This is a genomic window from Photobacterium satsumensis (assembly GCF_050336935.1).
In the GTDB taxonomy this organism is placed as follows: Bacteria; Pseudomonadota; Gammaproteobacteria; order Enterobacterales; family Vibrionaceae; genus Photobacterium; species Photobacterium satsumensis.
The window spans coordinates 461,373-576,715 of sequence record NZ_JAKJSK010000007.1; the positions used below are offsets into that span (position 1 = coordinate 461,373).

The window sequence follows — 115,343 nt, forward strand, 5'->3', positions numbered from 1 at the left end:
CAGCCAACCGACAAGGCACCAACTTTCTGGTGCGTTGATTCCGATTAATAGTGGTTTGATTTAGTAGATAAACACCGTGTGGAACAGCAAGACGCATAAACAGATTGATAATGCGTCTTGCTTATTCAATGTAAGCCTATTATCCAAATAGCAGTAATGCGGTAGGAATTGCCAGCATTAAGCTTAGGAAGGTTCGTACAAACCATACAAGGACAAGCTGTAACACACTCAGCGGGATCTTAGTTGCTAGAATGCAAGGAATCGACGCTGAGAAAAACAGAATAGATGACACACAAACCACACCTGCGGAGAAGCGCGCCACAATATCTGCATCTTTCATCAGTAGGGCTGGCAAAAACATTTCTGCTAACCCAGCAGCGCTTGCTCTAGCAAGTTGCATCCCTTCTTCTAACCCCCACAACATTGTGACGGGGTAGAACAGATACCCGAGCCAATCAAATATTGGGGTATATTTCGCTGCCAATAAACCAATCACGCCGACTGACATAATTGATGGCAAGATGCTGATGGTCATTACTAACCCATCTTTGAAATTATCAACGATATTCTTGCCAATAGGCGGGGCTTTTTCTGCCACTGAAAGGCCGTTTTCTATCGCCACTTTCAGTCGGCTTCCTTCTATTGCCTGTGGCTCCCTGTGCTGGGCTTCGTTATTAATGCGTGAAAGAGGCGGCAGGCGAACTGTAATTGCCGTGACAATAAAAGTGATCAGTAGGGTCAGCCAGAAGTATTGGTTCCAGACTGGCATCAGATCTAACGTTTTGGCCACGATGATCATAAAGGTTGCCGAAACGGTAGAAAAACCTGTCGCGATGATCGCAGCTTCACGTGCACTGTAGTGGCCGGCAACATACACACGATTAGTAATTAATAGGCCAATGGAATAGCTACCGACAAATGAAGCAACGGCATCGATGGCACTTCTTCCCGGTGTTCTCCATACCGGCTGCATCAGCTTCTGCAATAAAATCCCTATTGTCTCTAATAAGCCATAACTGACTAAGAAAGCGAGAAATACTGAACCGACAGGGACAATTAAACCGACAGATATGACGAGCTTGTTGAATAAAAATGGCAGCATATCAGGCTCTTGCAAAATTGCCGGACCCGATTTAGTCACAGCAAATATAGAAGCAATAACACCCAGCCATTTTAATAGTAAAAATACTTTTTCTGTCGTGTTCTTCCGCCACTTTCCCGTCACGATAGGATAGATTGCCCCTGCAACTATCATAGCGACGGCATACCATGCGGCACCACTGCCGAGGCTTGTTTTGAGGTAGGTAACAATGTGGTCTAGTGGGATACTTTGTTTATCGTTAAAAGTGATTGGTACAAAAAAGATAAAGATCCCAATAGCACTTAACCCCAACAACCGAAACCAATGATTGGTATCGGAGGGGGTAGACTCACTGATTTGATTCATAGCACTCTCCCTGTTTAATTGATAATAATGTATATACAAAAGAGGGCTACAGTAAGTTAAGGTGTGGTCTAAATGTGATCAGTGTGTTAATTAGGTTATCAAAATGAGATCTTTAGCCTGTTTTTTAACCATGTGTAAGGTGGCTAGATATATACAATTCACAGAAGTGTGAGTTTCTACGTTTGCTTGATAAGCAGTGTAAAAGACCATTTGAACGCGAGGCGAGAAAAGGCCTCACTGCACTATAGCACCTCGCAAGCCCTCATCTTAAATGTGTAATTGATGTGTATAGCTAGATGGTTGTTGTTTAAGGTTATGATACATAAGCCTTATTATCTTTCGCTTTGAATACATCGATTTTATGTAAAGTAACCATCCCAACCTCGCTATTTATCTTTTTATCAAATAGTCGTTCAATGATTGACAATCAACAAGCGAATCAAAGTTACAGCTCCCAAAGGACAGAGGAATCATGTTTACCCTACTGAAAAATACAAATTTATATAATCCCCAAAAAGTCGGTAAAACGGACATTTTAATCGGACAAGGAAAAATACTCGCCATTGATCCTGATTTAAATGTGGCGGGGCTACCGAGCGTATCTACCATTGATTGTCGTGGGAAACTTGTCACACCAGGATTGATTGATCAGCATGTACATCTCATCGGTGGAGGAGGAGAGTCCGGTTTTGCCAGTCGAGTACCTCAGGTGACCTTAAAAAAACTGTTACAAGCTGGAACCACCACGGTTGTAGGTGTGCTCGGAACTGATGGTATTTCACGTTCTCCCCGAGACTTGTATGCCAAAGCCGCCGCATTAACTGAAAGTGGCATGAGCGCTTACATGTACACAGGCTCTTATGAAGTGCCAACCAAAACCATCACCGGGTCGATCCGGGATGATATTGCTTTCATCCCCTCGGTTCTGGGCGTAAAGGTCGCCTTGGCTGATCATCGCTGTTCTTTCCCTACTACACAGGAGTTAGCACGTATTACCTCTGATATCAGAGTCGCGGGGCTGTTATCGGGAAAACGCGGTGTCCTTCATATTCACATGGGAGATCTACCCAATGCATTTGATAAGATAGATGAACTGCTAGACATGGGCATTCCGATTCAACACTTTTCGCCAACACACCTCGAGCGCAATGCAGGTTTATTTGATGAAGCGATTAGCTTTGCGTTGAAAGGTGGAAAAATCGATATTACTTCCGCTCCCGGTAACTACGCTCCTCAAGATCAGATGATAAAGCATGCACTTGAATCGGGTGTTGCTGCGGATCGTATTACCACCAGTTCAGATGGTAACGGAAGCCTGCCAGAATTTAATGAACAAGGGGAGCTTACCGGTATTGTCGCGGCAAGTTGTGATAGCAACCTGGAGTTTTTGCCGAAATTAATCAATGTCGGCATTGAGCCAGAGCAGGCTATTGCCATGATGACAGCAAACGTTGCCGACACGTTAGGTATAAATAAAGGTCGGATCGAAACGGGACATGATGCTGATGTCTGCATTTTTAATGATGACTTTACTATCCATTCCGTTATTGCCAAAGGAAAAGTGATGATTTTGGGCGGTGACGTATTAATAAAAGAAAACTTCGAATAATTTTTAGATTTCTAATTTTCCAATAACAATTCCTATTCAGTGTTTGGTATATAGAGCGATCGTTTTCTACTGGCGACAGTAGTAAGACAAGGAGACAATAATGACGACCCAAACCGCGACTAAAGAAGAGAAGACTGGCTTTTTTGCTAATTTTAAATTTCCTTCAGCTTACACAATACTTTTTGCCCTTATTGCGTTTGTAGCGCTGCTAACTTGGCTTATTCCTGCTGGTCAGTATGAACGCGTAATGAATGAAGACCTAGGTAGGGAAGTACCAGTAAGCGGTACCTACCAACCTATTGATAATAACCCGCAGGGTGTAGTGGATGTTCTGCTGGCACCCATTGATGGCTTTTACGATCACAACAGTTATGAAGCTGCAGCTATTGACGTTGCTTTATTTATTCTCGTCATCGGTGGGTTTCTTGGCTTGGTAACTAAAACGGGGGCTATTGATGCTGGTATAGCCCGTGTAACCGCACGTTTTAAAGGTCGGGAAGAGTTGATGATCCCCATATTGATGGCGATGTTCGCCGCAGGGGGGACGATTTATGGTATGGCTGAAGAGACAATTCCATTTTACACGTTATTGGTTCCTGTTATGATGCTGGCCCGCTTTGACCCTCTAGTCGCGGCGGCAACCGTTCAGTTAGGGGCGGGAATTGGCAGCCTTGGCTCCACTATCAATCCATTTGCCACCGTTATTGCCTCCAATGCTGCGAGCATCCCATTTACAGACGGAATCGAACCGCGCTTTGCTATCTTGCTAATTGGCTGGGTGATTTGCGTTGGTTATGTTATGCGCTATGCCAAAATGGTTCGTGAAGACAAGACCAAGTCTATCGTGTATGACAAGTACGAAGAGAATAAAGCCTTCTTCCTGGGTAATCAGTCTGATGAGCTGATGGAATTTACGACTACGCGCAAAATTATTCTGGCTCTTTTTGCCGCGTCGTTTGGAATTATGATCTACGGCGTGGCTATGGCGGGTTGGTGGATGGCCGAAATATCAGCCATGTTCCTGGCTGCTACCATCATCATTGGCTTAGTCGCTCGTATGAGCGAAGAGGAGCTAACATCAAGCTTCATCAATGGTGCTCGTGATCTGCTTGGGGTTGCGCTTATCATCGGTATTGCACGAGGTATAGTGGTTATCATGGACCGCGGTATGATCACTGATACCGTACTGAACTATGCTGAACACGCAGTTACCGGCCTGTCTTCTATTGTATTCATCAACGTAATGTATTGGCTGGAGGTTCTACTTTCGTTTGTTGTTCCTTCATCTTCTGGCCTTGCGGTATTAACCATGCCGATTATGGCTCCGCTTGCTGATTTTGCTGGTGTAGGTCGTGATTTGGTCGTAACTGCTTATCAATCCGCTTCCGGTCTTGTGAATATGGTGACACCAACGTCAGCCGTACTGATGGGAGGGCTGGCAATAGCGCGCGTACCATATGTACGTTGGTTAAAATGGGTTGCGCCATTGATTGGTATGCTGACCGTTTTAATTATGGCCACTCTCAGTATTGGCGCAATGATGTAATTAATCAGCTATTGGATTTTTATAAGCCACCAGTAATTATTATTGCTGGTGGCTTTTCTTTTACCTGCATTATTTTCATGAATAGTAATACCAACCTGCATAAATATTTGATCAACTACTTATCCATATTGGTATAAAGAGTCGTACGATTGAAAATATTCACGAAGTTGATTTTTTCCTACTGGAGAAATATAGGCTTCATGTGGTGGATAATGAAGTGAATAGGGAGATGGAAAGATGAAAAGCAATAGTTGTAAATTTGAGCTGCGAGTTCAAAGCGGGCTTATGTTGCCCGCTGTGGTTAGACGAAACTAGATAAAACGTTTGTTAACGTATTCGGAGGTCATGCACTGCAAGACACCACTGTATGAAAGGTTGAATGTCACTAAACTGCCAACTTGGTAGTTATTGTCACTGTCATTGATATCCAGGATCAGATGGTCACTACTTCCGCCAATGACAAGGATGTTATTGTCTAGAGGGGTGATTTGATTGATATCGACATCTTGTTTGCCGATAGCACAGATGGCGCGTTTACGCAGTCCGCGGTCAATAAAATGAGGTTTATTGCCAAAGGCATCCAATGCCGTGGAGTGGGATGGTACTGATGGCTTAACTTTTATTTCGATGATCTCTGTTGAAAGATCGAAGGTGTTCTGGCAGGTATTGGGTATCGGTTCATCATTAAGCCCGATCCCCATAAGCAATGATGCCCCTAACCTTAGTTGATTGATACCTTTAGGGATTTCTCCACGCTGCATGATATTTAGCCCGGCAGAGCTAGCTCCAGTAACGTATTTCAGCTTAATTTGGTTTTCGGCTTCTATTTTTTTTGCAAGAGTGAGAAGGCTACTCTGGTTTTCGGTACTAGGTTCGACACCACCATAGCAGGCGAGGTTAGTGCCAAGGCCAACCAGCTTAATGCCAGGCAAGGTCATGGCGTGGCGAGCAAGTGCCAACGTTTCTTCTTCAAAGAATGCCCCTTCACGGAGATCGCCCAAGTCATGCATAAGAATGACTTGGTGCAGACGATGCTGTTCGACGGCTTCTGCTGATAGCGCGTGTAAGGTTGCCAGCTCAGAATTTAAGGAAATATCTGCATAGCGGACAACGTCAGCCGCTTCACTGATCGCGGGTAATCTCAGCAACATTTTTTGTGCATTGAGGTGATTCAGTTTTTTTAGGTTGGCAATACGTGAATCAGCCAGTAGGTGAATACCGCCATTGATAATGGCCTGTCCGACTTGCGGATAGGCACAGGCGAGTTTGGTCACGCCGGCGGGGGTAATACCATGGCTTGTGCAGGTTGCTACCATATTTTTCGTATTTTGGGTGATCGTGTCTAATCGAATATTAATACATGGATAAACGCTCATAGATTTACCTTTTATTCAGCCAACCTAACGAGATAGTGAGTAGGTTTGATAGTTAATTGCTTATTCGATTGGCTTTATTTTTGTCTGTAAATATTTAGCGCTTTTTCACCAAGATATTAAATAGTGAGCTTAAGATGGTTACTTTGCGTGAATTCGATGTATTGAAAATAATGAAATAAAATTGACGGGATAATAGATATAATCCCGTCGTTCATAAATGGATGAGAAGACCTTATGCAGTGTGTAAGTCTTTATCTTGATTGCCGTGAGCGCTGATAATAGCATTTATTAACTGGGTGGCAGCTAGAGACTGCTCTTTTGAATCTAAAGTGGTCAGGTGGAAGTCCGCAAGGTATTCGAGCGAAGGTGCGTTGACTTTGACCATTTCACCGCGCTGCTCCCAAATATTGGCATAGTGATCGGGTAGATAGCCGACAAAGTTTCCTGACAAGATCAGGTGTGCAGTTGCCTCCATATTGGTACTGCTTGCGAGGTGCCTTAAATCCTTAGCTTCGCTGAGCGGGGTGATTTTATGCGCTAAACCGCGCTCGACAATCGGGTATTTGAGTAAATCCTCGATTTGAACTTCCCTTGAAAGGGTGAGGATAGGATGCTCTGCCGAGCAGTAAAGACATTGTTTTTCATTGAATAAAAAAGTATAGCTCAGACCATCTTTTTGCGTTTCCGAGGAGGTGACCCCTAGTTCAACTTTGCCTTCCAGCAGCATCATTTCGATTTGGTATGAGTCTCGGATATCGGTATCGATGGTGACCTTGGGATAGTCTTTGCAAAAGTATCGGATAGCTTTCTGAATTTTACACTGCGGGTTGGTTGCCAAGTTGTCGGTGAGGGCTAGGTAAATATGGCCATGAGAAACATTGCGGATGCCATCGAGCCGGTATTCAAATCGGGTGATATCCTGAAATAACTCTTTACTGTATTGGTAGACCTTCTGTCCATCACTTGTCAGCTGAAACCCTCTTCTGCCACGGCGGCACAGAGTCATACCCATTCGTGTTTCTAGGTCATTCATACGGGTACTGATGGTGGACTGGTGCATGTTCAGCTTAAACTGGGCTGCAGAAAAGCCTCCTGATTCGACAATGGTAATAAATAGGTGGAGTAACTTGAGATCAAAGTCATTCACTTTTTGCATTTTGCTTCTCGGTTCTAATTCTTTCCAGGTGTCTTATCGATACCTGATGATATGTCTTTTAATGCTACTTTATCCTTTATCTTATTTCTGAGAGGTATCGCAAATCATTATTTACATATTGATAAACAAACTAAGCCTGTAGAATTATTGCTTCGAGTTTACATCGCTAGAGTAGCGTTTTGGGGTAGTACCAAACTCTTTTCGGAATGTGGCAATGAAAGCACTTTCACTTGAAAAGCCGACATCCAGTGCGGTTTGGCTAACGGACAGGCCAGTCGCTAACTTTTCCAAAGCGACAGAGAGGCGTATCTGGGTTCGCCAATACCTAAATGGCTGGTTGATATCTTGATGAAAGCGTCTTCTCAGGGTTCTACTACTGGTACAGAGAAATTCCGCCCATTCCTCGAATGTCTTATCATTTTGCGGGTTGGCCAGTAGCTCTTTTTCAATCCACCGGATACCTGCATCGCTTGGTCGAGGTAGTGTAACTTGTAAGCCGTGGACTATATTGATTTGATCAAGCAACACTTCCATCAGCCTTTCTTCAGCGCTGCCTTCGCAGTAGTTTTGGTTAATGCTGACCGCATGTCTCAGCATTTCTCTGAGCATGGGGGCTACCGTGACAAGGCTAAGTGAACTGATGTTTTTATTGCGCATAAAGAGGCTGCGCATTTCTACCTTGCCATTCATCTTCACCTTGTGTGAGACGCCAGCAGGAATAAGAAGAGCCTGCCGTGGTGTGAGTACTGTGACGGTATCTTCCGTTCTCACTGTGATCACCCCAGTTGAAGGGTAGAGGAGTTGGACATAATCATGTTTATGCCAATCCAATAAATAGTTGTTGGAGTAATTCCACATAAGGGCAACAACATTTTTATTGAAGGCTTTGATAAACGCTTCTCTTCGCTCATGCTCTTCTGGCGATACGTTATCAACTCCCAGAAATTCTTCTTTCATTCCTATACCCATACTTTGAGTGATGACAATCACTGTTTTTCTTGTCTGTCCGTTCAGCAACATATTTTGGCACGGAACGCACTATCACGCTCCCACCATTGCTTATACATTTCATCATAAAACCTTACTTGAAACGGAATGACGCTGAAGAGCGTTTTAGGGTTTATGTTACCTTCGGATATGATTCCACAAGAAAGACATATTTATTTCCCAACAGAGAACACAAATAATGATCGCTGTAATTTTTGAAGTCCATGTATTTGAGGACAAAAAGGACGACTATATCGACATCGCCGCTTCAATCAAGCCGATGCTAGAGCAAATCGATGGGTTTATATCTGTCGAACGGTTCAAAAGCCTCAGTGATGAATCCAAGATACTCTCATTATCATTCTGGCGTGATGAAGAGGCGGTAGCATGCTGGCGTAACCTTGCTGAACACAAAGAAGCGCAACGCCAAGGTAAGGAAGCGTTTTTTGACAAGTTCAGGATCCGTGTTGCCAGTGTTGTGCGCGATTATGATTTTCATGCCTAGGGATGCTTATATAAACAAGGCAAGGGAACGACACTTGGTATCAATGAGTTTTTAGCGCCAGTAGTAGCGAACAAAGAGTGCCAGATCATGCATCTGGCACTCTTTTAAAAAAACTAGCCTTCTGAAAGAGGGCGAAGGAAAATCTGTTCGCGAATGACTTGCCAGCGCCCATCTTCAAATCGAAGCTCTATATTGCAAAGAAGTTTCATCTCTTCGCCATTCATTCCACTGTGGATACGGCTCAGTACACACACTGCAGAATCACCCAAGATATGAAAATCGTGCCAGTCAGCCCATGTATTAAGTTGGGCACTGCCATCTTCTGCCTGTTTGGCAAAATGTGCCTTAAATTCTGTTTTGTTATAGGTCATGACGGTGCTATCGGGCATGACGAGTGTAGTATGGAAATCCTCATGGTAGATGGTTTCTAAAGCCTCGATATCAAAGTGGGTTGCACGGTCGATTAAGTGATCCATTGCAGCACGGACTGCTGCTTTGGTGTGTGTTGATTTGGTCATGGGCTACCTCAATGCTGATAAACTTATAATACATTTCACGTCATGGATAATTGCTTGTACGTGTGTGCAATCGATGACTGATTCGTTGACACGAGGGATATTACCTATAATTGAAAACGACCAGAACTGGGGTAAAATGCATAGTATCTATTCCAATTTCGAATAATTATATGGATCAACTTAGTGCAATGCGTACTTTTGTACGCGTCATTCAAACCGGCAGTTTTTCCGCCGCAGCGAGAGAACAAAGCAGTTCCCAAGCGACGGTGAGCAAGAAAGTGGCTGCACTAGAAACAAAGTTGGGTGTAAAGCTGATCACCCGGACTAGCCGGGATCTTTCACTGACTCAAGCCGGGGCTGAATATTATGAGTATTGCACTGTACTGTTATCTGAAATGGATGAAGTTGAGGCGAAGGTACGTTCTCAGGTGACATCTCCTAAAGGAATATTACGCGTAGCTGCCCCAGCCCCATTGGGCCGCTTGTTATTGGCGCCGCTAATTGTTGAATTCATTCGAGAGTATCCAGATATTCAGATAGATATGTCACTTGAAGAGCGCCATGTGGATTTAGTGTCCGAAGGAATAGATATCGCTATACGTGCCCGAAAGCTAGAAGACTCTTCATTAGTCGCAAGGCCACTATTTGAAAACCCGCAGCTATTGGTCGCGTCACCAGAGTATATCACCCTGTATGGTAAACCTAAGACTCCTGTGGAGCTGAAACAGCATCACTGTATCGTTTATACGTTGAAGCGGACTCTGAATAATTGGCACTTTAGTCATGGTGGGGATGATGTGTCGATACCTGTATCTGGTCCCTTTCGCAGCAACAGTGGTGAAACCAATCTAGAGATAGCTCTTGGCGGGTTAGGTATAACCCAACTTCCTATCTGGATGGTGGAGGAGCACCTTAAGGAAGGGCGTTTGGTACAGGTGCTTAACGAATACCAGTCTGATAAGATCCCTATTAATGCCATTTACCCACAAAATCGCTATACCCCCCTGAAAGTAAGGTGCTTCATTGATTTCATACAGGAGCGCTTAGCTAATAAGTATCCTTAGAAAACACAGGCATGGCAGGCCGTGGTGACAGGGACCGATCAACTAAGAGGGGAGCGGTAGGGTGATTTTACGGTTGGAAATATTGATGTGCCCTTCTGATTTTAGCTGTCGGCAAACGCGAATAATTGTTTCAGTTTCACTGCCGCAATATTCACCAATCTCACGTCTTGTCCACGGATAGTCAGGGTAGGTGTTGATTAGGTGATAGATAGAATCAAGCACACGCTCTTTCACTTTGCTGGTGGCAATCTTCGCCATTCTCTGTTCGGCTTGGCGTAACTCCTTTGCCAGTTGAGCGAATAGCCGTGAGCTGGTTTCTGGAGAAATCTGGTTCAGAAGCTCTAAAGATGGAATGCGAATAAACGTCAGATCGCAGTCAATAAGTGCACGTGCTGATGCATAGTATTTCTCGTTTGAGATCATCGAGCGAAAGCCGAAGAATTCGCCTTCTTGGTATAGGCGTAGAATGCTATCTTTACCTGATTCAGAGACGCATTTTAGTGTGACTAACCCGGAGTTAATATAGTAGAAACCAGAAGGGACTTCTCCATTATCGTAGATAAACTCTGTTTTATTAAAATGCAGATGCTTTTTGTAAGAATCGAGTGATGATGGTAGAGGATGCATATAATACCCAATAAAAATGTTTCTAATTATTATTCTTGCCATAATTATTTCAGGCAGTATCGTGTATTAGAACAAAGAGTAGACTTAGAGTCATTAGCTAATTTGTTATTATATATTAAAATGTAAGGTAATATAATTAACTTACCAAATAAAACCTAGACGATTAAGTGTTTCAAAAGTAAAGTTAATTGAAATATACCCAATGATCTGGGTATATCTCAATATTCATACGACATTTTCAGTTAACTGTAGTCGACTATATATTCATAATCTTCACTAATATTTTTAGCGATGGTTAATAGTATGGGCGAGTTGTTGCTGTCGAAGCAGATGCGCTCCCTGACTAATAACGGTGTTGTTTCATCGGTATTGAGTAATGTCTGTTCAAGCTTGTTAGGAAGCAAAGCACTCACACGTTCTTGATATTTATCAATACTGTAGCCTTTAGACTCGATAAACACATACAAGCCATTCTTATAGTCGTCAATTTCAGGGGAAGCGACCTCTTTCGGCATAAACACATAATTAACTTGTGCGGGTTTTCCGTCAGATGTTTCGAGAACCCTTACCAAGAGATATAGCTCTTGGCCATCACCAAGTTGTAGTGAACGGCGTATATTCTCAGGAGGGGTAATTAACTCTAAAGATATATTCACTCGTTCTTGATAAGCACTTTTACAATTTTTCACAACTCCTGAAATTTTGATATCAGGTGCTTTGGTATTCCGGATGACTAAAGTACCTATTCCACGCTCACGCTTAACATACCCATTGGTTGCTAATTCAGCCAAGGCTCTTCTAGCCGTGATTCGGCTAACACCAAATAAGCTTTGAAATTCTGCTTCCGTTGGCATAGTCTCATTAAGCCTAAACTCACCCTTATGTAATTTATCTACAAGAATATCATAAAGTTGAGCATATAATGGCTTTGCTCCTGCAGAATGATCCAGTTCGTTATTTGCCATACTTTGTTACTTTCATGTTAGTCATAAGCGGTACGCTCGTCATTGAACGTAAGCACTTTGTTTGCTTGTTATATCAATATAACACAAGCGTACCGGCTTGAAAAACACGTGTGTTTTTAGTTCACCCTCATCTCAAGTGCCATCCGGTAAAACACCATGGAGTGGTGGTGTTCGTCAATGTGGTCCATAACAAATTTATTGAGTGTTTCTGGCAGAGGCTCGTTGACTTCCAATTCTTGCAATAACGTGTTGATTTTATCTTGCTCTCCAATGCCCTCTAAGAATTGGATCAGCGATAAGGCACCAAAAAGCAGAGAATTATCCAAACGAAGATGATCTAAATGGGTTGTCAACGACTTACCCTCGTTTAGCTCACGATCTACCTTTTCCAAGCTTAGCGGCTCATCCAATCCGTAACGAATGTATGACTCACTTGGTGCATCGTTTCGTATCATCATCTCTTTCATCGCCTGCATCAACCTTAATATTACAGAGCTATCTTCGAGGCATGCCTCTTGACTAGGGTCGGCGACGAGGTCGTATAGACGATGTCCAAAGCGGCCTGAGTTTTCGCTGATAATAAATGAAGCCGGTATTTTTAGAACAGGGCATCCCTTAGTGAAATTAAATCCTTGGTGCATTTCTGTTTGACCGAGTTCTTCAGGGGTAAAACGCCGGTTTATCCTGGTTGGCATCAAGGTATACTCATGTAGGTGCTCAGCGCCATGGACTGTTGGAGCCCGCATATAAACATATTGTCCGTCGGTGATGTTTACGTGGCAGCCGTGGTAACCAAACAGGGCGTAGTCACGAATCTTGTTATCTGACTCAATGGCTGGTACCAACGATTTCCCCTCCATATCGGCGGGAATATCTTGGCCAAAGTATTCAAGAATAGTCGGGACAATGTCAATTGTTTGGGCTAATGCTTGTCGACTCTCACCTGGGTGTGGATATTCCGGGTGCCAGATGAAGAATGGGACATTGGCGACCTCATTATAAAGCGGCATAATGTTTTTCGACCACCAATCGTGCTCACCGAGTAAGAAACCGTGATCAGTATTCACGACAAGCATGGTATCTTTCCATAGATCATACCGATCCATATAGTCGAGCACTTTGCCAACGTGCTCGTCAACCATTGTCAGTAGGGCTTTATAATAGTTCCGGATTTTTTCTTGTTGCGCTTCATCCTCTGTAACGAAGTAATAAGACGGGAATCCATCGAAATCATCCTCCTCGACGCCATACATCTTCAGGTACTTCTCGGGTACGAAAAATGGTTCGTGGGGGTCAAAGCATTCTAGTTGTAAAAACCAGTTGTCATCATCTTTGTTTGTTTCAATGAAATCGAGTCCAAGTTCAATGGTTTTATATAAATGATGATCGCTTTCATCTTTCATATAGTTCACATTGATCTGGTGGTGCGTCCTACTTGTGATTTTCCGTTTCTTAATTTCTTCTGGCTCGCCAGACTCATAACGGATGTCAGGTTTTTTAACCACTCCCTTCCAGTTGTCACCTTCTTGGCCACGGACAAATTCGTAGCTGCTAAAACGTGGGTGATAGGTGGCTCCGCCGTCACGCCAATAATGCTTATGATCAGTGACCAGATGGGTGTAGATGCCTTTTTTCTTTAAAATTTCCGGCATAGAGTCATCAAATGGCTCCAATGGCGACCACGAACGGTGCATGAAATTATAGCGTCCAGTATGCAGCTCTCTGCGCGCAGGCATACAAGGCATACTACCCACATAAAAGTTGTCGAAACGTGTCGTTTTTTCCTGAAGCCGCTTGAAATTGGGTGTGATGGTATCGTCACAGCCATAAGCAGATAGCATGTGTTTGTTCAGTGAATCAAACATCAACATGATAGCTTTCATAAATTACCCTTTTAAATTAACCTGCTGCAACGCTAGTGTTCTGCTTTACGTCTTCGATACCTTCTTTGTCATAGCCGCGGATCTTGCCCGTGACATAGGTCAGCGCAAATGCGGCTGAACAGCCAACTAACCATGCGAGGATATACTGAAGGTACTTGCCGTCCGCAATCAAAGGCAGTGCCGATAAGCCTGCAGCGCCAATACCGTTTGTTTCTACACCAAGTAAAACCACCATGATGCCGCCGAAACCTGCTCCGATAGAGCCAGTGATAAATGCGAAGCCTGCAGGAATATTGACACCAAATATTGTTGGTTCACCCACAGCCAGAATTGATGTAGGTATTGCCCCTTTTGCAATTTTCTTCATCATTGGGTCTGTTGTTAGTACCAGAACAGCAGTTGCTGCTCCCACCATACCTGCATTAGACATGATCTGGATTGCAAATAACGGCGCAGTACCAGTGGCATTGATCATTTCTAGATGGATTGGGAATAAGCCATGATGAAGGCCTAGTGAAATCAAGAAGGGAAATAGTGAAGACAGAACAAAACCTGCTGCAATACCGCCGGTATCTAGAAGAGTAGTTAAACCGGTTAGGATACCGTCAGAAATAACGCCGGCAATTGGCATGATCACAAACAGTAGGGCAGAGGCCATAACGGTTAGAACAACGGTCGGCGTTGCGACAACATCAATAATATCAGGAATATATTCTCGAACCTTACGCTCGAAGATACACATCAGCCAAACAGTGAAAATCACGCCAATCAGTCCTCCCTGACCTGGAATCAATCCAAGCAGCGGTAGATCGGGTGCAATGGTAATGGCGCCGAGTAAGCCGCCTGTTATCACGTTGCCATCGAATTCTTTTGCCGCGGTGACACCGGTGTAAATTGCGAGGAAAGCAAAGAGGGCTTTGGATACAACGGATAGGAAATGGCTTAGCCCCAGAAGACCTTTCTCTTCGAGCACAACCTGGGTCGGGGACAAATCACCAACAGCTGCGACACTATTCGCTAAAGCCTCTGCACCTGCTGAATTGACGATCACATTGTTCAGTCCCATCAAAATACCTGCGGCAATGAGTGCTGGCAAGATAGGGACAAAGATATTAGCGATGTGCTTCAGTATCACTTTGGTGGTGGTTTTCTTTTTTGCCTTGGCACGAGCAGCAGCTGCTTTAGCCTCAACGTTATTTAGGCCTAGTTGGGCGTTATCCCCGGACTTAAGGAACTGATTGATAGCTTGTGCCACCTTCGTAGACTTTCCTGAACCAACGATGACCTGCAGTGTGTCATCTTCAACAACACCTAATACCCCTTCGATGGCCTTTAACTTATCGATATCGACCTTATCTGTTTCTACTATGGTCATTCTTACGCGGGTCATACAGTTGGTGACATGCGCGAGGTTAGCCAATCCCCCCGAATGCTCGATTATCTGCTTGCCTACTTCTCTATAGTCCATCTTGTTTCCCTTAGTTGTCATTAGAATGAAATTTAGCCATGTATCTTTGTTATAACATTATAATGATCTATTTTTAGATCAACCAAGATCTACTCATCAGTAATTATGAGATCCCCATCAAATAGTTCAAAAAAATGGTTCAAATAACTGGTGCCTTAAGATCTGTTTAATAGCAATGATGAGCATATTAATCACCAATGAGGGGAATGAGGGTTAAATATATTTTATCGTTTATGCTTTTTGTCATAAGTTGATCCTAAATACTGGATTACCTTTCCTGTATGTATAATTAAAGCCGGCAAGAACAATGGAAGAACTATATCATGGGCTATTTATAGCTCTGACTTTTAATGAGCTATTAGTAAGATTGATGTTTGGAGGACTCATTGGTTTTTGCCTTGGTTTAACAGGTGTAGGAGGGGGAGTGCTAATCATTCCTATTCTCCAAATAGCATTTGGTATGAACCCTGTACTTGCCGTCGGTACTGCAAGCGTTATTTCATCACTAGTTAAAATAAACGCTGCCGTGTCTCATATCGTTGCCAAGAACGTATCTTGGAAAGAAGTTTTCTATGTTTTGATAGGCGCAGTTCCGGTGACACTTGTTATTACAGAAGTCATTTTAAGGATGACAGCTAACCCGAAGTACAGTGTGATGATTAATAGTGTTGTTGAAGTACTGATTATTTCTATTATGATGTTTGCGCTAGCCACAATGATTGTTAAGTGGAAAAGAATCCAATCAGGCGATGTGCCCTCTGCAATACGAGGTGGAAGTAAAGTAAAGGGTATTAGTTCAGGTGCTGCGTGTGGAGCTATTATTGGCTCGACTGGTGTTGGTGGTGGTGTATTAATATTGCCGACGTTGAACTCTATATTAGGTGTTGATATAAAACGCTCTGTTGGCTCTTCCATTGTGATTGCATTGGTGCTATCTGGAATATCGGCAATTAAATATAGCACTGGTGGACAAAGTGACATAGTAACGGCACTGGTGCTAGTTGCTGGCTCATTTGTCGGAGTACCATTGGCAGTGAGAGTGGTAAAAAATATTACGGATACTGGTATGTATTTAGTTTCTATTGCAATTATTAGTATTAGTCTAGTGATGACATTAATTAGTATCTGACGGTATAAATAGAATGACGTTAGGAGGGGTTAAGAGTCACTAGTTCCTGTTATCTATATTGGCTAGACAGAGAGTAATTGCCTTTCAATCGTACACACTACATACCTTCTAAGGGCTTGATAGGTAATAAGTTGAATAGATAATTTATGGGTAGTTATTGATGATAAAGGGAAAATATGTAAACAATTATTATTGAGAAACTATACTTATAGTTATTAAAAACAATACTTTACGATGGGGTGTTATGTTTTTGGTTAATGTTGAAGATAACGCTTTGCAGGGTTATAACCTGTTAACGCACGGCATATTGGGTTATTTTGACAGTATCCACAGAAATGTTTTTGCATATAGCTTATATTGATATCAAGGATACATAACAATATAAATGAAGATGCATAGATATAAGTTAATTCAACAGTTTAGGATTGTTGCTGAACTAGGAAATATTACACAGGCAGCTAAAGCACTTCATATCTCTCAACCCGCGTTAACTCAGAATCTACATCGATTGGAAGAGTCCATATCAACGGAGTTGCTCATTCGGAACAAGTCAGGTATCGAACTTACTGACTATGGAAAGTTATTATACAAACATAGCTGCTTTCTGCATAAAGGTTATGAAAATGCGATGCAAGAACTCGCGACTCTGAAAGCGCAACGACAAAAAACACTCAGAATCGGTTGTGGTTATGTTTGGAGTCATAAAGTTCTGTTCCGAATGTTAAGTGAGTACTTTGAAAACTATCCAGAAGTTAATATAAAAGTGATTACAGGAGAAAGCTCTGCTCTACATCAGAAGTTGCTAGATGGAGAGTTTGACTTCATTCTAGGCGCCATTCCTAACTCACCAAGAAACCGTGACGAGTTAGTGAATTACTATCCTATGATGGATGTAAAATTTGGTGTTTTTGCTCACGACAAACATCCATTATCAACTGTTGATAATATCAGTTCGGAACAATTAGAAAGTTATCAGTGGGTTCATCTCAACCATTATGAGCAGAAGGATGGTTTTGAAGATCCAAATATATATCCAGTCCCTGAATCTAAAGTGAAATTTGAAGTGTGCTCGCTATTTTCGGCATTTGAAATACTTTCTCTTACTGACTCGTTAATGTCATTACCTATTCAATTAATCGATGTTGCAAAAAATCATAATATAATAAAATTGGATATTGAATCCTCTATTGCAAGTTTCAGTTCAGGATTGATGTATACTGCTAACGCATATGAACTTGGGCATGTCAAGGATTGTATTGATATGTTGAGGGGTAAGGTGGTTTTAAATATAAAAACTTTGACGGAAGTCTAATCGCTATTTTGGTATAATATAAAGTTATGTAGCCATATTAATATTGAATTTTCCTAAGGTAATTCGAAGTGTGATACTTCAATAGTTCCTCAAGGAGAATGAAATGAAAGCTATATTTTTACTGTTTGATTCACTGAATTTAAAGGCCCTAAGTTGTTACGGTGGTCCAATTGATACCCCTAATTTTGACCGATTAGCCCAAAAAAGTGTGAGGTTTAATAACCATTACGTAGGCAGTATGCCGTGTATGCCTGCAAGACGTGATTTTCATACAGGTAGGTATAATTTTTTTCACTCTGCATGGGGGCCAATGGAGCCGTACGATAACTCTCTGCCCGTGATTTTGAGAGAAAAGAAAAAGACCTACTCCCATTTGATTACTGACCATTTTCACTATTTTGAAGATGGTGGTGCAGGCTACCATACTAAATATGACACTTGGGAGTTCATTCGTGGGCAGGAGTATGACCAGTGGATTGGTGAAGTTTCACCACCCGTTGATGAGTTTAAAGAACAATATGACAGTCGACACTATAACCTCGCTGGTGATCCACGAAGCTGTCACAAGCTCCAGCACTTAATCAACCGACAGCATATTGTTAAAGATGAAGATTTTCCTATTCATCAATGCTTTGACCGTGCTTTTTCTTTTCTAGATAAAAACCAAACTGAAGATAACTGGTTTCTACATCTTGAGTGCTTTGACCCGCATGAACCGTTCCATGCCCCAGAAAAATATGTAAAAAAATATACCGACAAGTTAGATGCGTTAGTCATGGACTGGCCGGCATATGATTGGGTCACTGAAACAGAAGAAGAAATTCAGGAAGTAAGAGCCCGGTACGCAGCGTTAGTTTCTATGTGTGATGATTACCTTGGTCGATTACTCGATTATATGGACGCTCATAACATGTGGGAAGACACCGCACTAGTCATGACAACCGATCATGGATACTTATTATCTGAGCATGGTTGGTGGGCTAAAACTCGGATGCCTCAGTACCAGGAAATTTCTCACATTCCACTGATGATTTATACACCGAGCACCACCGATAAAGCAGGTGAAGAACGAGAATATACAACATCAGCTATTGATATCATGCCGACATTTTTGGATGTCTTTGGTATTGAACGACCACCTGAAGTTCAAGGGGTAAGTTTGTTATCTGTGGTTGAGCAGGATAATACTGATTATCGAGTAGTTGTCTCTGGGATCTTCGGTGGATCGATGCTGATTGCTGATGGGCAGTATGCCTATCACTATTTTCCTAAACGTTTAGACAGCGTGAAGCTATATGAATATCGCTTAATGCCGTGCCATATGCGTGGTGCATTCTCGGTCGACGAATTAAGAGATATGCAGCTACAACCACCATTTAATTTCACCAAGGGTATTGAAACGCTGAAAATAAAAGCGAGAAATGACTCCAAGCGACCTCCAGGTCATGATGGTATTGGGTTTAGCGATAATGGAACTCGCTTATTTGATGTAGTGAACGATCCTAATGAGCAAGAGCCAATAAGTAAGAAAGAGGTTGAGCTAAATCTATTACACCACGCCAAAAACATTATGCAAGCCCATGATGCGCCATGCGAAATGTATGAGCGCTTTGAGTTAGAGGAGATGGAATAAGTCATCTATTCCAAATTGAACGATGAAACTATTTATATCTAGTTATTGTAAATGTATCGACGTAGTCGACTTCATAGCACGTAAGATAGTTCTTGTTTTATTGCTGACTCTTATATTTATGGTGAATTTGGAAATAATCTCGAGAAGTTTTTTTGCACATTCATTCACCTGGGTAGAAGAGACGGCAAAGTATGTCATGGTTTGGGTTGCGTTCATTGGTGGAATTTGCGCCTCGCGTAAGTCAGCGCACCCATCAATTACCACGATATTGGATCGCTTACAGGGTAAATGGCGTAAATCATTAGAGCTATTTGTTTATGTAATCAGCATCTTCACACTCGTTAGCATGGCGAAGTTTGGCTTTGATTTTGCCGAGACGGGAAAGATGTTGAGGATGTCTACGCTGAGTGATTACTCTATGTATGCTGCATACCTAGCGATTCCAGTGGGTTGTATTGGTATGACACTTGTAATTGTCGAAAAAATACTTTGCCAATGGCTTATTAATGACGACGCAGTTGATATTGCGAGTCCTGATAATCAGCTAGAAGCTCAATAGGAGGTTAATATGTTTTCTCCTTTATTTATTTACGTTGCGTTCTTTTCTCTGTTTGCCAGTATTCCGGTCTTCCTGTGTTTGCTATTTGCTGCTCAGGTCGGGTTTATTGCAGCTGATCAGGCTTTCTTTTTAAATATGTTACCGCAACGATTATTTGCGGGTATCGATACATTTACCTTGCTTGCTTTACCATTTTTTCTCTTAGCCGGTGAAATTATGGGGAAAGGCGGAATCACCGAGCGGTTAGCTAAATTAGCAAATTTGCTGGTTGGGCGGATGCGAGGTGGTTTAGCGCAAGTGAATACTGTTGTAAGTGTGTTATTTGCATCACTGACAGGTTCGGCCATTGCGAGTACATCGGCAGTAGGCTCCATGCTTATTCCAACGATGACCAAAGAAGGCTACCCGAAAGAGTTTTCCACCGCGCTTACGGCTGCCGGATCGGTCATTGGCCCCATTATCCCACCATCAATCATTATGGTTATCTACGCATTTATTATGAATGTGTCTGTGGGTGCCTTATTTATGGCGGGCATTATACCGGGCATTTTGTTTTGCATAGTGATCATGGCAATCAATGCTTATTTTGCTAAAAAGTATGCATTCCCGAAACGTGAAACTACCGTTTCTCGTTCTGAGATTGTATCGACTGTTTCGCAGGCGATATTGCCTTTGATCACCCCTGTGATTATCGTGGGTGGGATACTGAGTGGTACATTTTCCCCGACGGAAGCTGGGGCGATAGCGGTACTATATTCGCTGATCCTATGTTTATTTGTCACCAAGACACTGAAGCTTAAGGACTTACCGGATCTATTTATCAAGTCAGGTATTACAACGGCGACGGTCTTGCTAGTGATTGGCTCTGCGTTGGTCTTCTCTTGGATCCTAACGTTGTCTGGCCTTCCTTTGCAGCTTAACCAATTTATCTTGGGTATCTCAGATAACCCGTATGTACTGCTGATTCTCTTTAACATCGTACTCTTAATTGCAGGCATGTTCCTTGATGCAGGGGCAGCGCTACTGATCCTCGGGCCAACGCTGATACCGCCATTGGTTCAAGCAGGGGCCGATCCGATTCATATTGCGATTATCGCCTGTATAAACTTGAGTATTGGTGTAATAACACCACCATTTGGTGTTGTGCTGTTCGTCGCATCGTCTATGTCAGATATCCCAGTTGGAAGAATAATCAAAGCCGTGATGCCCTACCTGATCGGTCAATTGATACTGCTGGGCTTTATTACCTATATCCCTGAAATTTCACTTTTCTTACCTCGCCTCATGGGTTTCATGAACTAAAAAAGGTCTAAATATGGATACTATAAAAAAACTAGTTACAGTTACGGCGTTAACTTTGGGCTTATCACTGCCAGCAGTGGCGCAGGATGTCTTTGTTGTTAAATATTCCCACCAGGATCCAATGTCAGATATCTCAAAGGGGCATGTTCCTGCGACATTCTTTAAAAATTATGTAGAAGAAGCTTCAGAAGGGCGGTTGCGGGTACAGATTTTCCCATCGGGTCAGCTTGGAGGGGATCAGGATTCTATCCAGCAAGTGCAGGCTGGTATGCTAGAAATTGCCCAAGTTTCTATGGGGGGCGTAGCCAACTTTGCCCCGGAGCTGCAGGTACTTGATCTGCCATACATGTTACCGAACGACGAAGTAGCCGAATACCTTGTCGAAGGGCCATTGGTGAAAGAGGTACATGACACATTTATCGGCAAAATGAACAATAGTAATTTGGTTGCTATGTCGAACTTAGCACGTTGGAGAAGCTTCTTTACGACGGATAAACCAGTGAAAAATGCCGATGATTTGAAAGGACTTAAAATTCGGACTATTCAATCTGAGCTACAGCAAGAATTCACTCGTTCCATTGGCGCTGTACCTGTGTCGATGCCGTTTGGTGAAGTCTACACCGGACTGGCAACTGGAATGGCTGACGGTCTGAAAAATTCGGTAAACGATATGATCGAGTTTGCTTGGTTCGAAAGCGTGAAATATGGATATGTTGATCAACATACCAACCTGCTTGGCTTCTTTTTCGTCAGCGACCGCTGGCTGAAGTCTTTGCCTGAAGACCTACAGGAAATTGTGGTAGAAGGTTTGACTCAGACGGCGAAGCAGCAAACAGAATTTAATAAGCAACGTGAGTCGCTTGCGGCAGAAGCTTTCGAAAAGGCAGGTGGCCAGCTTTATTACCCAACTGAAGAAGATATGGCAACATTCGAACCATCACGCCTGCATATGCAGCAGTGGTACGAGGCGCGTTATGGCAATGAGTGGCTAAGCAAGTACCAAGCATTGATAGCAACCGCTGAAGCCGAAATCTAAACCGTAAAAGAGCTAATTAAGTTAGCAAGGTGTCACCAAGCTGGTGACACCTTTTTTTATTGTCCGCAGCAGCGTTTGTATTTCTTGCCACTGCCACATGGGCAGGGTGAATTTCTGCCAATAGCTTGTTGCTGGAGCTGATTACGTTGGTGGTGCAGGTGTAACATGATTTCTGAGACTGGTCGTCCGTGCATGATCAGATCACGCATCATCTGCATATATGGTGCGGTGTGCTTGAAGTAGGCTTCATAGCCTTCGCAGAAGTAGTTATGGCCTGGCTGACCTGTTTTTGATGTGTGAAACCTATGCTTAGGGCAACCGCCATGGCACGCAAAGCGGAAATCACATTGCTGGCACTGTGCGGTGAGCTTGTCTCTTTTGTTGAGGCCAAAGCTATTAGCCTTATCAGAGAGGTTTAGCTCTCGAATACTTTGCGAATGGATATTGCCAAGTAAGTGTTCTGGATAGACATAGTGATCGCAATTATATAGATCACCGTTCGACTCAAGGGCAAAAGCGTGGCCACATGTTGGCGAAAAGACGCAAAGGCCGGCAGGTTGGTCGCACCAAGTTGCCAACGTTGTATCGAACATATTGACATAAATATGGCCGACATCTTTAGTAACCCAATGGTCAAATATTCGGTTTAGAAAATTACCATAGTGCTTTGGTGAAACCGACCAAGGGGTGACGTTAGCCAGTTGATCAAAGTCAGGATCAATCAGTTGCAATCCATCGGCAGTGACTTCGGCAGATTGGCGCTCAACCAGAGGAATGAATTGCAAATGTTTTGAGCCAATACCAACAAGGAAGTCGTATACCTTTTCTGGCTGCTTGGCATTTTGATCATTAACAACCGTTAAAGTATTGAACTCTACCTTGTGTTTCTTTAACAGGGCAATGCCTTCAATGACTTTGTCGTGGGTTGGACGCCCTGAGCGGTTTACTCGGTAAGTATCGTGCAGCTCAGACGGGCCATCAATTGATACGCCGATCAAAAAGTCTTCTTGTTTGAAGAATTCACACCACTCATCGTTAAGTAATAATGCATTGGTCTGAAAGGCGTTGTTAATATGGCGATGTTCTTTATATTTTTTCTGTAGGGATACTGCTTTTTTGAAAAAGTTAATCCCCATTAAAGTAGGCTCGCCGCCTTGCCAGGCAAAATCGACGATGTCACTGTCTTGGGCTTCAATCTGTTGCTTGATATATAGTTCTAATGTCTCTTCTGACATCTTCCAGTTTTGTTTTCTTTCGGGATATAGGTTTTCTTTTTCCAAATAGAAACAATAGGTACAGTCGATGTTACAGACTGAACTGCTCGGCTTTGCCATGACATGGCAGTGACTAACTTGTTGTGGTGTAGGGCTAGGCATTTTTCACTCGCCATTGGTTGCAAAACTGGCAGTAATTATACCTGATAGCGTTATCAGTTGGCCTTAAAAACTTGGTCAAATGGATGCTAAGAGATGTGAGATTTTATGACTAACAACACAACGGCGGCGGTGGCAATTTTGACTGAATACTGAATTAGAGTTTGTCAGGTAGTGCTTTGCAATTTGTATTGGTTATACCTTTCTACGTACCTTTCCAGGGCTGACGCCAATAATTTTTTTAAATGCCTTTCCAAACGAAGCTTCGGATTTATAACCCACTTGTTCAGCAATACTAAGCATCGACTCGTTGCTTTCAGCAAGAAGTTCATAGGCAATGTGCATGCGCCACTGGCTCAGGTAAGCCAATGGGGTCATGCCTACCACGGCGTGAAAATGGTTGGCGAAAGCAGTCCGCGACATAGACACAGAGCGCCCCAAAACTTCCACGGTCCAGGCTTTCGATGGCTGTTTGTGGATTAAGCTGAGAGCTCTGCTGAGTCGATCGTCGGCAAGAGCCTGGAAGTAACCGGAGGAGCTTTGCTTATTATTCATATGCCAGCGAAACATCTGGATAACCAGAACCTCTGTAAGGCGATCCACCATGACTTCACTTCCCGGTTGAAGGTGACGAGACTCGAATGCTAGCGCTTTGACCAGACTATTGATCCAGTCAAGCTGAGGATCAACATCAGACTTTATATGCAATATGGGCGGCATATCACGCAGCAAAGGTAGCCACGTATTCTTCTTATATTGAAAAAAACCGCACAGTAAAGTGACTACGCTCGGTCCGTTAGCAAAAGGGTTTGTATTGTGTCGTATCATCTCTAGCACATCGAGGCCTGGTATCAAATTGCTGTTAGGCTGTTCGCTAATTTGATGCGGTGTGCCTGTGGGAAAAGCGATAATATCTCCAGCTGATAATAAAATGGGCGAGTCTTGGCCCGCCACAGATAGCCAAGCGCTTCCACGGATCACCGCATGGAAAGTACCGCATTCTGCTTGTGGCTCATCGATTCCCCATGGAGAAGAGAAATCGACACAGTAATAGCTACTGGCGTGCAGTCGTATAGCGCGTAAAACATCGGACAGGACGTCTATACATGGACTTTCTGCTACGCTGAAGTAACTCTCACTATCGTGACAGGGACTGCTATTGTTGGACATACGAGAGCCCTTATTAATAAAAAATTCAATCTATTTGTACGAACTGACATATAAAATGGATTATTTATCATGGATAGTTCGAAGTATTCACTAATAATGTATTTTATACCATTTTAAATCTACATGCTGAATCGGTAGTCTTTAATCATGAAACATAGTGGAAAAAAGTGATTTTAAATTAAAGAGATACCTAATTCGAAGCTGATTTATTGTAACCGTCTAACTGATTTGCTTCTTGGTTTGAATAAATAAAGAATGAGGAAAGCAAAATGTCCAGTTCTATTAGCAAACTCAAAACACTATCGTTAACGAGCTTGATCGTATTTACATTTGGTACTGCTATTCATCCCACTTCTTCATTTGCCAGTCACCACTTTGAGAGTGATCTTGCTAAAAATTACCCCCAGTTCGATCTGACGGATATGTTTGTGTTTGAATCTGAAAGGAGTGGGTATACCTCTTTTATGATGAATATCAATCCAACAACAGGTAAAGATGGCAATGCTGCTTTTGGTGAGAATGGGGTATATAGTTTTCATATTGCAACTAACAAAGAATTAAAAGGCGATGGTTTGACCATTACCGCTTATCTCGACAATGGATATCTAGTCTTTGGTATTATTGATGGAGCAAACCAAGCGGTCGGAACGAAAGGACAGCAGATCGGAAAATCGGCAGTTGGGCAGGAGGCTAAGTTCGATAACGGAATACGAGTCTGGTCAGGTGCAGCACGTGATACTTTCGTCGGAAACTCTGAAGGGATCATTGGGTTTATGACGAAACTTCTTGCAGAAGGAAAATTTGATCTATCGACCTTCAGTAAAGGTGTCGATTTATTCAAAGACTTCCAAAGTAGCGTTATCGTTGTCGAAGTCCCCAATAAAATGTTACCCAAAAATATCTATGTTTATGCCAGTAGTGCCATGTATCAGACAGATCTGTGGGTTCAGGTGAATAGGGTAGCGCATCCTCTGCTAACCCATATGTTTATGGCTAATAACAAAATGGAGATATCAGAGCACATTCAACATCGTCCTGATGTTGATCCATCACGTGCTTACGCTGTCTCTAGTACTGTGCTGCGGTCCGTTATTCTTGATAATAAAATATCTAATCCAGTTGCTTACGCAGATTCTGTCGCGGCTAAACTATTACCCGATATGATCCCATATAACGTGGGTACAGAGGCGGCTTATACCTTTGAATCTATTAATGGCCGTAAGCCTAGCGATGATGCAATGGATGCCGCGTTAAGCATGTTTGTTGGCAGGCAGGTAACAGATAATGCAAATACTTTTGATCGCCATCCGAATACTTTTCCATATGTAGTCCGGGTTGAGAAGTAATCAGAGAGTCCGTTTAATTTGGAACAAGGATCTGACAGTGTCAGATCCTTGTTCGTTACACATATGCTGGGATAGTTATTTATTACAGACAGCAGATAGGGATTAAACTCATTCAGCCAAAGCGGCTTTCAGTCGCTCGCAAGCTTCAAGTAAGGTGTCGCGCGGGCATCCTAGATTTAAGCGGATAAACCCGGCACCTTCAGTACCAAAGGCAATACCCATGCTGGGTACGATACCTGCGTCAACCAAACGTTTTTCCAAGGTGGCATCATCAATGCCCAATTGAGTACAGTCAACCCACGCCAAGTAACCCGCCTGTGGTGGCTGGAATTGAAGCGCTGGCAGTTCTTGTTCAATAAAAGTCGATAGGGTATCGATATTGCCCTGCAAGTATAGCTTTAGCGCATTGAGCCAATCGCTTGAAGTCTGATAAGCGGTGGTTGCTGCGCACATCGCCAAGCTGTTATAGACATCCATGCCGTGGGCATCGAGCCTGCGGATAAATGCGGCTTTCAGTTCGCTATTTGGGATCATGAAGTTGGAGATCCGTAGCGACGACAGGCCAAAGGTTTTACTCGCGGCCGTGGCGACGACAAGGCGCTGCTGCAAATGCTCTGGCAACGTTAGTGCCGAGTGGTACTGATGACCCGGCATTGCCAAGTCTCCCCAGATCTCGTCGCTAAGTAGCCATACATCATAGCGTGCACACAATTCGGCAAGCTCCACGATTTCACTTTGCGACCAGGCTTTACCCACTGGATTATGCGGGTTGCAAAAGATCATCACCTTACAGCCTTGTTCAAAGCACTGCTCAAGGTGGGCAAGATCCATCCGGTATTCGCCGTTGTCGTTAACCAGTGGGTTAGTGACAATTTCACGATCGTTTAGCTCTGTGATCTTACGGAACGAACCGTAACCCGGGGTTTGCATTACCACTTTGTCGTCTGGTTTTGTCAGCATCTGGATCAACATTGATAAGCCAGGTAGTACGCCGTGTACTGTAGTGATCCAGCGTTGATCTATTTTGATCCCGTGTTGCTGCTGGTACCAATTGATGATCGCTTGGTAGTAGTCGTTGTTACGTTCGGCGTAACCAAAAATACCATGCTCTATACGCTGGTTCAGGGCTTCCCGTACCGCGGGTGGAGCTTGGAAGTCATAATCTGATACCCACATCGGTAGGCGCTCTTCTGAATCGAGGCCTAGCTTTTCAGTCATGAAATCCCATTTTAGAGAGCCGGTTGAGCGGCGGTCATGCACCTGGTCGAAAGTTACTGTCATGGTGTTACCTTATTTCGCTTCAGCGATTGCTGAGTGATTTTCTGCTTGTTGTTCTTTATTTACTGGCTCTTGATTAACAGGAGCCTTGGCAATACCGAAGCCGGTGAAGCCGTAGATAATGGCGAAGATCACACCGGTGTAACACTGAACTGCCCATGGTAGATAATCCAAAGTCGAGACACCCAAAGTGCCTGCCATATACACGCCAGCAGCAGTCCAAGGCACTAGCGGCTCGATGATGGTGCCGGCATCCTCGATGGTACGGGACAGGTTCTTGGTATCTAGGCCCATTTTGCGATAGGCGTTCTGGAACAGTTCACCCGGGATAAGTAGCGCCAACTTACCGTCAGAAGTCGTGAAGACGACAGTGATCGTAGCGATAACGGTAGAGAGGATCAGTTGGCCAGTGGTACGGATCATGTGTAAGAAGTGACCCAGTACAACATTGAGTGCACCCGTTAGGCTAAGAATGCCTGCGAAAGCAAAGGCACAGAACACTAACAGGATGGTGCTCATCATCGAGAATAAGCCACCACGGTTAAGCAGTTTGGCAACGTCCGGGATGATCGCATCCACACTATGGCCATTGGCGCTGAACATGCTGATATTGAAGCCATCAACATAGGCTTGGAAGCCCTGTTGCAAGCTGAAGCCTTGGAAAACCATGCCTAGGCCAAGTGCGATAGCCGATGCGCTCAGCATCAGTGGGATCACGGGTTTTTTAGTTAACGCACCCCATAGGATCATCGCTGGTGGGATAACAAGCAGGATGTTGAGGTTATAGAGGCTTTCAAGGCCAGATAGGATCTCGACTACTTTCTGTGGCTCGGCAACACCAGCAACATCACCATGCTGCCCAGCAAAGAAGAATACAATTGAAGCGATGACAAAACCTGGCAGTGTGGTGTAGAGCATGTGTTGGATATGCTCATAAAGCGTGGTGCCAGAAACAACCGGAGCGAAGTTGGTAGAATCCGAAAGTGGGGAGATTTTATCACCAAAGTAGGCACCGGAAACCACAGCACCCGCAGCGGCGGCAAGAGAAACATCCAAGCCCGCGGCAACCCCCATCAGTGCGACACCGACAGTACCGGCTGAACCCCATGAGGTACCAGTACAGACCGAGACGACACTGGTGACAAAGAAGGCGGCAATCAAGATGTATTCAGGGCTGATAACCTTCAGGCCCCAGTACACCATGTAGGGGATGGTACCGCTGACCATCCAGCTGGCAATCAGGCCACCCACCGAAACCAAGATAAGAATAACTGGCATGGCTTTGGCGAGCTTCTCAACAATCGCCCCCATGATGTCATCCCAGTTGTATCCCATGCGAAAAGCAATAAAGCCGGTAAATGCGGCTGAAACTAATAGTAGTGGTTCGATACGCAGTCCAAGCATGCCGTAACCAATTGCCAGTAAGCCAAACATCACCGCGATAGGGGCTATCGCCAGTGAAAGTGATGGCAGAGGCTTTGTATTTGTCATTGTGTTGTCCTCTTTGAGTCAGTACAGGTTTGTTTCAATGACACAATGTTAAAAGCGGCCCCAATCGTAAAATGAGACCTGAGTGCTGGTTTCATGTAAGCGCTTACATGGCGTGTGTACATATGAGTTTCATCACAGTTTTTCGGCTAAAACCGTCTTTCTTGGGCTTGCAACGGTTTGGCGCTCGACTAATGTCGCTTGAAACTGATGCTCACTCGGAGGGTTGAGTCCGGATGCTTTGAGCTTTAACGCAAGCTTAGCGGCATGGGTCGACATCTCGTCTATTGGGTTATGCATGGTAGATAGGCGAGGGTAGAGATAACGGGCCAGTAGCACATCATCAAAGCCGACAATCGAAATATCATTAGGAACGTGCAGCCCCTGTGAATGAAGGCTTGCCATCAAACCCGCCGCCATTACATCGTTGAAGGTAACAACAGCAGTGACTTCCGGGCATTGCTTGAATAACTGTTCACCGGCCAATTCACCGCCGTGCTCACTAAAGTTTTGGTTGATGATCCAGCTAGGCTCAATAACCAAGTTGGCCTGTTGCATGGCATCGCGATAGCCCTCTAATCGGTCGGTTCTATCTTCTATGGGTAAATCACTGGTAACGCAGGCTATCTTGCGGTGGCCCTGATCAATCAAATAGCGGACAGACTCGGCGGCTCCCTTGCGGTTATCGACCCACACCGAACGGTTGGCAATTTGCGGAATGGTGCGGTTTAGTAGCACCATCGCGGGCAGCTGTGCGCTGTATCTAAGCAGAGTACTATCGTCGAGCATTTTAGAATGCACCACCATAGCTTCGCAGCCTTGGCTTATCAGAAAATCCAGTCCCTCTTTTTCTCGCTGAGCGTTATGACCTCCACTAACCACAACTAACTGGCAGCCATGTTGCCGGGCCACTTCTTCTACATGTTTGGCGATCAGGGCGAAGAAAGGGTCAGCAAGATTACCGGTGAGTAAACCAAGCGTGTTGTTTGAGCGGCTGGCGAGGGCCGTCGCTCTGGCATCACGTTGGTAATTTAAACTTTTAATGGCTTTCTCAACCCTCTCCAGCGTAACCGGCTCGACATAAGCGGATCGGTTAATCACTCGTGATACGGTTGCGGTTGAAACACCTGCCAGTTGGGCGACATCTTTAATGGTTGCCATAAATCTATATGTTGAATATGTGCTATAGGAATAAACGGCGCGGAGTGTAGCGGGATTGCGGGCAGAAAGATGTTAGGTAGGTCAAAGGCTGGTGATTACTCACCGATCACACCTGTTTGAGCCTGATGATGAATATAACTGTTGATTGCCAGACTTTAATTATTACCATTTAGTAAAAGTAATTTAACTTTTGCGTGTATTATCATTTAATTTGAGCTGAATATAATACTCCCCATCGAACGAACACATGTTCGTCTTCATTGAAAAAGATTTAGCAAAAATAAGTCGCACTGGCGACAGCAGCACGATATTGAGGAAATTATGAAAAAAGTAATGGTAGCTCTAGCCCTAACTGCAGCAACTCTCTCTGGCTCTGTACTGGCTGGTAGCAACACAGGTCTTTCTCTAGACGTTGTCCCACAAAAGGGCGGGGCCTGGGTAACGGTAGAAAATAATGGCGCACCGCAAGCTGGTATGGAAATCACGGTTAAAGGGGCGCAAGACCAGCAGTATATAACCTCGGAGTCTGGCCGTGTATTTGTTTATAGCGCTTTTGAAGCCGCGCGATCAATGACGTTCGAAGCATCAGACGAAGCAGGCAATACTGTATCAACCCAGCGCTTTATTCCGTCTAACCGCTCGTAACCAGCACTGCATGCGAGTTAAGCATGGATAAAAACCGACGATAACTGACAAACTGGATGGCCGTGATTGAAGGACTCTCCTCGCGGCTTCTCACCGTTTATATACCTAGTAATCACCATTGTTACTTATGGGTAATAGTTATTTTCATTTTCAATGGATTGTTTGCCATTTGGTAGAGCGTAAACTGTCTTCAACCCAGTAAAGCACAAAATATAAATAATAGAGAAAGTAAATATGACAACATTGACTGACAAGCCTGGCATTTCACTATTGAAAGCGGGTTCATTTAAATTGAATGATCTGAGCAAGCTTCTAGAGGTTGAAGGCCTACAAAGCCAGATGGCTGAAGTTGCTGTTAGCAATAATTCAAACGCGCTGACAATTGGCCACTTCGCCATGCAACCAGGTGTTGAATTCGAGTACTTTTATGATTCTGTCGAATATAAAGTCGTGACAAAAGGCAAGATCGTAATGCGTGACAAGCAAGGCAATAAATACGTTGCTGAAGTGGGTGATGTCATTCTTTTCTCGCCGGATGTGACTGTTATTTTTGATGCAGAAAGCGATGGCGAGGCGATTTATACCGCTCACCGAAAAGCAGCCGCTGAGTTTGCTCCACAAGCTTAATCAGGCCAGTACCGATAGCCTTGTGCTCGGGCATAAAAACCGCTCATCTGAGCGGTTTTTTTGTATTTAACACACCTTTTTATCATTCCTTTTGCCTGTTATGAAATAGAGATAGTGACGGAATGATTTCATGATGGGGCCTAATGACTAATTACTATATTTATAAACTGGAGGTAAAGCCATGAACTACCCTGTTCCTGCCGCGCCCATAGACGTTGAATACGAAGTTAAGAAGAGCCGCTTCATTGCTCGGGTCGCTCATGTGAAGAGTCGTGATGACGCTATGGCAATGCGCAATCAGGCAATTAGGGACTACCCGGATGCCTCTCATCATTGCTGGGCCTATCTGATTGGAAACCCAACGTCAGCCAGTAGTGCGGCTATGTCTGATGACGGAGAGCCTTCTGGTACTGCCGGTAAGCCCATTCTAAATGTGTTGCAGCATAAGGGGGTTGGTGACGTTATGGTGATTGTTATCCGTTACTTTGGTGGTATCAGGCTTGGAGCTGGAGGCTTGGTTCGGGCCTATAGTGCCTCAGCGCAAAAAGCGATGGATCTGGTACAAACTAGCGTACAGCAAAGTATGATAACTCAGTTAATATCTTTAGATTTTTCGCAAGAGCAGCTATTGCGCCACTGGCTTTCCGAGCACCAAGGAAAAGTACTTCAGGTTGAATACGGCCAACAAGTTGCGGCAGCCGTCGACATACCTGAATCGCACGTTATTTTGTTCCGTCAGTTTTTAGCGTCCCATCGGATGAAATATTACGAAGAGCCTGAAGCATAAAAACCCGTTAAGTTAGATTTCACTTAGACTCTATAATCGGTAATCACACATTCATCTTTCTTCGTACCGTTTTTCAATTAGTTGGGCTACAGCCTGCCCCCATTGCCGGTAAATTATTGGACCAGGATGAAAACCGTCGTTGGCCATATGAGCAACATCCAATGGTCCTGCGATGTTTACCAGTTCGCAATCTGGTTGTGTCTCGACCCATTTAGCCAACTTTTTGTTAAAAGACTTTGCTTTGCTGCCTAAGTACCAACGTAAAGGATGGGGGAGGGATGGGAAGACTTCCATTGGTGGGATCTTATTGAGAATAATGTGTTGGCATGAGAAGTGACTGCGTAACGTATTGGTGAGAATCTGCTGTTGCTTGATCCATTTTGCTGCGCTGGTCGGCTTGGTGACGTCATTGACGCCGGCTGATATAACCACGACATCGTACATTTGTTTGGGGTGCAACAGTGCAGACTGCAGTACTTGTTTCGTGGTAAAGCCGGTTTTCGCGATCAGCTGCCACTCCACGTGGAATTGATGTTGCAGCGCCGAGATGAGCTGGCCTGATAGTGCTTGTGATTGATGCTCGGCACCCACACCTGCGGCAGCAGAATCCCCAAGCAGCAATATCCGAAGCGGCCTTTTGATTGGAACACTCTTCCCTTGCGCGTTGACTACTTTCTTACTTTGCCCTCGGCGAGGCCCTTCAGCTTCTTTGAGGCACGGAATCGACCGACGAACATGCTTACCTTGAACCCAAAAAATGGGTGCCATAACTACTAGGATAAGTTGATGTAGCATTAGAAACTCCCAGTGGCTTCTTCCTACCATTTTAGGGTTAATAATAGAAGCGATCCTGCTGGGCTGTAGGCTCAGTTATAAGAGAGGGAAACGGTCATCGTTTGAAGTGACTCTAGTCTAGAGACACCGACTATAGATAACATTGAGTGATGGCTTGATTACAGGTTTCATGGTGGCTAGGTACTATACTGCAACTGGGTAAAGCCTATACGAGGGTAGGATTATGTCAGCGCAAGATAAGTTAGGTGGTTACGCCAGTGGATTTACAAATTTAGACGCTAACGTTATTGCTGATAATGTGACATCAGATTACAAGCTTCTTGATAAAGATGGGGTTGTTCATAAAAAATCTGATCTTCATGAATATATCGCTGAGCTTAAAAAGCATGGAGATACAATGGAAATCACAGAGGTAATGGTTGATGGTGACAAGGCTTGGTGTAAGTGGCAGCTTGGTGAGATTGTCGGGGCTGGGCTGATCAGCTTCGGAGAAGAGGGAGTCACGCACGAGCAACTCTTCTATCTCTAGCAAGAATATGCCATCGCAAAGCCGTTGAAAGGGGTGATACCAACGCTTTAGACGTCACCCCCCTTACTTATTTATTCTAAATGATGCTCAAGTGCGTAGTTGGCATCAGAAAAGCTAAATCCCTTACGAACCAAGAATGCCGTCGCTTTCTTCTTATCGGCGAAATCGGTGATAGAGGACTTATACTTTTTGTTGAGAAACTCCAGCGCTTTATGTTGATCGTCACTCACACCGTCTTCTTCGGCTTCATTAAGTAACAATTGATCTATGCACTCTTGGCCGATCCCTTCGCTGCGCAGTTTTTGGATAAGGCCAGTTCTTCCCATTTTCTTTTCGTGTTTATTTATCAGCTTTTCTGCCAGCTGTAACTCATGCTCACTATCAAGCGATTGAGCCAGTATTGCTTTTACTCTCGAAGCACTGACCCCTTCTTGGCGCAAGTGTAAGCTAATATCTTTGGCACTCTTTTTACCGGCATATTTGTTGATGACCCGGGTGATCAACTCGTCTTGATCAGACTCATCGATGGTCAGTAAGGCGTTATCTATGTCTATTTGGTTAACACCCTGAAGTTTGAGCTTTTGAGCCAACTTTGCCGGACCATAAGAGCGGCTGCGCGATTGCACGAAGGTTTCAGCGTAGCGTTGATCTGATAGGTAACCAAGCTCTAGTAAACGGTTGATGACTTGGGTGATCCATTCTGGGTTGGTGGTTTTTCTATGCAGTTTTTCTTTCAGCTTCATCACGGAATAGCCGCGTTGGTTTAGCCACCAGATAGCGTATTCGTAGACGTCTTCAACCTTTTGGGCGGGCTTAGGACCGGCAGGCTTTGCGGCGGGCTGCTGTTGGGCAGAGTACTTTTTGTTATTGGTGTTTTTTTTTGATGGCTGCTCAGAGGTCATAAGTTCCTGATGTTTCGTATTGCTGTCTGTTTGTTGCCAAAACAGTTAGAGAAGGCGGTTATAACAAAGGAGTAGTACGTAAATCAAGGTGTTTACCGCCTTATACCCAAGCTACTTCAATATGCAGGCTCAGCGAGAATTTATCAGCTTATAGACAAGGCATTGTTTTGAAGATCTAGTGGTTCTAAATTAAGAAACAATAACGCAGTATAGAAGCTTAGAAAACTCGCCCTTCGGGAGGGTGTCAGCCCATCCACTCCTTCGTTGAAGTTTTTTGAAAGGGAATGCCATTTCTGCAAACCTTCGCCTTGTATTGAATGCGCTGACAACCCTCTGAATCCTGCACCTTGAGGTAGCTTGGGTATATATGCCAAGCTCTAACATCGGTTTCGTGCTAGAATTTTATGCTTTCGCCTCTCTTACTTCGCTTGGTTGAACTTATGGTTACTCGTATTCCGTCCTGGATATTGCTGGGCGCTATCATGCTTGCATTCAGTGCTGGTGCGATTAACGCCATGGCATTGCTGACTTTTGCCAATAATGCCGTTTCACATGTCACCGGTACAATTACCCAAGCCATGAGTGCAATTACGGTTGATAACTACAATGCATCCCTTTATCTCTTGAGTATTGTCGGCTGTTTCTTTTTAGGGGCAGTAACATCAGGGATGATTATTCACAACGAAGCTCTCAGGCTGGGGCGTAGCTATGGCACCGCACTGTTTATCGAAGCTATGGTGCTGTTTGCTGCGACATACTATTTCTATCATCACAAAATGACCGGTGAATTGCTCGCGTCATTTGCTTGTGGCCTTCAGAATGCAATGATTGCAACCTACAGCGGATCTGTTATTCGTACCACACACCTTACCGGAATCGTCTCTGATTTAGGGGCTGCATTGGGGCATATGATCAGCCGACGAGCCTTGAATTTGCCGCAGCTCGTCATGCAGGGGAGCATTCTGTTCGCTTTCAGTGCCGGTGCATATATTGGTGCAAAGTTGCTCAACATTGTCGGCATGGTGGCTATGTTGCTACCGGCAACGATTGTCCTGTGCGCCAGTATTGGCTATATGCTGATGTTACGTAGGCAGAAAGTGCACTAGATCATGGTTGACTAAAATGACCTTAAACGCGGCGTTTTCTAAAGGCATATATACCTGCATTTGCCAGTGTCTTGAAGACAACGCCCCAAGCATTCAAATTGGGTTTAGGATCAACCCCTTTCGCCATGCGCCACAATTGCTGTTCATACCAAGTAATACTCAACATACCTAAGCTGTCCATGGCCTTGTTACCTGTAGTTGGATTAGCCAGTGGCATGCTGTATTGATTGTCCGCCAATAGTTTATTGGGGAATTCTGCATCGACGGCTGTTGTTCGTGCCAACCCAATGAAATCTGTCGCGCCGCTTTCAAGTGCTTCTGCCATGGCTGGCGCACTTCGGAAGCCACCGGTGACGACTAATGGGGTATTTACCAGTTTACGAACTTTCTCCATGTATTCGAGGAAATAGGCTTCACGTTGAATCGTGCTTTGTTTGATTTTGTTATCTGTTTTATTGCTTTTTTTACTGCCCATCATTGAAGGACTTTCATAGGTGCCGCCTGAGATTTCAATCAAATCAATACCGGCATCAGCCAATGATTGAACAACTTGCATTGAGTCTTCCTCAGAAAATCCGCCTTTCATAAAATCGGCACTGTTTAACTTGATGCCAATAGGGAAATCACAGCCTACCTGTTCACGAATTGCCTTATACACCTCAAGAACAAAACGCATACGGTTGGCAAGACTGCCGCCCCACTGGTCATCGCGCTGGTTATGTCGAGGAGATAAGAACTGGCTAACCAAATAACCATGTGCACCGTGAATTTGAACCCCGGTAAAGCCCGCATTTTTTGCTAACTTAGCGCTAGTGGCAAATTTTTTGATGATGGCGAGTATTTCATTTTCGGTTAGTGCTCTAGGAGTATTGAAGCCTTTCTCTAACCCTCTCGATAAAGAGATAGCGGATGGGGCTACGGGCTCCTTGGACAAAAAGCTTGGGATTTGTTTTCCCGGGTGGTTGAGTTGGGGCCAGATGTGCCCCCCGTTTTGTTTGCCAGCTTCAGCCCACTGCTTGAAGATGGTCAAGTCACTTTGTTCATCCAAGACGACATTCTTAGGCTCACCTAACGCATGGCGATCAATCATAATGTTTCCGGTGATTGATAGGCCAATCCCACCTTGAGCCCAGCGGCGGTAAAGCGTAACTAACCCTGGTCGAGGGTTATGGAAAGTGTCGCCTAACTGTTCACTCATTGCTGATTTGAACAGGCGATTTTTAATTGCAGTGCCATTTGCCAGTGTAAAAGGGCTGTCAAGCGATGGCGTGGTGAATGTATCCATGCCTGGTTGTAAGTCAGTGTGCGCCATCAGTGTTTCCTTATCAGCTATGTCGTCAGGGGATAAAATAAGAACGATCGTACTTTTATATCATTCTATGTGATGGCTAGATACACTCAACGTCGTATTATCTTAAATTGCGATCACGTTTTTCGATGGGATATGCGCTGGTGGTATGGGAGGGGGCTAGGTAGCAGAGACGAAAAGAAAAAGGTCTGGCGCAGTTACGCCAGACCTTTTTTATTGCAAGTAGGTTTTTCTAAATAGCCACTAGTAAATAGTCACTGGTAAAGAGTTATCACGAAATGGCCATCAACTAGCGGGTCGCAAGGTTAATGAAAATTTGTGCGCCAACAAGCGGGGCATGCTCATCAACATAATAAGGGTTAGAGTGAAGGTAGTTACAAATCCCTTGTTCTTTGTTACCTGAGCCCAAGAAGAAGAACGCACCGCGCTTATCAGTTGTCGCATTGACCATGTAGCTAAAGTCTTCACTGCCCGTCATCGGAGATCCGTTGATATTCATCATATCGTTAGGTACAACCTCACCTGCTGCCTGTACCACACGCTGGTAAGCATCAGGATGGTTAATGATTGCAGGATAACCGCAGTACGTCATGGCCGTATTGAAACCACGTAACTTGCTTTGAGCCACGATGGATTCAAAGCTAGCGCGCAGAACCTCATCTGTTTCACTGTCCATAGAACGAATGGTACCGCGAGCTTGCACATTGGCTGCGACCGCATTGGGTACTGTCCCGCCATTGAACATACCGCAGACAAAGACTGCTGGTGAAAACGGATTGGTTTGCTTAGCAACAATGTAGTCCATGTCTTCAACAATACGGGCACCTTCGCGAATGGCATCAAGGCCTTTGTGCGGGGTTGAGCCGTGGGCAGATTTACCTTCGATATCTAAGGTCCAGGCACTACCGTAAGATGACATAATTCCGTTGGTGATACTCACAGAGCCACATTCTAGAGCAGCGTCGTTGTGCAAGGCATAGACTTCACTCACACCGTCCATGCAGCCAAGTTCGACCATCTTGTTGGCACCATCAACACGCATATCTTCTTCAGCCATTTGGAAGATAAAACGAACGTTGTGCTTCAACTCAGTGGTGTAGGATGACAGGTATTTTGCTGCTGTCAGTGCTGTTGCCATATGGACATCATGGCCACAGTTATGAGCTCTACCAGCGTGCTGCGAGGTAAATTCGTTGTCGGTCAGGTCATCCATTTCAAGGGCATCCATATCAGCACGGAATGCAACCATGTTGAAAGACTCATCAACAATCAAATCAGCAATAAAACCGGTGTAACCCTCATAAGTCGTGATTGAATAGCCACACTCACTCATGATGTTTTGGCAGTACGCCGATGTTTTGTACTCTTCACCCGACAGCTCAGGGATCTGATGCAGCTCTTGGCGTGCATTGATGCTGAATGTTGATAGTTCAAGTAGCTTATTATCAAAGTTAAAGCGAGACAGCATTAGATAATCCCTTTCATGGAGAAGCCGACTTGTGCAATTAATGATGCGCCAAGGAAACAGCTAGTTGATACAACAAGGAAGAGTACTATGACTTTCCAAGATAGCTTTTTCAGCTCTTCCATCTTCCCGCCAACAGATAAACCTGCGAAAGCGAGCAACGGAACCGTACAAGACAAGAACTGAACTTTACCGATTGAATCTAGGAAGAAAGTTCTTACGGCCGTTTCTGGTAAACAAATCAAAATACCGATGATAGTCGCATAAGCAAAAGTCGGTAGCGGTGACTTAATGTAGTTCTTTGCCACCAGAGATAGAAACACCACAATCGACATTGCGATGAAGCTGTCCCACATATTAAAGAAGCTGATCCCAGACGTTAGCGTTTGTGTGAACATGGCTAGCAAAAGAGCCAGGAACACAAACTTCATATCATTAAGCACCGACTGCATTTTGCACCTCTTTTTTCTGACAAATTTTGTAAACGAATTCTGCTAGTGGGATACCGATGAATGTTAGCGATAGTGCCCCTAATACAGATGAAAGAAGGTTAGATGCCGCTGCAATACTTAGTGCTTGCTGGGCCATTTCTGGTGATAAGCTGCTTACTAGCGAACCTGATGCGGCACTTAGCATAGAGCCACTACCTACACCGGTACCTGCTGCAAGAGCAAGAGGATGGATACCTGTTAGCGGACCAACACTACCAAGAACACTGAACCACAATGTACCGATGACAGAACCACACAGATAAATTGCTAATACCCCAATGTATTCTTTGGTGCCTGTACCATATTTACCCTGAATAACCGCAATTGACGGTTCACGGCTGATCGATGAACATGCACCGATAGCTTCACGTCCCATGCCAAATTTAACTGCGAGCGGGATAGCGATCAGAATGGGTAGTAGGTTGCCAAGCTCTTGGAAGATCAGTGGAATACCGGCATCAATAATGATGTCGAGGTTCGGGATGATCATACCCGCATATTGCGTGCCGAGAACCAGCAAGCAGAAGCCAACCATTTTAGATGAAAATGATTCTTCCTCTTCTGTGAACGTTTTTCCCCAGGCGCTAATTTTATTTCGTACAGGATTCAAAGAAATAACCATTCCGATGGTTACTGCAAATAGCATTGGTAATATAGCAATATTTATTTCACCAATTGATATGGACTTTGTGCCTATAACAACTTGTGCAATGAATATTACAGCCATCGCTATAATAGTTGTTATTGCAACTACTTTAATAGGTGAGCGATTACTCATAGGTGTCTACCTTGTTAGTTATTTTTCGATGCTGATATTACTGTTAGTAGAAATATAAAGTGTGAGATAAGTCGCCTTTGATGAGACTTAAAAGTTATTACTTATTTGTTTTTTTTTGCACTTAAACCAAATGGTAACAAGGGCTACTATGTTGATGAACATATGATGCGTAAAGCATTATACCTTAACGTAAAATCAACACTAAAATTAAGGTTATAGTGCTGGGTTTCATTAAATTAATTTAGTTGTAACCTTTTCTTGCTCGTTTTGTTTACTTTTTTAAAACAAAACGGGCTTAATATTAGACGCTTGATATAAACGTTATCTAAGCCCATAAAGGCCAGCGTTAGAGAGTTGATGTTAGTCAAATATTGTGCATTTAATTAAATGAATCATGTTGAAAAATTTAGAGGCATACTGATTAATTCAATAACATTATTTATTACCAGGACATAAATAGGTATGTAACGGAGGCTGGAAGTAATGGCGGGATTTAATCTGAAAACAAAAGCGTATCAAAATAATTTATGGATATTATGAAAACGATTCATTGCGACTTTCGTTACCTAAACAAAAGCCGTTGCTCTGCAACGGCTTCCTTTCTTATGCTGACTGTATTTTTATTTTATTATTTATTACTTTTGTTGATAGCTTTACGAAGCCAGTAATCTGCGCTGACATAACGGCCACCACCGAAGAAGAACAGGACAAGCAACATCACGAAGTAAGTAATTGAGAATTCCATACCGTTATTGAGGATCACCGGGTCGCCAAGTTCAGTAATGTAGTTATAACGGCCTGGGAAGTTTTCAGCTAGCCACACAATGAAGTTGTTGAAACGAGCTGCTGATTCCATGTCGTTTGAAGCAATTGCCAACCAACCGTGGCTCCAGTGCACCATGGCACTTGCGACTGTCATCACCACCATCATTGGAATGGAGATTAAGCGAGTAAATAGCCCTAGTGCGATACAAATTAAACCAGAGACTTCAGTGGCTGTGGCTAAAAAGGCTAATAACTCAGGAAAGGGTAGGTTCAAGCCACCTTCAGCTTTTGGTGAGGCGAAGAATTCGACAGTACCGCTGAAACCCATGACCTTTGAATGAGCGCCTTCATAGATCACTGGTAATAGAAATAAGCGGCAACCTAGTAGGGCAATAAAGTCAAAGCGTTTACATTTTTCGAAAATGCCATCAAAGAAGGCTGTGATTTTTCGGATCATGGTAGATCTCCTGATAAGTTATTAAGAGTATTATTGGGCTTTCACTGTTTTTTAGTGACGTTAGCGCTAATCAGCTCTGTTTGATGGAAGTGCTGAATCCAATTAATAATCTGTTCTGTTGATATGTTGGTACTTAAATGAGAACACAGATAGTCAAAAGAAAGCCGTTGATTTTGGCAAAGTACTGCCAGTAACAATCTATCGTTAATATTCAATGGTTGAGACAGAACTTGGTGCGACGAATTTCTATATACGGCGTAAGCAACTAGTGACTCATGTTCATTGATAAATTGAATATCATTGTTTGAAACGTTAAACGGGACTTCTATAAGCTGCAGTGTTGGGTTTATCTCAATATCACAGTTTGACAACATGCTTTGTGATGAAATATCTGAACCTGCCACTGTTGTGACTGGAACAACCTCTGTATTTATTTCTGCATTGAAAATAACCCACTCATATTCCAGTAAGGCGATGAGTTTCGGCTCTAAAGCATGATTTCCTGACTGCATGAATCGAACAAATTCGGTTGCTATATGGTGGAACTCAGGCTCCAACGCTTGGCTATTGTGCAAAAAGTCACGACACCATACTTCCAGTGCAGGTTCAGACGCATATTGACTGAACAAAGGAAATGTTTGGCTGATCACACTGCTGACATTACCTTTTACCAAGTCATGATATTGCGCAATACTTTTTACCTTAGGGGCGTTTATATGACGCACACCATCAGCAAATGTTTGCATTAATACTTTCATATTATTGGGTGGACAGTGCATATTGATCTCTTTTACTTCAGTGTTACTCGCTTATTTACGCCATTGCACAACGATGAATATTGTTTAGCTCTTGCGTTAGATCTTCTAGCGAGGGGACAAAATGATCTCGTTCTAATAGCATTGCTCTAGGTCCGTGATAATCTATAACGCTTTTTGCAAGGTCTATGACATCTTTAGTGACTTCTTTACCATGGGTATCCAGTAAAGAGTTGTCATCTTGCTTAAGGTGTCCTGCAATATGAAAATAACAAATGGCTTCAGATGGCAGGCCCTTAATCATCTCTAAAGCATCGTACTGATGATTGTTAGCATTGACATAAGCGTTATTAATATCTAATAAAAGCTCGCAGTTTGTTTTTTCAACTAACAAGGAAAAAAACTCTGCTTCTGGCATTTCATCCGGATAGTTGTAGTAATAAGATATATTTTCCAGTACCAAAGGACGCTGCAATATATCTTGCACGGTGTTTATGCGATCTGATAAATACATCAGGTTTTCTTTGTGTCTTGGTATCGGCAAAAGATCGTAGAGATAGCCGTTTTGATCACGAGAAAAACTTAAATGCTCACTATAGATATCGATATTGTAGCGGTCGAGAAAACCGCCAACTTGTTTAATGAAATCTATATTCAGCGGTTGTGCGTCACCAATAGATAAACTTAAACCATGTGCAACGAGAGGGTATTTTTCTGCGATACACTCAAGTGCTTGTTGTTTAACGCCACCAATATTCATCCAGTTTTCCGGTGCCAATTCGAGAAAATCAATCCCATCATGGCTCGGTTGTTGGCAAAGAATATCCATATGCTCGTTGCGAAGACCAATCCCTTTAGATAAAGGTGTTATTGTCCGCATAACCCACCCGCACATTTGCCTGGTTGAGCGACATTGGCTTTTGCTGGCGCTAAGCCTTGGCCTGATATGCCACATTTACCATCACGCGATCGAACGAGTTTGTCTTGTGGGTCTGAGTTAAGCTCAACTTTAGCGAAGATTTTTTCAGTACCACATTTACCACTGGCACACTTACCGCCGTTGTTGCTGCTGGGTGCGCTTACTACTGGCTTGCTCGCATTAGTAGCACTGTCCTGAGGAGAAGCTTGCACTGCGGCAGTATTTAAAGCCAGTACAGATGTCATTGCGATAGAAAGGGCGATTTTATTGTTCATTGCTTTGCTCCGTAATAGAACTCATTGGGTAACTTGATAGATCGCGACCAGCGAAAACTGGGCCGCTGTAGTATTTTTTAACAATCTCGATATCTTCATCTTTTAATGCTAAGCCTCGGCCCATCCAGTGGTTAAGAACCAACATTTTAGGGTTCACCGCCTGGGCGATTTTGCCGACAGCCGAAGGGGTAGCATGCATAAATGCAGAGATTGCATCTGCGTTTTCATCGATGGCCATTGGCATCACCAGCATGTCAGCCCCTTTAGCAAATTCGATAAAGCTTTCATCGGTGCCGTTTTGGTCAGCTGAGATCACCATAACGCCTTTGTCAGATTCGATACGGTAGGCGACAGTCGGTACGTCACCGTGTGGGATCCCTTGGGCGTAAATAGTTAGGCCATCATCTTCGTAGACTTTTGTGCCCGTTTTTTTGTGGAAGTCCACGTCTTGGATTGATACAGGGAACAAGCCATCGCTGCCGTCATAAATACCGTTTAGGTAAGCATATGCGCCGGAGTCATGGTTGAATTGGGCATCCATGTAGTTGGTTAGGCTAGGAAAAGCCCCTTCTCCTGTTGGGCCCGCAATTGCCAGAGTTGAAGAACGGTCGAAGAAGTAGCCACCTTTTAGCAGAGCTGGCAAATCAGTCACGTGGTCGGTGTGGAAGTGCGTCACGCCCAGGAAGTCCAGCTCTTCCATGCGCGAACCTGATTGTCCGAAGCGTAAGTAAACGCCTGCACCGGCATCGATAAGGATTTTGGATTTACCCTTCCACCAGATCACTTCACCTGAAGATGCGCGTACATCATCGGTAATAGGGCCTCCCGAGCCAAGTAATTGTAGGGTAAAATCAGTATCTAGCGGTTTAAGGGGAATGGCGTAAGACATACTTGAAGCAATAGATAAACCTGTCGCAACAAGCAGTGTTTTCAGTTTAAATTTCATAGCGCATACCTTTTAGTTCAACATGGCTTTGTGTAGACATACAATAAGTGTGGTTTTATTGATGCTGGTCAAAGCGTGGGGCTAAGATAAGAGATATGGGTTATTAAGTATATTTGATTGTATTTAATTGCCCGTTAACATCTCCTTAATCTGTTTCACATTCATTGAGTTTGCTAATACCGATATGATTTTCTGTTGGCTGAAAAAATAAAAAACTCGCCAAAAGGCGAGTTTTTTATTCAGCATGAATGTTCTTTCTATAAAATATTACCGAGTTTTATTTATAGAGCATGAACTCACGCTATGTTGACACTCATACTTTTTAAAGTATTAGTCTTTTTTCCAGTTTCGCTCATTGCGTTCCATACGGAATCCGTTTTGAATTCCGATGTAGCTGGCGAAAGCCAAACCAATAACCCAGGCTGCATACCACATAATAGATGCTCCTTAATACAAAGTTGTTTTATTCTCTTCGATGTAATTCTTGTCAATACGGCCGAACATTTTGCGATAGCACCACAAGGTGTAGCCGAGAATGACGGGCACCATGATGACTGATATCAACGCAACAATTCCCAGCGTCTTTTCACTCGAGGTTGCATCCCATATTGTCAGGCTGTGAGATGGGTTGATACTCGATGGAATGATGAACGGGAATAGTGCGATACCCGCAGTCAGTATGATACTGGTCACCGTTATGCTCGACAGCGCGAATGCAGTACCGTCTTTTTGTTTTTTCGCTGATAGCGCTGTAAAGATCGGTGCAATCACTGCCAGTGCCGGAATGATCCAAAGAACCGGATAGTGGTTGAAGTTCTGGAACAAGCCGTGGGCTACAGTGATAACCTCTTTGTTCAGTGGGTTAGCTGCTGCATCTGTGGCTATCGCACTGGTAATTTGGTAACCGTCTAGGTTGTAAGCCCAAATTCCTGCGATGACATAGAGTGCTGCTGTGACAATGGCCGACAACTCACTCAATGCACAGGCTCTGGTATGTAGAGAGCCGGTGGTTTTCATTTGTAGCCATGTCGTGCCTTGGGTCAGAATCATGCTGAGGCTAAGTAAACCACATAGCAGGGCAAATGGGTTCAGAAGTCCCCAGAAGCTGCCTTTGTAGCTTGTCATCAGCAGGTCATTTAATACAAATGGAACACCTTGCATTAAGTTACCGAAGGCGACGCCAAAAATGATAGTCGGAATCAAACCACCGACAACCAAGGCCTTGTCGCAAACCTCACGCCAGACTGGGCTATCGATCTTTGAGCGGTAATCAAAGCCTAGCGGGCGTAGCCATAACGATGCCAGGGCAAGGAGCATCGCGAAATAAAACCCAGAGAAAGAGACCGCGTAGACCAGAGGCCATACGGCGAAGATAGCACCGCCAGCGGTAACCAACCAAACTTGGTTACCGTCCCAGTGAGGGCCGACGGAGTTGATCATGATGCGGCGATCGGTTTCATTTCTCCCTAGGACAGGGAGCAGAATACTGACCCCCATATCGAAGCCATCGGTGACAGCGAAGCCAATAAGCAACAGGCCAACAATCACCCAGGCGAGGCATCGCAGTGTTTCGTAATCAATCATAATAACATTCCTTAGTGGCTAGTTGCTGAAGTCAGCGCTCGGTCTTCGGACTGGTTCTCAAAGTGGTAACGACCTGTTTTGAGAGCACTTGGCCCAAGTTTGGCGTAGCGGACCATCAGGAATGATTCAATGATCAGGAATATGGTGTACAGCACGTAAACCATGGCGATGGAAAGCATGATCTGGCCAGGTTCAAGCTGGGAGGCTGCCATATTAACCGGCAGTACTTCACCAACGGCCCAAGGCTGGCGGCCGTATTCAGCGACAATCCAACCCGCTTGGCTCGCAATCCATGGCAGTGGCATCGAGATAAGGGCCAGTTTGAGCAACCATCTTTTCTGCGGCAGGGACTCACGACAGCTATACCATGTTGCCAAGGCAAACAGCATAACCATCAGCATGCCGCAACCAACCATAATCCTGAAGCTCCAGAATAGTGGTGCAACTTGCGGGATAGTGTCTTCGGTTGCTTGCTTGATCTGTGCTTCGGTCGCATCGACCACAGAGTTGGTATAAGACTTCAGCAGTAACCCATAACCGAGATCTTTTTTAACTTCGTTGAAGGCTTGGATATCGTCCTGGGTGTGGAATCCGCTACGCAGTTTCTCCAGTAGGCCATAGGCAACCATACCATTGCGGATCCTAGCCTCGTTTTGCTTCATCAGGTCATCGATACCCATGACTTGTTCGTCAAACGAGCGGGTTGCAATGATGCCCATAAGGTAAGGGATCTTAATGGCGTAGTCGGTTTCCTTGGTTTCTTGGTTAGGGAAGCCAAACAGGGTGAAGGAGGCAGGCGCTTCTTCGGTATGCCATTCGGCCTCAATCGCTGCCAGTTTGACTTGCTGTACGTCACCAAGTTCGTAACCAGACTCATCACCCAGTAGCAATGTACCTAGGATAGCGGTCAGGCCGAATGCCGCGGCAACCGCAAATGAGCGGCGAGCGAAGGTGATATCACGTCGTTTTAGCAGGTAGAAGGCACTGATGGCCATAACAAACATAGCGCCTGTCGTGTAACCGCCGGCGACCGTGTGCAAGAATTTAACTTGAGTGACTGGGTTGAAAACGACTTCGACAAAGTCGGTCATTTCCATGCGCATGGTTTCAAAATTGAACTCTGCACCGACCGGATTTTGCATCCAGCCGTTGGCCATCAAAATCCATAGGCCGGAAAAGTTCGACCCCAGGGCTGTGAGCCAAGTGATAGCTAAATGCTGGCGCTTGGATAGCCTGTCCCAACCGAAGAAGAAAAGACCGACAAGGGTCGACTCTAAGAAGAATGCAACAAGTGCTTCGATAGCGAGTGGTGCACCAAAAATATCCCCGACATAATGGGAGTAATATGACCAGTTCGTCCCGAACTGGAACTCCATGGTGAGGCCGGTAGCAACACCAATCGCAAAGTTAATCCCGAATAATTTCCCCCAGAATTTGGTCATGTCTTTGTATATTTGCTGGCCTGTAATGACATACATGGTTTCCATGATTGCCAGCAATACGACTAGCCCTATGGTTAAGGGCACGAAAATAAAATGGTACAGCGCCGTCGTGGCGAACTGTATCCGCGATAGTTCGGCTACTTCGTTGAGCATGATTTCCTCCCCGCCAGGCTGATTGACGGAATATTCTTTATAGTTTTGGGTTTGTTCTATTTGTTGAGCGACAGATAGAGCGGAGGAATGGTAATGCTGACTTCAGGTTAAGGGTAGTCAAACATATATAATTACGGGTTAAGTACACCTTAACGCGGTGCTGAGGAGAGGGGTAAATACGTAACGGGAGAAAAAAGAAAGCTACAAAAGTAGCTTTCTTACTCGGTATCAAATCGGATAGAGCGTTAGCGGTGATTCAATTCGCTTAACTTCGCACCAACACCCTGCGAATAGGCACGTTTATAGTATTCGTCCCAGTTGATTGACCAGTACATCACACCACCAAAGTTATCGTAACGCGTTGAAGGTACAACAGTGCTGCAGTTTGTACCTAGCACCAAGCAATCTAGAGCCTTATTCGTATCTTCAATGGTTGCTTGGCCGCTGCCTGCCGCTTTTGCACCCGATGGCAGGCCAATCGAGACTTGATCGTCTCGAAGTGGCGCAAAGTTCGGGCCGTTGCCATAGGCAGTTTGGAAGCCTTCAATGAGCATTTTTTGGGCGGCAACCATCATATCGACAGAGCCTGCAGGAGCTGTTCCACCATATGGGTGCTCCAATCCACCGTTGTTGTAGAGCTGAACATGCAGTAAATCAAGCATATCGCGGGTCTCGTCGATCACCGGTAGGTATGCTCCCCATACACTTCCGTTAGCGATGCTGACATAGCCACCCTGAACATAAGGATGCTCTGGGGCCATGGTGAGGTATAAATCCCTGCCCAGCTTATCTTGGATACTACGCAATGCGCGCGGTAGGCGCTTTTGAATCTCTGAACCGTTAACGAGCCCTGAGCCGCTTTCGTAGTCCACATCCAAGCCATCAAATCCCCATTCTTGAACAATGGCCGTCAGACTGTCTACGAAGGCTTGCTCTGAGGCATCGTTGTTGAGGATGATTGTCCCCTCAGCCCCGCCCAGTGATAGCACGACTTTGCGGCCATCAGCTTGTAGCGCCTGAATGTCTTGCTTGAAGCGCACTGCATCAATGGCAGGACAGCCGCCATCGCCTGAGAACAGGTTGAAGTAGTTGGTTCCGGGAGCTGAGTGGCTAGTATCAGCAAAGGCAATATCTATTACATCCCACTCTGTTGGGATATCGCTCAGGTTCATTGGGCAGACTGAACCGTTCACGAAGTTGTGCCAATAGCCGACAAGCTTGTGCTTATTCTCGGTCGATAATGTTACGCTGAACGGAACAGCACTTGAGAGCTCCTCATTGCCACTGCTATCAATCGCTTTTGCTTGGGCTTGGTAATCACCGGCGGCTTCAGAACTCCACGTCGCTGTATAAGGCGCCTGTTGATCGGTGGCAACCACTTTACCATTCACCAGAAACTCAACTTGGTTGATATCTGATTGGAAGGATTTAGCATCTGCTGTCATTTCTACTGGAGCACCAATGCTAAAGCGAGTACCTGCGGTCGGTTTTGTCAGCTCAACGACCAAAGCTTGGTCGGTGACGGTCACTTGCTGGGCAGTCTCACCCTCAGCATTGTCAGTATCTGTGGCGATGGCCTTGAGCGCAACACTACCAGTATTGACTGGGGTCCACTCAAGCTGGTAATGATTGCCATCGGCAATGCCATTACCGATTAACTGGCTGTCGACAAAGAACTGCACTTTAGCAATATCGAAGTCACCGGCCGTTGCCTTGACAATTAAGTGGGTTGGAATGCCGGCTAATAGCGTTTCGCCTGCTGCTGGTGATGTAAAACTGAGCTCAGGAGCCGTGCCGCAGTCTCCTTCAAACTTCCAGGCATCTTCCCAGTGCGCACCAATTCCCGGCTCGTAAGCCCAGGCTGCGCCACCACACCAGCCTGGGATCTGACAACTATACTGGTTGTCGTTGTTAGTGACGAGCTGGCCTTGCGTATAACTTTCCCCTTCATTATAGGCAGGGAGATCTTTACAGCTACCGCCCGGTTGATTGCCGTTGACGGTAAAGCTGACAGATTCTGTTTTGGTGCTCTGTTGGTTGTTGTCAACCGCTTGTGCATAGACGGCGTGGCTACCTGCAGTTGAGGTCCAGCGGTGCTCGTAGGGGGCAGTGGTATCATTTCCGACAAGGGTATTATTTAGGTAAAACTCAACCCGTTCGATACTGCTGTGCTCACTGCTGGCATCAGCAGAGAAAGTCACTATGTCACCTTCATCGAACGTGCTACCTGAGCCTGGTGAGGTTAAGCTCACTTCTGGAGGTAAAGCAACATCGCTGTCGACAATGACGATATTTACCAGACTGGATTCAGTCATGTTGTCGATATTGGTCGCTTTTACTGTAATAACTGTCTGACCGAGTTGGGTTGGTGTCCACTGGGTCGAGAAGGGCTCTTGTTTAATAATGGCGACAGATTCGCCATTCGCCAAAAACTCAACTGCTTTGATCTCCGAGTTTTTACTATTTACTTCGGCAGCCAGTAAAATGGTCTTATCTAAAACAAATTGGCCGCCACCTTGAGGGGAAGTTATATTAATAGTTGGTGGCTGCGGCGCACCGGTTTCACATTGTCCGAGTAAACTCCATTCTTGATATTGACCAGAAAACTCATCGGGGGCACTACCTCGCGACCACCAATTGGCAAGATAAGCATGGTTTAGGTGCTGAACGTTGGCACCACCGCTATAGGCAGTATCACTATTCCAAACTTCTAGACCTGAGCAGTCGTATTCTGTAGCGAAAACATGGGGCGATAACAAGGAGGCTATAATGCCTACAAGGGGTATTTTTTTCATTGTAAATCCTTTTTAATGGTTGGATTATTTACCTGTTGTCTAAATTTTTAATAATGCAATTTAAATATTATCGATGTCTTGAATGATATATTTATACCTTTTTGTCATTAAGTGGAAGCAAAATTAAGCTGTAATAATACTTGCATAAATATTATCGGTTGTTGTTGTGATCTGCTCCCAAGAATATAATTGCCTGTCATTTGTTGTAATATTCTGGTTCTACCAGTAAGTAATCATTTTTTGTGTTCAAAGTACTTAGATATAACGATATGAATGCTATTTCTTTCGGGTATGAGTCTGTTTTCTGCAATCGCTAGTTTAAAATGTATAATTATTAATAGATATCGGAATAAATAATGCCACTGCTTATGTTAACTGTTTTTGTTATTTCTTTGATGAATGCTTTGGGCTGCCAGTATTTTGACATTATGACTTTTAATGTTCATGGCTCGTTAGTGGAAGCGAGAGGGATAGGAAAAGAATTAGGAATGGGAGGGGCGACGAAATTAACGGTGGATCATGCCAATAAAAGAAAGCTACCATCGGTAGCTTTCTATGATTAGTTAAGCCAAGTGTCATGACTTTGGTTTTGGTGGTTAATTATGGGTAACTCGGTGGTGTTGGAAGCAAATAGTAAGGGTAGTCTGGCTCACCGTTATTCTTGATACCATGTTCAAAGGCGATGCCTTCAATTTGGACATCCCCTAAGTCACCATATGTTTCATCAATAACATCTTGAGCATCAATCCAAATAGTTATCTTACCGTATGGGGTTATCTTGAAGACGTTGCCCCCCTGGTAGTTCGAACCATCACCTTGAGCATTGTTATGGTTACTTGCGTAAAGGTTACCTTCATCGTCGTAGGCTAATCCGCCTTCCATATCGACTTGGCCATTGTTTTTAACGATCAGTTCCCACTCGGTAACTAAGGTTTTAACATTACCTTTTTTGTCGATGTTATAGATGAAGTGGGCACTTGAATCATCAGCAAGGGTAATATCACCGTTATCTTTTCTGGTCATAAACCCATCAGGGTCATCGAAGGCTCGAGCATCTTTTAATGTACCGGTCAGTATGTCTTTTGGTTTGATTGTGTCGTAGTAGCCATTGGTGATGTTGAACTCTACTTCGTTGTTTTTGAAGTCACCACCAAAGATAAACACCCAAGGTGATTTAATCGTACCTGTACCTTTTACTTGAACGTCATCTTTATTCAGATGCGTTTTGCTAACTAATTCATTTTTGACATCTTCGGGGCTATCTCCAACATTTAATGTGACATAGCCAATTTCAACATCCGGGTTGCCGCTGAACGAACTTCCACTGGCTGCCTTGACAACCACATTAAATTTTATTTTTCCATAATATGCATCTGTTCCTAAAGCTTCGATATGGTTTTGACCCTCGACGGCTTCTTTGGGTGAAGTGTTTTCACTTGGGCTATTTTCTTTTATTAATTGTGCTTCTGCATAGGAAAGGTTGTAGGAGTTAATACTGATCAGGCGGTAGCCTTCTGGGTCATTAAATACCCAAGGAGTACCAATTGTTCCGCGACCTTCAACTTTGGCAGGCACATACAATGTTTGCTGGATGATCTGAGCTAATTGCGCTGGTGTTGCATCCCATGGAATCGGTGGGGTGGTTTTCTGTGGTGGGTAATACCCTTCATCTTCTTCAAAGGTCAGCTTAAAGGTTCCTGATATGTTAGCGGGTTTATACGGCGCGTAGTAATTACCTGGATAATATCTTTCGTAAGAAGGGTAGGGGTTAGTTTTATCATTAATAACATATATAGTGTTATCTTTGGAAAGATCAAAGGGATCAACACCAGGACCGCTAGCAAATATTTCAGGGTCACTATACCCATACATATAAGGAATTCGGTAGACAATATTTGGGGTGTCGTCAGAGGCTAGATAGATATACCGTTCGTCTGCTGATATGGCGGGTTGGATATCAAAAATAAAACCATCACCCAGTGCTTCGAAATCTTCTTTTTTGGCAAAACGATAGACATCTCCGGTGACGGGATTAACCTTCAATACGTCATCACTGCCATCATCCCCTACGTATAGTTGGCCATCAATACCCATGACAAGGCCTTCGAAATCAGGGGCAACATTATCGTTGACATCTCTAGCGTCCTGAGAGTCGATGAGAATGGACAGTTCACCATACGGATCTTGCTTTAATAAAAAGTCTTCATCACCGATATAAGGTTGAGAGGCTTCTACACCAAAAATGATTGAACCGTCCGGTAGGGCTACAATGGCTTTACTACTGAAGCTTATGTCATCAAACATTGCTCCAGATTCATTGAGAACTTGTAAAATATCATATTCAGTTATTTTTTCTGTGATTTCTTTTTCGGGTGTGATTTGTAATATACACTCACAATCAACTTCTAGCGCATAAAGGTTTGCTGTCTTCGCTGGTGGTAACAGCTGGTTTTCCGGCGGAGATATTGCGTACGTATTTGCTGCCAATCCAAGGCTAACCCCAAGGGCTACTTTAGTTAGGGTTTTATATGAAATAGCCATGACTTTCACTCTTATTGTTGTGGAGTAAAAAGCATAGATATATTAAAAAGTCTTAATTTATTGACATAAATAAAAAAATACTACAAAGCTCATAGCTAACTGAAATTAAATACAATAAAAAATTGTCATTAATCTTTGCCATTAGTTTATTAATGGTTAATTATCTAGAAACTTGTGTTTCTTATAAGAAAATCATATTAGATTTTAGTTTATTTTAAAACTTAAGAAAAAAGAAAGCCGCCAGGTGGCGGCTTTCTTGAGGTCTTTATGAGCTAAGAGTTAGCCACACTTAGAGTCACCACAGTTCAAACAGGTTTGGCAACCATCTTTGATGATCACGGCCTTGTTATGGCACTTGTAACAAAGTGTCGCACTTGGTGGGAAGCTACCAGATTCCTCTTCGGCTTCTACCTTCTTACCTTCAAGCTCTGCCTTCTTGGCATCAAGGAATGCCTGTTGGTGCTCGTCAACTTCTGGTTTGCCCAGCATACCGATTTCGGTGAGGTGCTGTTCAATCACATTGCCAATCTCAGCAATCAATGAAGGTACATATTTCCCTTTGTTCCAGTAGCCACCTCGTGGGTCAAATACTGAACGAAGCTCTTCAACCAAGAAGGTGCAGTCACCACCTTTACGGAATACCGCTGACATGATGCGGGTAAGCGCAACAATCCACTGGAAGTGTTCCAAACTCTTGGAGTTGATGAACACTTCGAAAGGGCGGCGGACTTCATGCTCAGTCCCTTCATTAAGCACAACGTCATTCACTGTGATAAACAGAGAATGTTCAGAGATATGCTCTGGTGTTTTCAGCTTGTAAGTGGTACCAAGCAGTTTATCTGGGCGCGGCATGTCTTCATGCATGTGCTGTACTTCATATTCAGGTACAACTGGCGCAGCTTGAACAGTTTCTTGTTCTTTACTTTTTACTTTGAAGGCAACAATTTTGCCGTCGATTTTCTTTGTCATTTGTCTTTAACCTATACCTTAAAATTTACCGTAGTAGCCTTCTTTCAAGGCATCATAAAGGTTTGCTGCTGAATGCGTTTCGCCATCGTATTCGATTTGTTCATTACCCTTGGCCTCAAACGTCGAGCCATCTTCAAGGGTGAAAACATAGGTGGTGTTTTCGAGATCTTTCTCTTTCACCAATACGCCTTGGAAGACCTCTGGATTGAAACGGAAGGTCGTACAACCTTTCAGGCCCTTGTCATAGGCATCCATGTAGATGTCTTTGAAGTCTTCAAACGGGAAGTCAGTCGGTACGTTTGCCGTCTTCGAGATGGAAGAGTCAATCCAGCGCTGTGCGGCAGCCTGTACTTCTACGTGCTGGCTTGGCGTGATGTCATCAGCAGTAATGAAGTACTCAGGTAGCTGGCATGCCTCATCGGTAGTGTAAGGCATCGCCTTTTTGTTGATCAGCTTGCGGTACGCCAACAACTCGAAGCTGTAAACGTCGACACTTTCTTTGGTCTTCTTGCCCGGTACAATCACGTTACGGGTATAGTGATGCGCAAAGCTTGGCTCAATACCGTTACTGGCGTTGTTGGCCAGAGACAGGGAGATAGTGCCTGTAGGTGCAATTGAACTATGGTGAGTGAATCGGCAGCCATGCTTAGCGAGATCGTCAACCAGCTTAGGCTCTATTTCGCCGACTTGCTGCATGTAACGGCTGTATTTAGCGTGAAGGACTTTACCTTTCACCTTGTCGCCGACTTTAATACCGTCATTTGCCATCTCAGGGCGTAGACGTAGCATCTTAGCAGTGATTTCGAACTCTTCCTCCATCACTGGCGCTACCCCTTTTTCTTTCGCGAGCTTTAGGCCTTCTTTCCAGCCGGTGATCGCCATTTCTTGCGCGACTTGCTCGGTAAAGGCAACAGAGGCTGCACTGCCGTATTTATGCTTGAGCATGGTCGTGGTTGAACCCAAACCCAGAAAGCCCATACCGTGACGGCGCTTGTTGGTGATCTCGTGGCGTTGCTTCTCAAGTGGAAGCTGGTTGATTTCGACCACGTTATCTAGCATGCGGGTAAAGACAGCGACAACCTTACGGTAGGCATCCCAGTCGAAATGCGCACTATCAGTGAAAGGTTCACGGACAAACTTAGTTAGGTTGACTGAACCAAGCAAGCAAGCACCGTAAGGCGGTAGTGGTTGCTCACCACATGGGTTTGTTGCGCGGATCTCTTCACAGAACCAGTTATTATTCATTTGGTTCACTTTATCAATAAGAATAAAGCCGGGTTCAGCATAGTCGTAAGTGGAGGTCATAATGACATTCCACAGGTTACGGGCAGGCAGCGTGCGGTAGATTTTACATGCAACACGGCCTTCAGCGTCTTCAACCAAGTTATCTTTGCTTGGCCAGTCAGCCCAGGCAATGCTGTCATCGTTGTTCAGATCAAGCTTGTCTTGCTTCGCTTCTTTCGCCGTAATAGGAAAAATAAGTTGCCAAGGTGCATCGTTCTTAACAGCTTCGATGAAGTCTTCGTTGATCAGCAGTGACAGGTTGAACTGGCGCAAGCGGCCATCTTCTCGCTTGGCGCGAATAAATTCGATGACATCTGGGTGGCGGATATCCATGGTGCCCATTTGCGCACCGCGGCGGCCTCCGGCAGAAGAGACGGTGAAACACATCTTGTCATAGATATCCATGAACGAAAGTGGGCCAGATGTGTATGCGCCTGCACCAGAGACAAAAGCACCGCGCGGACGTAGGGTAGAGAAGTCATAGCCGATACCGCAGCCCGCTTTTAGGGTTAGGCCTGCTTCATGCACTTTACCCAGAATATCGTCCATTGAGTCTTCAATGGTGCCAGATACGGTACAGTTAATGGTAGACGTTGCAGGTTTGTGCTCGAATGCGCCTGCATTTGACGTTATACGTCCAGCAGGAATTGCCCCGTTACGGAGTGCCCAAAGAAATTCGTTATACCAATGATCTTTAGCGTCATCTTCTTCTAGTTCTGCCAATGCGCGGGCAACGCGTTTGAAAGTGTCGTCAAGCGTGACATCAATAGCTTCTCCGTGCTTTGATTTCAAACGATACTTACTGTCCCAAATTTCCATTGAAGTGGATTGGTACTCGATATCGACGGCTTGAGAGACTTCCGAAGCGGTTGGGGATTTCGCCATTATGAATGCACCTTACTGTTATCATATTGTGTTGCTGCTTGCTAAAAAAAAGGGTTAGCTACCCTATATATAGCTTACTCACCCAGTTGAGCATGGTGGGTGAAACTCAGCAAGGCGCAGATCAAACCACTAACCCAGCAGATCTTCAAGTCTTGACAAGCCGATTATCGGTCTTTGTAACCAATCGTTAATAGCAGCCTTTTTTATAGATGGATTGGTTGTAAAGGAACTTGGTGAAATGTGATCGAATCGCTCGACGAGTGTTAATTTCACCTTGAGTGAAATTTCTCTAGCGTGTTGATTTTAAAGCCAACGCGGTGGAGTAAACACAATGCAACAAAACGTCGTATTACATGAAAATTATGGCTTGATCTAAAAAAGATGACGATAAAAAACAGGAGGCGGCTGTTCCACTACAGTTGTAGTGACAATCGTATGAGGACAGCGTATGCCAAACAGGACGTCTTTTACTTTCATTTTTTCTCTGGTGCTAACAGTACTTGTGAGTTCATACTCAGTCGCCAGGTCATTGCCTGAGGGCTTTGTTGATATTCAGCAAGTTGACTCAAGCATTGTGGTCGATATCCGATATTTCAGCAGCGATAATTTTGTCGGTGAACGAATTGATGGTTATACAGCCGCTAAGGCAATAAGTACCCAGAAAACCGCGCAAGCGTTGGCTGATGTGCAGCAAGCATTGAGGTCTTTTGGTCTGGGTATAAAAGTGTTTGACGCCTATCGGCCACAGCCTGCCGTTGATCATTTTGTGCGCTGGGCTGAAGACTTGTCCGATACACGTATGAAAGCGAAATATTACCCGACCGTTGAGAAGAAAAACTTATTCCGAGATGGCTATATTGCCGAAAAGTCGGGTCATTCAAGAGGGAGTACTGTTGATCTTACCTTGATTGATCTTGCAAGTGGCGAAGAGCTGGATATGGGGACCGGCTGGGATTATTTCGGTAAAGCCTCTTGGCCCAGCTCGCCGAAAAGCACGGCTCAGCAAAGGGCTAATAGAATGCTATTGCAAACCATAATGCTTAAGAATAGTTTTAAAGCGTTAAAAGAAGAGTGGTGGCATTTCACACTGATTGATGAGCCGCATCCAGAAACGTATTTTACTTTTGCGGTGAAGTAAAAAAGGGGCACCTTCCTGGTACCCGAAACGTAAAATACGTCAAATCAATTCGACAGAATGAACACAAGTTAGCGAGTTAGTACTTTAGAAGTTGTAACGTACTAGCAAGCCTAGTTCGTTCTCAAGCTTGGCATTCGCACCAGTATCCGTTTTGCTGCTCGTATCGATTTTGTACTCTGCTGCTAGGATAATTGGGCCGGTGAAATATGCTGCACCTACGGTAGCATATGCGAATTTCGCTTTAGAGTTGTCATCTTCAAGAAGGTTGTAGCCACCTAGAATCTGGAATTGATTGATATCGTAAGAACCGAATACTTCTACACCTGTTGTAGACTTGAGCATGCCATCGGCAGTCACACTGCTGCTACTGAAGTTAGATTTCTTGAATGCGTCATTTGACGTTTCGCTTTGGTGGTTACGGAATTCACCGTAGTTCGCCGCCAAGTTCAAGCCGTTGTACTCGTAGGAAAGAACGGCATTCGCCACCTTGGCGTCTTCACGGTCGTCGAACTTGGTCTCGCCGTAAACACCGCTTAGACCGAGGATACCCATACCTGTATCAAAGTCATAGCCAGCCATTGCCTGGTAGCCATAGTCACGATCGTAGCCTGTTTTATTATTTTCGTCATCAAGACCTAGGGAGCTATCTTGGAATTGGTACTGAAGCCCTACCTGAACACCGTAGAAGTTGTTGCGGTACTGGATAACGTCATCCGCACGGCCTGTACCATGTACACCACCATCGCCGGAGATACCGTCGTAGTTACCAGCGGTATCACCCCCATAAATCCAGAACAGGTCCGTTTTACCGGTTACGTCGTAGTGAACAGACCATGCTTTACCTATAGTGAAGTTACCAAAATCTTCGTTATCAGCGGTAACGTAGCCAAGACGGTTTGAGATATGGCTGCCTTCGGAACTGTTTGCCAGTGCATCGTATGCCCACTCAGCACGGGTGCCGATATCCCAGCCACTTTCTAGCGCATGGGTATAGCCGAAGTTAATACGAGAAGATTGGTTACGAAGTTCAGAGTCACCATCAGAGAAACGTGCGCTTGCCGCCAAACGACCACCTACTGAGAAGGTGTTAGTACCATCGTTATAAACTTCCAATGCATGTACAGACGATGATGCTGCCGCAGCAGTAGCCACTGCTAGGGCAATTAGCTTTTTGTTCATTTCTTAATTCCTAATTTTATAGTGAGAAGCACCTCGTAAGTGCTTGTTTTATGTTTTATTACTTAGTTCCGTGTAGTAACAGTGAAATGATCTTAAGGTGGTGAGGTTAAAGAATAATTTATATGTAACCATCTGATTTTATTTGGATAAAAATCTCAAAGTTTACATTTGTTACACCGTTGATAGGGTGGTTAAGCGACTAGAATGTAAATACGGCAGCGAGGGATTAAAGTTATTTTTTCAGATATTGAGTTTTAGAATTTTTTGCTATTGAAGTTGGTGATTCATTCGGTGATTTAAGCGACGTTTCACGAATGATTGGTGGTGAAATTCAGCGTCTAGAGCTTTATAGGTGGAGTATTGAGGTGATGGGATTGCTTGCCGAGTGGATACAGTCGAGGGAACGACTTTCAAGAAAGTGAACTCATTGAGAGGGTATTGATGTCTATCGACATGTGTCGAAGACTATAAGTATGCAGGTGTATGGATGTATGGAAATGTGGGGGCGATTGTTCAATGGCTGGTGGGGGAGGCAGAGAGAGTCGCTAAAGGGCCAACTGGATAGTTAGCCCTTTCGTGTCAGTTTTATTGCTTTTCTGATAGAAAACGGATGGTGTTCGCCAAGTCTTCCAAGCTGTCGTGTGCACCATTTTGTACAAGGTATTTACCTTTTACCAAGAAAGCAGGCACGCCAGTGATTTGTGCGTTTTGCTCAAGCTGGTTGGCATTGGTCATTTGCTGGTAAACAAGTTCTTTTTGCTCATCGTTTAGCTCAAACGGGCTAACAAGATCATATTGGCTGAAGATTTCATCCAACTTGTTCTTGCGACCTTCTTCATCCAAGTCAGCAGCTTGATCTTGAACAAAACCAAACAATGCTTCCTTCAATTCAGGTGATGGCTTACCTTCACTTTGAATTGCTGCTGTGTAGTAGAGGTAAGCGGCGTACTGCGCACTTTCGTTGAACGTTACGTGTACTTGGTCGATATCAACTTCAGCCAGTTTTTTGATTTCTGGCAGCATCAATTCCATGTTACGGCAGTGGCCACAACCAAGGGAAAAGACTTCAACAACGTCGGCAATGCCTTCCGTTGGGGTCGCAACGACAGTGTATTTCACACCTTCTTTAGGCGTTTCACTTTCACTACACCCTGTAAGTGCCACTAGAAGGAAGAGGGTAGAGGCAAAGATTTTAGTTAGCGTATTCATACTGATTTTTGTATTGGAGATTAAAAAAGTAATTATGGATGAAAATGGCCGGTAGGTCGCTAACAAGAATCAATTTAGTTGTATCTAGTGCAAGAAAATTTCAACTTACCTGTTGCTTTAACAAGCGTTTGATAAAGTGAGGTATTGAGGTGGAATTCACTCATTTGCATATTTGTAAGGGCGTATTCCCCGTGTCATATCAACATTTCTTGCCTAAGTTGCTGAGAAGTTAGTCTATTCCATCACTATGGTCTTTAAATGGCCTTAGATATGAAGAACTGTCATGATTATAGTTTATGGAATAAAGGAAAACCTTAACCCGATTAAAGCAAGGCTTTCTGATGTTATACAGGAATGTATGAACAGAGAGCTTGGTCTGCCAAACGATAAGCGCTCACAACGCTTCGTTCCTATGGACAAAGATGACTTCTATTATCCCGGTGGCCGAAGTGATGCCTACACTGTTATCGAAATTAATATGATGCAAGGGCGTAAAGAGGATACGAAGAAAGCATTGATTAAATCACTGTTCGCTGAAGTGGGGAGAGAGTTAGGAATACGTCCTGTTGATCTCGAAATTATCATTAAGGAGCAGCCAGCACACTGCTGGGGTTTTCGTGGGATGACAGGTGACGAGGTAGCCGATCTTAAGTACCGAGTGGAAGTATAGCGCTCTCGGTAAACTTATTCATAAATAAGTAGGGATATAAATATCAAGGAGGTGTTATGTTCCCATTCGAAGTGTTCACTGCTTATACGTTGGCGTGTTTGTTGCTGGTTATCTCTCCCGGGCCTGATAACTTGCTCGCTGTTGGGCGGGGATTAAGCCAAGGTAAAGTGGCGGCTATTGTGTCGGGGTGCTCCTCTGGAGCCGGTATTTTATTTCATGTGTTAGCGGCAACCTTTGGACTCACATTGCTGATTCAAACCTCTGAAGTTGCTTTTTATATCGTAAAAGTGGTTGGGGCGGGTTATTTAATTTGGCTTGGTATAAAAGTATTACGTTCAAGGAGCCTTTTTTCTCTCAAAAGAGCTGAGAAGCAATCAAAAAAGACCATCTTTTCAACGGGGTTCCTTTCTGCCGCTCTTAACCCGAAGCCTGGTATGTTTGTACTGGCTTTTGTTCCTCAGTTTGTTAATCCGGCACTTGGCTCTGTGACCGCGCAGATGATTGTTTATGGTGTGTGGTTTGCCCTGTTGACCGCTATTGGTTTTAGCATGATGGGGGTTTTCTCATCCCAACTTACCCTTTGGCTTAGTAACAAGCCGAAAATAGTCTCTGGCTTAAATGTAGGAGCGGGTGCCACGTTTATAACCTCTGGGTTAGCGATCGCTTTGATGAAGCAGAGGTGAGAGAAAGTCGTTCAGCATGAAGGTTAATAAGAAGGGCACATGGATATAAAACAAATGGATTTTCTAGAGCAGTATTTATCAACTCTCACGCAAAGCGACCGCGATGCCATTCCACAGGTTATTGCTGAGTATTTTTGTGCCGATGAATACAATGCTAATGAGTGTGCGAGGTTAATCAACCAGGGTATTAAGCGTGCATCCTGTAGCTTGAAAGCGGGTTATGATGCTGAGGATGAGGCGCTGCCGAAACTCGGACGTTTATCTGTTGTGCTCAATTGGGCGCAAGAACCGGTCTGTATCATCAAACTGACAGACGTCTCTATTTGCCCTTTTAATAAAGTAACCCCGGAGTTTGCGACTCTTGAAGGGGAGGGGGATCTGTCTTACCCGTGGTGGCGAGAAGCCCATATTAGGTTCTTTACAAAGTATGCGGCCAGTCTAGATATTGAGTTTACCGAGTCGTCCGACTTGGTGTTGGAACGCTTTGAGAAGGTATATCCACTATAAGCTACATCAGCGGATCAAGCCGCGAACCTCGCGGCTTGGTTTATGCACATTCTTTATTGAAAAATTGTTCAAAGAACGACAGGGTTTCATTCATTACTTGATCGCGCAGTTCATCCTTTTCCATCAGTAGCTCATGACGAGCCGACTCAATAACTTTCAGTTTGCATTGGTCGGTATTTCCATCAAACAGGTGGTGAGCACGGTTATCTACAACAGTGTCATTTCCTGCCTGCAATAACAGCAAAGGTGTCTGGAGTTTGTCTGATTCCTGAATACATTGTTTAGCCGCTTGCATAGCCTGCCAGATCCATCTTGCGCTTGGGCCTCCGACACGTAATTCAGGGTGGGTCTGATACAGGTGTTTGGCCCATACATAGCGCAGTTGGCTCTGGCATTGATCGTTTTGCTCAAATGGCAGCTCATGATATGCCTTTTGTCCAAGACCATAAGTTGGTTTGGACTGGTAGAGATCGTAAAGTTTTGCCACCGCTGGGGCGACAAAACGAAGTGGACTCGGTATATGAATACCAAACATAGGGGCGTTTAACACAGCAGCGTTGAATACATTGGGGTGTTGTTCCATATACAGCGTTGAAATAGCTCCGCCCATGGAGTGTGCCAATAAAAAACAGCGGGAATAGCGGCTCGGTCGCACGATGGTTTCGATGAAGGTATCAAGATCAGCCACATAGTCGGAAAATGTGTCGACATGCCCAAGCTCGGGATCATCGGCAAGACGACCGGATGCCCCCTGACCTCGATGATCATAGGTGTAGATGTCAAAGCCATGGGAAAAGTACTCAAACATCACTTCTTGATATTTCCATACACTCTCATTTCGGCCGTTTACAATGACGACACAATAACGATTTTGTGGCATCAATGGCGCTTCATTTTGGCAAAGGCTGATGCCAAAAAGTGGGATGCCGTTGACACCATTAAATGTGTGCTCATGGCGCTGTTGCCACATATGGTGAATTTCGTGACGCATCAATTCGGTGAACGCCGATTCTTTGGTGGTTAAGTCCGTAGTAAACATTGATGTCATGAGTCCGTCCTATGCACACAGCTTTTGGTCACGTACTTCTTCGCAGTTTTGGGCTGCATGAGAAGTGAATGCAGGATCTTGGGGAATATTGTCTGATGACTCATCTGCCGTGACCGGCATGTTTGGAGTCGATAGGCTTCGTCCAAGCGTTGCCATGAAGTACCGACCAGAGCGATAGCCTAGTTGGTAATCATGATCGAGTGAATCCGTGTTGCTACCAATTAATTTAGAGTGAAGATCTTTATTTGGATGGATTTCATAAATCGTGGCGTCATCAGGTGGATTATTCAAAAAATCTTGGGTTCGGCGGTAATTATCTTCGTGCTCAAGCAACAAGCTGATCAAGTTTGATGCTTTGGTTTTTCCTAGTGCTTTACTGATTATCGACATCCAGCAGTGGTCAAAATTAGCCGTAATAGGTACCGTGCGGATGACTACTATATGGCGGTAACCCCTGTCGTACGCCTCTTGCGCTGGGATCGGTGCGCCGACACCACCATCAACCCAGTACTCTTGCTGATTTAAAATAGGCTGGCGGCGCAGGATGGGAATTGCGCATGAGGCTTTTAACGCCGTCTGCCAATCATCGTTGTTGAGGTCGAAGAAAGAGGCACGGTGGTTATCAGCACGGCATGCGCAAGCGAGTACGGTACGTGAACGCATGTTCTCATGTCCTTGCTGCCAGTCCAATGGCAGGCGGGTTTGTGTTTGTTCTAACAGCCAATCCAGATCCAAGCCTTCTTTACCCAATAAAAACCGTGGCAGGTCAAAAAAATCATGGGTGGTGGTGGCTTCAGTGATGATCCGGTAAGCGTGCTTAGTTTGTCCGCAAATGAACGATGCAATATTCAGTGAGCCAGCAGATGTGCCTACCAGTAAAGAGAAAGGGTTATATTCCGCATCCAAAAAGGCATCCAATACTCCCGCAGTGAAAATACCACGTTGGCCACCACCTTCAGTTACCAGCGCGACGTTATTGGACGCCATTGGTAAATAAGACAGTGCTTCCACATTGTTCACTGCACACGAAATATGTATCCCCGTCATTGCCAGCCCCTTCCATCTTGTTGTTTGAAGTCGGGCTAATCATATCCATGTATTAATGGTTTGAATATTTGAAACTATAAAGCTAATGGTTAAGTAAAAGTTAACGATGTTTTTAAGTTAACCGCACTCAGGCGGCATTGTCATAAACTCTTGATTGAACAAATGGCTAATTTCAGTATGATGGCCGGCTTTTCTTGGTTCGGAGGATAATATGTTTATCGGTTTTGATTATGGAACGGCCAATTGTTCCGTTGCTGTCATGGAGCAAGGGCAGCCACGAATGCTGGCTCTGGAAGACGAAAACAGTTTTATCCCCTCGACATTATGTGCGCCGACTCGAGAAGCGGTAAGCGAATATTTGTACCGCCACATGGGCGTGCAGCCCGTTGACGAACTGGGTGAACAAGTTCTGCGCCGCGCGATAGCCTTTAACCGTGAAGAAGACATTATTGTTGAGAAAGGCGATTTGCTTTTCGGCCAGGCCGCGCTAGATCTATACCTCGATGATCCTGAAGAAGTCTATTACGTCAAATCACCGAAATCATTCTTGGGTGCGAACGGCTTGCGTGATGTGCAAATCCGTTTTTTTGAAGATCTGGTCTGCGCCATGATGAGCAATATCAAGCACAAAGCAGAATCCCAGCTAGATACAGCCATCACCAGCACCATGATTGGCCGTCCGGTCAACTTCCAAGGCACCGGTGGTGAAAAAGCCAACCAGCAGGCTGAAGCGATACTGCGCCAGGCCGCTAAAAGGGCAGGCTTTGAGCAGATAGAGTTTCAGTTTGAGCCTGTAGCGGCGGGCCTTGAGTATGAAAGTACGCTAACAGAAGATAAAACCGTGTTGGTGGTCGATATCGGTGGTGGTACAACGGACTGCTCAATGATCCAGATGGGACCAAGTTGGGCGGGTAAAGTAGACCGCACCGAAAGTTTGCTGGCCCACACTGGCTTGCGTGTTGGTGGAAATGATTTGGATATCTACTTAGCTTTTCGCCAAATCATGCCGCAGCTAGGCTTGGGGACTAAAACCCAGAAAGGCATTGATATGCCTATCGGTCAATTCTGGAACCCAATTGCAATCAACAATGTGGTGGCGCAAACCGATTTCTATGGTTCAGCCAACCATGCGGTATTGAAGCAGCTACAACGTGATGCAGCTGAACCTGAAAAGTTAATGCATTTGCTTAAAGTGTACCGAGAGACCTTGGGCTATCAGCTTGTGCGCAAGGCTGAAGAGTGCAAAATTGCATTATCTGATTCACCAGCACATAAACTGGCACTGTCGCACTTATCTTCTCTACTAGAAGTTGAGGTAAGCCAGCAGCAAATGGCGCAGGCAATAGAAGCGCCAAGAGTGCACATTAGCCAATTGGTCACCGAAGCCATCGAACAAAGTGGTATTAAGCCTGATGTGGTTTACATGACCGGGGGCACAGCACGCTCACCGATCCTACGTGCTTGTATCGAGCAGCAATTACCGGATACACCCGTTGTGAGCGGTAGTTACTTTGGCTCGGTTACTGCCGGACTGGCTCGTTGGGCAGAGCAGTGCTTTAAGTAATTTAGAATACCTTAACGGGGTAATAAAAAAGCCTGACTATCAGTATCTATTTGACTTGGATATCTTGATAGCAGGCTTTTTCTGTAATTGGATCACGCTAATGGTTATGGCTTCTTCACCCAAGCGCTACACCAGCCATTGGTGTTCACTGCTTTGCCGGGAAAGATTGCACAAGGGCGCCATTCGTCTCCATCATTGCCCTGAATGAGTGCACAGTTACCACAATGCTTTTCACTGTCTGCTGCTTGGTGAACGTATTGAAGGGCTTTGGCTTGAGGATCATCCTCAGTCAACTGGGGTAAGTCTGAGGCATGGGCAGGCTTGACCAGTAACTCCTTACCGACAGTAATACCAATGACACTGGCAAGCCCAAGTTTGAGGAAATTCCTTCTATTTGCTGTGTATTTCATCTTACAACCTTTCTTATTGCTCACAGTTTTAACGACATTCATTTTTGTTTTTTGGTGTTGCTCTACAAGGGTAATACGGATCGCCAGATAATGTTGGATCAAAAATGTGATGATATTAATCAGTTTGTTACATTTGGTGATTAAAGTTAGCGTAACTGTTGGGTTGTACTGGCTGCGAAACAATTGGTCGATAAGTGAACAATCAACGAGTAAGGGTGTCGATTAGCTAGTAACGTACTGACAAATAAGGCTTGATCTGAAACAAGCTTTTACAGATTGAGTTAAATTAAGGGTTGCAACATTTTCTTTACAAGCGCATTATCTTGCGTCGAGTGCAGCAATCATAAGGATAAAAAATGGCAAATTTGTTTTTATTGGATATTGATGGGGCGCTGGTGGATTCAAATAACCTAGAGCTGGATTGCTATGTCAAAGCAGTCAATGAAGTGCTAGGGGTTGAAATGGATACAGACCTTACCCAATACGCCAATCTTACCGATGCCGGAGTGTTAGACGAGATCATTGCTAAACACGGTATTGCTGATAGTCGATCACTTATTCACCGTAAAGTTGAGAGTCGGTTCTCCACCTTGGTTCAGCAGGCAATAAAAGAATCCCCTGAGACAGTGCATGAAGCGATGGGGGCAAAAGAGTTTTTAAATCACATAAAAGATCTTCACGATACACACATCGCGATAGCCACCAGTGGTTGGGCATCGACGGCGAAATTGAAATTGCGTGCCGCAGGTTTTGATATTAGCAATGTAACTTTTGCTTCATCGTCTGATGCACTTAGCCGGACAGAAATTATGGCATTGGCCGCTTTTCGTGCTAAACAAGATTCAGGAGTTGTTTTCGATCGTCGCGTCGTATTTGCTCATGGTGATCGCAATAAGCATGCATCGCAAGAGCTGGGGTATGATTTTGTCGAAGTCGGAAATGCTCATGGCCACCATACGCATATTCCAAACCTTGCGCATTACCAGGCGGCATTCTCTCGACTGGCCTTGTCTGCATAATGACAAGCGTTCCTTTTCGGAACAGTATTGTGATCTGATGTGAGAGTCCTTCCAGATTCTCAACTCTTTGGGCGTAGTGTGGAAATTTCCGCATATAGTAGTAGCAGTTATTTTCTTCTCTTGCATTCAAATTGCTATGCTAACTTTACGCCCAATGGGTAAATGGTCGATACCCTTACTTTGCTCTTCGTTGTTGCTAATTTCATTTCCTCCTCAAGCGGCCCAGGAAGACGTACCGTACTGCCACCGCTACGCTGATTTTAATTTTCCCGATTATATGGCGCTTTGGAATGAAGACGCGCCCGAGTTAACGGCCTCAACTTACTTTTCAATGTTGAATATGGCGGCGAGTAGTGTCGATAAAACCTTCTTGAGTGAGTTACTCAGTCAAATCGGCCGGACTTTTGTTATACGGGATGATTTCGAGCAAGCTAAATACTATTTAGAACAGGCTGAAGTCTACTTAAGCGATGCAGAGCCAAGAGCGCGAGCCTATTTCTTGAGAGAAAAAGCACGTTATTTTTCGCTGACCCAGCAGAAGAAGCAGGCGACTGATTTATTGCTGGAATCGTGGCAGATTTCCGAAAGGGAGCAGTACGAGCAATTGGCTATCGAAACTGCGCTGGATCTGAGTGAAAATACCATTGCAGATCTTAATGAGGAAGCAAGGAAACATTGGCGTCAAACGGCTAGGCTGTTATCTGAGTCAGCTCAAGATACGCGGGCAAAAATATGGGTCATGCAGAACCAAGATCGTTTTATTTAATTGCTTTTATCCATCTCCCAAAAGAAGATGATTAGATAGAACCTTCTATAAGTTCTATGCTAAATAATAGCAACGATGGAACTTGGAGTAATATCACATGGATGAGAAGTGGGTTCTGCAATGGTTTAATGATGTTTGGTCTAACGCCAACAGTACAAAGTTACAGGCGTTAGCGACTGACCCTTTTCATTTCCACGTCCCCGGTGGAAAAAGCTACCTACTCAGCCATACCGAGTACCTCAACTTTATTACAGTTTGGGGGCAACGGTTCAGAGATGTTACTTTCCTAATTATTGATACGGTCAGCGATGACAACAAAACCGTTGTTGTTTACCAATGTCATGCCTTGTATTGCGGGGGATGGGCCAAGATCCCCGCAAAGAAACAAAAAGTGATGATGACAGGGATGGCTTACTTCAAACATCAAGGGGATAAGATTGTTGATTGCCGTCTCGAAGACAGTAGTTTTGATCTATACCAGCAACTGACGCGGCGCTTAGAATAAAAAAACACCCTTCGATGTTATTTTGTCGAAGGGTGTTTCGAGCAGGCTATTTCGTGAAGGTTATCTCGTGAATAGCTATTAGGTATTGGATGAATACGCTGCTAAAGCATCACACTTAAATGATTTGTACCTGAGCTGGTGGCGGGTTCAGTTTTTGGAAGAACTCTTTGGTTTCCGTCACAACCACATCACGTAGCAATATCAAACCTATCAGGTTCGGGACTGCCATCAGACCGTTCACTATATCGGCAATCAGCCAAATCATATCCAGTTTCATAAAGGCGCCTGCGGCAATCAGCACCAGGAAGAACACCTTGTAAGGTAAGATAGCTTTTACGCCAAATAGGTACGTAACACAGCGCTCACCGTAGTAGTTCCAACCAAGAATGGTGGTAAAGGCGAAGAACATCAGGCCGATAGTGACCATCATTGGGCCAATGAAACTAGAGTCCAATCCGCTGGCAAACGCATAGCTGGTCATTGCCGCGCCAGCATAATCACTCTGCCAAGCGCCGGTTACCACCAAGGTAAGACCTGTCATGGTACAAATGATGATGGTATCGAAGAAAGTACCAGTCATCGATATCAAGCCTTGCTCAACGCAAGAATCTGTTTTTGCAGCCGCGGCTGCCATAGGCGCACTACCTAGGCCGGACTCGTTCGAGAAGACACCGCGGGCAATACCAGACTGGATAGCCAGCATGATACCGGCACCGACAAAGCCACCTGTTGCGGCATGTCCGGTAAAGGCTGATTGCACCACAAGTTGGATAGCCTCTGGGATCGCGCTATATTGCGAGCCCAGTACAATGACACAAGCGATGACGTAGAATACGGCCATGAATGGCACCACTTTACTGGCGACTTTGGCAATCGATTTCACACCACCAAGGGTGACTACCGCAACAAGAATTGTCAGCACCACAACTGTGATTTCACGTGGGATCGTAAACGATAGGTAGGCCGCGTCGACAATGGCATTGGCTTGTGGGAAAGTACCAATACCAAAGCAGGCAACACCCAATGCAAATACGGCGAACATACGTGCTAACCATTTTTGGCCGGTGCCTTTTTCAATGTAATACATTGGGCCACCGAGCATTTGGCCATTGGCGTCAACCTCACGGTATTTCACTGCCAGCAGGCACTCTGCATATTTGGTTGCCATTCCAAACAAAGCCGCAAGCCACATCCAGAATAGGGCACCAGGACCACCCATTTTAATGGCGGTCGCGACACCGACAATATTACCGGTACCTATGGTGGCGGACAGTGCTGTACATAGTGCGGCAAAGCTTGAGACGTCGCCGTCAGCCTTGCTGTCTTTGTTTCCCTTAAACAGGTAGCCCAAAGCGAGGGGTAGGTAGCGGATCTGGATCAGTCCCAGACGGACTGTCAGGTAAATACCTGTACCTACAAGTAAAAGTAGTAGTGGTGGGCCCCAAACGAGGTTATCAATAGTCTGTAAGAAATTATATAGTGGGTTCATTTTCTCTTTACCTTTAAACATCAAAGGAAGAGATAAAGAACAACAGTTATACCGTTGTATGGTGTATCAGAATGTTGGTGTTACTTTCTGTGCTGTTGATCTTATCTCCTCTGTCCTTTTGCCTGAGAGTTTCACCTGAATTCAGGTTTGCTCCTTCGGCGACCGATTTAACGGTTCTCTCCAGAGGCTCCTCCAACAACAGTCCATACCTTGCTTAGCAATTTACTAAGAAGGTGCCTGAAAGATTTACTGACCATTGTCTGCAGTGGCTGCAAACAGGATAGTGAGCTTACTTCTTCGGCGGGCTCGATACTCGTCGTAATGACTGAGCACTTGCCACTCTCCTGCTGTCTTCATCGGAACTCAATTTTGCCCGGCCATACTAATAGATAAAAATGCGATTGTCTTCAAAAAATTCGACAAAATTTAACAGGATGAATTGACGTGCCAGATTATTATGCCTGTATTTGCATCGCCTATGGTCTTAACGTTTGGTGTCACTGAGGGGACTCTTCCAGCCCGCTAGCAATGGCATCGAGTAATTGGTTTTGATGATCGGCAGTAACCTCCCAGACAAATACCCCAGCCAATTGCTGTTGTTTGACATAGATGGCCTTGGCTTTGGCCGACCGAGGTGATTCGAACGAAATGTAGTCTTTCGATGTCGGATTATAGAGCACTGCCGCTTCAGCTTGTTGATCGTAGTAGTAGAGAAATCCTTTCTTGTTATTCTCAAGAAAATGCCGAGAAATATCGTTGAAGCTAATAAAACCGGACTCGGTCATGGAGGAGGAGAGCCCATTTATTTCTGCCGCTTTGAGTGCTTCAAGACTCGTTATGCTGGCATTATCGACACCTTTCCAGCCTCGGCCATAAAATGGGCTGCCAACAAGGATCTTCTTGGCCGGAACTGATTGTTCACGTAGGTGTTTGACTTGACTAGAAACCGATAGCCCTTCGGGAGTCAGTGATGTTTCATTCAAGTTAGTATGGTGCCCGACAATATTGCTCCATGGGCCATGGAAGTCATAGCTCATCAGGTACACTGTGCTTAGCAATGGACTCACTTTTGGCCAGTCGATACTGCCATGGTGTTTTTGGCTCGCATTGTAAGTGATCGATAACTCATAACTCCTGAGCATCTCGTTACCTAGTTTATCAAGTTCAGCTCTGACATCCCGCAGTAGTTGGGTATACCCTTGCTTTTCTGACTCGCGCTCGGAGAGTCCTAACTTAGATAACCCATAGCCACCAGGGTACTCCCAGTTAATTTGAATCCCGCCGAAAAACGTGTATTTTTTTAACAGTATACGAATGCTGCTGATCATGTTTGCTTGGTATTGCTCGCTAGCAATCACGGTATGGAAAGGCTCAGACAGCGTCCAACCGCCAATACTGGCAATAATGGTTAATTCAGGGTTTTGTTCTTTAAGGTATTTGAGCTGGCCAAAATTACCGCGATAGTAGGTTTGGTGTGAGGTTTTGCCACGTAGTTTGGCCTTGAGTGCCGCATGCTCATCCAATACAACGACATGGCCAATGGGTTTGCCCTCACACCGTTTCGCCAGCAATTGTTGGACCTTCTCTGGAGATTTGGTGACAGGGCCGCAGATGGCAAGAAAGGAATAAACCAGATGCGTGGCGTTGTCGATGGCCAGTTCACTTAATACTGGTGACGATTTTTTGTAGATCTGCCAATCTGGGTAGTAAAGGACTAGTTGCGGCACTTGAGCAAGGCTTAATGATGACTGAGAGAGAATAAAAAACGCCATAAGCGGACGCCCTAGTGTCCATCTGAATCTGCTCACTGTCATTTATTCCTCCCTTTCCATCCAAATTAGTTATTTACTTATCAGAATAAAATGTCAGAAGTCGTACTGTTAATACTACTGGGTTTAAAAATTTGTGATGCTAGTTGGATATGTGAAAGGGGGCTTAATGCAAATGTGTTGATATGGTCTTTTTCTTGCTTATGAGCGCAAGCGCTATAATTTTGTGGTGTGTATGGCGAAAAAGAGCAAAAGACAATTTTAAGAAAATGCGATCCGAAATAATTTAATAGATTTTTTTAGAATAAAAAAAAGCAGTAAATTCAAATTTGCTATAAACAGCACTGTTTTAAAGATAGATATGCGCTTTAACCCGTTGAAGTCATCCTATTAGCAGATTATTTTGAGAAAATAGCTTTAAAGTTGCTACAAATTTTACGTCTGGAATTTTTTGGGTTTATAGACGTTAATTATCAATGTAACGTCACTTTTTTGACGGGCATAAAACTATAAATGATGCGACGAAGTTTTATGACAAGGAGAGTTTATACAGACAAAGCGTTTGTAATTTTCTTAATAGATTAAGGTGAAGCTGTGATATGGGTTAGTTGTAGCCACTTCGATAAAGTGGCAGAAGCGAAAGAAAACCTTAAGATGTCACATGATGTGGTGGACGTCTCACCTTTTGAGCTGTTGTCAACCATGACAGGTCAGGAGTTGATCTTCCTTGAAGTCGTAGACTCAACGTCGAATGGTTTTGAATTGTTACAGTCGGTGAAAAGTCGCTTCCCGCAGACCAAGGTCGTGGTGGTATATCACAGTCTTGACGCTGACCTTGCTTTGAATGTCCTCCGAGCTGGTGGTGAGGATGTGATTGCCGCCAACGCAACCAAGCAAGAGATTGATGCGTGTTTCAGTAGGCTCCATACCCATAATGTTGTCGCCGAGCCGGTGCAGGGGTATGAACAACGTGAACTGTCAATCAGGCCCGCATTGAAAATCATCGATGAGAATATTAGCTCACCGTTGCGGGAAGAAGATCTTGCTAATGCTTGCCACTATTCTCCCACTTACTTTTCTCGCCTATTTCACAATGTGATGGGTGTGACCTTGAAGCAGTATATTATCAAGAAACGGCTGGATTTAGCTTGTGGGTTACTGAGTTCTGATAGAGAAAAAATCTCCCAGATCGCTCACTCAACAGGCTTTAAGGATGTCTCTTATTTCTCTCGGGTATTTAAGAAGCACATGGGTTGCTCTCCCGGTGAGTTTAGGATGCGAAAGCATAATCTACATACCTGAAAATTAAGCCAGGTGATCAAATAACAACCTGTTACTCAGCGTAATAGGTTGTTTTTGCTTTTATTGAGTATCAACCCTCAATTTTTCCCTCCAAAAGCCGATAACATTCACTGTTTTTATGCATTGATGGAATTTATCGTTATGTCGCTTGGGTATATATCTAATAGTGACAAAAAGCATTTAGCATTATATGTGTTTCTCTGCATATAATGAAAGTGGGATGTTAGTTCAAAAATGTTGCTTGTGGTAAAAGTGGAATGACGACGTACTTCGATATTCTTGGTGTTAAGAAAAATACACCTATGGCTGATGTAAAACGGCAGTATAAGCTGCTTTCAAGTCGGTGCCACCCTGATAAAGGGGGCTCAAAGTCAATGATGCAGTTGGTGAGTCAGGCTTATGAAAAGGTGTTATCTGGGCATGGCCACGAAGAGGCGGTACAGACTGTCTACCTCAAGTCTAATGAACAAGCCGTAATATGGCAGAAAAAATGCCAACAGCTTGAACAGACCAATGCTGATCTCCTGCAATGTAATAAAGATCTGGAAAAAAGGCTTCAAGCTGAACTTGAAAAACGAGAAGAAAAAACGCCGCCATCAGAAGATGAGAAAAATTATAAACAGACGATGGAAGAAGATATGCAAACGCTGCGGAGGGAAAATCGTCGTTTGCAATCAAAAGTGGACAGTCTTCGCCGTGAGAAAGGAAGCGAGAAGACAGGGGTGACGAAATCTGAACTACCGGGACAATTAGTGGAGGCTTCACAGAAGTTAACACCAGCCGTCGCAAAACAAATTAAAGCCATAGGTCGGAGCCGTTATTGGGCTCGCTTGGCGATGTTCGCTATACCTGTCGCTTTGGTATGGCTTGCGGTGGGCCCCGCAAAAGAGCCTTTGCTGAATGTATGGAATAGCCTTAATTCCGAGCCTCAGAGAGTCAGCAAGCCGACAATGCGCCTGCTTCATCATGATCCTAATGAGGGTAAAAACCAGAATACCGCACAGGTGGAATCACCGCTGAATGTGGTGGTTGAAAAAGAGGTGGTTTTACCGCGTATTCAAATGCGTCGTGATGTTGGTGTGTGGCAGCTGAGTAGATTTGAAAATACGGCGAATTATTACATCAGTGTACGTAGCGAGAAGGGCTCATATGTGATTAAAAGCTGTCAGGGCGATTTTCAGTATTACAAAAACACCTTGCAGCGTGCGGGAAGGATGGCCGCTAACCTTATTTATACTCGTGATGAGCGGCATTTTGAAATCTATGACATCCCCTATGGCAATGGCTCTTTTGCCCATAACTGGGCCAAGAGTAAAAGCTTGCTGATCAATAACGAGTACTTCCCAAATAATAATTTTGCAAATTCGTACAGTACGTTACAGCAATATTGTCAGTGAAAAAAAATGACGGGCGAGCCCGTCATTTTTGTCTTTACCGCTCTCGCTAGCTGGGCTGTAGCTCTACATTGCGAACATCTAATGGTTTGTACTTTACGGCTAACTTGAATGCAGCGGGAACAAAGTAAAAAGAGACCAGGGTAGTGAGCAGGGTACCGCCTGCGATCGCCACGGCAAATGGAGGCCAGAAGCCACCACCGGCGAGGATCAACGGCATGAAGCCGCCAATTGTCGTAATCGTCGTCGAGGTAATGTGTCGGGTACAGCTCATGACTGCGACGACGATGGCATCAAGGTTACCTGCACTGGCATCTGGGCTGCTCTTGAGCTCTGCCAGAATCACAATAGCGGCATTTATGGCTAGGCCGACAAGGCCGAGTAAGCCGATGATAACGGTAAAGCCAAATGGGTAGCCAAAGGTTGCAACGGACAGTAACCCTAACCCTGCAGATAGCACCCCAACAAAGAAAATAACCAAACTTAACCGGAATGAGTTGAACGACAGCACCACAACCATCACTAACAAGGTGATCACCATCGTTAGGTTAGCCATCAGGTTACCGACAGACTCATTACGTTCTGCCGATTCGCCGCCAAATTCAATGGTGTAACTACTTGGAATATTTGCACGGTATTTTTCCAGTTCAGCCTGAAAATGTACCAGCGCTGTTTGCGGTAGCACGCCGGCACGGATATAGCCTTCGATAACGTTGACCCGTTGTCCGTTACGACGAGGTATGGCCCCCCGGCTTGGAGTGAGGGATAAGTCAGCGATAGCAAAGACGGGTAATCCGATCAGATCGCTGCCGGCTTTGACGGGCATCGGTAGGCTGCTCAGCTGGCTCATGCTCTCACGGTTTTCATCGCTAACCCGAACGCGGACTGGAATAGATTCGGTGGCCTCGATAATGCTGCCGCTCAAATGGCCTGTGAAGGTGGCTTGGAGTAGAGCTGCAAAGTCCTTGAGGCTCAGGCCGCTTAGCTGGCTCGCTTCTTCGTTTACATTCAACCATACCTTTGGCGTACCCGGCTGCAAGGTTTCTCGGGTATGGGTGACGTTCGGTGTACTCGCCATGATCAAGCGGATATCCTCGCCAATCGCCTTGAGCCTATCGAGGTTGGGGCCATATAACCTGACTTCTAGCGGTGCATTGAATGGAGGACCTTGCTCCAGCTTTCTGACAAGGATCTGCGCATTGGGCATCTTCTGATCAAGATCGGCCTGCAGGGCAGGGATCATGGTGTTGGCAAGCTCGAAATCACGCACCTTGACCATCGCCTGAGCAAAGTAGGGGGCACCTTGTTGGCGGCTGGTTAAATTGTAATAAAAAGAGGGGAAGTTTCCGCCGATAACCCAGCTGACCTGCTCAACCCCTTCATAGCTTTGCATGATGTCATCAACTTGCTGGGTGGCTTCCGAAGTGGCAAAAATACTGGCCTGCGGTGGTAGGAATAGCTGTATTTCGAACATATCCCTATCCGATGGCGGGAAGAATTGTTCGGTCAGTTGCGTTGCAGCCCAAAAGCCGGTGAATGGCAGGATACACACCAAACCGGCAGTGATCAGTGGGTGCTTGATGGCAAAACGGATGGTGCCTGCAAATCGCTTGCTGACTGCTGGAATAACAATACCTGTGTGGTACCAACGCTGGCCCTGATTGACCGAAGGTAATAAGCGAGAAGCAAAGCCTGCGACTAAGGTGTGGGAGATTAAATACGAGCCAATCAATGAGAAACATACCGTGATGGCGATTGCGCCGACAAACTCACCGGCGGGGCCTGGCATGAGGAAAATCGGTGCAAAAGCCAATACCGTTGTTAACGTTGATCCGAGTAGCGGGATCCATAAATGATGGATAGCTTGCATGGCAGCATCCAGCTTAGCTTTGCCTTGTTGGCGATAATGCTGGATGGTATCGACCATTACAATGGCGTTGTCGACCATGATACCAAGGGCAACAATAAGACCGGTTACCGACATCTGGTTAACAGGCAATCCGGTGAATTTCATCATCGACAAGGTAACAAGACTGGTAAGGGGCAAGGAAACGGCCACGATAACCGCAGAACGGATCCCCAGCGTAAGCAGCAAGACGATTAAGATAATTGAAAAACCAAGCAACAAGCTCTTGTTGAGATCAGATAGGCGGTTTTCTGTATAGCTTTGCTGTTCGAAAATGACATCGACAGAGATATTGGAAGGGATCTGCTGCCGGTATTGTTCCAACAGCCTGTTCATCCGCACAGTCCACTGGTCGACACGTAAAGTCGGCTGCATACGGGCTGCAACAATGATGGCAGGTTTACCATTGACTACGCCAATTTCGGAAGGCGGCGAAGCCGCTTTTCGTTCGACGTCCGCAATGTCCTCAACGCGGATCAAAAAGCCATTGTCATCCATTGCGATAGGTACCTGTCGAACCCTGTCGAGGGTATCAAGCGAATCAGAAACTTCTAAGGCAAAGCGGCTGTTGCTATTGACCAATTCGCCGGCTGAGTTTTTAGCATCTGCTTGATCGATGGCCTGAGATAAGGAAATCGCAGAGCGGCCAAGGGCACTGGTCGCGGCAGGATCTAATGTGACCTGAATTTCTTCATCCGGTAGACCATAAGTATCGACAAACTCCACCCCGCGCATGATCCGCATCCGGTTACCAAGTTCAATGGCATAGCGGCGTAAAGTAAGCAGATCCGGCTGGCTGTCACCTTGCCATGTCAATGTCGTGATAAGGGTAAAGGCATAACCATGATCGCTTTCTAATTCGGGTACCGAAGAGCCTGCAGGCAATGACGGTGCCACATCAGAAAGCTTATCTCTGGTTCTTGACCATACCGGCTCTGAGTCGGTGATATCATCGTTAAGTTCAATCTGAATAACGGAAATCCCCGGTCTTGATACAGACGAAAGTTCTTTGACTTCATCCAGCTGGCGCAGTTCGGTTTCAATTTTTTCGGTGATTAGCGCCTCAACCCGTTCGGCTGTTGCTCCTGGGAAGTGGGTAATGATGCTAGCGTGACGGTTATGGATCACCGGATCTTCAGCTCTTGGGAGTGTGGTGAGGGCAGAAAAGCCTGTCACGACCAAGAGTGCAATGGCCAATATTAATAGGCGGGTATTACTAATAATGGCTTCCATCTTCATAACACAGCCTCATCGTGTGTATTCAGAGGAAGTGGTAACTTTTTTACCGGCTGCACTGCCTGTCCGGGTACAAGTCGATGGAGCCCATCTGAAATTAGACGCTCGCCAGGTGTAAGCGCACCAGTTACATATGCATATTCAGCGTTGGCATGTAACACCTGAATTGAGCGGCGTTCAACCACGTGTTTATTATCTTCATCATTCATAACAAAGACATTCCATACACCGCGGAGACCGTCAGTTAATGCCGATAGAGGGATCCAATAGCCGTGCTTATCATAGACATCGCTAAATTGAAGGTAAGCAAGCTGGCCATCGATAACGTCAGCCATATCAGGCAAAGCAAAACGGAGTTTGACTGTACGCGATCCGCTGTCGACACGAGCGCCTGGGTTTAATAAGGTGACGGGGTAACCTTTTGCGCCGACCCGTAGCTGCCAATCGCCATTATACTGGGTTAACTTGGCAAGCTGTTTGGCGGGTATACCGATATGGGCTTCTTTGCTGGTGGAAGCAAGCAGGGTAAGGGTCGGTGAACCAGTATTGATGACATCACCTTTAGAAACGTGCCGGGCACTGATGGTGCCACCATACGGTGCGTAGACTGTCGACTTGGCTTGCTTTAGCTGATTGGCGGCCAAAGAAGCCGTTAGCTGACGGAAGTTGGCCCGCAGCGCATTACGTTGGCTATTGAGGGCATCAATGTCCGAATCGGCACTAAAGCCTTTTTTCTTGAGTGATTGCTGACGGTTCAAATTCGCTTCAACCAAATCAAGTTGGGCGGTTATTTGTGCCTGTTGGGCACGTAGTTCATCGGCTTGGGTCACTAAAAGTTGGGTATCGAGAATAAGGAGTGGATCACCGGCTTGAACGTTATCACCCACATCAACCAAGATTCGGGCTATTTTACCACCAAGCTCGGCCCCTAAATTTGCTTGTTGTCCGGCTTGTACCATCCCGACATATTCACGCTCGACATTGTAGTGATCGGAAGGAGCCAGTGTGAACGTATTCACGCTGAGTAATTGGTTTACTTGCTGATCGGGTGGGGATGTCGTTGAGGTGTTGCACCCCATAAGCAACGAGGAACCTATCACGATCCCGGCGATTGTTGTCCTGTTCATTTTGTTCTGCCTTAAGTTGTGATATCCGCATAATTTGGATATAAACTAGACTGTCCAGTCCACATGTTTAAAAAATATACCATCAGAACTAGACTGTCCAGTTTGATTGTATTAATACTTATATAGAGTTGTTAAATAAGGGTGAGCGCGTGTTAACTGCAAGAAGTGCCCAGAAAAGGGAACAAATTTTAAAGGCTGCTAGTGATCTGTTTTGTGAGCAGGGATATGGCATCAGCATGGAAGCGATTGCGTTAAGAGCGCAGGTTTCAAAGCAAACGGTGTATTCGCATTTCAAAACCAAGGATGAACTCTTCGATACTTGTATCCGGGCTAAGTGTACGGCTAATCAGTTAGATATCTGTTTATTGGATGACCCGAGAGAGCCCAGTCAAGTGCTTGAAGACTTCGCCTGGCGGTTCCAGAGCATGTTGCTCAGTGACGAGGCGCTGAATACCTACAAGACTGCGGTGAGGCAAAGCGATACCCATCCAGATCTTGCTAAGGTGTATTTAAACGCCGGTCCAAGGAATGCCACAGAAATGGTCGCAGGGTATTTGGGGCAGCTTGTCGATAGAGGCTTGCTAAAAGACGATGTGAATTGCGCCGATGCTGCGATGCAGTTTTTATTGATGTGTCATGGTCGGGTGGTCTACTGGGCATACCTGGGTCAGGTGAGTGAAGAAACAGAACAGGAACGCAAAGAGTATCTGAAATCAACTGTCTCAATGTTTTTACAAGGCTATAAAAGCCTCAAGGGTTAAATTTGCCAAGATAAATTACTGCTATCTTTATAGATAACTTTCTTGATGGGTATCAGAGGCATCTATGAAGACATGGCACATCAAAAGTGGAGCTGTAATTGTTTGTATTTTGATGTCATTGCTTTCTGGGATGACCCATGCCGCAAAAACGCGGCTAACAGAAATTATCGACCGCGGTGTATTAAGGGTAGGGACCACAGGTGACTGGAGCCCGATGACCATGCGTGATCCTGCCACAAATTTTTACCGTGGTTTCGATATTGATATCACCACCGAACTTGCGAAAGATCTGGGTGTGACGGTGGAATATGTCCCTACGACTTGGAAAAAACTGGTTAATGGCGTTGTTACTGACAAATACGATATGACGGGCAGTGCTTCGCTGAATATGCACCGAGCGAGGCTGGCTGGCTACAGCGATACCTATTACCATTTGGCTTTTGTTCCGGTTGTGAACAAAGCCAATGTAAAGCGATTTCGTAAATGGAGTGATTTCAATGCCTCTTCGGTCATTCTCACGACCACTGCAGGCACGGTGCAGCAAAGCTTGGTGGAAGAGTTATTGCCGAACGCCAGAAAGCACGCCAGCGAGAATGCTAAGCTAACGCATCAATATCTGCTGGATAATAAAACCACCGCTATTGTAACGTCGAATATCGAAGCGGCGACCTTGGTGAAACGCTACCCACAACTCAGTGTTGCTAAGGTCGACGGCATGCGTTTACCAACGCCTATCGCGATGTTGTTGCCTAAAGAAGATCAAGTGTGGATCAACTATGTCAACCATTGGATCGAGTTGAAGCAAACTCAAGGTTTCTTTGATCGAGTGGCGAAAAAATGGGGTTTGGTGAAGCTAGGTGTAAAGTAGAATCGCAGCTTTAAGCTTATTGCACATTTTGCTTAATCTTTATTTAGCCAAGTTACTATTCCGGCACCGGCCACCGTCATCATGATTATGAACAAGCCGATCCCTGCAGCCCCTGTCTGGGCCACTCTGAATGTGATATCTACCACTGATCCAAATAGGTTCACTTACGTTTCCTCTTTACCTGCGAAGGTATCATCATAACCCCGGTTTCGCCTTTTAGTTAGTGTCCCAACGGTCTAGTTTCAGTACTATTCCGTCAACAAATGAATGGTTCAGCCAGCATTTAGTACTATTTCAAAATGTCACTTAGTATGTTGATTCACTTCAGGACTGCCAGATAGCAAACAGCCAGCTAAAGTAGCTGGCTGTTTGGATCGATATTATGTCGTCGCATTCACTTGAGCCGTTTTTTGACTGCTATGCCACTTGGAAAGTAAGTAAACCATACCGGCCTGGGCGATAAGAGCAAAAGCCAGTACGGCAGGGCTTTGCATCAAACCTGCAGCGACGAAGCTTACCAGAGCAATAGAGCCATTGAGCAATGCATAAGGCAGCTGTGTTCTGAAGTGCTCAAATTGATCACAGCCAGATCCTGTCGAAGACAAAATAGTAGTTTCTGAAATAGGTGAGCAGTGATCACCGAATAATCCGCCTGAAAGCACAGCACCAATACAGGCATACAGCGGGGCATCGATGGCAATGGCTGTTGGGATCACCAACGGCATCATGATGGCAAAGGTACCCCACGACGATCCTGTCGCGAAAGAGATAATGGCTGCCAGCAGAAAAGCTACAGCAGGGACCAGCCAATAAGGAAAGCCTGCCTGAGCCTGCTCGGCAATGTAGGCCGCAGTGCCTAATTCTTTACCTACACTACTCAGTGTCCAAGCCAAGATAAGCACGATGGCGACTTGCATCATATTGCCCATGCCTTTTAGATATACGCCGATCCCGTCACTGAGCTTACGTACGCCATAAAACGCCATCAGCGAGATCAAGGTAATAGCAGCGAAGAAGTAGGCACTCGAAAGCGCAGCCCGGAATACTGAGCCAGACACTTGCTTAAACGGGAAGCCAAGTGGTGCCAGCATCATTACCAAGACGAGTGCCATAACAAACAATGGCGCGAACACAAAAGAGGCTTTTGCATTTTTATGCGTAAAGGTCTTTAGGGTATCTGTGCTTGCTGCAGTAATAATACCTTGTTGGGCTTTCGCCTCGGCAATAGCCATTGGGCCAAAATCTAGCTTTTTGATTGCCACTAAAGGTACGATGAAAATAGCCAAAAATGCATAGAACTGAAAAGGAATCGCTCTGATGAAGGCTTCCCAGTCAGTAATGGCGACCTCCATGGCACTGAACTCTTTTTGCAGCAGGCCCATGATGTAGACCCCCCAACCAATAAAGGGGATCAATATCGCGACAGGGGAAGAGGTCGAATCAATGATGAATGCCAGTTTCTGGCGAGACAGTTTGAGCTTATCGAATAAGGGGCGGAAAACCGGGCCGACAATCAGCGGTGTACCTAGATCGGAGAAGAAAATAAAAATCCCTCCAAACCAAGATGATAACTGAGCTCGGCATTTACTATTGACCCAGTGGGTAACCTTAGCGGCAAAAGCTTGACCGCCACCGGATTGCTCCATCAATGCGACAAAGCCACCAATAAAGACCAGCAGAACGATCACGCCTGCGTTGTAGCTATCGGTGAGTTGCGGGACGAGATAGTCTTTGACTAAAGTGCCAAACGCATCAAGCGGTGCAATACCGTTTAGCATAACGACACCACTGAAAACGCCGCCAAATAAACCGATAACAACGTTTCGTGTTGTGAGGGATAACGCAAGAGTAATAACGATAGGTATGAGAGAGGTAATGTCCGGTTGTGCCATGTAGCGTTCCTTAGCTGTACATCCAATATCAAAAAAGGCAAAGAGAATATCAATGTTTATTTTTTGAATATATATACAAAATAGGTGCTTGTATACCTAGTTGAGGAAGGTTTTGCTATTTTTAATGCGTAAGATAGATTGTTTTGCTTGAAATATGAGCAGGCGCGGGGTGCGCCATGCCGTGCAACCGCAATATGCTTATTTTGTTCCGTGGTAATAGGCGGATGATAATGCGTTTATTACGACTATGTTATCGCTGCCGTACTTTTGTGATTCCATTAACCCCATCGGTGTTAGCGTGCCGGTTTGAGTATTGTTCGAGTGGTTTGATGCTGCGATTGCCGCGATAAAGAAGAGTACTGTTGCGATCTTGCTTTTAGTGTTCTTGGTCATAATTAGTCCTAATCAATAGTAACTGGTGCAATCCTAACCTCGTCCCACTCGATGATCGATGCTGTTTGTGTTACTGCCCGTTGCCAGTTATTAGCTGCTTGTAATGGTCATTACTGGCGGTCAAAAAGGTCATTCCTATTGGTCATATTTCTGTACTCGTACGCGGCTATAGTCCTTGAGTATCACTTAGAATTTTCCTCGTGTTATGAGGCTTCTTTTGTCTTCCTATGTCTTCTTACGTGTATTTTTGTCTAGGTTTCTGGGGAGTTATTAAGGTTTACAGAAGGGAGATATTGCAATATAAGTGTCATATAGTGCCGTTACGATGCACGGGTGTCTTGGAGGTAAATGAAGCCCAAAGCACAAAGAAAATAAACAAGGAGAAATATGGATTTATCAAGCTACAAAGGTATCATTTTCGATATGGACGGTACGTTGGTTGATTCAATGCCAGCACACCTGGAAGCATGGGAGAAGACCTGTGCGATTCATGAAATCCCCTTTGATCGCGATTGGTTTTATAACTTGGGCGGCATGCCGAGCGTCAGAATTGCCAACGAGATCAACCGAACCTTCCGTCAGAACTTTGATACAGAGCGCTTAGCGAAAACCAAATACAAGTTTTACGATGAAATTGCCCACAAGGGCGAAGTGATTGAATCTGTGTACCAAGTCTTACTTGATAACAAAGATAGTAAGAAAGTCGCTGTAGGCACGGGCAGCCGTACGTTTAATGCCGAGCCTCTACTTGGTCAGATCGGCATTCTGCCAATGTTAGATGCGTTGGTAACGGCTGATGATGTGAGTAACCACAAGCCCGATCCAGATACTTTTCTAGAAGCAGCTAAGCGTATCGGTGTTGCACCCCATGAGTGCGTGGTGTTTGAAGATACCGAACTGGGCCAAAGAGCCGCTCAAGCTGCCGGAATGGACTGCTACCTAGTTATTGATGGTGAAATTACCACATTAACCAAAGCGCCACGCTAATATCTTGAGATCGAAAGCCCCTATTTTATAACGGCTATATACCCAAGCGCCTTGAAGTCACTTGGGTATAAGGGGTATTCTTCACCGCATTGTTTGAATACCCTGTCATCATCATGAATCAATCCCCACAATTCTCTTCAGAAAAACGGACTGCTAAGAAAAATCGCGACACTAACGTACGTAAAGAAGAGCAATTTGGCATGTCTGAAACTCGCTTTTGGATCCAGCGTTTAAGCAAAACGGCTATTCGTGCCATGCATATCCTCGGTATTGCAGGCAGCGCGGGTGGGATCCTGTATGGGGTAGAGCAGTCGTTGTGGCTACATTGGTGGGTAATGGCGATGGTGACAGGCGTTATCATGACGGGCTTGGAAATCCGCCAATCGAGCTTATGGCTTATCCAGCTAAAGGGTGTACTGACATTTGTAAAACTCGGCTTGCTCAGTAGCTTTTTCTGGCTCCCACAGCACAAACCTGAGTTGTTTATTGTCATCCTTGTGATGTCGGTGGTTATTGCTCATGGCCCGGCAGGGCTGCGTCACTATTCTATCTGGCACCGTCGCCGTATTGACGAGCCGAAAGGCAAAAAAAGACAAATGAACGGATAGAAATGACATGCTAGAGGATAAAAAAGTCTTTTATACAAGAATTGAGACACAGTAAGTAGAAACCCGCACTACACTGATTACTAGGCATTTACTAACAAGTGTTTAGGAGACCGGTTGTGAAAAACTTACTGCTTGTGACTTTTTTACCCCTGGTAATAGCAGGATGTTCCAAATCTGTTGATGAGCGCGCTGATGAGTTTGTTGAAGCCAGCTTTACCTTGTGTGGCTCCAAGGTTCAGTCTTACGCCCAAGGTGATGACGGTAAAATACGCATCGTCTGTGATAACAACAGCTACTTCTCGGTCAAAGATCAAAGCACCTTGGCTTACATGCATGAGCTAAATGGCGCGTATTGCCGTGGCCAAGGATTTTCTTCATTTCATGAGCGTAGCCGCTACTTTACCTTTATCTGTAAAGGTGAGAGGTCGTTCAACATTCCCAAATAGTGCTTATCCAGATTGGTATCAGGCTAATCTCGCTCGGTATCACTGCAACAGTTGATAAAGCCGTTGCGGTCGACCGCCGGTTTTGTAATTAAGCACTAACTTGATCATGCCTTCCGTTTCCAGAAACTCTAGGTAGCGGCGGGCGGTGATCCTGCTGACATTCATTTTCTTACCGATATCATCTGCCGAAAAGTCCTGCAGCTGTTCGTCGATTAAAATCTGCTTTAGGTTCGCCAAGGTTGTCGCATCAATGCCTTTTGGCGTGTTGCGGACAGGTGCAGCAGGGGATTTGCGGAATAACTGGTCAATATCATTTTGGTCGACGGTTGCGGCCGTTGTCAGGGTACGGCGATATTTGAGGTAGTCTTCCAACGCTTGGTTTACCCGCGACATGCGGATCGGTTTAACCAGATAATCCATTACCCCCAGTTGTACTGCTTGCTCGACAGTCGTCGCTTCCCGCTCCGCCGTTGTCATAATAAAACTACTGCTGACATTCTGGGCGCGAAGCTCACGAATGAGCGCCAAGCCATTACCATCGGGCAGGGTGATATCTACAAACACTAAATCGGGCTTGAAGGCGTCGAATTGCAACAGCGCATCAGCGTAGCTTTCGCTGACAGCCACCACAGTAAATTGCGGGTGTTGGTTGATGGTTGACTCAAGGGTATAGCTGGCGCGGATATCGTCTTCGAGTACCATGACCGTCGTTTTTGTCATAAGCGTGTTGTGATCTGTTTGTCTAAATACAGGCTAAACAAGGTAGTATCTTGTTCAGTACGTTCCCAGTCGATACTGCCATGGAAGTAATCGACCAGTTGGTTGACCAAGTAGAGGCCAACCCCGTTTTGTTGGTTATCGTGTTTGCTGCTTACTCCAAATTCTAAAATAGAATCGCTGATCTCAATCGGCACACCTACGCCGGTATCTTGCACCTCGATAATGATGTGCTGGTTGCGATCGCTTAGGTATAGCTGAATTTCCGCGGCCTTCTGGTTACGGTTTTGCCAAGCTGCGAGTAAAGCATTATCGATCAGGTTGCCGATAATGGTGACCAGTTTTTCAGATACGGCCTTTTCATAACTCGACAGACAGGTATCGTCATCTAAGGTGAAGGTTACCCCGAGATCAGAGGCCTTGTTGAATTTGGCCATCAGCAATCCGGCGATGGCACTGTCGTTAACCGAGGTAACAATACTGCGAATAATCGATTGATAGCTGTCGGTTTCTTGCTGAATGAAATCGACTGCTTTATCGAAGTTACCTAGTTGTAGCATCCCAGATAGCACATTGAGCTTGTTAGAGTATTCATGGGTTTTGCTTCGCAATAGCTCTGCATAGTTCTTAAGGTACGTGACTTCTCGCTCAAGCTCATTCTGATCTAAGTTGGCGTAGAAAACAATGACATGCCCACGAGTGCCTTTATTGTGCCTGATAGGGTAGATATCGGCACGATAAGTGTGCTTGCCGATGCTAAAGTTACCCTGATGAAAGCTGTCGTTCTCGGACAGTACCAGATGGCTCAGCGTGATTGAAAAAGACGAAAGCGGTTGATTGATGTAATCATGCGGCCCTAATTTCCCCATCGATATCATCTTGCTGGCACTGTGGTTCATGGTGCTAATACAGTGATTGTTATCGATGGCGATAATGCCATCACGAATGCTGTTGAGGATCATCTCTCGTTCGCGAAATTTATGGACCACAATTTCGGGCTCGTAATCGAGGAAAGTACGCTTCATCTTAAACACAAACGCACTGGTAATGGAGACGCCCAGTAAGTAAACAATCGCCACAAGCCCGCCAATCTTGCCAAACTGCTCCATCAAAATATCGACGCTGCGGTCGTACATATAGCCGATATTAACCACACCGATAATGCGACCGTTATCAAGGATGGGCGAGAAATTACGGATCGCTTTACCCAGCGTACCGGACGCGACACTGGTATGATCGATCCCTCGGCTTAAGGTGGTGTAAATGTCGTCACCGCTAAAATGCAGCCCGATTTTTTCTTCATTTGGGTGAGTCAGACGAAAAGCTTTCTGATCGGTAACAACGATGAACGAGGCATCGGTTTTACTGCGAATATCTTCGATATAGCCCTGTAATTCGAACGATTGGTTATTGTTCTTTGCTTTGACCGCCTCAATCACCACGGGATCATGGGCGAGCACCCGTGCCAGCTCCAAGCCTCTTTCTTCGATACCGTTAATATGCGCGTTTTGCAGTAAGTAGAAGATAAAGGTCGTCACAACGACAACGATTGAAGACGTCGTTGCTAAGGTTGTCAGGGCAAGGTAACTCTTTAGTTTCATTGAGCGGGTAGTTTGATTAAGCACGGGATTTGACACGGATTATAACTGCAATTGAGGTGGGAATACTGTGCTAGATATCTTTTATCTAACTGTTTATAGATAAATATGTCGATAACAGATATCGATAAAATGAAAAATGCCGGGCAGCATCGCTACCCGGCAGTACACTTAAGCACTTTGACGTTACTTCAGTAACTCTATAATCATGGTGGCTAATATCAGCATAAATGCCCCACCGATCCGCGAGGAGATCTGCGCAAACGGCATCAGTTCCATACGCTTACTGGCTGCCAGTACCGCGACATCACCTGTACCGCCCATGTTCGCCATACAAAGACCAGCAGTAATAGACGCCTCAATTGGGTTAAAGCCCATCAAGCGACCGATAACAGCAGTACCAACAATTGCGCCCAGTACAGTGGCAAATACCATCAGGAAGTAAACTAGGCTTAATGAGTCCATGATTTGGTTAAGGTCGGTATAAGCAACACCGATACCGACAAGTAGAGCTGGTGTTAGGTTATCCACCACGAATTTGTACCAACCGTGTGCCGCACGCTCAAGTTCACGTGGCATGAAGCCCGCGACTTTCACCAAGGCAACGAAGATGATCATCAGCGCGTAAGTGTGCATGCTGATCAAACTGCTCAGCATCGAGCCAACGAAATACATAGTAATCGCTAGAAGGGCACCCACACCCAGCACATTGATTGAAATCGGCTGCTCTTCGGCTTCTTCTTGTTTCTCTTCTACTTTGCCGCGCATTAGCTGGCCGTTACCGGTCAGGGAAGGGAAGAACTTACCGACTTTATCCAAAAGGCCAGCCATTACGATCGCAATCGCATTACCGATAGCCAGGGCAGGAACCATTTTTGATAGCAGCATTTCAGTCGACATTCCGGTGTTACCCGACATGATCTCAACCAGAGGTACGGCGCCCGCACCCATACCACCGCCCATAATAGGCAAGGCAATCAACATGACCGATTCCGTAAAGCCGTGACCCAGTGCTGCACCCACAACACCGGCAAACAAGAACGCACAAGCTACACCGCCAAGGATCACAGGGATATATTTAAGTGCTGCTTTCTTTAGGACATTGGTGTCCATACCCAAAATTGAGCCAGTTACCAAGCTAGCGATAAAGAATGACAGGAAGCCGCCATCTTTCACAAAGTTCGTAATGCTATCGGCAGTTTCTTGAGGAAGTAGGCCACTGTGGAAAATGTAGGAAGAGCCAAAAATGATAACAATGGCACCGCCACCAAAGAACTGGTTAACGATAGGGGTTTTGTTACCAGCAACATTGAGGATGTAGCCGACAACGGCCATTACGCCAATCGCGCCGATAATGCCGCTAGGCATATGGTTTTGCACGGTCGCAAGTAAGATCACTGCCGCAGAAAGTGCAAAAATCACATTCATCATGCGCTTGTCGCTATGACTCATGGTGTTATTGGAAAACATAGTTCACCTGTTTTTATGTTGTTGTGGTTTGGGCGTAGTCTAACAACATGTACAAGTGGGAAAATTGAGTCGGGTGTTTATGTAACTATCTAGTGCTTTTGTAACTTGTGTTCACGGGCGTCACTTTAACTGAGCGTTAAACAGAGTAAAGGTAAGTGATAGATATAAGCAAAAAACACTAAGTATTAAGCCTTTATCATTTATAGCGGAGCGAATTGAGTCTATTTCCTGCCACGAAGATCGACTAAATATTATAGCAAATCATTACTGCTACATATTTCGTATTTTCATGTCACAAAAATTGAAATGGCGTTTTACTGATCACATTTTAATCTTTTAAGTCTTCAGTTTGTAATTATCTTGAAATAAAATCACGTTCAGAATAAAACAAAACGGTATTTTAAAAATGAAACTTAAGCTGTTATCTCTGTCTCTTATTGCTGTTATTTCTTCCACTTCGGCTTTTGCAACCACGATCAATTTAAGGCATGAATACATGCCTGATCGTGATGGGGATAAGCATAGGGACCGTATCTCTATTTCGCACCGGTTTGATAATGGGATCGGCCTGTCGGTTGAAGCAAAGTGGCGCCATGAAGAAGACGAACTCATCCGTAAAATGAAGAGTGGCGGTCATGAGGTTGGCGTAAGTTATAACTATAAAGTCGCCGATAACTTCACTCTCCAGCCGGGTTATTCTGCAGATGTATCTAGCTCGAAAACGGTCCATAAATTTAATATCAGGGGTATTACAAAAATCACCGACGATTGGGGGGTATCGCTGCGGTACCGCTACGGTTTGGATCGCCCGGTCTCTGGAGATGACTCTTCTTACCATCAGCTAAACTTTGTCACTGATTATAAGTTGTCTTGGGGTAAGGTTGGGGTTGATCTCGAATATAAAGATTTGGATGACGGCAAAGGCGGATGGAAAGATAAGGATCGCGACCATTTAATTAACTTCTTTGGTGAATACTCTCTTTTATCAAGTGGTTGGGTTCCATTTGTTGAGGTCGGGGCGTTAACGTTCGATAAAGACGGAGATGGCTATAAAGATGATTACGCAATTCGTTACCGTTTGGGCATGAAGTACAGTTTTTAATTAGGTGAAGAATGATGAAAAAAACAACTCTATCTCTATTGTTAGGAACGTTATTCGCCCCTTCGGTTTATGCCGCAGATATCAATGTCGATGAGCTGACTTGGAAAGCGATTACCTTTGGTCAGTCGACAGATATGAATTTCGGCTCGACCATTTTGCCTGAAAAAGTTGGCGTGAACCAAGTAACGGCAAACGGTCAACCGGTGAAGCCTGGATCGATTCAGCCAGAATTCACTGTCGAAAGCCGCGGTGGCAAGTTAGCCAATTCCCATGAAGGTCTGACGTTTTATTATACCGAGCTACCAACGGACACTAACTTTATCCTAACTGCTGATGTGGTGCTGGAGCAGTTAGGTCCTGAAACCGGTGCAACGCCTAATCGCCAGGAAGGTGCAGGGCTGATGGTGCGTGATATTTTGGGCGCGGAGCGCTTGGCTCCTCAACCAGAAGGGCATGAAGAATTTCCTTCATCATCCAACATGGTAATGAACTTACTCCATTCTCATAGCCGTACTAATGATGGGATGACGAATATTAATGCTTCTTACCGTGAGGGGGTTTACCAACCATGGGGGACAGCAGGAAACCGGCTTAGCCGCGTCGACTATGTCGATGGTGTAACTTACGGAGAACCTGAAAGTTATCAGATGACGTTAACGCGCACCAACGAAGGGTTTGTGGTGAGTTACCGCCAAGGTGATGAAACTATCACCCAAGAAGTTAAAGGCGCGAATGCAAACATTGTAGAAGTACAGAACCCTGACTCACAGTATGTCGGTTTTTTTGCATCACGTAATGCAAAAATGAAGGTCAGTAATGTATCTCTGGAAGTGTCAGAGGCCGATACTGTTGATGCGCCGCTTTATGAAGCCAAGCAGGAGGGGCTAGTTTTGCAGAAAGCGTCCTACGAGCGCTCTCTGGTGAAAGAATTCCCTGTTCAGGCTCGGGCTAATTACACCGGCACGTTTGAGTTAAAGCGCAACGGCGCATCGGTTGTGAAGAAGTCGGTAACGGCAGGTGATCTTTTCCATCACTTGATTAACCTTAATGAAGCGGAAAATGAACTGGAGCTAGTCTTCACTGCCGTTGAAGGCCCTGAGCTGGAGAGCCAGACGCTTTCTTACAATGTCGAATTTATTCCTTCCGCTAATCCGATGGAACTATACGTTGCTCATAACGGTTCGGCCGACGGTGATGGCTCTTCCACTAATCCATTTGACTTGACCACCGCCATCGAGCTGTTACCTGCTGGTGGTACGATTTTGCTTCAAGACGGTGACTACGAGGGTATCACTATTCCGGTGAAGGCAAGCGGTACTGCTGAGGAAGTGAAGACACTGCGAGCTGTGGGCGATAAGGTACGCTTTGTCACTGAGTTCCATCATGATGCCAACTACTGGCATTACCACAATATCGAGGTAGCTCACGCCCAGTTTATTGTTCATGGTAGCCACAACACATTTGAAAAAATGGTGACACATAGCGCGCCTGATACAGGATTCCAAATTACCTCGCCGGAAAATATCGGTCGTGCACTATGGGCCAGCCATAACACGGTTATTGATAGTGAGAGCTATAACAATATGGACCCATCTCAGATTAATGCTGACGGATTTGCAGCCAAGATGCGAATTGGCGATGGGAACACCTTTATTCGTTGCTTGTCTCACCACAATATCGATGATGGCTGGGATTTGTTTAACAAAGTTGAAGATGGTGCAAACGGTGCCGTAACCATTATTGATTCCATTGCGTTTAACAATGGTCGTACATTAGAGGTCTCCAACAAAGGCGGCACTATTGGTAACGGCTTTAAACTGGGCGGCGAGGGCATTCCGGTTTCACACGTTGTTAAAAACAGCTTGTCATTTAACAATAACATGGACGGTTTCACCGATAACTTTAACCCAGGAGCACTGGTACTGAGCGACAACGTTGCCATTGACAACAAACGTTTCAACTACTTGTTCCGTCAGAGCCCATACTCAAGTGATATTGAACAGGGCACGTTTACTGATAACGTCTCTTTACGTTTTCACGTTGAGAGTAAATATGACGACGTCATTAACAGCGCCCATGCTTCAGGAAATTACCTAATTCGTGACGGTGAAACACAATCCGTTGAGGGTAAAAAGAAAGCGTCAGCGAAACTGCTGCCATTAAAGCAAGCTTCTGTTATAGATGATCAGCAAGCTATTCCTGGTAAGAAGGAAGCGCTTAAACTGAAAGAACTTTATCAATAGCGTTAATTAAAAAAGGCTCCTAGGAGCCTTTTTTATTACCTATTTTTCGAACAGTATCCCGGCGCTAGCGTCGCGCTATTTACTTGGTAAAGTGCTTGCGGGTTAGCTAACGCCAACTGATAACCGACATATTCGTGCAGCCGGCCATCTTCACTGCAATCGACTTCCCACTTCCTTAATAGGTAACCTGCAAGAGCGGCACGGACTTCAAGGGTCAGCTTGCCATCTTTCATTTCATAGTCCAGCTCGATAGCTTCTGGGTTCCCTTGTTGTGGGTGGGGGATCAGTTCAACTTCGATGTATTTTTGCCATTGGCGATCCGCTTCAATACGTTCTTCTGTTGTTGGCTCTTCATCAAGAATGCTCACAGACAGTACGCGGTTACAGACCACATCCATGAACTGTGTATTTTTGCGGTCAAAAGAGCGTACATGCCAGCGGTTTCCCGAGTCGACCAGGCTGTGAGGGGCGATCACACGACGATTTTTACCGCTGGAGGTCGAGATGTACTCAATTTCAAGCAGCTTGTTGCGGTAAATCCCTTCACACAGCGCTGCCATGATAGGCGTACGAGGAACGGTAAGTGGCGTCGGGGACTCACACTGAATTGGAAAGTCTTGATGGCCAGAGAAGCCATCACCATAGCCCAGCGAGATTGTGGCGAGTGTCTTCTTTAGATCCAGGTTAAAGACCGGGCTGAAATCAGGTTGTTTGTAATACTTTTTAGATCGCATATCCAGCTTGAGGTTATCCGGTGCAATCTCTTTATAAAGCGCAAAGTCCCGGGTAGTAGCGGCATGGCCAACGGCAAAGCGGTCTATCAAATCTTTCCTTGTGACCTCACCAAGGAAGTAAAGGGCAAAGTCTATAAAGGCTAGCCGTTCACGTTGTGCCGAGCCAACGGCATTGAGCTTTTTCTCGACATCCATGTGTGGTGCTCCAGCGTTGTTGTATGAGGTCATGTGTATTTATCCAGTACTTTTGCTTGACCATAATATATACCGAAAATCAGTAGAAGCAAGAATATTTATAAAGATCACACCCAGTTAAAGGAAGTTAAACTAACCAAATCAAATACATAATCAAAAGCAGTAAGATACTGTTCAAATCAACAGGTTTACATAATCATTATGAGTAGATAAAGTGATTGTACTTGTTTTGAGTAGGTGTCGAAATTTGTGGTACTAAGCTATTTAGTGGTATAAAACGCAACTTGATCGCACAAAATTGCTTTGCTTTGAGTGAATTAAGAGCGAACGAGTGTTAGCTCTAAAGTCCACAAAACTTTAGTGGTGAAATTTTGCTGTGTATGTGGACAATACTGCGATGAAACATATTTTTATAGAAGAAGAAAGTAACTGTTCTCCTGAGAAGCAAGTTGAAGGCTGAAAAGCTGGCTAGTACTGACAATATCAATAAATAGGTGACCAACCGTGAACTTGACAAGAAACCAATTGAAGCAAGCTTATGTATCGCTGAAGAACGGGGCGGTATGTTTGGATGACCATTTGGCACAAGGCGTGTTGGTATATGTAGAAGGGTTGATGATCAGTGAAGGGGTAGAGCGAGACTGTTACCTAAGCCTCGACACACTGACCAAAGTCAGCGCGAAGGTACGTATGGGCTCGGTGATGCCGATAGACTTCTTTGGTTTAAAAGACAGCACCTGTGATGACGATAACTTTAAGCCAATTAGCCTCAAGGTATGTGAATCAACCATACAAGCAGATGGCCAGTCTGGCCGCCGTTGGAAGACCTTGGCAAACTTTGCCGCAAACGATATCGCTGTCGCCATGGAAATCTTGCTGCTGGTGATCAGCGAACTGTCAGCCATTGATGATTACTCGGCAGGGGAGTGTGTGCCCGCGGGGTTAATGGCACAGTTCAATAACGTTCAAAATCTGCATATAGAAAACCGATACTGCGCATAAATCCGGTAGCCGCTGTAGCTTCAATAGTTACTATAATAATGATAATCATCACTTTAACTTGCTAAAATGTAAGATAAAGTGATGAAATAAAACGTTCGTCGTCATCATGCAGCCAATTCTATGAAAGATAGCTTTTACCATAACAATGCCTCTCGTTTAGCTCAGGATTACCAGAAACTCACATTTGAAAATGTGCATTCTAGCTGGAAGCAGTACTGGCCTATTGCAGATGATATAGGTAAACAGCCTCGTGTTTTAGATATTGGTGCAGGTAGCGGGCGTGATGCATTGTGGTTTGCCGAACATGGCTGTGAAGTGTATGCCGTTGAGCCAGCTGAAGCACTTCGTGAGATCGGTAAACAGTATACCCAATCAAAGGAAGTTGTCTGGCTTGACGATAATCTTCCTGAGCTAAAAAAAGTCATTTCTCTCGGTATCCGCTTCGACTTTATCTTACTCTCTGCTGTTTGGATGCATATACCGCCTTCAGAACGCGAACGCACTTTTAGAAAGTTAAGTAACCTTCTTGCACCTAACGGTAAACTGATCATTACACTTCGCCATGGCGATTTTGATGATAGCCGGAAAAATCATGGTGTTTCTGCTGAAGAAATAGAACAACTTGCCAAAAAGCGTGCGCTGCATGTTTGTTTGAAGACGGACTTAGGAAGCGATGCTATGGGGCGCAGTAGCGTCCAGTGGCAGACGGTGGTTCTCAACCTTCCTGATGACGGCTCAGGTGATCTCACCAAAGTACGTCACATCATCGTCAATGATGCGAAAGCAGCGACATACAAGCTGGCTTTACTTCGAACGCTTCTCCGTATTGCTGATGCTCACCCAGGAGCGGTATTAGACCGCGCAGATGGTAAGGTTGCCTTGCCACAAGGATTAGTAGCGCTTTATTGGATTAGGCAGTTCAAGCGATTGTTAGATATCGATTTTGGTGACTCGATAGGTATTCAGCAAAACAGCAATACCAGCAGGGGGCTTGGATTTGTTAAAGATGAAGGGTGGAGAAAACTTACCCATTTAACCGCAGACGATCTGGCCATAGGCGCATTGTTCACTGGTGATGATGCAAAAGCGTTGCAAAAATCAATTTCAGATAGTTTGGCAACGATCAAAAGCGGCCCTGTGACTTTCATTTATCAAGGTGCAAAAGACAATCGTCTGTTTGAAATGGTAAAGGCATCTAAACAGCGCAAGTCTTTATCATCCTTTTTCATCGACAGTGACTTCTTGGCGAGCTTTGGTAGCTTCATCCTTGATGAAAGCCTTTGGGATTGCTTGCGCTTATACAGCAGTTGGATTGAGCCTTTGGTGGTCAACCAATGGGTTTCTGAAATGAAGCGTTACGAAAGTAACAGAGCCAGAGATATCGACTTACAGACTTACCACAATTGTTTGATTTGGGTTGATGAAAAGCATGACACGAGGGCTATCCGTAACAAAGTTGATAACCTCCGCCAGTGCGGCACAGAAATCCAAAGCGTATGGAGCGGCACCAAACTCCGCAAGGAATACCATGTTGATCACTGTCTGCCGTTTGCCTATTGGCCAAACAACGACAGATGGAACTTATTGCCAACTACAACTGGTGAAAACCTGAGTAAAAGCGATCGGGTACCTAAGTCACACCGCCTAAGCGAATCAAAAGAGCGTATTCTGGAATGGTGGCAACTCGCTTGGCAATCTGAGCAGGAGCAGACCCGCTTCTTCGATGAAGCAGTGCTCTCTCTACCAAACTTACCACCACAATGCCGCAACTTCGAAGATGTGTTTGAGGCGATGGGGCTACAAATCAAAGGTATAAAAAGCCGATTGCTGGTGGGGGAGTGGTGAGACATAAATGGGTGAAAATGACGCTCTAAATAGTTGGCCTTATTAAATATTCGTAAGCTTATAAACACCTACTAATTTTCTTGTTAGTTACTATGGCTTTATTCAATCGAGAATGAAAAGAGGCCTATCATGTGTAAGCAAACAAGTTACAGTAAATACCAAAAACGAGCGATTAAATTCCTGGCTGATTTGCTTGGCACTGAAACGCCTTTTACTTATGAGCGGACACAGAGTAACCACCTTAAAATTTTAATTGATGGTGTTGAAAGGCCGATTTATACCGGTTCAACGCCATCTGACTGTAAGTCAATCAATAACTTCATGGCTGAAGTAAAGCGCGAGCTAAGGGCTAGTAAAGAGGAAAGTATTGAAGCTGAGCAGCCTGAAAAACCTATTTTACCGAATATGGTTAAGTTTTCGCAGGATAAGCTTATTGGTGGCTGCGTGAAGTCACTTCGTGCTCGATTAGAAGTAATGAAGTCTCAAGAAGAAGAAAAGGTTCTAGAAACCAAAGAGCTTGGCGTTACTTCTACATTTCGAACAGGTGTAATTAAACATGCTATTTCATTAGCGCTACAGGCTCGTAAACAAGGCTCATACATCAAGCCAAAAGAAATGAAAGAAATCGAGGAATCAATTGGTAAGCATCTTAATTTTATGATGCCTACCATGGCCTATTACTCTGAATTACTAGATAGCAAATTGAAGTATCAGCAAGACGAAGCAGAGCCATGTGCTCAATCAAATGATTCTGAGTTAGTTGAACAAGAAAAAGTGGTGTCAATTACCAATGGATCGACCGAAAAGATAACGGCTAAGCAACATACGGCCAAGTCAAGTCATACAACAGACTCTGCTGGTGAACTTATGGCGATGTCAGCAAACAATCGGGTTAGCTTGCTGCGTAACCTAACTAAGGCACAAGCACTAATGTTGATTGATGATATCAATCAAGCAATGGCGCAGAACCGTGAACAAGACATTGAAGCTGTTGTTGCGATGATCCGTGACAAGGAGCTGCCGCTTGAGGCAATTATCTCTCGTATGGAGGCGGCATGAGTCAGCGAAGATTTGAGTATCACTTAAATCGAATGGTATACTGTTTATGGTAAGTCAGGTATGAGTAACCTGACTTGGTTTATAACGATAAAGTGTCGCAAAGTGACCTGTGTTACTTACTTGTGGTGTGATTTAATTAAAGGTTATGTTCCTCCTTAATTCATGAAACGTAATGTATTGAGTTAATAGGTGAAATATATTTTTTATGTGTATTTATTAACAAGTAGAAACATAAATGTGGTAGTTATTCAAAATCGTCATTTAACTTAGGCACGAATGCGCATTTTCAAGGTGTCAAAAATGTGACACAATGATATAAATATCTACATACTCAGGCTGGGTTAATTTAGACGAAGTAATGGAGTGGGTACAAAGTGATTGGATAAGTATTAGATGGTAATGCATTGAAATAAATGAAATTATAATTAATATTAATTGTGTTGCTTATAAGTGAGTTATTAATATTGATATATATAATCTGTGGTTCTAAATTTCACCACTACTATTAACAAAAATCACAAGCAAAACAAAATGACTGAATTCCTTTCCAACCTCATTTCTAGTGTTAGCGCCAATTTTCTTTCTGATATTTTTATCATATCAATTCTGGCTATCTTCAGCCTATCATTAATTTTTTATTACTTTGGTAAATTTGACGGCTTTACTTCAAGCACACCTAACTTACTAACATCACTGGGTATTCTGGGTACATTTGCTGGCATTGTCGTCGGCTTGATGGATTTTGATCCTAAAAATATTGATGGCAGCATTGAGTTGCTTTTGGGCGGTCTAAAAACGGCCTTTCTGACTAGTTTGATGGGCATGGCAACCTCAATTTTGTTTAAAGGTATCGCTGGTTTTATCAATCGAGGAAGTGACGAGGCCATTGCAGAGGCTGTCGGCCCAGAACAAATCCACCATGTCATGGTGAAGCAACTCGAAGCTTCTGAAGAAATCATTAAATCTATAAAAGGTGACGAAGAGTCATCACTTGGCTCGCAAATACGTTTGCTTCGCTCTGATGTTAATGATGGCAACAAGCAAGTCAGCCTTAAGCTTGAAAGTATTTCCAGTACCAATGAAGCTTTGGTTGAGCATGCAAAACAACAAGATTCAAAGCATGATGCTTTCCAAGCCAAGCTTTGGCAGAAAATGGAAGAGTTCGGCGATCTTCTGTCTAAATCAGCAACAGAGCAGGTAATTAACGCTCTGAAAGAAGTTATTGTCGAATTTAATGACAAGCTTACCGAGCAATTCGGTGAAAACTTTAAACGCCTGGATGAGTCAGTTAAAAAGCTGGTGGACTGGCAGGAGAACTACCGTCATCAGCTGGAAGATATGGCAACTAAATACCAGCTGGGGGTTGACGCTATTTCTTCTACCGAGAAATCAGTAGCAAGCATTAACGAGCGTGCGGAAGCAATTCCTGCAACGATGGAAAAACTTCATACAGTAATGGAACTGGGGCACGATCAAGTTACAGAACTGGAAGATCGTCTAGAAGCTTTCAAGGATCTAAGAGATCAAGCTGTTAAGGCAATGCCTGAAATTCAAGCTCACATGGATGAAACAATTTCAACAATTGGTCAATCTGTCAAAGCCGCTTCTAAGCATTATGAAGAGATGCTGGAAGAGTCTCAGCGTGTTATTGATAACTTTAGCCATACCGCAGATACCAGTATCAACACGATGAAAACTGAAATCGAAGGTGGAGCAAACAAGGTTTCAGAAGAGTTGATGCGCGGTGCGCAAGATATCAGCGGTAAGTTAGCCGAAAGTGCTCAAGACATCACAACCAATGTAGGCACAGCCTCTGGCACTCTAAACCAGATGGCTAACAACATCACTGATACCACAGACAATGTTCGTCAGAACCTGGAAGATATGATGGTTGAGCTGAATGGTGAAATTCGTGCACTCGTATCAGGCATCAAAGAAGATTCAGCTGAAACAGGACGTATTCTAACGACAGCGAACAACGAATTAGCGCGTGATACTAAAGCCGCTCAAGATGCATCTGTAGCCGCGATTAATCAAATGCAGCAACGACTTGAGACCTCCCTAGAAGAAGTGTTCCAAATCCAAGCCCAAGCGGTCAAACGCACATTTGATAGCCTAGAAGATCAAATTACGTCAAGCGTTGGTCAAACCGGTAGTGCAGTAGAAAAACAGGTTGAATACCTTGATGCCCAAATGCAACAAGAGATCAACCGTACCATGAATGAAATGGGCCAAGCACTTGCAACCATTACTCAGCAGTTTACTCGTGACTACCAGAAGCTGGTGCGTGAGATGAATAATGTCGTTAGTTCATCACGTATGGCGAGTTAATCATGAAGCAAGTATTTGGGGCAACGACAAAACAATCTGAAGGTGGTGAACATTGGATGTCAGTATCAGACCTGATGGCAGGTCTGATGATGGTGTTCCTTTTCATATCTGTTGCGTTAATGCGCGATGCCATGATTGAACGCGATAAAATAAAAGAAGTCGCAGTTACCTATGAAGAAAACCAGCAGGCTATCTACTTAGCTTTGCTTGAGGAGTTTGAAACGGATTTGCAGCAGTGGGGGGCTGAAATTGATCGCGAAAGTTTGAGCTTTAATTTTACTGCGCCTGAAGTTCTGTTTGCGAATGGGCGTGCAACACTGACACCCCAATTCCAGGTGATCTTGGATGATTTCTTTCCTCGATATTTAACCGTGTTGAATACCTACAAGCCAAGTATCCAGGAAGTCCGTATCGAAGGGCATACGTCAAGCCGCTGGAATCACGGTTCATCTGATAGTGAAGCATATTTCAACAATATGCGCTTATCCCAATCACGTACTCGTACAGTTCTGAGTTATGTGATGGATTTATCGCCTGTAAAAACGAGCCACTATGACTGGGTAAAAGGACATGTTGCTGCTGTCGGTTACTCTTCATCGAAAACTATCATGGATTCGAATGGTGTAGAAGATGAGAAAAAATCCCGTCGCGTATCGTTTAGGGTGATCACCAACGCCGAAACTCAAATTCGTAAAATTTTGGGGGGCTGATGAAACTGTCAGTTAATTTTTCAGCGTTGATGGCTGCTGTTCAGCAGATGGAGCCTAAAGAAAAGGGAGGATTCACACTTGATTATGTACCTACCAATATCGATAAGATAGGTATAGAACTTAGTGAAGGTAAAGAGGTTGAGTTAAAAGATATTGAAGTAGATTCTGGGCTGCTTAGTTACCAAGGCCGACAGGTTTTACTTTATATCAAAGCTAACGGCAGTAGTGCTCGTTTTCATGTTTCAGACTGTAGCACCCTGAAAAGTATGAGAGCGAGTGGGCGTTTTGAGCGATACGTTGTAACGAACGATACTTCTGGGGAATTCATTGTTTCTACTGGTAATGGCAGAGGAGAAATGAAAGCGCGCTTAAAAGTGTGCCAAAACTGTTTACGCCAGTTAAATTACAAAGGGTGCAATACTGGCTCTAGTATCTATCCGATTGTGCAAAAGTTTGACCTTAATGAGTTCTTTTCAACATATAGCTCGTTCTTTCCGCATATGCCTCAGCGTCAAGCAGCAACCGCTCAAACAGGCTATACCGATGACTGGCAGCGCGTATCATCGCATTACAAAGTTGCCCAAGAGTTTAAGTGTGAAGAATGCCGAGTTGATATGAGTAAGCACCGTCTTCACCTGCATACACATCATATTAACGGTGTTAAATCAGATAATAAGCCTTCCAATTTAAAAGCCTTGTGTGTCGACTGCCATAGTAAGCAGGCCAAGCATGACCATATGTTTGTCGCGCACGACATTCGTCAGTTGATTAATGACCTGCGCCAAGAGCAAGGCTTACTCAATAGCATCAGCGGGTGGGATGCATTGCTTGCAGTTGCTGACCCTGGTTTGCATGGTGCCATTCACGCGTGTAAGCAGTTTGGGACGAAATTGCCTGATGTGGGCTATTACATTGGAGATGGTTTTGGTGAGATTGTCGCCAAAATAGAATTAGCCTGGCCAAAGCATAAGTTTGGTATTGCTGTCTCTAATCATGATAGAGAAGAAGCTAATCATGAAGGTTGGCATGTTGTTAGTGCCGATGAATTTTTAGCTAACTATAAATCGGAAGCGAGTAACTTACGTTGGTAGGAGAATCCAAATAATGCTGATAAGACTAGATGAAATTCTAGAGCGCGTGATTACCGTTAACCATGCATGGAAGTTGTCTAAAGATGAGTTTGGTGCTGAGTTTGGCCCAACACAGTCTTTACGTTGGACCAAGTCATCATTGCAGGCAACACTATTGCGTGAGTTCCCTTCTGATACCCATTTACGGATTGCGTCAGATAATGAGCAGCATGAAGAGATGCTATACAGCGTTAGGTTGAAAACACCTGTCGTTGTTAATGGAGTGGTTAGGCAAGATGCAGAGCACTTACCTGCAAGGATTGCTAACGACATTTTTACCCAAGAAGAAATCGAATCATTACTAAATCGCTGAGAAAAACATGTCATCAATACTTTCAACTATCACTTCTGCAATTAGTTTTGTGACCACTGAGCTAATCGTTATCGTCATTGGCGCTATATTCATTTTTGCTTTGTTTAAGAGCATGATGACACTGCGTCAGTCAAAAGCCCATATCAATGAGCTCATGTTAATTGCCGATAAAGCCAAAGGTTCATCGGTTCAATTTACAGACTTTAGCCAAAGGCAGCAGAACTGGGTAACAGAGCACCTCGTCTATGACCGGGTTGACCAGCGAGTGACATTCGATAAGCAAGGTAGCCTCTTGCTTGCCAAATCAGCACTCAGCCAAATGGCCCCAGATCTTGATGACGGCAAATATAAGCTAATCCCTGCTATCCTGACCAGCTTCGGTATCACCGGTACCTTTATCGGGATCACGCTTGGTTTGAGTGGCTTTTCAATGGCTGGCGATTCTACAGAGCTGCTTGCAACTGCCATGCAGCTGCTTGAAGGGATGAATACCGCATTCTATACATCACTTGTCGGCTTGATGTGTTCAGCTTTTTTCATGATTTGGATGAAGTTTTCCGCGCACTTTCAGCAATCAGCGTTATCAAAATTTAGTAACCATCTAACTCAGAACTACTCGGAAGCGAGTGTCATTCATTATTTGAAGAACCTTTCAGGTGAACGCCAGCAGGATGTGATTGACGCACAGCTACGCTCAGCTGCAGCGATGGAATCACTGGGTGGAAACTTTAACCAGCTTCTCGGTCAATTTAGCCAGCTAAGTCATTCATTCGATGGCGATAAAATCGCTTCTACGATATCAACGGCGATGACAGACTCTATTGAGAGTCAGCTTGCACCCACAATGGTGCAGATCCGTGATGAACTAGCATTGCTAAAAGATATTAAAGAGCAGAACCAGAAAGAACTATTGCAAGAAATTATTGCTGAAATGAAAGCAGAGCTTATAGCTCCTGTTGTTATTGAACTTGAGAAAACCTCTGCCGCGGTTTCTGCCAATAACCAAGTATCAGAACAACTTAATAGCAATGTTGAGCTAGTCATCACCCGTACTGCTGAAACGGTAGAGACTATCGATAAGTTCCAGCAAGAGACAATGACTAAGCTGCAAGAGTTTGCCGTTTCTTTGAAAGACATTCTTTCTAGCTTTAAAGATGATACTCAGGGTGCGATGAGCACTATCGCCAAAGAAGTCCAAACCATGCTTGATGGTGCAACAACAGGTCTTGCTCAGCAGCGTGATGCATTCGAAGACAGTGCAATCAAAGCAGCCAACTCTTTTGAAGGTATTAAAGAGTCAATGAATACGGCTTTGGAAGAGCGTCAGAAAATGGAGAAAGAGCTTTTCGATGGGGTGGAAATACGTATCAACACCTTAATTGATGGTTCGAGTGATGCTTTCAAACAACAGACTAACGTACTTGAAAAAGTGGGCAGCGAAGCGTCAACACTAATGAACTCGGCACGTGTCGAGCTAGAAAACGGATTGGGTGATATCGATAGCAAAGTGCAGTCGATGTCTCAAACCGTCCAGCAAGAACTTGATGTTTTCCGTAAGCAATATCAGGAGAACCTAACTAGTTACTTTGAACAACAAAACAATTTGCTTGAAACTAGCTTGGGTAAACAGCGTGATGGCCTAAATGGCGTGGTAGAAAACTTCAAAAACGTATTTGAAAGTGAGTACAAAACACGACATGGTTTGCTTGAAGAGCTAACGGTTCAGCACCAGCATTTACAAAAGTCGGCGCAAACTATTGAGAAAGTAGCGAAAGCAATTGGTTTGAATGAAGCATCGAAGATGGCAGAGTTGCAAGATGCGGCTCAAACAATGAGCAAAGAAATTGCACACCTTAAGCGTGAATACTCTAAAGCCGCATCGACCTTCAACGATGTCACTGAAGGGTTACCTAAAGCAATGGATGATTACTTCACTCGTGCTAATAATAGCTTTGAAGTCTTCTTCAAAGATTTTGATGACTCGGCCAGCAAAATCCATAACAAACTATCACAGGCCGCTGGTTACCTGATTAATGCCCAAGTTCAACGTCGTGAGTTCGAAGCCGATGAGGTTGAAGCATAATGCGAGCACTGCGGGCAACCAAAGCGAATAATGATGCGGATGAGTCAGGAGTTTGGCTCTCCGTTGGTGACTTGATGTCAGTTCTTCTGATGATTTTTGCACTGCTGCTGATCAGCGCCTTGGTGCAGATCTCAGAGGCCCATGAGGAAAGCCAAAATACCCGAATCGTTATCATTAAAGGCATAAACGATGCGCTGGAAAGTGCAGGTATCGAAGTGACAGCCGATTCGACCACCGGTGATATTTCGATTATGGATTCTATTTTGTTCGACCATAACGATTATAAGTTGAAGGCTTCTGGTAAGGCTTTCTTGAATGAGTTTATTCCTATTTACTCGAATGTCATCTTCCAGTCTGAAGCAACAGCGGAGGAAGTTTCTCGCATTGTAATCGAAGGCCATTCAAGTTCTGAAGGTCGTTTTGAACGAAATATGGAGTTAAGTGTGCTGCGTGCCAACAGTGTGTCGAAATACATCAGCAGTATGCAGTTTGATCACAAACCACCGTTCTTCGAGAAGGTGGCGATTTCGGGGCGTGGGCCGATTGAGGCGAATCAAGACAAAACCGACCCGGCTGATCGTAAGGTGAAGTTCCGCTTCCAGTTTAAAGATGAAGAGTTCCTGGGCTATTTTTCTGAGGTAGAGCGTGTCGGTAAATAAGGGATTTACTTTCCGTGCGCCTAAGGTGCCGGGAACAAACAGTATCGATCATCTGTCTTTTGACGAGTTCTATGAGATGTCTCTAGCAGGTATGCCATTGCCTGCTTTTCCACCAAGAACATTGAAGCAGTTGGTTGCTTTGGTTGATCAGGGCAAAACGGCTGAAATCTCAGTGCTTGAATGGCTAGATGTGGTTGAAAATGAACATCATTGGAGCGGGCTCACTGAAAAACAACAATATGATGCCTGTCGTGCTATTTGGCTTGCTATCTGTACTAACGATACGCTCGGCAATATTGCATTTTTTAAAGCTGGCTTAGCCGTTGAAGGCTTACCGACGACTATGGTGAAGCCGCTGCTTAATACTATGGATGTGGTACGCCATGTACCGGGCCTGAATGCGTTAGATGCAGACAGGATTGATTGGCTAAATGCTGTCAAAGGTAAAGATTGGTCATACTTAGCAAATAGTTGCTATGAGCATGATTCGACTCCTAAGCGGCGCGTAAAAAAATTGATGTTGCCTAATGCAAATCAGTACGTAAAACAGTTACCTGTTGCCTTAGTCGAATGCGCCCCTAGAAGTGTTACGGAAGCGACCGAAGATTGGTTAGAGCGCTGTTTCAACTCATTTAATGCCATTAAAGATAAAGCACAATTTTGTGATGCGTTAATTCAGCAATATTGCGACAACTTGTATCGAGGTGAGTTAAAAACCTTACTGAGTGAGAACTGCTTACCTAACGTCGATGAAAGTTTGTGGTATGAAGTATCAGATAGCTCTAGAGAAAGGCTAAAGAGTGCTTTCTCGCTATCGAGCTATTTTGAATTAGATGCAATTGCAAAAAGGTTATGCAGCGATAGCTGCGCAAATGAGCTGGATATTGACGATCAGCAACGTAAGCAAATTCGTAGCCGAACGCAATTTTGGTCAAACTACAGCGAAAAGTTCAGCCGTATTCGTGTGCTTTTACCCAGCAATACTTATCGCCTTCTTGAAAGGCATGGACTCACGCTATCTCAGCAGGTTAATACCTTCAAAAGCGCAACAGAACAGTGCGCAGAAGTTATCATTTTTGAATTAGACAGGCTTCTGGTAGTTGAAGTACTGCGTGGTGACTTAAGCGAGACGCGTTTTTTTAAGAACACAGAATGGAATGCCAAGCGTTTACTCGATGGTGACTTTGAGTGCCTTGCTGATATTCGTGATTTGCCACAAACAGAAGTCCACGACCATATGATTCTGTGGCAATACTTTTGTGAAAAAATGCTGCGGACAAAATTCCGAGTGACACCTAATGATGGTGTGGTGTATTTCGCGGGGATCCCTAAATCTGTCAGTTATTACTCTGATAAAAAGGGTCTGCAAAAACCCAATCAAACCATGTTGGCAGAGCGTGCTATTCAACTTGAGCAGTGGGTTGAATTGTTCTGGCGTTACGAATTTAAAACATCGAAGTATGGTGAGCAGTCGGGGCTCCAGCAGCGCAGCAATGTGTACCTGTTTAAGGCGCAGGTCGCCAAGCAAACAGGCAATGATGAAAACCACGAACTCTATATCAAGAAAGCAGCAAATCAGGGTAACCCCGAAGCGATGTGGCAGTTGGGTTCTAAGTTATTACTTAGCGCTAATCGGCAGCATGGAGAACAGTTGATAGCTAAAGCTGCTGAAGATGGACATATAAAAGCGCGGGAGGCTGCTGAGCGTTTTGGAATAAAAATATCAGTTGTCTCTGAGAAAATGCTTTATGCCGTTGATGAGTTTGTATCAGGACTTGTAGAAGTTCCTGCAATGATGAGGTGCAATAGTTTTGATAGCTGGACGGATTTACAAATATACAACAAGGCCTTTGGTTATTTGCAACATAGGAAAGGTAAAGTGAACTTGGCCAATGTGGTTGTGTTATATGCCGAATTAGATAAACGTACTAGTGAGACCGCGCTTAAATTTTCAAAAGATCTGTTTGTTGAAGTTCATCAATATTTTAAACAATTAGAGGTTGAATATTAACCGTTAATCACGGTTTTGATTTACAAAACATGCCCTTACAAAAACTATGGTGTAAGATGTAACAAGTTGAAAAGCGCTAGGAACAAGTATGAAAAAATCGAACTTTGAGTTTCTGAAAGGGGTTAACGATATTCTCTTCAACGTTGCGTATGCAGCAGAGAAAAACTACCCGGATGATCCCAATACCACCTTGGTAAAACTGCGCATGTTTGGCGAGGCGTCAGCCAAGCACATTGCCAAGTTACTGGATATGGAGATCCCAGAAAACCAAGTCGATTTGATTCGCGACTTGTCCCGGATTTCATGGGTTGATGACAACATCATCAAGTTCTTTCATCAGCTACGTAAAGTGGGTAACAAAGCGGTACACGAATACCATGATGACTTGAACGATGCAGAAATGATGCTGCGTATCGCGTTCAAAGTTAGCGTTTGGTATTACCGCTTGGTTACCAAAAACCTTGACTTTGCCGTACCGGTGTTTGAGTTGCCCGATAGTGGCGGCGATGAGCAATACAACAGCGAGATCTCTTCGCTTAAACAAGCACTGGCTGATGCACTGAACGAGAAAACCCAATCAACGTCAGAGCTTGAAGCGCAAAAGAATAAACTCACCGCGCTAAATGGCTATATCTCGATTCTCGAAGGCAAGCAGGAAGAAACCGAAGAACAAACTCAAGCCCGTATTGCTGCTCTAGAAGCGCAACTGAAAGCCAAAGACGAAGAGCTTGCCAAGAAAACCGAGCGTGAGCGTAAAGAGTACCGCGAGCAAATTAACCAGCGTGCGGCCGCGCGTAAGCTGGATCTGTCAGAGCAAGAAACCCGCTATCTTATTGATCGCCAACTGCGCGAAGCAGGGTGGGATGCTGACAGCCTGAACCTACGTTATGCCCAAGGTACCCGCCCACAAGTCGGGCGTAATATCGCCATTGCGGAATGGCCAACCAGCACTGATGAAACAGGGCATACTGGTTTTGCAGACTATGTATTGTTTGTTGGGCTAAAACCCGTCGCTGTTATTGAAGCCAAGCGCAACAATATTGACGTTGCTGGCAAACTGCCAGAATCGTACCGCTACAGCAAACATTTCGATTTTGAATTGTTGCAGTCCGAACTGACCGATGCGGCTGCTAACGATGATCATGCGCTACACCAAATAGCTGAACAGTTGCCAAGCTACCGTGTCACTTGGCAAGACTCCAACGGCATTGATACCTACCATATTCCGTTTTGTTACTCTGCTAATGGGCGTGACTACCGTGCAACCAATAAAACCAAAAGCGGGATCTGGTATCGCGATGTCCGCCATAACTCAAACTTGCCAAAAGCCTTACCCGCATGGCATCGCCCAGAAGAGTTAATTGCAAAACTAGAAAGCGATCTTCATGTTCACAATAGCTGGTTTAGTCAAAATGACGACATGAGCGAGCTTGGTCTGCGTTATTACCAGGAAGAAGCCGTCGCAGCTGTTGAACAAGCAGTCATCAAAGGCCAGCAAGAAATTCTGCTGGCAATGGCAACAGGTACCGGTAAAACGCGAACCGCAATTGCCTTGATGTACCGTTTGATCCAATCGCAGCGCTTTAAGCGCGTACTGTTCTTGGTTGACCGTCGTTCACTCGGTGAGCAAGCGCTGAACTCGTTTGAAGATACCCGTATCAGCGGTGATACCTTCAATTCAATTTTCAATATTCAGGGCTTAACCGACAAATTCCCAGAAGATAGCACCAAAATCCATGTTGCTACCGTGCAGTCATTGGTTAAACGTACACTGCAAAGTGATGAAGTGATGCCGGTCGGGCGCTACGACTGCATTATTGTCGATGAAGCACACCGTGGTTACATTCTAGATAAAGAACAAACCGAAGGTGAGATGGCATTTCGGAGCCAGAATGACTTTATCTCGGCGTATCGTCGGATTATCGATCATTTCGATGCAGTTAAAGTTGGCTTAACTGCGACGCCAGCACTGCATACCGTTGAGATTTTCGATACACCTGTCTACCGCTACAGCTACCGCAAAGCGGTGATCGATGGCTTCCTAACCGACCAAGAACCCCCGATTAAAATCACCACAGAGCGCAGTAATGAAGGTATTTATTTTGCTCAAGGTGAGCAGGTAGAGCGAGTGAGTTACCAAGGGGAATTGATCACCGACACCCTTGAAGATGAACAAAACTTCGATGTTGCCCAGTTCAACAACCGAGTTATTGCGCCGAACTTCAACAAAGCCGTGTGTGAAGAGTTGGTCAATCACCTTGACCCAACTGGCAAACAAAAAACCTTGGTGTTCTGCGTCAATAACGTTCACGCCGATATGGTGGTCGAGCAGCTACAAACGGCGTTTAAGGTGAAATACCCTGATCTTGAACATGACGCCATTATCAAGATCACGGGTGATTCGGACAAAGATCCAATCAAAGTCCAGTCGATGATCACCCGTTTCAATAAAGAGCGTTTACCTAATATCGTGGTCACCGTCGATTTGCTGACCACTGGTATCGATATCCCAAGCATCTGTAACTTGGTGTTCTTACGCAAAGTGAAAAGCCGGATTTTGTATGAGCAGATGAAAGGCCGTGCCACTCGCTTGTGCCCGGATGTCGGTAAAGTGTCGTTCCGTATTTTTGATGCAGTTGATTTGTATGACACCCTAGAGTCGGTTGATACCATGAAGCCGGTGGTAGTGCGCCCTCAGGTCGAGCTGAAAACCCTGGTAAACGAGATCACCGACTCGGAAACCTATAACGTCATTGAAGCGGACGGCCGCAGTTTTGCCGAGCACAGCCATGAACAGCTGGTGGCGAAACTGCAACGCATTGTTGGCCATGCCAATAACAATCGTGATCGTTCACCGGACATCGATAGTGCCATTAAACGTTTTGATGACATCTGCCAAGATGCGATGGGCTGCGACTTCAACCGCTTTGCCCGCACATTGAAAGAAAAAGGCCCGAAATGGACCGCTGAAGTGTTCAACAAGGTCGAAGGCTTGGTTGAGCGCTTAGAGCATCTAAAAGTGGACATTAACGCCTTACGTAAAGCGCCGATTTTTACTGACATTCCCGACAAAGTGATCAGTGTTGAGCGTCTATATGGCGAGTATGAAAATGCCGAAGATTTCCTTGAAGCCTTTGATAATTTGGTGACAGGGAGCCCGAACGCCCATGCCGCGCTGCAAACCGTGATCAACAAACCGCGCGACTTAACCCGCAAAGCCTTGCTAGAGCTGCAGGAATGGTTTGATCGCCAGCATTTCGATGAGTCCACATTACGAGTGGCATGGAAAGAAACCAAAGACCAAGACATTGCCGCACGCTTAATTGGTCATATCCGCCGTGCCGCAATGGGTGATGCCTTGCTACCGTTTGAAACCCGAGTGGATAACGCGCTTAACCGTATTAAAGCCGAGAACAGCTGGAGCGATGAGCAAATCACTTGGTTGGACCGTTTAGGGGAAAGCCTGAAAGAGAAAGTGGTGGTCGATGACGACACCTTTAAATCAGGCAACTTTAAGCGTCGCGGGGGCAAACGTAAGCTTACAAACGTCTTCGATGGTGAATTAGACGCCATACTCGCCAAGCTAAATGATTATGTGTGGGATCAGCCTGCATAAACCACTAAAATAGCCTCAATTAGATCAGCAAGTGACAGGACCGCTAGCATGCCTATCACTTGCTGCATATTCACTATGAATAACGAATATCGAGAAAACCATGAACAATAATGATTTAGTCGCCAAACTGTGGAAACTGTGTGACAACCTTCGTGATGGTGGGGTGTCTTACCAAAACTACGTGAATGAACTGGCGTCGTTGCTGTTCCTGAAAATGTGTGAAGAAACGGGGCAAGAAGATGACTTGCTACCTGAAGGGCTACGCTGGAACGATCTTAAAACCAAGATTGGTCGTGAACAGCACCAGTTCTACCGAAACATGCTGGTACAGCTTGGCGATGACAACCACGCCATTGTTCGTGCGATTTTCCAAAACGTGAACACCACCATTACCCAGCCTGCACAGCTAACTGAGCTAGTGTCGAACATGGACAGCCTTGGCTGGTTCGATGGCGATAAAGGCAAATCACGAGACGACTTCGGTGACATGTACGAAGGCTTGCTGCAGAAGAATGCCAATGAAACCAAGTCAGGTGCAGGCCAGTACTTCACCCCGCGTTCGCTGATCAGCACCATTGTGAAGCTGATGCAGCCACAGCCGCGCGAAGTGATTCAAGACCCAGCCGCAGGTACGGCAGGTTTCTTGATTGAAGCGGATAAATTCATCAAATCACAAACCAACGATTTGGATGACCTGAGTGAAGACGATCAAGATTTCCAAATACAGCGTGCCTTCGTTGGCCTTGAGCTAGTACCAGAAACCCGCCGTTTGGCACTGATGAACTGCCTACTGCACGATATCGAAGGCGACCAAGACAAAGGCGGCGCCATCCGTTTGGGTAACACCTTGGGTAGCGATGGTGAAGCCTTGCCTAAAGCCAAAGTGATTCTAACCAACCCTCCGTTTGGTAGTGCCGCGGGTACTAACATTACCCGTACATTCGTTCATCCAACGTCGAACAAACAGCTGTGTTTCATGCAACACATTGTTGAAAGCCTAGAACCAGGTGGCCGTGCTGCGGTTGTTATCCCTGATAACGTTTTATTTGAAGGCGGTAAGGGTACCGATATCCGACGCGATCTGATGGACAAGTGTAATCTGCACACAGTGTTACGTTTGCCGACCGGTATTTTCTACGCCCAGGGCGTAAAAACCAACGTGCTGTTCTTCCAAAAAGGCGCGCTGAACAACCCAGAGCAAGATAAAAACTGCACTACCGAAACTTGGGTGTTCGACATGCGTACCAACATGAACACTTTTGGTAAGCGCCGTCCGCTCACTGAAAAACACTTCGATGCCTTTATCGCTGCCTATGGTGAAGATAAAAACGGCCAATCGCCACGTAGCGAAGGTGTATGGGATGTATTAGGTGCTATTTATGCCGAGGGTGAAGGCTCAGTAGAGCACACGCCAGAAAATGCTCGCTTCCGCAAGTTCTCCCGTGACTATATCCGCGACCAGAAGGGCGACAGCCTAGATATCTCTTGGTTGAAAGACTTAGAAGCTACATCAGCGGAAAACCTACCAGAGCCTGAAGTGCTCGCCGGTGAAGCCATGGCAGAGCTGACCGAAGCTATGTCAGAGATTTATCAGTTAATGCAAGCGCTGGGTGCCAATGATGAAGCTGAGGCGCAGAAGCAGTTGCTTGAAGAGGCGTTTGGGCTTAAAGAGCAGGACCTAGATCCTAGGGACGAGTTCCTAGAAGGTGCGACTCAGGAGGTTGAGGCATGAGTCAATTGCCGAAGGGGTGGGTTGAAACAACCCTAGTTAATATCGCCAATTGGGGCTCTGGTGGCACTCCAAAACGAAGTGAAAGTTCATACTATGGTGGTGATACACCATGGGTGAAAACGGGTGATCTTGGTCCTAAAAGGTTGAGCACTGCTTCAGAATATATTTCACAAGCTGGGTTAGACAACTCTAGCGCTAAGTTGTTTCCAAAAGGCTCTGTTGCAATTGCGATGTATGGCGCGACTATTGGTAAAACATCGATCTTAGATTTTGATACGACGACCAATCAAGCCTGTGCTGTTGGTAACCCGTTCGAAGGTGTTACTAATACTGAATTTCTTTATTATTTCTTAAACAGTGAAAAGCAACGTTTTATTGATAAGGGTAAAGGAGGAGCACAGCCTAACATTTCACAGCAAATGATTAAGGCTCATGAGGTGATGCTTCCCCCCCTTGCTGAACAGCAGCGCATCGTTGAAAAACTCGACGAGGTACTGGCGCAGGTGGATACCATCAAAGCGCGTCTTGATGGTATTCCCGCGATCATCAAACGCTTTCGACAATCCGTCCTCGCCGCCGCCGTATCGGGGAAATTGACTCTTTTGGTGAAGGAACCCCCTAAATTTACAAAGCTAGGTGATACTGGTGTTGAAATAAAGACTGGCCCTTTTGGTAGTGCATTACATAAATCGGACTACATAGAGGGAGGGATTTCTGTTATTAATCCAATGCATATTAATGACGGTAAAATTACACCCGCGACTCAAATGTCAATTACATCAGAAAAATACGAGTCTTTAGCGGCTTGGCACTTAAAAGACGATGATGTTGTTGTTGGACGACGTGGTGAAATGGGACGCGCAGCTGTAGTTAAAGGGACATCATTGGAACCTTGTCTATGTGGCACTGGCTCGATGATTCTTCGTTGTGGTGAATATATTAGTTCGGAATATTTGTCCTATGTTATCCGGTCTCCAGTTGCGGTTAGTTATTTCAATGCGACTTCTGTGGGCTCTACGATGGTTAACTTGAATCAAAAAGTAATCAAGAGCCTCGAAGTATATTTTCCTCCAATCGAAGAACAAAAAGAAATCGTCCGCCTTGTCTATCAATACTTCGCGTTTGCCGACACCATCGAAGCGCAGGTGAAAAAGGCGCAGGCGAGGGTGGATAACTTGACCCAGAGTATTCTTGCCAAGGCTTTCCGTGGTGAGCTGGTGCCGCAAGACTCAGATGACGAACCAGCGGAAAAGCTGCTAGAGCGCATCGCCGAAGCCCGTAAAGAGGCAGAAGCGTTAGCCAAAGCGGCGAAAAAAGCCGAGGCGGTAAGAAAGAAAGCCGCTAAAGCAGCAAGTGCGTAAGTAAATATATAGCCAACATGATGCCTGCCATGTTGGCTTTTTTGTTTGTGAATTTAAACCGTATTTCATGAGGTAATGGTGAGCCGTCTTAATAGCATGATTGGTTGGGTGGATTTTTCTTCAACAGAGCGTGAGCGGGTATCGCAGGTACTTGCCATGCTTAAAGAGAAAGGCACGCTGGATGAGTTAGGGATTGGTCAGGTACGTGATGCCTTTGCCGAACAGCTTTTTCCCGGTTTTTCGACTATCCAAACTCGCGCTAAGTATTTAGTTACTGTCCCGCGTATTTTTGATGATTACACCCAACTAGAGACTAAGTTACGGCGTAAAACATCCTTGCTTGATTATATTCACCAACAAGAAGACTTATTGGCGGAAAATTTGGTAGAACGGCACCAGGATGAAAAAGTCGATGGCATTATTGGCAGCGAAAGCGTGGGTAAAGGTGGGGTCGCACGTAAACCGTCATCTGTGTATTGGAATGCTTTTCGCCAGTTTGGTATTGCCAATACACAGCAATCTTTGAAAGAGTTTTGCAAGCAATTTGAAACCTTGGTTAATCAGCCTGTCCATCACCTCGGTGGGGAAGATGACGATGATGACGTATCAACCCCAGCAAGCCTTATGCAAAAAATGCCCAGTAACGAAGCTGGGGCAGATGACAAGGGGCAAAGTGATTGGCTTGAGGTGGCTGAGATAGGCCTTACCCGTGAAGAAGCTAATTATTTAAAGCAAAAATTTCTGAATGCACGCGCAATTGAACACAGTGTGCCAGCCCAATTATTTCGAGCCTCGTTACTAGAAGGTGCCCTTGAAATTGATCGGGAGTATTTGGCTGGTAGACCCGATCAAGGCTGGCGATTAGATGTGCTTTATCACTGGCTGAAGGACAAAAGTATTTCGGAAAAATGCAAAAAGACGCTCCGTAACGCTTTGGAGTTTAGCCTTGCTATGGAAGGGGCACATTTGCGTTATAACTGCTTGGTTGCCCGCCAGGCCAATAATGAAACCCAATTGGCTGAATACGAAAAGCAGTTTGATGAGTGGCGGCAACAATACAGCCAATCCGTTTTGTTTAGCGACGGTTACTATCAATATTGGTTAATCGCAGCCTTCCGTGATGGTAGAAAAGTCAATTCGAAAACCGAACCCTTCATTGCCAATTGGTGCAAATTAATCGCGGATGGTACGCCTGTTCCACAGCTAGATGACTTTATTAAGAAGCGGGCCAACGATAATAAAGGCTCACGCAGTTTGCTGAAAAAAGCGCTGTCTGAAAATCAAGGCTGGGTTGGCATGCATAAGCTGGAATACCGCTGGCCGAGTGCTGTGCAAATCTTGAGTGATATCGAACAAGGACTGAACCGTTAATATGGAACATGCAGGCTTAAAACCCAACAAACAGAGGCTTGATTACGGCGAGCAATTGATCGCACCTGAGGGTTACCAGTTAACCGCAGCGGTGGCGACAACCTATAGCTTGGATCTCAATACCTTGCTGACGGTGCCTGTTGCCATGTGTTTTGGCCATACTTTGGAGGGGCCAATAGAACAAGAGCGTATTGCATTGCTTGAAGCTCTTGGTCAATTAAAGGGTTGCCTCAAAGTATATTACCAGCATGGTAATATTAAGATCCCTTCTGACTATAACAGCTTGTTTACGTTGTTGGAGCCTTGTCTTGCCCCAGTTGTTCCTCTGGCGAGCAAGGCTGCAAGTCATTCCGTTGAATCAGCATTTTCTTCTTTTCACCCTAAAGTGTGGCTTTTGCGCTTTGAGGGTAAGGCCGAAGATCCGGTCAGGTATCGTCTTATCGTGTTATCCCGCAACCTAACTTTCGATCGTAGCTGGGATTTGGCAGCAGTCATCGATGGGTTTATCAAGCCTAAAAGTAGGCGGCAAAACAGACCGTTGGTGGCGTTTTTTGAATCCTTATTTGGGCTAGATATTCAAGCAACAGATAGTCAGTACAATGATTTTGCCCATCAAGAAACCATCTTGAGCGAATTGCCTTATGTTTTTTGGCAAAAACCTAATAGCTTTGGCGATATAGGCTTTCTCTCGACGGTATTCGATGAAAAAACGCAGCTAAGGCAAAAGCCTGTTGCTTTTAAGCACACAGATAATACCTCTATGTTGGTTGTTTCCCCCTTTATCAAGGGAGGAAGCGATGTTGCCGGACTGGATTGGTTAGCGACCTACTGCCCTGATGGACCAAGGTACTTGCTGAGTCGGGCGGAAGAACTCAATGCCGTGGGAGAATCTCTGCTATCTGATTGGCATTGTTTTTCTCTCAATGATCGCGTGATCAACGGCGAAGAAGCCATGGAGCTCGATCAAAGCGAATTTGTCGAAAACGATCAAAACCTTCACGCTAAATTGATAGTGAACGATCAAAGTGATGGCCATGCGGTATGGCATGTAGGCTCGGCAAATGCGACGGCTGCTGCTTTGGGAACAACTGACAAGTCCCCAAGGAATACAGAGTTTATGTTGCAGCTTAAAGGGCTGAAAGAGAAGGTTGGTGTGGAATCATTATTAAATCAGTGGATTGATAATGATGGCTTTGGTCTGTTTGTTGAGCATGAATTTACTGAGCCAGAGAATAATGAAGACGTTGCCGAAAGTGAAAATGCACTTCGGATTTTCATGCATCAGCTTTTGCTCGCTCAATGGCAGTTGATAGCTGTACCAGACTCCAATATGACCTATAGCTTGAAATTGTCTGTTGATGCTCTTCCACCCTTAGAAGAGTTTTCGGTGCGTGTAACCCCTTTGGCAGCAGAACAATTTAGAACCATAGAGCAAGCCTTGTGCTGGTATTCGCTAAAGTTGTCGCAAGTCAGTGCTCTAGTGCGCTTTGAGATCATTAAGGGTAGCGATACACAGCAGCAATTTATGTTGCAGTTGCCCTTGGAGGTTGAAGGAGATATTGACCGTGAGGCGCATGTATTGAATGAGTTAGTTCAATCACAAAGCCAATTTTACAGCTACTTATCAATGCTGCTGCAGGTTCAACCGGACAAGAGTTTGTTTTACTCATCTTCCAAGGGGGACGGGATAGGGGATTTTGACGAGCAAGGAATGATTCCCGAGGATGCCATTATTTATGAAAAGTTGATGTTGGCTGCAGCAAAGCGGCCGGAATCGCTCAAGAGAATAGACATGCTGCAAAAACGCCTTGATGAGTCGGTGATCCCGCAGGTATTTAAAGATTTATGGCATGTGTTTCAACCTTTTAGTCAATAGGATGCTGACGGTGGAGAGTGATTTTAAAGAGGCAGTGAATGCTCAGTTGGAAGTATCACTAGCAAGCCTGAAAGACTTTCAACAAGCGACAGTTGAGAGCCTAGTTGCTAAATTTTCAGACCCAGAGCATAGCCACCGAATGCTGGTGGCAGACGAAGTTGGTTTGGGGAAGACCATCGTAGCTAAAGGGGTGATTGCCAAGTTATTGCAGCAGCATCTTTCATCATGGAGTACAACAGCGACGGGTAACCAACGTCCCTTTCGCGTGACTTACATTTGCTCAAACCTTGCATTAGCTGATGAAAACCGTCAAAAGTTAGCGGTATTTGGTAAAAATGAAGCTAAACGCTGGGTTAAGCAGCCCAGTTTCCGGCGGTTGATTGAATTAGCTGCCATCTCTCGTACGCCGGATAATGAGGAAGGTAAAGTCATAGAGGTGTGTACGCTTACCCCGGCAACGTCGTTTACTCTGACTTTAGGCAGTGGAAACTGTTGGGAAAGAGTCATCATAGCGAATGTCGTCGCTAGCGCACCTCAGATAGAACATGTCAAAGAGCCTTTGTTGGCCTTGTTTAAAACCAATCATGTTGGTGCTGAAAGGTGGAAGAATGAGTTAGACAAGTTAAGTAAATATTATGATCTGAGCGATAATATTTGTTTTGCTGTTCACAATCAGCTTAACCAACCTTGTACTTCTTGGCGGCTTAAAGAGCACTATGCTTCACGATTGGAAGCCATTAATGAGCTTTGTGGGCAATGGTTGGAAGATGAGGCCGAAACAGAACAAACCAAGTCTCTATTTTATGCCCTGCGTGTCGAACTGCGTAGGTTAGTCGCCCAAAGTTGTGCCGGAAACCTTGAAGCTGATTTATTTATTCTCGATGAGTTCCAGCGCTTTCAGTCACTGACAAACCCAAGTGATGATTCAGAAGAGTCAATTATTGCAAGGCAGGTATTTAAATCAGATTCAAATCAACGTCATTCAGAGTACAAGAGTAAAGTACTACTGCTCTCGGCGACGCCGTTCAAAGCGGTGACGACCTTGCATGATGATGAGAACGGAGCCAGCCATCACGAACAACTCCATAATTTGCTCGATTTTATTTCAGCCAATGATGTT

General features: G+C 44.8%; 99 protein-coding genes and 1 riboswitch (2 of these 100 cut by a window edge). Of the genes, 51 read left to right on the forward strand and 48 right to left on the reverse strand.

The window, feature by feature from the left end; genetic code table 11:
• On the forward strand, positions 1-64 hold the end of the coding sequence (locus tag L4D79_RS13740; protein WP_428652123.1) for an SDR family NAD(P)-dependent oxidoreductase. The gene continues 641 nt to the left of window position 1, outside the view; only the last 64 of its 705 coding nucleotides appear in the window; its start codon lies beyond the left edge, outside the window; its stop codon occupies positions 62-64.
• Positions 65-139: 75 nt separating this feature from the next.
• Here L4D79_RS13740 and L4D79_RS13745 read toward each other — a convergent pair whose 3' ends face one another.
• On the reverse strand, positions 140-1,447 hold the full coding sequence (locus L4D79_RS13745) for a YjiH family protein (RefSeq protein WP_428652124.1): 1,308 nt from the start codon (positions 1,445-1,447) through the stop codon (positions 140-142).
• Between the two features lie 472 nt (positions 1,448-1,919).
• Between L4D79_RS13745 and iadA the strand changes: the two genes are divergently transcribed.
• Positions 1,920-3,056, forward strand: coding sequence for a beta-aspartyl-peptidase (gene iadA / locus L4D79_RS13750; RefSeq protein WP_428652125.1), 1,137 nt, complete (start codon positions 1,920-1,922; stop codon positions 3,054-3,056).
• 100 nt (positions 3,057-3,156) lie between these two features.
• Positions 3,157-4,602, forward strand: a complete 1,446-nt coding sequence (locus L4D79_RS13755; protein WP_428652126.1) for a YfcC family protein — start codon at positions 3,157-3,159, stop codon at positions 4,600-4,602.
• Positions 4,603-4,913: 311 nt separating this feature from the next.
• Here the strand turns inward: L4D79_RS13755 and L4D79_RS13760 are convergent, their stop codons facing one another.
• The 3 genes from L4D79_RS13760 to L4D79_RS13770 form a co-directional block, all read right to left on the reverse strand.
• Positions 4,914-5,978: an alanine/ornithine racemase family PLP-dependent enzyme gene (locus L4D79_RS13760; RefSeq protein WP_428652127.1), complete on the reverse strand. Its 1,065-nt coding sequence runs from the start codon at positions 5,976-5,978 to the stop codon at positions 4,914-4,916.
• A 232-nt stretch (positions 5,979-6,210) separates the two neighbouring features.
• Positions 6,211-7,134, reverse strand: coding sequence for a LysR family transcriptional regulator (locus tag L4D79_RS13765; protein ID WP_428652128.1), 924 nt, complete (start codon positions 7,132-7,134; stop codon positions 6,211-6,213).
• 144 nt (positions 7,135-7,278) lie between these two features.
• The gene (locus tag L4D79_RS13770; RefSeq protein WP_428652129.1) at positions 7,279-8,091 is read right to left on the reverse strand and encodes an AraC family transcriptional regulator; all 813 of its coding nucleotides are present in this window, start codon (positions 8,089-8,091) and stop codon (positions 7,279-7,281) included.
• Positions 8,092-8,320: 229 nt separating this feature from the next.
• Between L4D79_RS13770 and L4D79_RS13775 the strand changes: the two genes are divergently transcribed.
• Complete coding sequence (locus tag L4D79_RS13775) at positions 8,321-8,626, forward strand: antibiotic biosynthesis monooxygenase family protein (protein ID WP_428652130.1); 306 nt, start codon at positions 8,321-8,323, stop codon at positions 8,624-8,626.
• A gap of 113 nt (positions 8,627-8,739) precedes the next feature.
• Here the strand turns inward: L4D79_RS13775 and L4D79_RS13780 are convergent, their stop codons facing one another.
• Positions 8,740-9,144 carry a nuclear transport factor 2 family protein gene (locus L4D79_RS13780; protein ID WP_428652131.1) on the reverse strand — a complete coding sequence of 135 codons (405 nt, stop codon included), beginning with the start codon at positions 9,142-9,144 and terminating at the stop codon, positions 8,740-8,742.
• Positions 9,145-9,314: 170 nt separating this feature from the next.
• On the opposite strand from L4D79_RS13780, the gene L4D79_RS13785 reads away from it, so the two are divergent.
• A complete protein-coding gene (locus L4D79_RS13785; protein ID WP_428652132.1) occupies positions 9,315-10,208 on the forward strand; it encodes a LysR family transcriptional regulator in 894 nt (297 codons plus the stop codon).
• A 42-nt stretch (positions 10,209-10,250) separates the two neighbouring features.
• Here L4D79_RS13785 and L4D79_RS13790 read toward each other — a convergent pair whose 3' ends face one another.
• From L4D79_RS13790 to L4D79_RS13805, 4 genes are all read right to left on the reverse strand, one after another.
• Positions 10,251-10,835, reverse strand: coding sequence for a Crp/Fnr family transcriptional regulator (locus tag L4D79_RS13790; protein WP_428652133.1), 585 nt, complete (start codon positions 10,833-10,835; stop codon positions 10,251-10,253).
• Positions 10,836-11,077: 242 nt separating this feature from the next.
• Positions 11,078-11,800, reverse strand: a complete 723-nt coding sequence (locus L4D79_RS13795; RefSeq protein ID WP_428652134.1) for a GntR family transcriptional regulator — start codon at positions 11,798-11,800, stop codon at positions 11,078-11,080.
• A gap of 116 nt (positions 11,801-11,916) precedes the next feature.
• A complete protein-coding gene (locus L4D79_RS13800; protein ID WP_428652135.1) occupies positions 11,917-13,683 on the reverse strand; it encodes a sulfatase in 1,767 nt (588 codons plus the stop codon).
• Positions 13,684-13,699: 16 nt separating this feature from the next.
• On the reverse strand, positions 13,700-15,151 hold the full coding sequence (locus L4D79_RS13805) for a PTS transporter subunit EIIC (protein WP_428652136.1): 1,452 nt from the start codon (positions 15,149-15,151) through the stop codon (positions 13,700-13,702).
• A gap of 307 nt (positions 15,152-15,458) precedes the next feature.
• Here L4D79_RS13805 and L4D79_RS13810 point away from each other — a divergent pair, with 307 nt between their 5' ends.
• From L4D79_RS13810 to L4D79_RS13835, 6 genes are all read left to right on the forward strand, one after another.
• Positions 15,459-16,280: a sulfite exporter TauE/SafE family protein gene (locus tag L4D79_RS13810; RefSeq protein ID WP_428652137.1), complete on the forward strand. Its 822-nt coding sequence runs from the start codon at positions 15,459-15,461 to the stop codon at positions 16,278-16,280.
• Positions 16,281-16,665: 385 nt separating this feature from the next.
• Positions 16,666-17,592 (forward strand): LysR family transcriptional regulator, encoded by a 927-nt coding sequence (locus L4D79_RS13815; protein ID WP_428652138.1) that lies wholly within the window; start codon positions 16,666-16,668, stop codon positions 17,590-17,592.
• A 103-nt stretch (positions 17,593-17,695) separates the two neighbouring features.
• The gene (locus L4D79_RS13820; RefSeq protein ID WP_428652139.1) at positions 17,696-19,225 is read left to right on the forward strand and encodes a sulfatase; all 1,530 of its coding nucleotides are present in this window, start codon (positions 17,696-17,698) and stop codon (positions 19,223-19,225) included.
• A 118-nt stretch (positions 19,226-19,343) separates the two neighbouring features.
• On the forward strand, positions 19,344-19,784 hold the full coding sequence (locus L4D79_RS13825) for a TRAP transporter small permease (RefSeq protein WP_428652140.1): 441 nt from the start codon (positions 19,344-19,346) through the stop codon (positions 19,782-19,784).
• 9 nt (positions 19,785-19,793) lie between these two features.
• A complete protein-coding gene (locus L4D79_RS13830) occupies positions 19,794-21,086 on the forward strand; it encodes a TRAP transporter large permease (protein WP_428652141.1) in 1,293 nt (430 codons plus the stop codon).
• 13 nt (positions 21,087-21,099) lie between these two features.
• Positions 21,100-22,122, forward strand: coding sequence for a TRAP transporter substrate-binding protein (locus L4D79_RS13835; RefSeq protein ID WP_428652142.1), 1,023 nt, complete (start codon positions 21,100-21,102; stop codon positions 22,120-22,122).
• A gap of 56 nt (positions 22,123-22,178) precedes the next feature.
• On the opposite strand, the gene L4D79_RS13840 is transcribed toward L4D79_RS13835, so the two are convergent.
• Together L4D79_RS13840 and L4D79_RS13845 are read right to left on the reverse strand one after the other, a co-directional pair.
• The gene (locus L4D79_RS13840) at positions 22,179-23,498 is read right to left on the reverse strand and encodes an anaerobic sulfatase maturase (RefSeq protein ID WP_428652143.1); all 1,320 of its coding nucleotides are present in this window, start codon (positions 23,496-23,498) and stop codon (positions 22,179-22,181) included.
• Between the two features lie 192 nt (positions 23,499-23,690).
• On the reverse strand, positions 23,691-24,665 hold the full coding sequence (locus L4D79_RS13845; protein ID WP_428652144.1) for an AraC family transcriptional regulator: 975 nt from the start codon (positions 24,663-24,665) through the stop codon (positions 23,691-23,693).
• A 269-nt stretch (positions 24,666-24,934) separates the two neighbouring features.
• Here L4D79_RS13845 and L4D79_RS13850 point away from each other — a divergent pair, with 269 nt between their 5' ends.
• Positions 24,935-26,011 carry a DUF4331 family protein gene (locus L4D79_RS13850; protein WP_428652145.1) on the forward strand — a complete coding sequence of 359 codons (1,077 nt, stop codon included), beginning with the start codon at positions 24,935-24,937 and terminating at the stop codon, positions 26,009-26,011.
• Between the two features lie 108 nt (positions 26,012-26,119).
• On the opposite strand, the gene L4D79_RS13855 is transcribed toward L4D79_RS13850, so the two are convergent.
• From L4D79_RS13855 to L4D79_RS13865, 3 genes are all read right to left on the reverse strand, one after another.
• Complete coding sequence (locus L4D79_RS13855; RefSeq protein ID WP_428652146.1) at positions 26,120-27,292, reverse strand: MalY/PatB family protein; 1,173 nt, start codon at positions 27,290-27,292, stop codon at positions 26,120-26,122.
• 9 nt (positions 27,293-27,301) lie between these two features.
• On the reverse strand, positions 27,302-28,780 hold the full coding sequence (gene nhaC, locus L4D79_RS13860; RefSeq protein ID WP_428652147.1) for a Na+/H+ antiporter NhaC: 1,479 nt from the start codon (positions 28,778-28,780) through the stop codon (positions 27,302-27,304).
• A 132-nt stretch (positions 28,781-28,912) separates the two neighbouring features.
• Entirely contained in the window at positions 28,913-29,938 is a 1,026-nt protein-coding gene (locus tag L4D79_RS13865) for a LacI family DNA-binding transcriptional regulator (protein WP_428652148.1), read from the reverse strand.
• A 321-nt stretch (positions 29,939-30,259) separates the two neighbouring features.
• On the opposite strand from L4D79_RS13865, the gene L4D79_RS13870 reads away from it, so the two are divergent.
• The 3 genes from L4D79_RS13870 to L4D79_RS13880 all read left to right on the forward strand — a co-directional run bounded on the left by L4D79_RS13870 (position 30,260) and on the right by L4D79_RS13880 (position 31,997).
• On the forward strand, positions 30,260-30,583 hold the full coding sequence (locus tag L4D79_RS13870; protein ID WP_428652149.1) for a hypothetical protein: 324 nt from the start codon (positions 30,260-30,262) through the stop codon (positions 30,581-30,583).
• 234 nt (positions 30,584-30,817) lie between these two features.
• On the forward strand, positions 30,818-31,210 hold the full coding sequence (locus L4D79_RS13875) for a hypothetical protein (protein WP_428652150.1): 393 nt from the start codon (positions 30,818-30,820) through the stop codon (positions 31,208-31,210).
• Positions 31,211-31,391: 181 nt separating this feature from the next.
• Positions 31,392-31,997, forward strand: coding sequence for a YigZ family protein (locus L4D79_RS13880; protein ID WP_428652151.1), 606 nt, complete (start codon positions 31,392-31,394; stop codon positions 31,995-31,997).
• A gap of 51 nt (positions 31,998-32,048) precedes the next feature.
• Here the strand turns inward: L4D79_RS13880 and L4D79_RS13885 are convergent, their stop codons facing one another.
• Entirely contained in the window at positions 32,049-32,792 is a 744-nt protein-coding gene (locus L4D79_RS13885) for an SGNH/GDSL hydrolase family protein (protein ID WP_428652152.1), read from the reverse strand.
• A gap of 223 nt (positions 32,793-33,015) precedes the next feature.
• Between L4D79_RS13885 and L4D79_RS13890 the strand changes: the two genes are divergently transcribed.
• On the forward strand, positions 33,016-33,321 hold the full coding sequence (locus L4D79_RS13890) for a hypothetical protein (protein ID WP_428652153.1): 306 nt from the start codon (positions 33,016-33,018) through the stop codon (positions 33,319-33,321).
• 71 nt (positions 33,322-33,392) lie between these two features.
• Here L4D79_RS13890 and L4D79_RS13895 read toward each other — a convergent pair whose 3' ends face one another.
• Positions 33,393-34,223 carry a RecX family transcriptional regulator gene (locus L4D79_RS13895; protein ID WP_428652154.1) on the reverse strand — a complete coding sequence of 277 codons (831 nt, stop codon included), beginning with the start codon at positions 34,221-34,223 and terminating at the stop codon, positions 33,393-33,395.
• A gap of 440 nt (positions 34,224-34,663) precedes the next feature.
• Between L4D79_RS13895 and L4D79_RS13900 the strand changes: the two genes are divergently transcribed.
• Positions 34,664-35,329 carry a YoaK family protein gene (locus L4D79_RS13900; protein WP_428652155.1) on the forward strand — a complete coding sequence of 222 codons (666 nt, stop codon included), beginning with the start codon at positions 34,664-34,666 and terminating at the stop codon, positions 35,327-35,329.
• A 22-nt stretch (positions 35,330-35,351) separates the two neighbouring features.
• On the opposite strand, the gene L4D79_RS13905 is transcribed toward L4D79_RS13900, so the two are convergent.
• The 13 genes from L4D79_RS13905 to L4D79_RS13965 form a co-directional block, all read right to left on the reverse strand.
• Positions 35,352-36,614 carry an NADH:flavin oxidoreductase/NADH oxidase family protein gene (locus L4D79_RS13905; protein WP_428652600.1) on the reverse strand — a complete coding sequence of 421 codons (1,263 nt, stop codon included), beginning with the start codon at positions 36,612-36,614 and terminating at the stop codon, positions 35,352-35,354.
• 313 nt (positions 36,615-36,927) lie between these two features.
• The gene (locus L4D79_RS13910; protein WP_428652156.1) at positions 36,928-38,106 is read right to left on the reverse strand and encodes a M20 metallopeptidase family protein; all 1,179 of its coding nucleotides are present in this window, start codon (positions 38,104-38,106) and stop codon (positions 36,928-36,930) included.
• The gene (locus tag L4D79_RS13915) at positions 38,106-38,555 is read right to left on the reverse strand and encodes a hypothetical protein (RefSeq protein WP_428652157.1); all 450 of its coding nucleotides are present in this window, start codon (positions 38,553-38,555) and stop codon (positions 38,106-38,108) included. Before L4D79_RS13915 ends, L4D79_RS13910 begins: the two co-directional genes overlap by 1 nt.
• Positions 38,539-39,372, reverse strand: a complete 834-nt coding sequence (locus L4D79_RS13920; RefSeq protein ID WP_428652158.1) for a DUF3100 domain-containing protein — start codon at positions 39,370-39,372, stop codon at positions 38,539-38,541. Before L4D79_RS13920 ends, L4D79_RS13915 begins: the two co-directional genes overlap by 17 nt.
• Positions 39,373-40,000: 628 nt before the next feature.
• Positions 40,001-40,594, reverse strand: coding sequence for an HvfX family Cu-binding RiPP maturation protein (locus L4D79_RS13925; protein ID WP_428652159.1), 594 nt, complete (start codon positions 40,592-40,594; stop codon positions 40,001-40,003).
• Positions 40,595-40,635: 41 nt separating this feature from the next.
• The gene (locus L4D79_RS13930; RefSeq protein WP_428652160.1) at positions 40,636-41,340 is read right to left on the reverse strand and encodes an HvfC/BufC family peptide modification chaperone; all 705 of its coding nucleotides are present in this window, start codon (positions 41,338-41,340) and stop codon (positions 40,636-40,638) included.
• A gap of 67 nt (positions 41,341-41,407) precedes the next feature.
• The gene (locus L4D79_RS13935) at positions 41,408-42,229 is read right to left on the reverse strand and encodes an MbnB/TglH/ChrH family RiPP precursor modification enzyme (RefSeq protein WP_428652161.1); all 822 of its coding nucleotides are present in this window, start codon (positions 42,227-42,229) and stop codon (positions 41,408-41,410) included.
• Positions 42,217-42,543 (reverse strand): hypothetical protein, encoded by a 327-nt coding sequence (locus L4D79_RS13940; protein WP_428652162.1) that lies wholly within the window; start codon positions 42,541-42,543, stop codon positions 42,217-42,219. Before L4D79_RS13940 ends, L4D79_RS13935 begins: the two co-directional genes overlap by 13 nt.
• Positions 42,533-43,489: an MBL fold metallo-hydrolase gene (locus L4D79_RS13945; RefSeq protein WP_428652163.1), complete on the reverse strand. Its 957-nt coding sequence runs from the start codon at positions 43,487-43,489 to the stop codon at positions 42,533-42,535. The genes L4D79_RS13940 and L4D79_RS13945 overlap by 11 nt, the downstream gene beginning before the upstream one ends.
• A 330-nt stretch (positions 43,490-43,819) precedes the next feature.
• Positions 43,820-43,924, reverse strand: a complete 105-nt coding sequence (locus L4D79_RS13950) for a cytochrome bd oxidase small subunit, CydX/CbdX family (RefSeq protein ID WP_428652164.1) — start codon at positions 43,922-43,924, stop codon at positions 43,820-43,822.
• 12 nt (positions 43,925-43,936) lie between these two features.
• Positions 43,937-45,073 carry a cytochrome d ubiquinol oxidase subunit II gene (gene cydB / locus L4D79_RS13955; RefSeq protein WP_428652165.1) on the reverse strand — a complete coding sequence of 379 codons (1,137 nt, stop codon included), beginning with the start codon at positions 45,071-45,073 and terminating at the stop codon, positions 43,937-43,939.
• A gap of 11 nt (positions 45,074-45,084) precedes the next feature.
• On the reverse strand, positions 45,085-46,668 hold the full coding sequence (locus L4D79_RS13960; RefSeq protein ID WP_428652166.1) for a cytochrome ubiquinol oxidase subunit I: 1,584 nt from the start codon (positions 46,666-46,668) through the stop codon (positions 45,085-45,087).
• A gap of 245 nt (positions 46,669-46,913) precedes the next feature.
• Positions 46,914-49,463: an Ig-like domain-containing protein gene (locus L4D79_RS13965; RefSeq protein WP_428652167.1), complete on the reverse strand. Its 2,550-nt coding sequence runs from the start codon at positions 49,461-49,463 to the stop codon at positions 46,914-46,916.
• A 356-nt stretch (positions 49,464-49,819) separates the two neighbouring features.
• Between L4D79_RS13965 and L4D79_RS13970 the strand changes: the two genes are divergently transcribed.
• Positions 49,820-50,026 (forward strand): hypothetical protein, encoded by a 207-nt coding sequence (locus tag L4D79_RS13970; protein WP_428652168.1) that lies wholly within the window; start codon positions 49,820-49,822, stop codon positions 50,024-50,026.
• Between the two features lie 37 nt (positions 50,027-50,063).
• Here the strand turns inward: L4D79_RS13970 and L4D79_RS13975 are convergent, their stop codons facing one another.
• From L4D79_RS13975 to L4D79_RS13985, 3 genes are all read right to left on the reverse strand, one after another.
• The gene (locus tag L4D79_RS13975) at positions 50,064-52,004 is read right to left on the reverse strand and encodes an SMP-30/gluconolactonase/LRE family protein (RefSeq protein ID WP_428652169.1); all 1,941 of its coding nucleotides are present in this window, start codon (positions 52,002-52,004) and stop codon (positions 50,064-50,066) included.
• A 279-nt stretch (positions 52,005-52,283) separates the two neighbouring features.
• Complete coding sequence (locus tag L4D79_RS13980) at positions 52,284-52,973, reverse strand: TSCPD domain-containing protein (RefSeq protein ID WP_428652170.1); 690 nt, start codon at positions 52,971-52,973, stop codon at positions 52,284-52,286.
• 18 nt (positions 52,974-52,991) lie between these two features.
• Positions 52,992-55,142 carry an adenosylcobalamin-dependent ribonucleoside-diphosphate reductase gene (locus L4D79_RS13985; protein WP_428652171.1) on the reverse strand — a complete coding sequence of 717 codons (2,151 nt, stop codon included), beginning with the start codon at positions 55,140-55,142 and terminating at the stop codon, positions 52,992-52,994.
• A gap of 448 nt (positions 55,143-55,590) precedes the next feature.
• Here L4D79_RS13985 and L4D79_RS13990 point away from each other — a divergent pair, with 448 nt between their 5' ends.
• Positions 55,591-56,280, forward strand: a complete 690-nt coding sequence (locus L4D79_RS13990; protein ID WP_428652172.1) for a M15 family metallopeptidase — start codon at positions 55,591-55,593, stop codon at positions 56,278-56,280.
• Between the two features lie 84 nt (positions 56,281-56,364).
• On the opposite strand, the gene L4D79_RS13995 is transcribed toward L4D79_RS13990, so the two are convergent.
• Both L4D79_RS13995 and L4D79_RS14000 read right to left on the reverse strand, forming a co-directional pair.
• Entirely contained in the window at positions 56,365-57,459 is a 1,095-nt protein-coding gene (locus L4D79_RS13995) for a porin (RefSeq protein WP_428652173.1), read from the reverse strand.
• Between the two features lie 585 nt (positions 57,460-58,044).
• Positions 58,045-58,668 carry a thioredoxin domain-containing protein gene (locus L4D79_RS14000; protein WP_428652174.1) on the reverse strand — a complete coding sequence of 208 codons (624 nt, stop codon included), beginning with the start codon at positions 58,666-58,668 and terminating at the stop codon, positions 58,045-58,047.
• A gap of 283 nt (positions 58,669-58,951) precedes the next feature.
• On the opposite strand from L4D79_RS14000, the gene L4D79_RS14005 reads away from it, so the two are divergent.
• The 3 genes from L4D79_RS14005 to L4D79_RS14015 all read left to right on the forward strand — a co-directional run bounded on the left by L4D79_RS14005 (position 58,952) and on the right by L4D79_RS14015 (position 60,528).
• Positions 58,952-59,338: a tautomerase family protein gene (locus L4D79_RS14005; RefSeq protein ID WP_428652175.1), complete on the forward strand. Its 387-nt coding sequence runs from the start codon at positions 58,952-58,954 to the stop codon at positions 59,336-59,338.
• Positions 59,339-59,439: 101 nt separating this feature from the next.
• On the forward strand, positions 59,440-60,021 hold the full coding sequence (locus tag L4D79_RS14010) for a LysE family translocator (RefSeq protein ID WP_428652176.1): 582 nt from the start codon (positions 59,440-59,442) through the stop codon (positions 60,019-60,021).
• A gap of 39 nt (positions 60,022-60,060) precedes the next feature.
• Positions 60,061-60,528, forward strand: coding sequence for an ASCH domain-containing protein (locus tag L4D79_RS14015; protein WP_428652177.1), 468 nt, complete (start codon positions 60,061-60,063; stop codon positions 60,526-60,528).
• Positions 60,529-60,568: 40 nt separating this feature from the next.
• Here the strand turns inward: L4D79_RS14015 and L4D79_RS14020 are convergent, their stop codons facing one another.
• Together L4D79_RS14020 and L4D79_RS14025 are read right to left on the reverse strand one after the other, a co-directional pair.
• Complete coding sequence (locus L4D79_RS14020) at positions 60,569-61,576, reverse strand: alpha/beta fold hydrolase (RefSeq protein ID WP_428652178.1); 1,008 nt, start codon at positions 61,574-61,576, stop codon at positions 60,569-60,571.
• A gap of 9 nt (positions 61,577-61,585) precedes the next feature.
• The gene (locus tag L4D79_RS14025) at positions 61,586-62,623 is read right to left on the reverse strand and encodes a patatin-like phospholipase family protein (RefSeq protein ID WP_428652179.1); all 1,038 of its coding nucleotides are present in this window, start codon (positions 62,621-62,623) and stop codon (positions 61,586-61,588) included.
• A 211-nt stretch (positions 62,624-62,834) separates the two neighbouring features.
• On the opposite strand from L4D79_RS14025, the gene yegD reads away from it, so the two are divergent.
• On the forward strand, positions 62,835-64,187 hold the full coding sequence (yegD, locus tag L4D79_RS14030) for a molecular chaperone (protein WP_428652180.1): 1,353 nt from the start codon (positions 62,835-62,837) through the stop codon (positions 64,185-64,187).
• 104 nt (positions 64,188-64,291) lie between these two features.
• Here yegD and L4D79_RS14035 read toward each other — a convergent pair whose 3' ends face one another.
• Positions 64,292-64,597, reverse strand: a complete 306-nt coding sequence (locus tag L4D79_RS14035) for a high-potential iron-sulfur protein (RefSeq protein WP_428652181.1) — start codon at positions 64,595-64,597, stop codon at positions 64,292-64,294.
• Positions 64,598-64,953: 356 nt separating this feature from the next.
• Here L4D79_RS14035 and L4D79_RS14040 point away from each other — a divergent pair, with 356 nt between their 5' ends.
• The 3 genes from L4D79_RS14040 to L4D79_RS14050 all read left to right on the forward strand — a co-directional run bounded on the left by L4D79_RS14040 (position 64,954) and on the right by L4D79_RS14050 (position 66,887).
• Complete coding sequence (locus tag L4D79_RS14040; RefSeq protein ID WP_428652182.1) at positions 64,954-65,616, forward strand: HAD hydrolase-like protein; 663 nt, start codon at positions 64,954-64,956, stop codon at positions 65,614-65,616.
• A 136-nt stretch (positions 65,617-65,752) separates the two neighbouring features.
• Positions 65,753-66,382: a hypothetical protein gene (locus tag L4D79_RS14045; RefSeq protein WP_428652183.1), complete on the forward strand. Its 630-nt coding sequence runs from the start codon at positions 65,753-65,755 to the stop codon at positions 66,380-66,382.
• A gap of 97 nt (positions 66,383-66,479) precedes the next feature.
• Complete coding sequence (locus L4D79_RS14050; protein WP_428652184.1) at positions 66,480-66,887, forward strand: ester cyclase; 408 nt, start codon at positions 66,480-66,482, stop codon at positions 66,885-66,887.
• Positions 66,888-67,002: 115 nt separating this feature from the next.
• Here L4D79_RS14050 and L4D79_RS14055 read toward each other — a convergent pair whose 3' ends face one another.
• Together L4D79_RS14055 and L4D79_RS14060 are read right to left on the reverse strand one after the other, a co-directional pair.
• Positions 67,003-68,376: an alanine/glycine:cation symporter family protein gene (locus L4D79_RS14055; RefSeq protein WP_428652185.1), complete on the reverse strand. Its 1,374-nt coding sequence runs from the start codon at positions 68,374-68,376 to the stop codon at positions 67,003-67,005.
• A 100-nt stretch (positions 68,377-68,476) separates the two neighbouring features.
• Positions 68,477-68,570: riboswitch (glycine riboswitch) on the reverse strand.
• Positions 68,571-68,873: 303 nt separating this feature from the next.
• Complete coding sequence (locus L4D79_RS14060; RefSeq protein ID WP_428652186.1) at positions 68,874-70,190, reverse strand: glycoside hydrolase family 18 protein; 1,317 nt, start codon at positions 70,188-70,190, stop codon at positions 68,874-68,876.
• Positions 70,191-70,739: 549 nt separating this feature from the next.
• On the opposite strand from L4D79_RS14060, the gene L4D79_RS14065 reads away from it, so the two are divergent.
• A complete protein-coding gene (locus L4D79_RS14065; protein WP_428652187.1) occupies positions 70,740-71,447 on the forward strand; it encodes a helix-turn-helix domain-containing protein in 708 nt (235 codons plus the stop codon).
• Positions 71,448-71,704: 257 nt separating this feature from the next.
• The gene (locus tag L4D79_RS14070; RefSeq protein ID WP_428652188.1) at positions 71,705-72,844 is read left to right on the forward strand and encodes a J domain-containing protein; all 1,140 of its coding nucleotides are present in this window, start codon (positions 71,705-71,707) and stop codon (positions 72,842-72,844) included.
• A gap of 46 nt (positions 72,845-72,890) precedes the next feature.
• On the opposite strand, the gene L4D79_RS14075 is transcribed toward L4D79_RS14070, so the two are convergent.
• Both L4D79_RS14075 and L4D79_RS14080 read right to left on the reverse strand, forming a co-directional pair.
• Positions 72,891-75,980 carry an efflux RND transporter permease subunit gene (locus tag L4D79_RS14075; protein ID WP_428652601.1) on the reverse strand — a complete coding sequence of 1,030 codons (3,090 nt, stop codon included), beginning with the start codon at positions 75,978-75,980 and terminating at the stop codon, positions 72,891-72,893.
• Positions 75,981-75,982: 2 nt separating this feature from the next.
• Entirely contained in the window at positions 75,983-77,110 is a 1,128-nt protein-coding gene (locus L4D79_RS14080) for an efflux RND transporter periplasmic adaptor subunit (RefSeq protein ID WP_428652189.1), read from the reverse strand.
• 149 nt (positions 77,111-77,259) lie between these two features.
• Between L4D79_RS14080 and L4D79_RS14085 the strand changes: the two genes are divergently transcribed.
• Both L4D79_RS14085 and L4D79_RS14090 read left to right on the forward strand, forming a co-directional pair.
• Positions 77,260-77,871, forward strand: a complete 612-nt coding sequence (locus L4D79_RS14085; protein ID WP_428652190.1) for a TetR/AcrR family transcriptional regulator — start codon at positions 77,260-77,262, stop codon at positions 77,869-77,871.
• A gap of 64 nt (positions 77,872-77,935) precedes the next feature.
• On the forward strand, positions 77,936-78,739 hold the full coding sequence (locus L4D79_RS14090) for a transporter substrate-binding domain-containing protein (RefSeq protein ID WP_428652191.1): 804 nt from the start codon (positions 77,936-77,938) through the stop codon (positions 78,737-78,739).
• Positions 78,740-78,771: 32 nt separating this feature from the next.
• On the opposite strand, the gene L4D79_RS14095 is transcribed toward L4D79_RS14090, so the two are convergent.
• The 3 genes from L4D79_RS14095 to L4D79_RS14105 form a co-directional block, all read right to left on the reverse strand.
• Positions 78,772-78,903 (reverse strand): hypothetical protein, encoded by a 132-nt coding sequence (locus L4D79_RS14095; RefSeq protein ID WP_428652192.1) that lies wholly within the window; start codon positions 78,901-78,903, stop codon positions 78,772-78,774.
• Between the two features lie 216 nt (positions 78,904-79,119).
• Positions 79,120-80,631 (reverse strand): Na+/H+ antiporter NhaC family protein, encoded by a 1,512-nt coding sequence (locus L4D79_RS14100; protein ID WP_428652193.1) that lies wholly within the window; start codon positions 80,629-80,631, stop codon positions 79,120-79,122.
• A 198-nt stretch (positions 80,632-80,829) separates the two neighbouring features.
• Positions 80,830-81,024, reverse strand: a complete 195-nt coding sequence (locus tag L4D79_RS14105; protein WP_428652194.1) for a hypothetical protein — start codon at positions 81,022-81,024, stop codon at positions 80,830-80,832.
• Positions 81,025-81,411: 387 nt separating this feature from the next.
• Between L4D79_RS14105 and L4D79_RS14110 the strand changes: the two genes are divergently transcribed.
• From L4D79_RS14110 to L4D79_RS14120, 3 genes are all read left to right on the forward strand, one after another.
• Entirely contained in the window at positions 81,412-82,011 is a 600-nt protein-coding gene (locus L4D79_RS14110) for an HAD family hydrolase (RefSeq protein ID WP_428652195.1), read from the forward strand.
• 113 nt (positions 82,012-82,124) lie between these two features.
• Positions 82,125-82,619, forward strand: coding sequence for a hypothetical protein (locus L4D79_RS14115; protein ID WP_428652196.1), 495 nt, complete (start codon positions 82,125-82,127; stop codon positions 82,617-82,619).
• A gap of 116 nt (positions 82,620-82,735) precedes the next feature.
• Positions 82,736-83,065: a hypothetical protein gene (locus L4D79_RS14120; RefSeq protein WP_428652197.1), complete on the forward strand. Its 330-nt coding sequence runs from the start codon at positions 82,736-82,738 to the stop codon at positions 83,063-83,065.
• A 39-nt stretch (positions 83,066-83,104) separates the two neighbouring features.
• On the opposite strand, the gene L4D79_RS14125 is transcribed toward L4D79_RS14120, so the two are convergent.
• From L4D79_RS14125 to L4D79_RS14135, 3 genes are all read right to left on the reverse strand, one after another.
• Positions 83,105-83,785 (reverse strand): response regulator, encoded by a 681-nt coding sequence (locus L4D79_RS14125; protein WP_428652198.1) that lies wholly within the window; start codon positions 83,783-83,785, stop codon positions 83,105-83,107.
• Positions 83,782-85,383: an ATP-binding protein gene (locus tag L4D79_RS14130; protein ID WP_428652199.1), complete on the reverse strand. Its 1,602-nt coding sequence runs from the start codon at positions 85,381-85,383 to the stop codon at positions 83,782-83,784. The genes L4D79_RS14125 and L4D79_RS14130 overlap by 4 nt, the downstream gene beginning before the upstream one ends.
• A 183-nt stretch (positions 85,384-85,566) precedes the next feature.
• A complete protein-coding gene (locus L4D79_RS14135) occupies positions 85,567-86,850 on the reverse strand; it encodes a 2-hydroxycarboxylate transporter family protein (RefSeq protein ID WP_428652200.1) in 1,284 nt (427 codons plus the stop codon).
• A 406-nt stretch (positions 86,851-87,256) separates the two neighbouring features.
• On the opposite strand from L4D79_RS14135, the gene L4D79_RS14140 reads away from it, so the two are divergent.
• A complete protein-coding gene (locus tag L4D79_RS14140) occupies positions 87,257-87,952 on the forward strand; it encodes an oligogalacturonate-specific porin KdgM family protein (RefSeq protein WP_428652201.1) in 696 nt (231 codons plus the stop codon).
• Between the two features lie 14 nt (positions 87,953-87,966).
• Positions 87,967-90,195, forward strand: a complete 2,229-nt coding sequence (locus tag L4D79_RS14145; RefSeq protein WP_428652202.1) for a right-handed parallel beta-helix repeat-containing protein — start codon at positions 87,967-87,969, stop codon at positions 90,193-90,195.
• A gap of 35 nt (positions 90,196-90,230) precedes the next feature.
• On the opposite strand, the gene L4D79_RS14150 is transcribed toward L4D79_RS14145, so the two are convergent.
• Entirely contained in the window at positions 90,231-91,157 is a 927-nt protein-coding gene (locus L4D79_RS14150) for a WYL domain-containing protein (RefSeq protein WP_428652203.1), read from the reverse strand.
• A gap of 471 nt (positions 91,158-91,628) precedes the next feature.
• Between L4D79_RS14150 and L4D79_RS14155 the strand changes: the two genes are divergently transcribed.
• The 16 genes from L4D79_RS14155 to L4D79_RS14230 all read left to right on the forward strand — a co-directional run.
• Complete coding sequence (locus tag L4D79_RS14155) at positions 91,629-92,126, forward strand: hypothetical protein (RefSeq protein WP_428652204.1); 498 nt, start codon at positions 91,629-91,631, stop codon at positions 92,124-92,126.
• Between the two features lie 120 nt (positions 92,127-92,246).
• Positions 92,247-93,971, forward strand: a complete 1,725-nt coding sequence (locus tag L4D79_RS14160; protein ID WP_428652205.1) for a class I SAM-dependent methyltransferase — start codon at positions 92,247-92,249, stop codon at positions 93,969-93,971.
• Positions 93,972-94,100: 129 nt separating this feature from the next.
• Positions 94,101-95,030, forward strand: a complete 930-nt coding sequence (locus L4D79_RS14165; RefSeq protein WP_428652206.1) for a hypothetical protein — start codon at positions 94,101-94,103, stop codon at positions 95,028-95,030.
• A 531-nt stretch (positions 95,031-95,561) separates the two neighbouring features.
• The gene (locus L4D79_RS14170; protein WP_428652207.1) at positions 95,562-97,361 is read left to right on the forward strand and encodes a hypothetical protein; all 1,800 of its coding nucleotides are present in this window, start codon (positions 95,562-95,564) and stop codon (positions 97,359-97,361) included.
• Between the two features lie 2 nt (positions 97,362-97,363).
• A complete protein-coding gene (locus L4D79_RS14175; protein WP_428652208.1) occupies positions 97,364-98,071 on the forward strand; it encodes an OmpA/MotB family protein in 708 nt (235 codons plus the stop codon).
• Positions 98,071-99,162 (forward strand): HNH endonuclease, encoded by a 1,092-nt coding sequence (locus L4D79_RS14180; protein ID WP_428652209.1) that lies wholly within the window; start codon positions 98,071-98,073, stop codon positions 99,160-99,162. The genes L4D79_RS14175 and L4D79_RS14180 overlap by 1 nt, the downstream gene beginning before the upstream one ends.
• 13 nt (positions 99,163-99,175) lie before the next feature.
• Entirely contained in the window at positions 99,176-99,514 is a 339-nt protein-coding gene (locus L4D79_RS14185) for a hypothetical protein (RefSeq protein WP_428652210.1), read from the forward strand.
• A 7-nt stretch (positions 99,515-99,521) separates the two neighbouring features.
• Complete coding sequence (locus L4D79_RS14190; RefSeq protein ID WP_428652211.1) at positions 99,522-101,597, forward strand: chemotaxis protein; 2,076 nt, start codon at positions 99,522-99,524, stop codon at positions 101,595-101,597.
• Entirely contained in the window at positions 101,597-102,256 is a 660-nt protein-coding gene (locus L4D79_RS14195) for an OmpA/MotB family protein (RefSeq protein ID WP_428652212.1), read from the forward strand. The genes L4D79_RS14190 and L4D79_RS14195 overlap by 1 nt, the downstream gene beginning before the upstream one ends.
• Positions 102,243-104,267, forward strand: a complete 2,025-nt coding sequence (locus L4D79_RS14200) for an EH signature domain-containing protein (RefSeq protein ID WP_428652213.1) — start codon at positions 102,243-102,245, stop codon at positions 104,265-104,267. Before L4D79_RS14195 ends, L4D79_RS14200 begins: the two co-directional genes overlap by 14 nt.
• Before the next feature lie 88 nt (positions 104,268-104,355).
• Positions 104,356-107,883, forward strand: coding sequence for a type I restriction-modification system endonuclease (gene hsdR / locus L4D79_RS14205; RefSeq protein WP_428652214.1), 3,528 nt, complete (start codon positions 104,356-104,358; stop codon positions 107,881-107,883).
• A 100-nt stretch (positions 107,884-107,983) separates the two neighbouring features.
• Positions 107,984-109,615, forward strand: a complete 1,632-nt coding sequence (locus tag L4D79_RS14210; RefSeq protein WP_428652215.1) for an N-6 DNA methylase — start codon at positions 107,984-107,986, stop codon at positions 109,613-109,615.
• Positions 109,612-110,976, forward strand: coding sequence for a restriction endonuclease subunit S (locus L4D79_RS14215; RefSeq protein WP_428652216.1), 1,365 nt, complete (start codon positions 109,612-109,614; stop codon positions 110,974-110,976). The genes L4D79_RS14210 and L4D79_RS14215 overlap by 4 nt, the downstream gene beginning before the upstream one ends.
• 78 nt (positions 110,977-111,054) lie before the next feature.
• On the forward strand, positions 111,055-112,347 hold the full coding sequence (locus L4D79_RS14220) for a DUF6361 family protein (RefSeq protein ID WP_428652217.1): 1,293 nt from the start codon (positions 111,055-111,057) through the stop codon (positions 112,345-112,347).
• Between the two features lie 109 nt (positions 112,348-112,456).
• Positions 112,457-114,223 (forward strand): phospholipase D family protein, encoded by a 1,767-nt coding sequence (locus tag L4D79_RS14225; RefSeq protein ID WP_428652218.1) that lies wholly within the window; start codon positions 112,457-112,459, stop codon positions 114,221-114,223.
• A gap of 10 nt (positions 114,224-114,233) precedes the next feature.
• On the forward strand, positions 114,234-115,343 hold the beginning of the coding sequence (locus L4D79_RS14230; RefSeq protein WP_428652219.1) for a C-terminal helicase domain-containing protein. The gene runs 2,256 nt beyond the window's last position; 1,110 of the gene's 3,366 nt are visible here — the first part of the coding sequence; it begins with the start codon at positions 114,234-114,236; its stop codon lies off the right edge, out of view.

What these genes read in the sequence shown, in the direction of transcription:
- L4D79_RS13745 (WP_428652124.1), bottom strand. Translation starts at nt 1,447, where the DNA reads ATGAATCAAATCAGTGAGTCTACCCCCTCCGATACCAATCATTGGTTT.
- iadA (WP_428652125.1), top strand. Translation starts at nt 1,920, where the DNA reads ATGTTTACCCTACTGAAAAATACAAATTTATATAATCCCCAAAAAGTC.
- L4D79_RS13755 (WP_428652126.1), top strand. Translation starts at nt 3,157, where the DNA reads ATGACGACCCAAACCGCGACTAAAGAAGAGAAGACTGGCTTTTTTGCT.
- L4D79_RS13760 (WP_428652127.1), bottom strand. Translation starts at nt 5,978, where the DNA reads ATGAGCGTTTATCCATGTATTAATATTCGATTAGACACGATCACCCAA.
- L4D79_RS13765 (WP_428652128.1), bottom strand. Translation starts at nt 7,134, where the DNA reads ATGCAAAAAGTGAATGACTTTGATCTCAAGTTACTCCACCTATTTATT.
- L4D79_RS13770 (WP_428652129.1), bottom strand. Translation starts at nt 8,091, where the DNA reads ATGAAAGAAGAATTTCTGGGAGTTGATAACGTATCGCCAGAAGAGCAT.
- L4D79_RS13775 (WP_428652130.1), top strand. Translation starts at nt 8,321, where the DNA reads ATGATCGCTGTAATTTTTGAAGTCCATGTATTTGAGGACAAAAAGGAC.
- L4D79_RS13780 (WP_428652131.1), bottom strand. Translation starts at nt 9,144, where the DNA reads ATGACCAAATCAACACACACCAAAGCAGCAGTCCGTGCTGCAATGGAT.
- L4D79_RS13785 (WP_428652132.1), top strand. Translation starts at nt 9,315, where the DNA reads ATGGATCAACTTAGTGCAATGCGTACTTTTGTACGCGTCATTCAAACC.
- L4D79_RS13790 (WP_428652133.1), bottom strand. Translation starts at nt 10,835, where the DNA reads ATGCATCCTCTACCATCATCACTCGATTCTTACAAAAAGCATCTGCAT.
- L4D79_RS13795 (WP_428652134.1), bottom strand. Translation starts at nt 11,800, where the DNA reads ATGGCAAATAACGAACTGGATCATTCTGCAGGAGCAAAGCCATTATAT.
- L4D79_RS13800 (WP_428652135.1), bottom strand. Translation starts at nt 13,683, where the DNA reads ATGAAAGCTATCATGTTGATGTTTGATTCACTGAACAAACACATGCTA.
- L4D79_RS13805 (WP_428652136.1), bottom strand. Translation starts at nt 15,151, where the DNA reads ATGGACTATAGAGAAGTAGGCAAGCAGATAATCGAGCATTCGGGGGGA.
- L4D79_RS13810 (WP_428652137.1), top strand. Translation starts at nt 15,459, where the DNA reads ATGGAAGAACTATATCATGGGCTATTTATAGCTCTGACTTTTAATGAG.
- L4D79_RS13815 (WP_428652138.1), top strand. Translation starts at nt 16,666, where the DNA reads ATGAAGATGCATAGATATAAGTTAATTCAACAGTTTAGGATTGTTGCT.
- L4D79_RS13820 (WP_428652139.1), top strand. Translation starts at nt 17,696, where the DNA reads ATGAAAGCTATATTTTTACTGTTTGATTCACTGAATTTAAAGGCCCTA.
- L4D79_RS13825 (WP_428652140.1), top strand. Translation starts at nt 19,344, where the DNA reads ATGGTGAATTTGGAAATAATCTCGAGAAGTTTTTTTGCACATTCATTC.
- L4D79_RS13830 (WP_428652141.1), top strand. Translation starts at nt 19,794, where the DNA reads ATGTTTTCTCCTTTATTTATTTACGTTGCGTTCTTTTCTCTGTTTGCC.
- L4D79_RS13835 (WP_428652142.1), top strand. Translation starts at nt 21,100, where the DNA reads ATGGATACTATAAAAAAACTAGTTACAGTTACGGCGTTAACTTTGGGC.
- L4D79_RS13840 (WP_428652143.1), bottom strand. Translation starts at nt 23,498, where the DNA reads ATGCCTAGCCCTACACCACAACAAGTTAGTCACTGCCATGTCATGGCA.
- L4D79_RS13845 (WP_428652144.1), bottom strand. Translation starts at nt 24,665, where the DNA reads ATGTCCAACAATAGCAGTCCCTGTCACGATAGTGAGAGTTACTTCAGC.
- L4D79_RS13850 (WP_428652145.1), top strand. Translation starts at nt 24,935, where the DNA reads ATGTCCAGTTCTATTAGCAAACTCAAAACACTATCGTTAACGAGCTTG.
- L4D79_RS13855 (WP_428652146.1), bottom strand. Translation starts at nt 27,292, where the DNA reads ATGACAGTAACTTTCGACCAGGTGCATGACCGCCGCTCAACCGGCTCT.
- nhaC (WP_428652147.1), bottom strand. Translation starts at nt 28,780, where the DNA reads ATGACAAATACAAAGCCTCTGCCATCACTTTCACTGGCGATAGCCCCT.
- L4D79_RS13865 (WP_428652148.1), bottom strand. Translation starts at nt 29,938, where the DNA reads ATGGCAACCATTAAAGATGTCGCCCAACTGGCAGGTGTTTCAACCGCA.
- L4D79_RS13870 (WP_428652149.1), top strand. Translation starts at nt 30,260, where the DNA reads ATGAAAAAAGTAATGGTAGCTCTAGCCCTAACTGCAGCAACTCTCTCT.
- L4D79_RS13875 (WP_428652150.1), top strand. Translation starts at nt 30,818, where the DNA reads ATGACAACATTGACTGACAAGCCTGGCATTTCACTATTGAAAGCGGGT.
- L4D79_RS13880 (WP_428652151.1), top strand. Translation starts at nt 31,392, where the DNA reads ATGAACTACCCTGTTCCTGCCGCGCCCATAGACGTTGAATACGAAGTT.
- L4D79_RS13885 (WP_428652152.1), bottom strand. Translation starts at nt 32,792, where the DNA reads ATGCTACATCAACTTATCCTAGTAGTTATGGCACCCATTTTTTGGGTT.
- L4D79_RS13890 (WP_428652153.1), top strand. Translation starts at nt 33,016, where the DNA reads ATGTCAGCGCAAGATAAGTTAGGTGGTTACGCCAGTGGATTTACAAAT.
- L4D79_RS13895 (WP_428652154.1), bottom strand. Translation starts at nt 34,223, where the DNA reads ATGACCTCTGAGCAGCCATCAAAAAAAAACACCAATAACAAAAAGTAC.
- L4D79_RS13900 (WP_428652155.1), top strand. Translation starts at nt 34,664, where the DNA reads ATGGTTACTCGTATTCCGTCCTGGATATTGCTGGGCGCTATCATGCTT.
- L4D79_RS13905 (WP_428652600.1), bottom strand. Translation starts at nt 36,614, where the DNA reads ATGGATACATTCACCACGCCATCGCTTGACAGCCCTTTTACACTGGCA.
- L4D79_RS13910 (WP_428652156.1), bottom strand. Translation starts at nt 38,106, where the DNA reads ATGCTGTCTCGCTTTAACTTTGATAATAAGCTACTTGAACTATCAACA.
- L4D79_RS13915 (WP_428652157.1), bottom strand. Translation starts at nt 38,555, where the DNA reads ATGCAGTCGGTGCTTAATGATATGAAGTTTGTGTTCCTGGCTCTTTTG.
- L4D79_RS13920 (WP_428652158.1), bottom strand. Translation starts at nt 39,372, where the DNA reads ATGAGTAATCGCTCACCTATTAAAGTAGTTGCAATAACAACTATTATA.
- L4D79_RS13925 (WP_428652159.1), bottom strand. Translation starts at nt 40,594, where the DNA reads ATGATCCGAAAAATCACAGCCTTCTTTGATGGCATTTTCGAAAAATGT.
- L4D79_RS13930 (WP_428652160.1), bottom strand. Translation starts at nt 41,340, where the DNA reads ATGCAAACATTTGCTGATGGTGTGCGTCATATAAACGCCCCTAAGGTA.
- L4D79_RS13935 (WP_428652161.1), bottom strand. Translation starts at nt 42,229, where the DNA reads ATGCGGACAATAACACCTTTATCTAAAGGGATTGGTCTTCGCAACGAG.
- L4D79_RS13940 (WP_428652162.1), bottom strand. Translation starts at nt 42,543, where the DNA reads ATGAACAATAAAATCGCCCTTTCTATCGCAATGACATCTGTACTGGCT.
- L4D79_RS13945 (WP_428652163.1), bottom strand. Translation starts at nt 43,489, where the DNA reads ATGAAATTTAAACTGAAAACACTGCTTGTTGCGACAGGTTTATCTATT.
- L4D79_RS13950 (WP_428652164.1), bottom strand. Translation starts at nt 43,924, where the DNA reads ATGTGGTATGCAGCCTGGGTTATTGGTTTGGCTTTCGCCAGCTACATC.
- cydB (WP_428652165.1), bottom strand. Translation starts at nt 45,073, where the DNA reads ATGATTGATTACGAAACACTGCGATGCCTCGCCTGGGTGATTGTTGGC.
- L4D79_RS13960 (WP_428652166.1), bottom strand. Translation starts at nt 46,668, where the DNA reads ATGCTCAACGAAGTAGCCGAACTATCGCGGATACAGTTCGCCACGACG.
- L4D79_RS13965 (WP_428652167.1), bottom strand. Translation starts at nt 49,463, where the DNA reads ATGAAAAAAATACCCCTTGTAGGCATTATAGCCTCCTTGTTATCGCCC.
- L4D79_RS13970 (WP_428652168.1), top strand. Translation starts at nt 49,820, where the DNA reads ATGCCACTGCTTATGTTAACTGTTTTTGTTATTTCTTTGATGAATGCT.
- L4D79_RS13975 (WP_428652169.1), bottom strand. Translation starts at nt 52,004, where the DNA reads ATGGCTATTTCATATAAAACCCTAACTAAAGTAGCCCTTGGGGTTAGC.
- L4D79_RS13980 (WP_428652170.1), bottom strand. Translation starts at nt 52,973, where the DNA reads ATGACAAAGAAAATCGACGGCAAAATTGTTGCCTTCAAAGTAAAAAGT.
- L4D79_RS13985 (WP_428652171.1), bottom strand. Translation starts at nt 55,142, where the DNA reads ATGGCGAAATCCCCAACCGCTTCGGAAGTCTCTCAAGCCGTCGATATC.
- L4D79_RS13990 (WP_428652172.1), top strand. Translation starts at nt 55,591, where the DNA reads ATGCCAAACAGGACGTCTTTTACTTTCATTTTTTCTCTGGTGCTAACA.
- L4D79_RS13995 (WP_428652173.1), bottom strand. Translation starts at nt 57,459, where the DNA reads ATGAACAAAAAGCTAATTGCCCTAGCAGTGGCTACTGCTGCGGCAGCA.
- L4D79_RS14000 (WP_428652174.1), bottom strand. Translation starts at nt 58,668, where the DNA reads ATGAATACGCTAACTAAAATCTTTGCCTCTACCCTCTTCCTTCTAGTG.
- L4D79_RS14005 (WP_428652175.1), top strand. Translation starts at nt 58,952, where the DNA reads ATGATTATAGTTTATGGAATAAAGGAAAACCTTAACCCGATTAAAGCA.
- L4D79_RS14015 (WP_428652177.1), top strand. Translation starts at nt 60,061, where the DNA reads ATGGATATAAAACAAATGGATTTTCTAGAGCAGTATTTATCAACTCTC.
- L4D79_RS14020 (WP_428652178.1), bottom strand. Translation starts at nt 61,576, where the DNA reads ATGACATCAATGTTTACTACGGACTTAACCACCAAAGAATCGGCGTTC.
- L4D79_RS14025 (WP_428652179.1), bottom strand. Translation starts at nt 62,623, where the DNA reads ATGACGGGGATACATATTTCGTGTGCAGTGAACAATGTGGAAGCACTG.
- yegD (WP_428652180.1), top strand. Translation starts at nt 62,835, where the DNA reads ATGTTTATCGGTTTTGATTATGGAACGGCCAATTGTTCCGTTGCTGTC.
- L4D79_RS14035 (WP_428652181.1), bottom strand. Translation starts at nt 64,597, where the DNA reads ATGAAATACACAGCAAATAGAAGGAATTTCCTCAAACTTGGGCTTGCC.
- L4D79_RS14040 (WP_428652182.1), top strand. Translation starts at nt 64,954, where the DNA reads ATGGCAAATTTGTTTTTATTGGATATTGATGGGGCGCTGGTGGATTCA.
- L4D79_RS14045 (WP_428652183.1), top strand. Translation starts at nt 65,753, where the DNA reads ATGCTAACTTTACGCCCAATGGGTAAATGGTCGATACCCTTACTTTGC.
- L4D79_RS14050 (WP_428652184.1), top strand. Translation starts at nt 66,480, where the DNA reads ATGGATGAGAAGTGGGTTCTGCAATGGTTTAATGATGTTTGGTCTAAC.
- L4D79_RS14055 (WP_428652185.1), bottom strand. Translation starts at nt 68,376, where the DNA reads ATGAACCCACTATATAATTTCTTACAGACTATTGATAACCTCGTTTGG.
- L4D79_RS14060 (WP_428652186.1), bottom strand. Translation starts at nt 70,190, where the DNA reads ATGACAGTGAGCAGATTCAGATGGACACTAGGGCGTCCGCTTATGGCG.
- L4D79_RS14070 (WP_428652188.1), top strand. Translation starts at nt 71,705, where the DNA reads ATGACGACGTACTTCGATATTCTTGGTGTTAAGAAAAATACACCTATG.
- L4D79_RS14075 (WP_428652601.1), bottom strand. Translation starts at nt 75,980, where the DNA reads ATGGAAGCCATTATTAGTAATACCCGCCTATTAATATTGGCCATTGCA.
- L4D79_RS14080 (WP_428652189.1), bottom strand. Translation starts at nt 77,110, where the DNA reads ATGAACAGGACAACAATCGCCGGGATCGTGATAGGTTCCTCGTTGCTT.
- L4D79_RS14090 (WP_428652191.1), top strand. Translation starts at nt 77,936, where the DNA reads ATGAAGACATGGCACATCAAAAGTGGAGCTGTAATTGTTTGTATTTTG.
- L4D79_RS14100 (WP_428652193.1), bottom strand. Translation starts at nt 80,631, where the DNA reads ATGGCACAACCGGACATTACCTCTCTCATACCTATCGTTATTACTCTT.
- L4D79_RS14105 (WP_428652194.1), bottom strand. Translation starts at nt 81,024, where the DNA reads ATGACCAAGAACACTAAAAGCAAGATCGCAACAGTACTCTTCTTTATC.
- L4D79_RS14110 (WP_428652195.1), top strand. Translation starts at nt 81,412, where the DNA reads ATGGATTTATCAAGCTACAAAGGTATCATTTTCGATATGGACGGTACG.
- L4D79_RS14115 (WP_428652196.1), top strand. Translation starts at nt 82,125, where the DNA reads ATGAATCAATCCCCACAATTCTCTTCAGAAAAACGGACTGCTAAGAAA.
- L4D79_RS14125 (WP_428652198.1), bottom strand. Translation starts at nt 83,785, where the DNA reads ATGACAAAAACGACGGTCATGGTACTCGAAGACGATATCCGCGCCAGC.
- L4D79_RS14130 (WP_428652199.1), bottom strand. Translation starts at nt 85,383, where the DNA reads ATGAAACTAAAGAGTTACCTTGCCCTGACAACCTTAGCAACGACGTCT.
- L4D79_RS14135 (WP_428652200.1), bottom strand. Translation starts at nt 86,850, where the DNA reads ATGTTTTCCAATAACACCATGAGTCATAGCGACAAGCGCATGATGAAT.
- L4D79_RS14140 (WP_428652201.1), top strand. Translation starts at nt 87,257, where the DNA reads ATGAAACTTAAGCTGTTATCTCTGTCTCTTATTGCTGTTATTTCTTCC.
- L4D79_RS14145 (WP_428652202.1), top strand. Translation starts at nt 87,967, where the DNA reads ATGAAAAAAACAACTCTATCTCTATTGTTAGGAACGTTATTCGCCCCT.
- L4D79_RS14150 (WP_428652203.1), bottom strand. Translation starts at nt 91,157, where the DNA reads ATGACCTCATACAACAACGCTGGAGCACCACACATGGATGTCGAGAAA.
- L4D79_RS14160 (WP_428652205.1), top strand. Translation starts at nt 92,247, where the DNA reads ATGAAAGATAGCTTTTACCATAACAATGCCTCTCGTTTAGCTCAGGAT.
- L4D79_RS14165 (WP_428652206.1), top strand. Translation starts at nt 94,101, where the DNA reads ATGTGTAAGCAAACAAGTTACAGTAAATACCAAAAACGAGCGATTAAA.
- L4D79_RS14170 (WP_428652207.1), top strand. Translation starts at nt 95,562, where the DNA reads ATGACTGAATTCCTTTCCAACCTCATTTCTAGTGTTAGCGCCAATTTT.
- L4D79_RS14175 (WP_428652208.1), top strand. Translation starts at nt 97,364, where the DNA reads ATGAAGCAAGTATTTGGGGCAACGACAAAACAATCTGAAGGTGGTGAA.
- L4D79_RS14180 (WP_428652209.1), top strand. Translation starts at nt 98,071, where the DNA reads ATGAAACTGTCAGTTAATTTTTCAGCGTTGATGGCTGCTGTTCAGCAG.
- L4D79_RS14185 (WP_428652210.1), top strand. Translation starts at nt 99,176, where the DNA reads ATGCTGATAAGACTAGATGAAATTCTAGAGCGCGTGATTACCGTTAAC.
- L4D79_RS14190 (WP_428652211.1), top strand. Translation starts at nt 99,522, where the DNA reads ATGTCATCAATACTTTCAACTATCACTTCTGCAATTAGTTTTGTGACC.
- L4D79_RS14195 (WP_428652212.1), top strand. Translation starts at nt 101,597, where the DNA reads ATGCGAGCACTGCGGGCAACCAAAGCGAATAATGATGCGGATGAGTCA.
- hsdR (WP_428652214.1), top strand. Translation starts at nt 104,356, where the DNA reads ATGAAAAAATCGAACTTTGAGTTTCTGAAAGGGGTTAACGATATTCTC.
- L4D79_RS14210 (WP_428652215.1), top strand. Translation starts at nt 107,984, where the DNA reads ATGAACAATAATGATTTAGTCGCCAAACTGTGGAAACTGTGTGACAAC.
- L4D79_RS14215 (WP_428652216.1), top strand. Translation starts at nt 109,612, where the DNA reads ATGAGTCAATTGCCGAAGGGGTGGGTTGAAACAACCCTAGTTAATATC.